This window comes from Paraburkholderia sp. BR10937 (assembly GCF_040965695.1).
Taxonomy (GTDB): domain Bacteria; phylum Pseudomonadota; class Gammaproteobacteria; order Burkholderiales; family Burkholderiaceae; genus Paraburkholderia.
On sequence record NZ_JBFRCL010000016.1, the window covers coordinates 57085 to 164163 of the forward strand.

Sequence of the window (107079 nt, forward strand, 5' to 3'; positions counted from 1 at the left end):
CACGCCGTAGTTTCTGGCGCCGCCGCTTGTCGCCCAACGTCTGGCCCAACCTCGCGCTCGCGCCGCTCACGCTCGCGCTGGGCGCGTGCATCACGCTCGGTCCCAACTACCACGTGCCGCAGGAAGCCGTGGTCAATGCACCTCTCGCACAAGGGCCGATCGACGGCGCGGACCGTGCGCCCGTCTCGCAACTGGGCGTGCCCGCCAACTGGTGGCAGCTCTATGACGACCCCACGCTCAACGAACTCGTGCAGGAAGCGCTGAAGTCGAACACGGACCTGCGCGTGGCGGCGGCGAATCTCGCGCGCTCACGCGCGGCCGTCGACGTCGCCAACGCACAGGGCGGCTTCTCGGGCAACGCGCATGCCTCCGCCGAGCGCGCGCAGGTGTCGGGCGAGCAGTTCCTCCTGTTCGAGAAGGTGCCTGTCGCGACGCTGGGCGACCTCGGCGTCAACATCTCGTACGAATTCGACCTGTTCGGCAAGCTTCGGCGCGGCGTGGAAGCCGCGCGCGCCGACGACGCAGCCGTGGAAGCCGCGGCCGATCTCGCGCGCATCACCGTGGTCGCCAACGTGGCGCAGGCTTACGTGGAATCGTGCTCGGCCGCCGAAGAACTGGAGATCGCGCAGGAATCGCTCAAGCTGCAGAACGAGCGCGTGGCGCTCACCAAGCGCCTGCGCGACGCGGGCCGCGGCAACCAGCCCGACGTGACGCGTGGGCAGACCCAGGCCAACACGATCGCCGCCGATATCCCGCGCTTCGAGGGACGCCGCCGCGTGGCCCAGTATCAACTCGCCATGCTGCTCGCACGCGCGCCCAGGGACTTGCCGCCCGCCGCGCTCGCGTGCAAGCGCCTGCCCAGACTCAAGCAGCCGATTCCCGTTGGCGACGGCGCCGCGCTCCTCAAGCGCCGCCCCGACGTGCGCGAGGCCGAACGCCAGCTCGCGGCGTCGACGGCGCGCATCGGTGTGGCGATCGCAGAGATGTACCCCGACGTCACGTTCGGCGCAGGCGTGGGCACGATCGGCCTGACGAGCGACCTGTTTACCCCCGCGACCAATGCATGGTCGTTCGGCCCCTTGATCAGCTGGACCTTCCCGGTCAATGGCCAGCGCGACCGCGTGCGCGCCGTAGAGGCCGCGACGGGCGGCGCGCTCGCGCACTTCGACGGCGTGGTGCTCAACGCGCTGCGCGAAACGCAGTCGAGCCTCGCGACCTATGCCGCCGACGACCAGCGCGCCGATGCACTGCGCACGGCCTACACGTCCGCGCAGCAGTCGGCGGACGAAACGCATCGTCTCTATGCGGCCGGCCGCGAACCGTTCCTCTCCGATCTCGACGCCACGCGCACGCTCACCAGTGTGCACGCGCAGGTCGCCGCGGCCGAAGGTCAGGTCGCGCTCGACCAGGTGCGGTTGTTCCTCGCGCTGGGCGGCGGCTGGGAAGGGAATCAGCAAACGCTGCAGCAGCAGGGGGCGCAAGGCACCCAACCGGCGTCAGCGGCACCGGCGGCAACCGCCGCGACTGCGCCCGCGAATTAAGCTCGCCTCTCCCTCAGCGCGCCACGCCGCCTTGCGCGGCGTCGGCGCGCATCGACTTCTGCGGCTTCGCAAGCGCGCCGCGTACCTCGAAACGCACGGTATCGGTCACCTGTCCGCTCGCATCGACGAGCTCGAGCGTGTGCTTGCCCGGCCAGGGCAGCCACGCGACGCGCACGGCGCCACCCAACGCCTTGCCGTCGAGACGCCAGTTCACGCGCGCGGTCGAGCCCGTCGCACGCTCGAACCAGACGCGCTGACGCTGCGCGGGAATGTCGGGATCGAGCGCGAAAATGGTGCCGTCCACGGGGCTGCCGATTTGCGCTGGCCCACGCGCGATTTCGGCGGCATTCGATGCCAGGCCCACTAGCGGCGTGGACGTGCCCGCGATGAACCACTCGTTGCGGGACGGCTCCACGGCATTGGCGAACTGCACGCGCACGCGCTCGACACCCGGCGGCGCGGCAGGCGCGACACTCGGCACGCGCCGATGCAGATAGCCGACGATGGCGGCCCACACCGGCGCGGCGCCCGTGACGCCCGACACGTCCCACATGGGTGAGCCATCCGCGTTACCAACCCACACGCCCACCGTATAGCGCGACGTGAAGCCCACGGTCCAGTTGTCGCGCATGTCCTTGCTCGTGCCCGTCTTGACCGCGGAAAACATGCGCGTATCCAGCGGACTGTCGAAATCGAAGGTGCGCGTGCGCGCATTGTTGTCGGCGAGGACGTCGGTGACGATGAACGCGGACTCGCGGCTGAATACCCGCTTTGACGCGCTATTCGACGCGGCCTGCGCAGACGCAGGCAATTCGGCGATCGGACTCACGACGCCACCATTGGCCAGCGCGCGATACGCGTTCGTGAGCGTGACGAGGCTCACGTCCGCGCTGCCCAGCGCGAGGCTGAAACCGTAGTAGTCGCCCGTCTGCGTGAGCGGCAAACCGAGCGCCGTGAGCGTCTTCGCGAACCGGTGCGGCGTCACCATCACGAGCGTGCGCACGGCCGGCACGTTCAGCGACGAGCCGAGCGCGGTGCGCACGCTCACCCAGCCCTTGAAACCCTTGTCGTAGTTCTGCGGCATGTAGAGGCCGCCGCCCGCCGCAAGATCGAGCGGGGCGTCGTCGAGCAGCGAAGCGGTCGTCACGCGGCGCTCGTCGATGGCCTCGGCGTAGAGAAAAGGCTTGAGCGTCGAACCCGCCTGGCGCAGCGCGAGCGCCGCGTCGACCTCGCGCGCCTTCGACAGGCCGCCTGACGACCCGACCCACGCGAGCACCTCGCCCGTTGCGTTATCGAGCACGACGACCGCGCCATCCTGCACGTTGCGCGGATGCGCGCGCGCATTGAGTTCGATGAGCGTGCGTGTGAGTGTGTCGCGCGCGTAGCGTTGCAGGTTCACATCGAGCGTCGAGCGCACGCGCGTGCCGGGCGCGGGATGCACGGCGTTCGCGATCTGGCGCGCGAAGTGGGGTGCCAGCTGCGGCGAGTTTTCGCTGCGCCCGTCGAACGAGGGATCGTCGGAGGCGATGGCTGGGCGCGCGAACGCCATCTGCACGAAGGCGTCGAGATTCGGGCAGCCGCCATCGACGTTCGCTGCGCGCATGTCGCGCAGGATGCGGCACGCGCGCGTGGCGACCTTCGTATAAGGTGCATTGGGCGCGCGGATCAGCGCGGCGGCGACGGCCGATTCGCGTTCGTCGAGCCCCGACGGCGCCTTGCCGAACAGCGTTTTCGAAAGCGCGGCAAGACCCACAGTCTCGCCGCGAAACGGCACGAGGTTCAAATACGCCTCGAGAATCTGGTCCTTGCGCCAGGTGCGTTCGAGCCGCAGCGCGTCCACGGCCTGCACGGCCTTTTGCGCGAGCGAGCGCTGGCCCGAGTGCTTTGGGTCGTCGTCGAGCAGTCCCGTGAGCTGCATCGTGACCGTGGACGCCCCGCGCGTGCGGGTACTCCACAGGTTCGCCCAGGCGGCGGCAGTCGCGCCGCGCCAGTCCACGCCGCTGTGCTCGTAGAATCGTTTGTCCTCCGAAACGACGATCGCCTCGCGCAGCGCCGGCGACACGTCGGCGAGCGCGACCCAGTCGCCACGCCTCGCGGTATGCTCCACCCGCGTGCGCTGCAGCGGCGTGCCGTCGCGCGCCAGCAGCACCCAGTCGGAGCTTTTCCACTGGCCCTGCACGTCATCGAAAGTCGGCAGTGCAAACGCGGGCAGCGGCAGCAGCACGAGGCACAGCGCGGCGACGCCGAGTGCGCACGCCGCGCGATGCCGTAGCGCGAATGGCCCATTCATGGCGCCGCCTTCACGACCACCGTCGCATTTGGCGCGACGCCGAACGTGGCCGGCGCATAGAGCGCCTCCACGCGCGTGGGCGGCAACCCGAAGGTACCGACGTTGTTCAGCCGCACCGTGTACTCCACCGTGACCTTGCCCTTCGGCAGAAACTCGTAGTACGCACGATAGCCGTCGAAGCCGCGCTCGATGAACGCGGGCCACGGACCGTTCTCGTCCTGCTTCTCGCCCTGTGTCGCCACGGCCGAATCGCGCCCGAGCCCGGAGCCGAGGATCGTTGCGCCTGCGGGAATCGGGTCGTTCGCGACGACCCACGTCATGTCGGTTTGCGCGTCGATGTCGAGGCGCACGCGTACGACGTCGCCGCGCGTGTACACGCCCTTCACCGCGGCGTCCACCGGCGTGATGGTCTTCGTGATGCGATAGCCCGCCGCGAACGGCGCACGCAATGCGACCGCCGCGAGGCTTTCTACCGTGGCCCACGGCTTGCCGCTTCCTTCCTGCGTCAACGTGAGCGTCGCAGCCGCGTTCTGCTTTGGCCACGCGAGCAGCGTGCTGCGCGCGGGTGCGTTGCGCGTCGCCGCCGTGGCCCCGCTGGCGCCCGATGCAGCTTGCGCCGACGCTTGCGCCGGCGCGTTCCAGCCGACGATGCGAGACGTATCGCCGAGCTGGATCTTCGTCGCGCCCGTCACCGGATCGTGCTCGAACACGCGCGAGAAGCGCTCGACCGCGAGCGAGCCGTACGCGTTCGCCGTCGTCGTGCTCCAGGCGCCGTTGCGTTGCAGCGCGAGCAGGCCCGCCACGAGCCGCGGCATTTCCTCCTTCCACGCGGGGTTGTCGACAAAGGCCAGCGCGAGGCGCGCCGCGTTGACCTCCGTGCCCGTCATGAGCCACCACAAGTCGTCTTCGGCGGCCGTCGAGAAGGTCAGCTGCGTGCCCTGCCACATGAGCCGCGCGCGCAGGATCTGCTCGAGCTGCACCAGTTTCTCCGCGCGATCCGGCACGTCGCGCATGCGCGCGAGACTTTCCGCATAGTCGATCACCGCCGACGTGGGCCACTGGTTCGGCGCGATCTCGATCGAGCCGAACTGGCGCGCGTTCGCCCCGCCGTAGCGCGACAGCGCATCGATGGCGGCCAGCTTGCGCAGATCGAGATCGCGGCGCGGCGCCCACGCATTGCGCTCGATGCGGCCTTCCACGAATCGCGTGAGGCCCTCCACCATCTTGCTGCGCAAGGCGTCGGGAAGCGCGAAACGCGGGTCGAGCTTCGACGCCTCGTCGCTCACCGTGAGCAGATACGCGGTGAGCGCGGTGCTGCCGCGGCTCGCGCTGTCGTCGGCGGGCGGGAAGTAGTTCGCGAGGCCGTCGCGGTCCAGATACACCGGCAGGCGCGCAAGCTCTGCCTGCCAACGCACGGGGTCGCGCAGGCCGATCGCGATCGACGTCTGCTGCTCGAGGCAGGAATACGGGTAGCGCGTGAACCAGCGGCGCACGCCGGGCAGGCCGTCCGCGAGCTTCGGCTGCAGCGACACCGCAATGCCGCCGCGCAACGTGCCTGCACGCGTCATGCTCGCATTGGCCGGCGGCGCGACGGGAATCGACAGCGTGCCGTCCACCTGCGCGAGCGTGGCCTGCTGCACCGTCACGGGGATCGCCGCGCTCACCTGCTGCGCGAGCTTCACCGCGTCGGCCGCATGCGCGCCGCCCTGCTCCGCCGCGCTCACGTTCCATACGAGCGCGGGCCGCTCCGCTTCGGCGAGATCGTCGGGAACCGCAACCGTCCACGCAATCTCACGCGACGAATTGGGTGCGAGGTCCACAGTCTGCGCGGCAAGCGCGAGCGGCGGCACATTCGGCGTGACCAGCACTTTCATCGCGCGCGCGGTCGTATTGCGCAGCGTGAACTGCGCGCGGAAGGTGTCGCCTTCGCGCACCTGCGGCGGCAGGCCCGAGATCAGCTGCAGGTCCTGCGTGCTCTCGATGGTCGCACTGCCCGTACCGAAGCGCGCCACCCCGCTCGCTGCAATCGCGACGATACGAAAACGCGTGATCGAGTCGTTCAGCGGCACGTTCACTTGCGCCTCGCCCTTCGCATCGAGCGTGATGCGCGGGTTCCAGTAGAGCAGCGTGTCGAAGAGTTCGCGCGTCGCGCCATGCCCGCCCCCGCCGCCCGCCGGCACCGCCTTGCGCCCGAAATGCCGCCGTCCCACGATCTCCATTTGCGCCGTCGCCGTCTCCACGCCGTAGGCGCGTTGCTGCAGCATGGCGTCGAGCAGATCCCAGCTGCGATTGGGCATGAGTTCGAGCAGCGCTTCATCCACGGCCGCCACAGCGATCTGCGTACCCGCCGGCACCGGCTGGCCGCCCGGCTGCTGCACGCGCAACTGCACGTGCGACGTCGCGCGAACCGCATAGCGTTTCGCGTCGGGCGTCACGCTCACTGCGAGGCGGTGCGCCGCGTCGCCCACGCGGATTTGCGCGAGCCCGTAACGGAAAGCCGGCTTCGAAAGATCGACGAGCGGCGTGGGCGCCTCGTACTGGCGCCCCTCGTACCAGAACGCACGCGCCCATTCGAGCGGCGCTTTCCATCCCCAGGTAAAGAACGAATACCACGGCACTTCGTGAATGCGCCCTCGCAGCGCGAGTACCGAGACGTAGACGTTGGGCCCCCACGCGTCGCTCACCTTCAGTTCGACGGTCGGGTCGCGCCCGTCGAGTTGCACCACGTGCGTTTCGATGATGCCCTCGCGCTCCACGGCGACGAGCGCCGTCGCGAAGCGGAAAGGCATGCGCACCTGGAAGCGCGCGGTCTCGCCGGGTTCGTAGCTCGTCTTCTCGGGGAGCACGTCGATGCGGTCCGTGTTCTCGCTGCCGAACCAGAGTTCGTCCTCGCGCGTGACCCATACCGAGGTCGTTGCCGTGGAGGCATGGCCGTCGCCGTCGCGCGCCGTCGCTACGAGCTGGATATTGCCCGCTTCCTTGAGTTTCGCGTCGCACGTAAGCAAGCCGTGATCGTCGCTCGTGCCGCTGCACAGCGTGCCGAGATCGCGCGTTTCCGTGTGGTTGTCGTAGGCGTAGAAGCCGCCCACCATGCGCTTGCGCGAAGTCGTCGTGATCTTCGCCACGCCGCGCACTTCGAGCTTCACGCCCGCGTGCGGCTTGCCCTGTAGATCGAGCGCGAGTGCGGTGACCGGCACGGTCCTGCCCACGGAGACCCAATGCCCCGACTTGATGCCCGCCACCACGGCAGCGGGCCAGAGCGTGGCCGCGCCGCTGATGGTCTGCACTTCGCCGTTCGGGTCCGCGAAGGTCGCTTCGAGCGCAAGGCGCTTGGGCGCGTCCACGGCCGGCAGGTTCTTCAGCACGAGCGTGCCCGCACCGTTGCGGTCGAGCGTAAGCGGCTCCTTGTCGGCCACGAGCTTCGCGACCTCGTTGTCCTCCCGTGGGCCGCTGTCCTCGTCCTCGGACGTGTTGTCGGCCTGACTCGGGCTCACATACGGCGCGAAACTGAAATCGCTGTACGTGCTGGCGAACGACGGCGTGGTGTCCTTCACGAGCGCGGAAACCTGCACAGGCAGATTCGAAGCCGCACCGCCCGACACATAATCGATCTGCACCGCCACGCTCGCCTGGGTGGCGGCGACGAGCGGCGACGTTTTCTCGTTCTGCACGGCGATCGTGCCCTTGAGCACCGGCAAGCGGAAGGCTTCCACGCGGAAGCTGCCGCTGTCGTAGTTCATATGAATGGCGTCCGCGCTGTTGTCGGCTTCGTCGTTGCCGTCGCCTGCCGTCCTCGCGTTCGCGTCCCCGTCGTCGAGCGAGACGTCGTATTCGCCGAGCTTCGCTTCGGGCGGCAACACGAAGGTCGAGTCCGCCGTATGATCGGCGGCCCACTTGAGCGGCAGATGCCATGTCTGCCCGCTGCCGGCATGACGTATCGTCACGCGTGTGGGGTACTGCTGCGGGAGTGCAAAACCATGCATCGTCTGCGCGCGGATGAAGTGTTTCATCGACACCGTCTCTCCCGCGCGCAGCAGCGTGCGGTCGAACACGGTATGCGCGCGCACCGTGGGTTGCAGGCTCGTGTCGGTCGGCACATTGAAGCGCCACGACTCGATGCCGCGATTCCAGTCCGATTGCACGAAGGCCATGTCGGGGCCTGCTTTCGGGTCGTCGATGCGCGCCGAAACGAACAGTCCGCTAAAGCTGTTTTCGCCGCAGTCGCGACGATTCGACAGCGGCCCGTCTATCGTCAGGAGTCCATGGGAATCCGTCTTTCCCGTGGCGATCGTCTCGCCATTGCAATCCGATACATGGACGTCGGCGCCTGCGACCGGCTCGCCCTTGTCGAGCGAGGTGACCCACACCACGCTGTTCTCGCGACCCTGCTTGAAGTGCACGCCCAGATTGGTGACGAGCACGGCCGTGCGCACGTACATGGGCGCGGGCTTGCCGAGCAGCGACGCGCCCAGCGCAGGCGAAGCGAGTTCGATCACGTAGAAGCCCGGCTTCGGCACGGGTATGCCCACCACTTCGAACGGCCGCAACGCCTTTGGGTCGGCCTTGGGCAGCGTGAGGGTCTGCACGCCGGGCTGGCCGTCGAGCAACGAGAGCGAGCGCACGTCGATGATGCGCGCCTTCGCGTCGTCGTCCTCCTCGCCCGTCGTGCGCGGAATCACCACGGGCGACTTCGCGCGCGCGAGCAGCCCCGGCATCAGCTTGTCGATCGACGTTTCGCTCATGCCGAAATTGTCGAACTGGTCGACGAGGCGCATCCAGCGGCGCATGTCGGTATCGGACTGCACCGCGAGCCTGGCGAACTTCGCCTCGCCCGAGTTGAGCCCCTGCACGTGCAGGTCGGCTTCGACGTTGCGCAGCGTGACCGGCACGAGCGGAGGCGTGCCGGGCTCCGCGTAGCGCTCGATGATGCCGAAGGTCGAGGACGGGAATTTCGCGAGCGGCGGCATCGGCGCGGTCGCCGTACGCAGCGGGAACAGATCGGCGTTCGCGAGCGCTCGCCCGCTTACGTCCTTGAGCCCGGCGGGTGCGGTGATCGTAAGCGTCGCGCGCTCGGGCAAAGGCGCGGAGAACGAAATCGAACTGACCTCGTTGCTCTTGTCATCGGGGCGGAAAGTCGGCGCGACTTCCCCCTTCGGCCCTTGCAGACGGAACTTCTGCGCGTCGGCGCGCGCAATCGGCGCGCTCAGGTCGATGCGCAAAGGCCGCAGCGGCGTGCATGGTGCCTTCGCATTCTCGCGCTCGCAACTCATGCTCGCAGTGAACGGCTCGCGCACCGTGAAATCGAATCGGCGCTCCACGTCGTTGGGCGTCCCGTTCGGTCCGAGCACGCCCTTGCCGTACACGAGCTGCATCTTCGCGCTGGAGGGCAGCGTTTGCTGGCAGGTGAGCGTGAGCACGCTCGCGCTGTCCTTTTCGAGCCGGAAATGCTTGAGCAGCGCCGCGCGCGTGGACGCATCGACAGGCTGCACCGGAATGCGGTTGCCGAGTCCGCCCGACTCGCACCACACGTGTTCGCGCACGGAAGCCGGCGTGGCGGGGCCATTGAGCTTCAGCACGAATGCCTGGTTTTCCTCTATTTCGCCGCCATAGGGACGCACGCTCACCGGGAACGGGCCGCCCGTGGAGAACGTGAAGCGGCGCACGCCCGTCACGACGTTGCCCGCCTGCGATTTGATTGCGTCGACTAGCGTGACGCTGCACTGCACGTCGGGCGGCAGATCGGCCGCGAAATCATATGCCCACGTTTTCCCGTCGATCCACCGACCCTGGCCCGCGCTGGCCGCCGCATTGCTGCATTGCAGGCGCGCGGGGTCCTTCGCATCGGGCGCGCCGAACGCCACCATGGCCTCATCGAACTTCACCACCACCTGGCGCACCTGCGCCACGGTGCCCTGCGGCGATACGCTCACCGCGCGCGCGGCGTAGGCGCGCCACGCCCAGGCCATGCATAAGCCCAGCACCAGGGCAAGCGCCAACGTCCACCACCCGCGAGTTGTTCGTGTTATTCGTTGCATCGACCGGTCCTCGTTTGCGCGCGCGCCGCGTGGCCATTGCCGGGCGGCGTGCGGTGAATGGTACAGGGCGCCGCGCGCCCGCGCGCCGGGAATGGCCGGCCACGCGATCATGCGGGAGACTCGCGCGCAGCATTGCGCGAATCGGGCACTCGCGATATCGGAAACCGCTGAATTTGCGAACGGGCTAAAGCGAAGGGAGGACTGCGGGGAAGAGGCTAGCCGGGCTTGCGGACGCGAGCCGATGAGAGTGGGAGTGAGGATGCGCTGGGACGGCGGCCGCGCCTCGCGGCTCGCCATGGACCGTGGGCGGCCACTGGCCGCCCGCAATACATCGGACTACATGGCTTCGCGATACCGCGCCGCTGGCTGCGACTGACCGAAGTTCGCGAACATTGCGGAGCGGGCCGCTTCGTAGTCGTCCCACTGCTGCGCGTCGGGCAGCGGCGGGATCGTCACCGTCTCGCGCCGGTCGAAGCCCACGAGCGCCGCGTCGACGAGATCGTCCACTTCCATCACGGCCGGCAACGCATTCACGTCCTTGCCGGAGCGCTCCCAGATTTCGGTGCGCGTGGCGCCAGGCACGACGGCTTGCACGTACACGCCCTTCGCACCGAGTTCCAGATTCAACGACTGCGAGAAATACAGCACGAACGCCTTCGTCGCGCCGTACACGCTCGAACGAAACTCGGGTGCGAGGCCAATGACGGAGCCGACATTCACGATCGCCCCCTTGCCTTCGCGCGCAAAACGCGGCGCGACTGCCGCGGCGAGGCGCGCAAGCGCCGTAACGTTCAGACCGATGAGGCCGGCCACGGCGTCCGGGCCCTGCTCGACGAACGTGCCCGGCAGGCTCGCGCCCGCGTTATTGATCAGCACACCGATGCGTGCGTCGTCGGCGAGGCGCGCCTCCAGCAGCGCAAGGTCGGCGTGCGAGGCCAGATCGGCGCGCACGACTTCCACGTTCACGCCATCGCGCTCGCGCAGGCGCGCCGCGAGGTCTTCCATGCGGGCGCGATCGCGCGCCACCAGCACGAGGTCATGACCGCGCTTTGCGAAACGGTCGGCGTAGACGGCGCCGATACCCGTGGACGCGCCAGTGATCAAGACAGCAGGTTTAGCAGACATCGAAACTTCTCCTTGGGAATTCCGTTTTCATGATGAGCATCATGTAAACAGAATCATGATGACCATCATGTATAATGTCAAGCGTCGAATGATGGATAGCGGAGAGAACAATGAGGGTCAGTCGCGAACAGGTAGAAATGAATCGCCAGCAGATCCTGCAAGCCGCCGGCCGGCTCTTTCGCGAGCACGGCTACGATGCGGTCACCGTCGCGGACGTGATGAGCGCCGCCGGTCTGACGCACGGCGGCTTCTATGGCTATTTCAAATCGAAGGACGAGTTGATCGCGCAAACGCTCGCCCATGTCTTTGCCCAGGGCGAAGGCGGCGATTCCGATCTGGCGCGCTATGCGGCGCGCTACCTCAGTGCCGAACATCGCGACAACGTGGCGGACGGCTGTCCGACCGCGGCGCTCGCCGCAGAAACCGCGCGGCAAACGCCCGAAGCGCGCGCCGTTATGGCGGCTGGTCTGGAGCGTCAAATCGAGCGCCTGAGCGGGGGCATCAACGGCGCCGGCGCCCCGGCGGCGCGCCAGGCGGCGATTGGCGGCTGGGCCGCGATGGTGGGTGCGGTCGTGCTTGCGCGGCTGTGCGACGACCCCGCGCTATCGAACGAGATCCTCGAGTCCACGCGCAAGTGGATTGACGAGCGTGCGGCGCCGCGAGACTGAGACTGAACGTGGCCGCTCTGTGTGCCGTATGCGCAGGCGGGAAACGAATCAGCCCGCAACGGTGCGCCTTCGCGCCGTTGCGGGCTGATAGTCATCATGCGGCATGAATCGGCTTCCTGCCGCGGTCAAACTCAATGCGCGTTATATACCGGAGGCGAATAGCTGCTAACCGCGCCATCGGTACGCGCACCGCTTTGCGACGAGCCACTCGTAGCCGGGCCATAGCCGGTTGCCTGCGCAACGGCACCACCGCTTTGCGCGTTCACGCGCGCCTGCGCCCGTTGCAGATCATCGGGGTAATACAGATCGTTCACCGAGGGACGATAACCCGCGGCTTCGAGTTGCTTCAGCTCACTACGCACCTGCGCACGCGTCACAGGACCATTGGTGCCTTGCGACTGTGCAAACGAAATGGCCGGCACTGCAAGTACGGCAGCGATCGCAACGGCCTTGATGAGCGTTCTCATGACTAACCTCCAGTAACTTGAAATCGGCGCAGTTGCTTGTCTGCATCCGTTGAGTACAAGTCTAGGAACGTTGGCCTCGCGAATAAATGCTGCAAAAGCGAATTTACTATTCCCGCAGCGCACCTAATCGGCTTTCATTGCTCCAATGCATAAGCTTCTATCCGGATGGAATATGGAACACGTGTGCAACGCACTGTGCCACTCTGATGCATGATAGGGGCTCTTCCGAATCTTCGATGAGGGGGCAGCAATGGCGACGTGGCAACCGGACCCGACCTTCTACCCGTCTGCGCGCATGGCAGGCGAAGCCCCGCCGGAGACCCTGGCATACGTCGCCAGCTTCGACCCCACGCGCAGCGTGCCCGATTCGCTCGACGTGGTCGATCTGGACCCGCGCTCGCCGGAATTCGGGCGCATCGTGCATCGGCTCGCAATGCCCAACGTCGGCGACGAGCTCCACCATTTCGGCTGGAATGCCTGCAGTTCGTGCCTGTGCCCCAACGCTCCCCACGCGCATACCGAGCGCCGCTATCTCGTCGTGCCCGGCCTGCGCTCGTCGCGCATTCATATTGTCGACACCAAGCCTGACGCGCGCCGCCCGCATATCGCGCGCGTGCACGAGCCCGAGAGCGTTGCGCAGCGCGCGGGCTACACGCGTCCGCACACCGTGCATTGCGGGCCGGATGGCATTTATGTGACGTCGCTTGCGAACGCGCAGGGCGAGGCGCCCGGCGGCGTCTTCCTGATGGACCACGAGAGTTTCGACATTCTCGGCCAGTGGGAGATCGACCGCGGCCCGCAGCAGCTCGCCTACGACGGCTGGTGGCACCTCGGCTACGACACGCTCGTGACGAGCGAGTGGGGGCTGCCCGCGACCTTCGAGAACGGCCTCGTGCCCGAAGTCCTGCTCGGCGGCCAGTATGGCCATCGTTTGCACTTCTGGGATCTGCACACGCGCCAGCACAAGCAGGTGCTCGACTTCGGCGCAGAAAACCAGCTCGTGTTCGAGCTGCGCCCCGCGCACAACCCCACGCGCCCCTATGGTTTCGTGAACTCCGTAATCAGCCTGAAGGACCTCTCGGCCTCGATCTGGCAGTGGTATCTCGACGGCGACCAGTGGGCCGCGCGCAAGATCATCGAAATTCCGGCGGAGCCGGCCGATCCCGAGCATCTGCCGCCCATGCTCAAGGGATTTGCCGCGGTGCCGCCGCTCGTCACCGATATCGCGCTCTCGCTCGACGACCGCTTCCTCTACGCGGCGTGCTGGGGAACGGGCGATTTGCGCCAGTACGATGTGTCGGACCCTGAGCATGCGCGCCTGACGGGTTGCGTGCGCATCGGCGGCATCGCGGCGCGCGCGGCGCACCCGTTCGCGCCCGAACGCGCGCTCAACGGCGGCCCGCAAATGGTGGAAGTGAGCCGCGACGGCCGGCGCGTCTATTTCAGCAACTCACTGTATGGTGCGATCGACGCGCAGTTCTATCCCGAAGGCATCGACGGCTGGATGGTGAAGCTGGACGCAGCGCCCGAAGGCGGGCTCGAATTCGACGAGCGCTTCTTCGTCGAATGGCCGAAGTCGCACCGCCCACACCAGATCCGGCTCGAAGGCGGCGACTGCTCATCCGATTCGTACTGCTACCCATAAGCGCGGAGCACGATATGGAGGAGGTCATCGGCGCGCACTGGGGCGCCTGGGCAGCCGTGGTGGGCAGCGGCGTCTTTCACGGCGTGAATCCGGCGATGGGCTGGCTCTTCGCGACCGCGCTCGGGCTGCAGCGCGGCAGCCGCACGGCGTTGCTGCTCGCCTTGCCGCCCATCGCGCTCGGTCACGCCGCGTCCATTCTGCTATTCACGAGTTCCACCGCGGCGCTGGGCGCGCATCTGCCGGGCGCGGCGCTGCACGGGTGCCTGGGCGCACTCCTGATCGCGTGGGCCGCATGGCAGTACGCGTACGGACATCGGCACCGCGTGCGCGTGGGGATGACCGTGGGCTTTGCCGGGCTTGTGGCGTGGTCCGCGTTGATGGCCACGCTGCACGGCGCGGGACTCATGCTGATGCCCGCCATGCTGCCGCTGTGCGGTGGGGCAGGCAGCGCGGCGGGCCTTGCGAACCCGCTTGCGCTGTCGTTTGCGTTCACCGCGCTGCATACCGCCACGACGCTCGCCACCACGGCCGTCATCGCGCTGCTCGCCTACGAGTATCTCGGTCTTGGCGTGCTGCGGCGAGGTTGGATCAACTTCGACTGGCTCTGGCGCGGGGCGCTCGTGGCAACCGGCACGCTGATGATCGCCACGGCGTGAGCCGCCGGCTCAACTCTTCGCCGGATAGTCCGTGCCGAGGCTCAACTCGCGCCACGCCTCGATATCGGCGAGCGCCGCGCGCAAGCGGTTCGCCACCGCATCGACGCCGAATGCACCCAGCACGAGATGCCGCGGCGGCTTGTCGGTTTCCGTGATGCGTATCATCGCCTGCGCCGCGCGCACCGGATCGCCCGGCTGATGCCCGCTGCCTTGCGCCGTGCGCTGCATCCGCGCGCCCGCCGTTTCGGCGTAGTCATCGATACGGCTCGCCGTTTGCACGAGCGAGCGGCCTGCCCAGTCCGTGCGAAACGGCCCCGGCTCCACGCAGGTCACCTTGATGCCGAGCGGGCCGACTTCCGCCAGCAGCGAATCGGAGAATCCCTCCACGGCGTGTTTCGAGGCCGCATAGTAGCCAGAACCCGGAAAGCCCGCGAGCCCCGCCACCGACGTAATGTTGATGACGTGGCCCTTGCGGCGCGCGCGCATGCCCGGCAGCACCGCGCGCGTGAGCGCGAACAGGCCGAACGCGTTGGCGTCGAACTGCGCGCGGATCTCGCGCTCCTCGCCCTCCTCGATCGAACTCTGATAGCCATAGCCCGCATTGTTGACGAGCACGTCGATCGCGCCTAACTGCTTTTGCGCGGCCGCGACGGCGGCGTCGATCTGCGCCGCGTCGGTCACATCGAGCGAGACGGGCAGCAGGCGATCGCCGGCCTCGGGCGCGAGATCGTCGAGCGACGCCTTGTTGCGTGCAGTCGCCACGCAACGCCAGCCGCGCGCGAGCACCGCGCGGGCGAGTTCGCGGCCAAAGCCGGTCGAACAGCCGGTCACGAACCAGACCGGCGACGCATTCGGGGAATCAACGGACATGGGAAGGCCTCCCGGAAGAAGGGGCAGACAGGGCTGCCGAAGACAGGGGAAAGCGGAAGATGGCGCCGCGGCGCGAAGCAGGTCGCTTTCGAGCGCATGCGCAGCCTCTGATGATACCGGTCACGCACGAACTCTGCTGGCGCGCCCGTGGGTCCATGGACCTGCGCCGATGAACGCCTGCGCTAATCGCCCGGGCCATGTACCATACGGCGCCTGGTGCCCCGAATTTCAGCGCCACGAATCAACTTTCATTTGCCGGAGAAGAAACCCGATGTCCACCGTCACCACGCCCGCACGACCCGCTGCCGATCTCGCCGATGCCGTGCGCGCGCTGGAAGCGCGCTATGGCACGCCGTGGTCCGCGCCGCTGCCGGCCTGGAACGATACGCTCGACACGCTGCTCGCGCACCGCTCGGTGCGCAACTACGCGGACCGTCCGCTGCCCGATGGCACGCTCGAAACGCTGATCGCCGCGGCGCAATCGGCCTCGACCTCGTCGAACCTGCAAACGTGGAGCGTGGTTGCCATCGAAAGCCCCGAACGCAAGGCGCGCCTCGCCGAGCTTGCGGGTGGCCAGTCGCACGTTCGCGCCGCACCGCTCTTTCTCGTGTGGCTCGCGGACCTCTCGCGCCTCGAAGCGGCCGGCGCGCGCAGCGGAGCGAGCGTCGAAGGTCTCCACTACATGGAGACGCTGGTCGTCGGCATGATCGACGCGGCGCTCGCCGCGCAAAACGCCGTGGTCGCGCTCGAATCGCTCGGCATGAGCGCCGTGTATATCGGCGGCATCCGCAATCAGCCTGAGCAGGTGGCCGCGGAACTCGGTTTGCCGCCGCGCGTGCTCCCCGTATTCGGCCTGTGCGTGGGCTATCCCGACGAAACCCGCCCTGCGGATGTGAAGCCGCGCTTGCCGCAGGAGGTCGTGCTCCATCGCGAGCAATACGACGCGCCTTCGCAGGCGGACGCGATTGCGCAGTACGACGAAGTCATGAGCGGCTTCCAGACCGCCCAGGGATTGAGCGCGGCAGGCTGGACCGTGCGATCGCTCGCGCGCTGGCGCAGCCGCGAGTCGCTGCACGGCCGCGACCGCCTGCGCGACGCGCTCAACGCACTCGGCTTCGAGCTGCGCTGAACGCACCGGCACGCCGCGGGACATTTCAGGCAACGAAGCACGCCACACAGGAGAGACGCAAATGAAAGTCGCCGTCATGGGCGCAGGCGCAGTAGGCTGCTTTTTCGGCGGCATGCTCGCTCGCGCGGGACACGATGTGGTCTTGATCGGCCGGCCTCAGCACGTCGAGGCCATTACGCGCGACGGGCTGCGCCTCGAAGCGCAGCAGTTCGACGAGCGCCTCGGCGCGCCGCATCTCACGGCCAGCACCGAAGCCGCTGCCGTCGCGGACGCGGACCTCGTGCTGTTCTGCGTGAAGTCGACCGATACAGAAAGCGCGGGCGCCGCAATCAAACCGCATCTAGGCGCCGACAAGCTCGTGCTCACGCTGCAGAACGGCGCCGATAACGCAGAGCGTCTGCGCACCGTGATCTCACAAGACGTGGCGGCCGCCGTGGTCTATGTCGCCACGGAGATGGCGGGGCCGGGCCACGTACGCCATCACGGCCGCGGCGAGCTGGTGATCGAGCCTTCGCGCGCGAGCGACGCCGTTGCGCGCACGCTCATCGACGCGGGCGTGCCCACGGAAATCTCACCCAATGTGCGCGGCGCGCTCTGGGCGAAGCTGATCGTGAACTGCGCGTACAACGCGCTTTCGGCGATCACGCAATTGCCTTATGGGCGTCTCGTGAAGGGGGCGGGCGTGAGCGAGACGATGCGCGACATCGTGGGCGAATGCATGGCCGTCGCACAGGCCGACGGCGTGACGCTGCCGCCGGACATGGACAGCGTGGTGACGCGCATCGCGCAGACCATGCCGGGCCAATACTCGTCCACGGCGCAAGACCTCGCGCGCGGCAAGCTCAGCGAGATCGATCACCTCAACGGCTATGTGGTGCAACGCGGCACGGCGCTTGGCGTGCCCACGCCTGCGAACCGGATGCTGCAGACGCTCGTGCGGCTCATCGAGGACAAGGCGCGCGCGGCGCTCTAGCGCGCGCCGGTCTCGCCGCGTCAGCGGTCGAACACGAGCAAGGTGGAAGTGGCGGACGCGTAGAGCTTGCCCTGCGCATCCGTGATGCTGGCCTCCGTGAAGGCCGCACGGCGGCCGATACTGAGCACGCGCCCTTCTGCGCGCACGGTGCCGGTGTCGGCGGTCATGGGCCGGTGGTACGCGACCTTCAGCTCCAGCGTGGTGTAGCCCTGATTCGTGCCGAGGCGCGAATGCGCCGCGCACCCGCACGCGGAATCGAGCAACGTGGCCGCGTAACCGCCGTGCACCGTGCCGATGGGATTGTACACGTGCAGACCGGGCGTGCCTTCGAACACGACGCGGCCCTCCTCGACTTCGACCAGCCTGAAGCCAAGCGTTTCGCCAATGGCCGGACCACGGGTTCCATGCAGCAAGTGCTGCAACTGTTCGACGCCGGTCAGGCCGGCGGGCATTTCAGCAACGAGGTTCATCGAGGCGATCTCCGTCTGCGGCGCGCGTCTGTTCGCGACTGTGCACGCCTGTGCGATGCGCCATCGTAACGCTTCTCGAACGATCGTGCTTAAATTATCGCGAGTCTCTCACCCGTTTCGATTCAGGCCTCGCTTCACTGCGCCGGACGTTTCAATACGTCTCGAGATGCAGCCGCCCTTCCCGCTTCAAGCGATCCCACAACGCCTCCCAGCCCATGCCGTGCTTTTCGGCGATCTCCTGAAGCGCCTGCAGCACGCCGTCTTCCATGCCCTTCAACCCGCAAACATAGACGTGCGTGTTGCCGTCCTCGAGCAGTTGCGCGACGTCCACGGCGCGCTCGCGCATGGCGTCCTGCACATAGCGCCGGGGCTGGCCCGGCGTGCGTGAAAAGGCGAGGTTCGTGTCGATGAAATCCTTCGGCAGATTCATCAGGGGTCCAAAGTACGGCAACTCCTGCTGCGTGCGCGCGCCGAAGAACAGCATGAGCTTGCCGGTGGCGCCCTTGAGCCTGCGGCGGCGGCGATATTCGGTCATCGCGCGCATGGGCGCGGAACCGGTGCCCGTGCAGATCATCAGCAGATGCGAGTTCGGATGGTTCGGCATGAGGAAGGTATTGCCGAACGGCCCGATCACGGTCACCGCGTCGCCCTTCTTCAGATCGCAGAGATAGTTCGAGCACACGCCGTCGGTCGCGTTGCCCCTGTGATCGCGCGTCACGCGCTTCACCGTGAGCGACACGTTGTTGTAGCCGGGGCGCTCGCCGTCGCGCGGGCTCGCTATCGAATACTGGCGCGCGTGATGGACCCGGCCTTCCGGGGTCGCGCCCGGCGGCAGGATGCCGATGGACTGGCCTTCCAGCACCGGGAACGGCATGGCGCCGAAGTCGAGCACGATGTGATGGATGTCGCTTTCGCTGGCGTCGTCGGTGAGACGATAGTTGCCGACCACGGTCGCTGTGGTCGGCGCCTTGTGCGTGTAGAGCTGGACATAGGGGCGTGCTGCCGACCACGGCGGCACGGTCGAGCCGCGCACCGTGTCGGAGCCGCCCACGGGCGCATCGGCGGCATTCGGCGCCGCTTGCGCAATGCTAGCCCCACCGCCCGCTTCCGCCGCTACGACTGGCGCCCCCACCGATGGATTCTGCGCAGGCAACTCGTCCCACGTGAACTGCTCGTCGATGGTGTACGTCTCCGCCTTGAGCACGTTGCGCCAGTTGTCGATCGCGCCGGTCGGGCAAGGCGGCACGCACGCCATACAGGCGTTGCAGACATCGGCCTTCACCACATAGTTGGTGCCGTCGTGCGTGATCGCGTCAACAGGGCACGTCTCCTCGCACGTATTGCAGCGTATGCAGATTTCAGGATCGATCAGGTGTTGCCTGAGAATTTCCACGGGTAGCGGACCGTTCATGATTGTCTCCCGCCGCGGCGCGCGAACGCGTGGCTGCGCGCCGCCGCTCCCCTCAGTTAAAGCGCACGTATTCGAAATCGACGGGCTGCCGATTGATGCCCATGGCCGGCGGCGCGATCCAGTTGGCGAACTTGCCCGGTTCGATCACGCGGCCCATGAGCGAGGCCACGTAGGCGCGGTCTTCCGCGGTGGGCAGCCATTTCGCTTCGTTCGCGGCCCATTCGGTCTCGCCGATCACGCGCCCGTCCGGCGACACGCGCACGCCCGCGAAGGTGCCGATCTGGCGGTTGAAGGCCTTGTGCGGCACAGTGAAGCGAGCATCGATACCAGCCTTTTCCAGCACCTTGTTCCAGCGGTTCACACCTGCAATCGAGTCCTTGATGTAGTCGTCGCGCAGCACTTCGTTCATGGCGTTGAGCATCGGCACTTCGCGCTCCACGAGCTTGCCGTCCTGCACGTCGAGCAAGCGGTACTGCTGGCCTTCGAGCTGGTGGTCGTCGTCGCGTTTGGTCTCTTCGTAGCGGCCCTTCAGTCCCGAGCTGTAGAAGGTCGCGGCGTTCGACGAGTGATCGGCGCCGAACAGGTCGATCGTCACCGAGTAGTGGAAGTTCAGGTAACGCTGGATCGTTTCGAGGTCGATCACACCCGCGGCGCGCAAGCGGTTCACGTCGTCGGTCTTCAGCTCGTTCATGACCTGCGCGGTGCGTTGCACGACGCGCGAGATGCCCGACTCGCCGACGAACATGTGATGCGCCTCTTCGGTCAGCATGAATTTCGTCGTGCGCGCGAGCGGGTCGAAGCCGGATTCGGACAGCGCCGAAAGCTGGAACTTGCCGTCGCGGTCGGTGAAGTACGTGAACATGAAGAACGCCAGCCAGTCGGGCGTTTTCTCGTTGAACGCGCCGAGTATGCGCGGGTTGTCGTCGTCGCCGGAGCGGCGTTCCAGCAATGCTTCGGCTTCCTCACGACCGTCGCGGCCGAAGTAGCGATGCAGCAGATACACCATCGCCCACAGGTGCCGGCCCTCCTCCACGTTCACCTGGAACAGGTTGCGCAGGTCGTACATGGAGGGCGCGGTGAGGCCGAGATGGCGCTGCTGTTCGACGGAGGCGGGCTCCGTGTCGCCCTGCGTGACGATGATGCGGCGCAGGTTCGCGCGGTGCTCGCCGGGCACGTCCTGCCACGCCGCCTCGCCCTTGTGCGCGCCGAAATGGATCTTGCGGTCCGCATCGCCCGGCGTGAGGAAGATGCCCCAGCGATAGTCAGGCATCTTCACATGGTCGAAGTGGGCCCAGCCGCCCGCGTCGACGCTCACCGCCGTGCGCAGATAGACGTCGTAGCCGTGTGAACCGTAGGGGCCCATGTCGCCCCACCACGAGAGGAAGTTCGGCTGCCACTGTTCGAGCGCTCGCTGCAGCGCGCGATCATCGGCCAGGTTGACGTTGTTCGGGATCTTTTCGCTGTAATTGATCGTGGACATTGCGGTTCCTTGTGGCAAACGCCTTGGCGGAGACGGCTATCAAACGCGGGCGACGTCGAACTGCGCCTTGCTGCCCTTGCCGTACACCTTGAGCGCGCCCTTCTCGCCCACGGCGTTGGGCCGGTTGAAGATCCAGTTCTGCCACGCGGAGAGCCGGCCGAAGATGCGCGTTTCCATGGTCTCCGGCCCGTTGAAGCGCAGATTCGCCTCCAGGCCCGTGAGCGCGTCGGGCGACATGACCGCGCGCTCTTCCAGCGCGAGGCGGATTTCGTCGGGCCAGTCGATGTCGTCGGGCGAGGCCGTCACGAGGCCCAGGCGCTCCGCCTCGACCGGCTTGACCGCTTCGCCGATCTTCGCGCGCACGGCATCGAGGGGTTCGGTTTCCTCATAGAAGCGCCGCGCGAGGCGAGACTGATGCGTAACCATCGGGTAGAGGCCGAAGTTCGCTTCCGACAGCGTGATGGCCGGCTCTTCGTCTTCGTTCGCGGGGAGCGCGGCCATGTACGTGCGGTCCGCGGCGAACGCGAGTTCGGCGAAGGTGCCGGCGAAGCACGAGCCCGGCTCGATCAGCGCGAACAGCGAACGCGAAGAGACATCGATGCGCGCCAGCGTGCGGCGCAGCATGCCGATGGTCTCGCGCACGAACCAGTGGTCGCGGTGCGCGAGCAGCGCGGCGTCGGCGGCGAGCACGGTGCGGGCGTCGCCAGCGGTCTTGAGAATCCACGTGCCGATGTCGAGCTCGTTGGTGCGCATGGAGAGAAGCGCGTCGTCCAGCTCGCGCGCGAACTGCAGCGGCCACCACGATGCACCGGCGGCGACGATTGCTTCGAGATCCGAAACAGGTGCCGCGGCGGGCGCTTTGGCCGTGAACGTCGCGGTGCGCTTCGCGCGGTCAATCGTGACATCGACAGTGGCATAGCTCAGGCCGCCGTCGTGCTCCACGCGTTCGATGCGCGGGAGCGCAATGCCCTTCGCATCCGCGGGACGATCGCTCGTGGCGGCCAGCTCGAGCGCGCGCGCCTGCACGGCCTGGCCGAACTGGTTCGGCTTCACGACGTCGTCCACGAGGCGCCAGGCCTTCGCGCGCTCGCCGCGAATGCCTTCCACCACGGTGCAGAAGATATCGGCGCGGTCGTGGCGCACACGGCGCTTGTCGGTGAGGCGCGTGAGGCCGCCCGTGCCCGGCAGCACGCCGAGCAGCGGCACTTCCGGCAGCGCCACCGACGACGACCGGTCGTCCACCAGCATGATCTCGTCGCACGCGAGCGCGAGTTCGTAGCCGCCGCCGGCACACGCGCCGTTCACGGCCGCAATGAATTTCAAGCCCGAATGGCGCGACGAGTCTTCCATGCCGTTGCGCGTTTCGTTGGTGAACTTGCAGAAGTTGACCTTCCAGGCGTGGCTGGAGAGGCCGAGCATGAAGATGTTGGCGCCCGAGCAGAACACGCGGTCCTTCAGGCTGGTCAGCACGACGGTGCGCACTTCCGGATGCTCGAAGCGGATGCGCTGGAGGGCATCGTGCAGTTCGATATCGACGCCGAGGTCGTATGAATTCAGCTTCAGCTTGTAGCCGTCGCGAATGCCGCCGTCCTCGGCGATGTCGATACCGAGCGTCGCTACGGCGCCGTCGAAAGAAAGCTTCCAGTGCCGGTACTGCGAAGGATCGGTGCGGTAATCGACCCGCTGCGGGGCGACGGCGGTTTCGGCTGCGGCCATGAGCGTCTCCTGTCTACACTTCGTTTCAATGAACGATAGTGCGATGGATTGCTCATGTAAAGCACATTAATGCATTTTAATGCATGAAAGGGGGTAAACCCGCGATGCCGCAGCCAGCGCCCGCCGCTCACTCGATGCGGGGCGCCTCCGCGGCCAGCCGGGCGGCGAGCCGGTCGCGCAGTTGCAGATAGGCGTCGGCGAGCGTCTTCTCGCTGGTGTCGAAGGTCATGTCGGCGCGGCCGTACAGTTCGCTGCGGCCCGCCAGGATGCGCTTGAGGTCGTCCATCGCCTCGCTGTTGCCCGAATTGCCCGACATGGGCCGCAGGTCGCCCTGCGCCACGACGCGACGCATGTGCTCTTCGGGCGCGGCCTGCAGCCAGACGGTGAAGCAGTGCGCGAGCAGCACATTGAACGTGGCAGGCTCGGAAACGAGGCCACCCGGCGACGCGATCACGGCGCGCGGGTGCTCCGCGATCACGGCCTCGAGCGCCCGGTGCTCGTAGCGGCGATAAGCGCTCGCGCCATACAGCGAATGGATTTCCGAAGGGGGGCAGCCCGCCAGTTGCTCGATCACCCGCGTCAACTCGACGAACGGCACCTTCAGTTCCTGCGCGAGCATGCGCCCGAGCGTGGACTTGCCCGCGCCGCGCAGGCCGATGAGCGCGATGCGCTCGTTGCGGTGCGGGTCGGCGCTCGTGTGCGAGAACATCTCGGCGAGCGCCATGCGCGCGCGCTGCAAGGCGGCCGGATCGCGCCCCTGCAGCAACTCGCGGATCAGCAGCCATTCCGCCGACGAGGTCGTGACGTCGCCGATCACCTCGGCGAGCGGGCAGTTCAGCGTGGTCGCGATCTGCCGCAACACCAGCACGGAGGCATTCCCCACCCCGGACTCCAGATTCGCCAGATGCCGCTCCGAGAGCCCGGTTTCCGCCGCCAGCGTCTTGCGCGTCATGCCGCGCCGCGCGCGCAGCATGCGAACGCGCTCGCCCATGGCGGTCAGGAACGGATCGCGTTCGGTGCGCTCGCCGCGCGAGGCCTCGTCGGCGGCTTCCGCTGGCGGCTCGGCAATGTAAGTTTGCTTCATCTTAGGGAATCCCTGAACCCGTGTTTGTGTACTATAGTGCTTGACATGCATTTTGCTAACGGCTAATTTTCCGCGAAAAGGTTGATCGACGACAAATCCGATCGAATCAGACTGAGCGGAGACAACACCGTGCCCATCCCAGCAGCGTCGCCGGAACACGCCGCGGCCGTGCCGCCGCCCGCGCAATTCAACTTCGCCACGCACCTGTTCTCGCTCAACGCCGCGCGCGCTGCGAAAACCGCGTATATCGACGACACGCTCGCGCTGAACTACGGCGAACTAGAAACGCAGGCCCGCCGCTTCGCGGCCGCCATGCGCGCGCTGGGTGTCCACACGGAAGAGCGCGTTCTGCTCGTGATGCTCGACACCGTCGAGCTTCCGATTGCGTTTCTCGGCGCGCTCTATGCGGGCATCGTGCCGGTGGTCGTCAATACGCTGCTCACGCCGGCCGACTACGTGTATATGCTCACGCACAGCCGCGCGCGCGTGGTGATCGCCTCGGGCGCGGTGCTGGCCGCCGTGAGCGCCGCGCTGGCCGAGGCACAATGTGAGGATTGCCAGTTAATCGTTTCGCAGCCCGCTTCCCTGCCTGCGTCGCAGTCCATTTCTCACGAGCCCCAACACGTCCTCGCCGATCTGATCGCATGCGCCGAGCCCGCCCCGCGCGCCGCGCAAACAGGCTGTGACGACATCGCATTCTGGCTGTACTCGTCGGGATCGACGGGCAAGCCCAAAGGCACGGTGCATACGCACGCCAATCTCTACTGGACCGTCGAGACTTACGCGAAGCCCATACTCGGCATACGCGAAAACGACATCGTGTTTTCGGCGGCCAAGCTGTTCTTCGCTTATGGCCTCGGCAACGGCCTTTCGTTTCCGCTCTCGGTCGGCGCGACCACGATCCTGATGGCCGAACGCCCCACTGCCAACGCCGTATTCGCGCGGCTCGTGCAACATCGGCCCACGGTGTTCTACGGCGTGCCCACGCTTTACGCCAGCATGATGGCCTCGCCGAACCTGCCGGCACGCGCCGACGTCGCGCTGCGCGTGTGCACCTCCGCGGGCGAAGCGCTGCCGCGCGAGCTGGGCGAGCGCTTCAGGGAGCACTTCGGCAGCGACATTCTCGACGGCCTCGGCTCCACGGAAATGCTGCACATCTTCCTTTCGAACCGGCCAGGCGCGGTCGAATACGGCACCACGGGCCGCCCTGTGCCCGGTTACGAAATCGAACTGCGCGACGAAACCGGCGCGCTCGTGGCCGACGGAGAGATCGGCGACCTCTTCATCCGCGGGCCGAGCGCAGCCGTGATGTACTGGTGCAATCGCGAGAAGTCGCGCGCGACCTTCCTCGGCGACTGGGTGCGGAGCGGCGACAAGTACCGGCGCCTGCCGGGCGGCGCCTATGTCTATGCGGGCCGCAGCGACGACATGCTCAAGGTGAGCGGCCAGTATGTCTCGCCCATCGAAGTGGAGATGGTGCTCATGCAGCACGAAGCCGTGCTCGAAGCGGCCGTGATCGGCATCGATCAGGGCGGGCTCGTGAAGACCTGCGCGTTCGTCGTCCTCAAGCACGCGGCCGTGGAAACCGCGCACGACGCGTTGGCCGAGCAGCTGAAGGCATTCGTCAAGACGCGGCTCGCGGCGCACAAGTATCCGCGCGACATTCTGTTCGTCGACGATCTGCCCAAAACGGCGACCGGCAAGATCCAGCGTTTCCGGCTGCGTCAGCAGTTTCAGTCGTGGCAGTGACAAACGCCATGAACGAAAGCGATTTCGCCGATCTGGCCACCACGTCCACGCGCGATGCGCTGCGCATCGAATATCGCTGGATCGCCGCGGCCGCCAGCGACGCGCCGCTCGCTGTGTTCCTGCACGAAGGTCTCGGCTCGATCGCGATGTGGAAAGACTGGCCCGCCGCGCTTTGCGAGCGCCTCGGCATGCGCGGGCTCGTTTATTCGCGTCCGGGTTACGGCCGTTCCACACCACGCGCGCAAGGCGTGAAATGGCCGGTCGATTTCATGTCGGCGCAGGCGCGCGACGTGTTACCCGCGCTGCTCGACACGCTTGGCGTGAGCGCGGCCGACCGCGCGCGCATGTGGTTGATCGGTCATAGCGACGGCGCCTCCATCGCCCTGCTCTACGCCGCCGCTTTCCCCGAAGCACTCGCGGGCGCGGTGGCGATTGCGCCGCACGTGTTCGTCGAAGACATTTCGGTCGATAGCATCGGCGAGGCGAAGGTTGCGTACGAAACGACCCGCTTGCGCGAAAAGCTCGCGCGCTATCACGACGATGTCGATTCCGCATTCTACGGCTGGAACGATATCTGGCTCGATCCCGCCTTCCGGTCCTGGAACATCGTCGGCGAGCTGGCGTCGATTCGCGTGCCGCTGCTCGCCGTGCAGGCGCTCGACGACCACTACGGCACCATGGCGCAAGTCGAAGCGATCGGCGCGGCCGTGCCGCACGCGCGCGTCCACGCGCTCGCGCAGGGCGGCCATTCCCCGCATCGCGACGCGCCGCAGCCGCTGAACGACATCATCGAGCAATTCGTTTCCGCACCACGAGAGCCAACGGCCTGAACACACCCCAGCGCCCTCGCAAGACCCTCCAGCGCCCATCGAACGCCTCCAGACAGGGGTGAATCGATGCACCACGCATAACATTCCCCCGTCAACGCGGCGCCGAAGCCCATCGCAGGCCGAACTAAGGGCCAAACCCGCCTCATCGCTACAATCCTTTGGTGATATTGTCTTTCTTTGTGTGGTGGAGACGGGGTCCGACCACGCGAACCCAACGGCAGAACGGGGCACCAAAAAAGCGAGACGCAAGAAGACCGGCCGGATCACGCGCGCCGGCCAGAACGATGAGCGATTCCATCCTGATGAACGTTTCAAGAACCTCGGTGCGACTGAGGCGAGCCTGGGCGTCGATGCGTCCGCGCTTCGTGCGCGCCTTCGCGCCCGCGCTGCGCAACCTGCAATACGTGAAGCGCCGCATGCGCCCGCTCGCAGTGGTAGCAAGCGTGGGCTTCCCGCTTTACTACTACGTCTGGAAAGACCTCTTTCCTCAGCCGTATGAAAATCTCACGCTGCGCCTGATCGGCTCGTTTCTGTTCATACCGATCCTCGCGTTCGAGCGCTGGCCCGCCGCGCTGAAAAAGCTGCTGCCGTGGTACTGGTACTTCTGCACGCTCTACGCACTGCCGTTCTTCTTTACGTTCATGCTGCTCAAGAACAACGGCAACGAAGTGTGGGTGGAAAGCGCGCTGATCGCGGCGTTCGTAATGGTGCTGCTGCTCGACTGGCTCATGCTCGTGCTGCAGTTCCTCGTGGGCATCAGCCTCGCGGTGATCGCGTACTGCCTCACCACCTACCCCATCGTGCTCGGGCCGAACTACCTCACGCATCTGGCGATCTTTTCATTCGCGGTCGCGATCGGCGCGGTGGCCAATTACGATCAGGACCGCATTCAGATCGAACAGGAGCGCGCCATGCTCGCCACGGCGGGCAGCGTGGCGCACGAACTGCGCACGCCGCTCGTGGCGATCCGCGTGGGCGCCGCGGGCCTCATGCGCTATTTGCCTGCGCTGCTCGACACCTATCAACTCGCACAGCGCAGCCGCTTGCCGGTGCCCAAGATACGCGTGGCGCATCTGCATTCGCTGCAAGGCGTGGTAGGCCGCATCGAACAGGAAGCACTGCATTCGAATGCGATCATCGACATGCTGCTCGCCACGGCGCGCTTCACGGGCGGCAACATGCAAAACGCAACGATATGTTCGATCGTACATTGCGTGGAAACCGCGCTCGCGCGTTTTCCATTTCGCGAAGGCGACCGGCGTCGGGTAATCTGCAATCTGCGCCCCGATTTCGAATTCCACGGATCTGAAATGCTTACCGTTCACGTGCTCTTCAATCTGCTCAAGAATGCCTTCCGGCATATGGGCAGCATCGAAGGCGCGCAGATTTCGATTCGTCTTGAATCAGGGCAAAGGGCCAATCGTTTGATTTTCAGCGATACGGGCACCGGTATTTCCCCTGAGGTATTGCCGCACATCTTCACGCGCTTTTATACTTCGACAACCGCCACCGATGACGTGACGCTCGGAGCAGGAATCGGGCTGGCATTCTGCCGCGATGTCATGCAAGCGATGGGTGGAGCAATCACGTGCTCTTCCGTAAAAGGCGAATACACCGAGTTCGTTTTGACATTCCCTGCGCCATGACGAAAGCCATTCAGCCGTTCTCCTATCCGACCACCGTCGCCTTCGTCGACGACAGCGCCGCGTTCCTTTCGAACCTGAGCCTGCAACTCGACCCCGACCTGGCCTTCCGCCTGTTCAGTTCGCCCTCCGAGGCGCTGAAGTTCCTCAATGGCCGTACGCCGCACGACCGCGCGGCGGAGCCTATCTTCAGCCCCTATCTGGACCGCACGGAAGAAAACGATGCGCACCAGGTCATCGCCATGCGCGTCGATGCGATACGCAGTCTGGTACATAACGCTTCGCGCTTCGAGTCGGTTTCGGTCGTGGTGGTCGATTACGACATGCCCGAACTCAACGGCATGGAGTTTTGCCGCCGCATTACCGACCCGTCGATCAGGAAAATCGTGCTGACCGGCAAAGCCGACGAGCACGTGGCCGTGAAGAGCTTCAACGAAGGGCTGATCGACCGCTTCATCCGCAAGCATGAAGTCGATGCGGTGGAAACGCTGAACCAGGCGATCGACGATATGCAGCGCGCGTATTTCGACCGCTGCTGCAGCACCGTGCTCGACGCGCTCGCCGTTTCCGAATATGCCTTCCTCAAGGATCATGCACTCGCCGCGCACGTGAAGGGCATTGCCGATTCACTGGGCATCGTCGAGCACTATCTCTCGTACCAACCGCACGGACTCCTGATGTTCGACGGTGTCGGCACCGCGTACCTGCTCGTCATTCACACCGACGAATCGCTGCGCGGCGTGCGTGAGATCGCCGTCGAACAAGGTGCGCCCACAGGCTTCCTCGCCGAGCTCGACAGCCGTCGCAGCCTGCCTTATTTCTGGCGCACGGAAGGCTATTACCCGTCACAGTGCGCGGAATGGCAGCCGTATATGCACCCCGCATCGGAGTTTCACGGCGACCGCCGCTATCTCTACGCCGTGGTGAAGAAGCCGGCGGGGCTCGCACTCGACAACGTGCTGCCCTACGACCGGCATCTCGACCAGCTGGACCGCGAGATCCAGGCGGCGTGGGGTGCGCCCTGATAGCCGGGCGCACCCCACGCTACCGCTGTCTCGCTCCACGGCACCTCAATCGCGCACGGCTCAGGCCGCCACGGCCACCATCGGCATGTTCACCACGGCCTGCGGCAGACGCGTGCGCGCACGGCCCGCGTTGCGTTCGTTGCGGCGCGTGGACGGCCAGTTCCACATCTGCACCTCGTCGCGAATCTCCGCGCACACTTCGACGAGCCGCTCCAGTTCTTCCTCGCACAGCGCCGCATTGAGCGAGAGCCGCACGAGCGAGCGGTTCTGCGCCGTGGCGGGCGCACAGAACACCGAACCGAAAATGCCGCGTGCCTCGAGCGCGTCGCGCAGCACGATCGTCTGCGGCTCCGGGCCGGCTTCGAGCGCAATGATCTGCGTTTCGCTGCCGTTCAGGTTGTAGCCAAGTTCGGCCAGCCGTGAGCGCACGTAACGCGCGTTGGCAGCGACACGCGCACGCCGCCAGTCTTCGCGCTCGATCACGTCGAGCGTCGCCGCGAGACCCGCCGTTTCATGCGGCAGCAGCGTCGAGCTGAAAATGGCGGGCAGCGCCTCGCATTTGAAATACTCCTGAAAACGCCGCGAACAGCTGATGATGCCCGCGCGCCCGGCAAACGCCTTCGCGAGACTCGCGGTGCGGAAATGCACGCGGTCGATGAGCCCGAGCTCGGCCACCATGCCTGCGCCGTGCGGGCCGTGCGTGCCGAGCGAATGCGACTCGTCGACGACCAGCACGCAGTCGTGCTCGGCGCACACTTCGGCGATCGCCGTGAGCGGCGCGACGCTGCCGTTCGTGCTGTACACCGAATCGACGATCACGATCCCGGCCCCGTAGCGCTGGATGCGCTGCTCGAGGTGATCGACATCGTTGTGGAAGAAACTAATCGCCCGCGCTCCGGCGCTGCGGATGCCTTCCCACAGCGACATATGCGCCATCATGTCGACGTACACCGGCGTCTGCGCATTGGCGATCGACTGGATCAGCCCCGTATTCGCGGCAAAACCCGACTGGCACAGCACGCTCGCTTCGGCCCCCATGTATGACGCGAAGCGGTCTTCGAGCGCGAGCTGCGGGCAGTCGTCGCCGTGCAGGAACACACCCGACATCAGGAGCCCGTTGCCCTCCGAGCGGATACTCATGCACATTGCATCGAGAATCTCGGGGTGGCGCGCAATCGAAAGATAGTCGTTACTCGAAAGGTGCAAGGCATCGGCATCGGCGACACGGCCCTTCATGATGTGGCCCCCGGCCCAGCTTTCCTGCACGCGCTCGGTGTAGTAGCGATCGACACGTGCTGCGAGGAATGCGGGCAATGCCGCGTCGTTGTTATGTGCGTTACGCCAGTTGCTGCCAACTTTCATCTCAGGCTCCTTGTGGTTAAAGGCCGGCCCCGGAGGCGACTTGTCTGGTCAGGAAGGATTCCGAAAGGCAGGCCCGTAATGTGCCCGCAGCGAAACGACACGCGCGATGAGGCCTGACGTGCGCATTCCGGCAGCGGACTTTTGAATGTGGCTGATGCAATGACTGGCGAGCGCGTGAGTCGCGGCGCGCGGCGGGGAGCGGTCACGGCCGGCGGCGCCAGAGCGCGCTTGAGAGAAAACCAATGCGGGCGCGGGGCGCCCGGAGCAGGCGCCTTCATATCCGCACGAATCCCGCTTCGCGTGATCGCCACTGGTTACAAGGGAAGAAACGCCCGCCCGAAAATTTTTGAGGCGCGCCACGCAGGCCACCTGGACCTTGCACGTCATGCAGCGAAAGCGCCTTCACGCTGCACGCAACGTCAGTCGCGCCATTGATAATTATCGTTTAAAAACAGCGCTATTAAGCGCCTCGCATTGCGCAACTATGCGTAGCGCATGGAGTTTCGACAGGATTGCCCGTCGCGCCGCGAAAGGGCGCGAGCGCTGATTCACCACGCATAGATTGCGTGGAGGAGACCGACGGAATCGTCAGATGGCCACGACGCGGTCGCGCCCGCGTGACTTGGCGACATAGAGCGCGGCGTCGGCGCGCGCCATCAACGTGGCGAGCGAGTCTTGCGCCTGCAGTTCATCCACGCCGGCGCTGAACGTCAGGCCGTCGTGGGGCGCCTCGCCGGATTCGCGGGCATGAGCGTCGGCGCTGCGGCGCACGGAGAGCGTCAACACGCGCAATTCATCGAGACGCGTCACGACGTCGTCACGGGTCATGCCCACGAAGAGCAGCGCGAATTCCTCGCCGCCGAGGCGGCCGAACAAGTCCTCCACGCGCACGCCGCCCTTCACGACGCGGCAGAACTGCGCGAGCACGCGGTCGCCTGCGGCGTGCCCGTAGCGGTCGTTGATCGACTTGAAGTGATCGATATCGACGATCGCGCACGCGACCCGCTGGCCCTTCTCGCGCGCGGCTTCGAGCGACGCATTCGCCTGAGCGAGAAAGGCGCGGCGCGTGAGTGCGCCGGTCAGTTCGTCCTGGTTCGCGAGGCGTTCGAGCCGCTCGGCCATGCGATCGTGCGCGAGCAGAACCATGCCGATCGAAAGCGAAGGCAGCACGAGAATGCCGAGCGCGAGCCACGCGACGTTGAGCGGCGTGAAATCGAGCAGCCCGTACTGCTTCACGAAGCCGCTGCCGTACATCACCCCGCGCAGCGCGTGCGCGAACGCGCCCAGCCACGCCGCGAGGGTCACGAACCGATAGCTGTACACGGGGCGCTCAGGCGGGCGGCAACGCAGCGAGAGCCAGCCGAGCGACGCGTAGATAGCCGCATGAAACGCGGAGACGACGGCCACGCGCGCGCCGAGACTGGGCGTGACCCAATACCACCACACAATACCCATTGCGAGCGCAACGGTTCCCGCGTAGGCGAGCGGCACGCGCGGCTTGAGCCCGAAGAACTGACGGCAGCCCTCGAGCAGCCGCACGACGGCGAGCGCCAGCAAGGTGTTCGCAACGAACACGGTGAGGATGGGAAAACCAAGCCGTTGCAGGCCCGCGAGCAGGAGCGCCACACTGGCCATCAAATAGGCGCCAATCCACCGCCCGACGCCGGGAATACCCGCAGGCCGCAGCGAGCCGAGAATGGCGAGGCTCATGATGCTCGAAAGCACCGTGACGAGAAGGATATTGACCGGATCTAGCATGTACGGCGTGGTCTGAAGATATGCCTGAGTTTACGGCATCAATTTGAAAAACATTCGCCCTGGCCGCCGCCCTCCTGGCGCTTGACGAACGCCCCGAAGGACCGCGACCATGCCTGAGACGCCACGACGTAACAGGAGCCATGTCATGACCCAGCATGCGTTGTACGTCGAGCTGCACGCGCAGCCCGGCAAGGAAGAGGAACTCGCGGCATTTCTCGCGAGCGCGAAGCCGCTGGTCGATGCGGAGCCCGGCACGCCGGCCTGGTTCGGCGTGCGCTTCGACGCCACGACGTTTGCGATCTTCGACGCATTCGACGACGAAGCCGGCCGCAGCGCGCATCTGAACGGCCAGGTGGCCGCGGCATTGATGGCGCGCGCGGGCGAACTGCTGGCCGCGCCGCCGCAGATCCGCCGCGCCGACGTGCTCGCCGACAAGCTTCCCGCGTGAACGGCCGCCCGATTGCCCGGGAGGACGCGCGCGCGGCCACGTCCTCTCCCAGCCCGTAACCACGGCGCACGGCACGCACAGATAATGGGCGCCGGGAACGGCAACTGCGGGAGGCGTCGCGATCTTCGAAGGAGGAGCCGATGAAGCCAGCTTCCGCTTGCGAGGCCGCACGATCTGACACCCCTGACGAGGCGCGTTCGAACGCCGAGGCGCTGAGCGATCGCGTGCTGCACGCCCTCGAACGCGTCACCTGGCCCGCGCACCCCGCTACGCTGATCGAAACCGCCGAGCGCAGCGGCGCGCCGCGCGACGTGATCGACGCCCTGCGCCGCTTGCCCGACGAGGCGTTCGGCAGCTTTGCCGAAGTCTCGGCACTCATCGTCGCGGCGCAACTGGGCGCGCGCGGCTCGACCGCGCAACGGGGCGCGGCGACACAAGGATGATGAACGAGACGGCAACGATGCCGAGCGCTGATCGCGATTGCGCGCCGCGGGAACAGAAATTGCGAACTGCGAAACGGCCGCCGGATACCCTCGGCCCGCCGCGACGCGATCGCGAAGAACAAAGGCCCAGCCGCCATGATCGGCCAGGCCGCTCACGCAAGAAACGTATGGCTACCGTACTACTAGTCGACGACGACACGAACGCGCTCGATGCGCTCAAGGAACTGGTCGGGCAGGAAGGTTATCGGGTCAGAACTGCCGCAGACGGTTCGGATGCCCTGCAAAGCGCGCTCGACGACCCTCCCGATGTCGTGATCTCCGACTGCATGATGCCGCGCATGGACGGTCTCTCCCTCATGCGCGAAATGAGGCGCAGCAGCAAGCTCGCGGGTGTGCCGCTCGTGCTCGTCTCCGCGCTCGTCACCCTGCCCCCCGACGCCGACGTCGTGGGCTTCCTGCGCAAGCCCTTCGCGGTTTCGCAACTGCTCGACATCCTCCACCGGGTCGCCACGCCGTGACAGGCTCGAGCCTCCTGCCTCCTGCGCTGCATGAACGATTTACATCCTCGTTGTAGCGACTGACACGACACCGGGGCGCCCAACGCGCCAGTTCGCGGGCGTTTCCTTGATTCGGCATCCTGACCGGTTCTCACTCGATAGCCGCGCCTCGCGCGCCACGGCATGACCGATGCTGGGGAATCGGCGTGGCCGGTCCATTTCGGGCCGGCATGGGATCGAACCCTAGCCGCATTGCGTCGTGATGCGATGCGCATAACCCAGGGAGGTCGAAATGAGCGAATACGCAGGCCGCTCGCACGACGAGCGCGTGGCGCAACGCAAGCGCGAGAAGAAAGGCGCGACGGAGCCGCCAGGCGGCGATATGGCCGTGCACGGCACCGAGCCCGACGCCACCCACAGCAGCGGCGAGCTCTCTGAGCAAGGCAAGGAAGTGTGGCGCAAAGGCGCGGGCCTGGACGGCGGCGGCAAGAGCGACTGAATCTTCCTTCGAGCCACCACGACCGCCAGGGCGCATGGTTGCGCCCTCAACTTCCGCAATCTTTTGCATAACCGGCGCGCGCCGCGCGCGGGAGACCCCCGGCGTGCGTGTTTCATCGTGAACAAGGAGAACATCATGGCCTACTCGCAAACCCCGATCGGTTCAGCATCGCCCAGCGGCAAAGGCGCACGCGACGGTGCACGTATCGTCGGCCGCGACCAGTCGGACACGCGTGGCCCCGGCCCCGACGTGATGGCGGCCAGTACGCTGGACGGCGACCGCGTGATGAGTTCGGACGGCGACGAAGTCGGCAAGGTCAAAGAAATCATGCTCGACGTGGAAAGCGGCCGCATCGCCTACATGGTGATGTCGAGCGGCGGCTTTCTCGGCATCGGCGACAAACTGCTCGCGGTGCCGTGGAATGCCCTCACGCTCGACGCGGCACGCAAGTGCTTCGTGATTGCGCTCGACTCCGAGCGCGTGAAGAACGCACCGGGCTTCGACAAAGGCGAGTGGCCATCGATGGCCGATCGCACCTGGGCCAGTTCCGTGCACCAGTACTACGGCCGGGAGCCGTACTGGAGCGACGATGCCGCGAGACTGCCGCTGGACGAGCCGGGGCGCGAACCGCCGGAGGCCGGCGGCGTGAAGCTCTGACCGGCGCGCACGCGCACCCGTAACCGTTCATCTGGCGCCCGCGGCGGCGCCAACGTGTCATGCTAATGGTCGCGAGCACAACGACAACAACGCGAACCCACCATGACTTCGATGGACCGCCGTGATTTCCTTCGCGCCGCCGCCGCGGGCGCGACGCTCAGCCTGGCTTCGCCCGCCATCCAGCGGGCCCTGGCCATTCCTGCCAACAACGCAACCGGAACGATTGAAGACGTGCAGCATATCGTCGTCTTCATGCAGGAAAACCGCGCGTTCGACCACTACTTCGGCACGCTGCCCGGTGTGCGCGGCTTCTCTGACCGCATCACGATTCCCTTGCCCAACGGCGCCAACGTGTGGCAACAGAACGACGGCACCCGCACGCTGCTGCCGTTCTACCTGGACAGCCGCAAGGGCAACGCGTTGCTCGCGGGCGGCGCGCACAACTGGGCCGACGCGCACGAGGCCTGGGACCACGGCCGCATGACGCATTGGCCCAAGTTCAAGGGCGATGCCTCGATGGGTTACTTTCAGGCCTCCGACCTGCCGTTTCATTTCGCACTCGCCAACGCCTTCACGATCTGCGATGCCTACTATTGCTCGCTGCACGGAGGCACCAATTCGAATCGGCTCTTTCTGTTCACCGGCACCAACGGCCCCACGGCCTCCCCTTATGCCGTGGTCTCCAACAATGGTTGGGACAACATCGGCGCGCCGTCCACGGGCCTGAAATGGACCACGTATCCGGAGCGTCTGCAGGCCGCAGGCGTGACGTGGAAGGTGTACGAAAACCAGCCCGATAACTACACCGACAATCCGCTCGTCGGATTCGCGAGCTATCGCAAGGTGCTCGAGACGATCGAAGGCTCGCCCAACGTGCCGTGGACCGAGGCGCACGACGCACGCGAACCGCTCTATAAGGGCGTCGGCAATACGATGCCCGATGGCGGCTTCCTGCAGGCGCTCAATGACGACATCGCGGCGAACCAGCTGCCCCAGGTGAGCTGGATCATCGCGCCGCAGGCCTATTCCGAACACCCCGCCGTTTCGACACCGGGTCAGGGCGCCTACTATCTCCAGAAGCTGCTCGAAGCGCTGACGCGCAACCCGGACGTCTGGAGCAAGACCGTGCTCTTCGTGAACTTCGACGAGAACGATTGCTTCTTCGATCACATGCCGCCGCCTTGCCCGCCCTCGCCCATCAAGGACGGCAAGTACGCAGGCAAATCCACGGCCACTACGCGCCACGAATACTTCACCCTGCCGAACCCTCCCGGCGACGGCAAGCCGGTCAAGCCAGACGGCTTGCCGTTCGGGCCCGGGCCGCGCGTGCCGATGATCGTCGTCTCGCCGTGGAGCACGGGCGGCTATGTGAACTCCGAAGTCTTCGATCACACGTCGGTGCTGCGCTTCATCGAGGCGCGCTTCGGCGTGCGCGAACCGAATATCAGCCCGTGGCGGCGCGCGGTATTCGGCGATCTCACCTCGGCATTCAACTTCAGCATGCCGAACGAAAAGGCCGTGGGGGCGTTTTCCGCGCCCACAAAGGCCGACGCCGATGCGCTGAACAAGCAGCAGAACGCGCTCAAGCCCGTGCCCGTGCCGCAGTCCGACATGCAGACCCTGCCGCAGCAGGCGCGCAAGGCGCGGCCCTCGCGCGCGCTGCCGTACCGCCTCAACGTGGATGCGAGCGTCGACGGGCGTCATCACAAGATCCAACTGGAGTTCGGCAACGAAGGGAAAGCCGGCGCCGTCTTTCACGTGTACGACACGCTTCATCTCGACAGAGCGCCGCGCCGCTACACCGTCGAAGCCGGCAGGACCCTGCGCGACACGTGGACGCCCAGCGCCGCCGACGACGGCGCATACCGCCTGTGGGTGCTCGGCCCGAACGGTTTTCATCGCGCCTTCGAGGGCAACGTGCGCGCGGCGGCGCATGGACCCAATCCCGAAGTGCGCGTGCGCTACGACGCCGCGAACAATGCACTCGTGCTGAGCATCGCGAACCGCGCGAGCGCGGCGTCGAACGTGAGCGTGGCGGCCAATGCCTACCGCAGCGATGGACCCTGGACCTATGCGTTGCGCGCCGGCGAACAGGTGCAGTCGAACTGGCCGGTCGCGGATTCGGGCGGCTGGTACGACTTCACGCTGAGCGCGGAAAACGGCGTGCTACGGCGCTTCGCAGGCCGTGTGGAAACCGGCAGGGACAGCGTGAGCGATCCGGCAATGGGTGCGTGAGACGCCTGAGAAAGCATCCAGAGCGCCTGCGCAGTACACTGCCCGTTCCCTTCACGATGGCCGCGCGTGACGTCGCGTCCTGAACGCTCAACACGCGTTCAACACGCGTTCGCAAGCGTGGCCAGCCTTCTCCTCGAGGAGCCCGCATGAAAATCGATCTGACTGGAAAACTCGCGCTCGTCACCGGCTCGGCTGCGGGCATCGGCCTTGCCGCGGCCAAGGGCCTCGCGCTCGCGGGCGCCGACGTGATCGTCAGCAGCCGTCACACCGAAAACGTGCGCGAAGCCGAAGCGGCGCTGCGTACCGCTGCGCCCGGCGCGCGGGTGCAGGGTTTCGTCGGCGATCTTGCCAGTGCCCAGGGATGCGACGCGCTCGTGAAAGCGCATCCGCAGGTGGACATCCTCGTGAACAATCTCGGTGTGTTTCAGCAGCAGGACTTCTTCGAGATTCCCGATGCCGAGTGGCTGCGCTTCTTCGAAACGAACGTCATGTCGGGCGTACGGCTCTCGCGCGCCTATGCGAATGCCATGGTCGAGCGCGGCTGGGGGCGCATCGTGTTCATCTCGTCGGAATCGGGATTGAACATTCCCGGCGACATGATCCACTACGGCATGACGAAGACCGCGCAACTCGCGCTCGCACGCGGCCTCGCCAAGCGCCTTGCGGGTACGGGTGTTACGGTCAATTCGGTGCTGCCGGGCCCGACACTCTCCGATGGCGTGACGCACATGCTCAAGGACGAAGTGGCCGCTTCGGGCAAAACCGTCGAAGAGGTCGCCGCGCAGTTCGTGCAGACGCATCGCGCCTCTTCCATCATCCGGCGCGCGGCGAGCGTGGAGGAAGTGGCGAACATGATCGTCTACGCGTGCTCGAAAGAGGCGTCCGCAACCACGGGCGCGGCCTTGCGCGTGGACGGCGGCGTGGTGGATACCATCGCGTGATGCCCCCCGGCTACAAGCACGGCTATTTAATTCGCCATACGAAGTATTGAAACACTGCTGTCGAGTACAGAAAATCGCAGCCCGCACGAGCGGGCTGCGATTCAACTGCAACAAGGGGGTTCGTTAATCAGCCCCGTCTCACGACGCCGAGCAGCAACGTGACGAGGAAGATCACGAGGAAGATGAAGAACAGGATCTTGGCGATCGATGCCGCACCCGCCGCGATGCCGCCAAAACCGAACACGGCCGCGATGATCGCGATGATAAAGAAAATGACAGCGTATTGAAGCATGACGTCCTCCTGCATCCGGTGCGAGCCGGCTCAAGGGTGGTCGCCGCGCCCCGGCGCCGCGTGCGGTCGCCTGATGCCCGGCATCTGGTTGAGCAGGACGGATCGACGCGCCCGCCCCTGCAGGCGCATGACAGCAAGCGCGGTGCCCGAGACCGGGCAGGGGTTCGCGGGGAATGGTGTGACGGAATGCGGTTGGAAAGATGTTGGCAAACGCGCGCGCGCCGGAAAAGCGCGCGCTTCGTGATGCGTCACGCCACTTGCGGATGCCAGCCGGCGCGCTGGAACGCCGTGGCGAAGAAGAGCACCTGGTAGCGGATCGAGTTCGACCAATAGGACCACGTATGGCCGCCTGGACGTTCCGCATAATCGTGCGGCACGCCTAGTTCGACGAGCTTCTCGTGCAGCGTGCGGTTCGATTGCACGAAGAAGTCGCTCACGCCGCAGTCGATCGTCAGCGCGATATGAGCGTGTTCGAAGTCCTGTGCGCTATCCACGATCGCATTGCTGTTCCAGAACGACGCGTGCCGGCCGGGATCGCCGAACACGTGATCGATGCCGGGCTCGTCTTCGCAGTTGCGCGGATCGACGGCGCCGCTAATGCTGCCGGCCGCGCCGAAGGTCTCCTGCCGGTCCAGCGCGATGCGCAGGGCGCCGAAACCGCCCATGCTCAAACCCGTGATCGCGCGCGCCTCGCGCGTGGCGATCGTGCGGAAATGCATGTCGATATACGACACGACCTCGCTGCCCACATACGTTTCATAACGACTGCTGCGATCGAACGGGCTGTCGATGTACCAGCTCTCGTGTCCGCCGTCCGGCATCACGAGCACCACGTGATAACGGTCGGCGAGCTTGCCGATGCGGGTGTTCGAAGTCCAGTCGGCATAACTGCCGCCCGAACCGTGCAGCACGTAGATCACCGGAAAGCGCGCGGCGTGGTTGCCGCGTGCGTAGTCGTCGGGCAAGACGACGGTCGCGTCGAACGAGCGCTCCATTGCGGCGCTGGGGATCGACACGACACGCGTCTGGTAGGCCCAGACGGGAGCACTGAGAAGCAGCGCCAGAACGAACCAGCATGCGCGGACAATAGCCATGAGAAGTCGCTCTTGTGTTGACTGCCACGAAAGACAACTGCTTTCATGGACTCTAACAAGAGCCACTTACAGCCAAATTTCAGCGTGCCATACGAATGGTTGGCGAACGTGTGGGAGCCCACATGATGGGAGACGGAACCCCCGCACGCCGCATTTTCGAGAGAGCCCTCTATCTCAAAGACTCCGCTGTGCAGCCTCAATCGCCGTTGCGCCGCCGGCGCTTCAGCCGCCCTTCCGGCTCGCCCTCGTGCAGCAAACCCTTTTGACGCGCCGTGAGCGGATCGGTCAAACACGGCTCCGCGTCGAGTTCCTGCTCGAAACGCTCCCACATGCCCGCAGGCGTATTCGCCTTACCGACGCGCGTGCCGATCGTGAGCCGGATCTGGTTCGCCCGGCTGATGGTGGAGCGCAACCGGTGGATTTCCCATAGCAACCGCAATACGACGGGCAAGGGATGCCGGTCGTAGATTTCAGCCAGCTCCGCCGCCGTGAGCGGAGGGAAGTGACGATGATCCCGTCCCATTTTCCGCCCCAAAACACTGTATATTTATACAGCCTATCACATGTCAGAATGATTCTGAAGGACGGGACGGAGAGACGACCATGTGCACGAACTACGCCGCCGCACGCCGTGACTACCTCTTCAGGCACTACGGCGTCCTGCCGCCGGACGACCCGTGGCGCGACGAGATCTTCAAGGACTATGCCGCGCCGGTGATCCGCCGTGCGGGCCCAACCCACCATGCGCCCGAGACGCCCGATGCGCGCGAAGCCCTGCTCGCGACGTTCGGCATGGTGCCGCGCAAACAGATTCCGCCCGGCGTGAAAGTGTTCGACACGATGAACGCGCGCGCCGAATCGGTGGGCGAGAAGCGCAGCTTCAGTGGCGCGTGGAAAAAGCTGCAGCTGTGCCTGATTCCCTGCGAGGCAATTTTCGAGCCGAACTACGAGACCGGCAAAGCGGTGCGCTGGCGCATCGGTCTTGCCGATGGCGCGCCGTTTGCCATTGCCGGCCTATGGCGCGAGTGGGACGAAGGCGAGGCCGGCAAGACGTACTCGTTCGCGATGCTCACCGTCAATGCGAGCGATCATCCGCTCATGAAGCGTTTCCACAAGCCCGGGGACGAGAAGCGTTCCGTGGTGATCGTGCCGCCTTCCGAGTATGAGAACTGGCTGGCGAGCCGTTCGACGGACGAGGCGAGGTCGTTTCTCAATCTGTACCCGGTGGAGGGGATGGCGGCCGAGCCTCAACCGCTGCCTCCGCGCGCGAGCCCGAAGGCCGAATCGAACGGTCAATAGCAAACGACCCGGCAAAACCGGGTCGTTTGGCATGCCACGTCACTCAAACCAGCAACGCGAATCAGAAGTTGAAGTTATCGATATTCGAAGCATCGAACGTCGTGGGCGGCCCGAGAATCACCTCACCGCTCTTGCCAATCGTACGCTTGCCGAGTTTGCCCGCCTCGAACGACTCGCCTTCCTTGCCCGTGATCGTGCCCGAAGCAAGATTGGCTGCCGCATACGCGGCGAGATAGCCGAGTGCACCCGGGTCCCAAAGCTGGAACGCCTTCACGGTGCCGTTCTTCACGAACGCGCGCATCTGGTTAGGCGTGCCGAGGCCCGTCACCGCCACCTTGCCCTTGCTCGGCGACGAAGAGATATAGCGCGCCGCCGCCGCGATGCCGACCGAGGTGGGCGCAACGATTGCTTTCAGGTTCGGATACGCCTGCAGCAGGCCTTGCGTCTCGACGAAGGACTTCTGGTCGTCGTCGTTGCCGTAGGCGATCTTCACGAGCTTCATCTTCGAATACTCGGGCTTCTTCAGCTCTTCCTGCATCCACTTGATCCAGGTATTCTGGTTCGTCGCGTTGGGCGTGGCCGAGAGAATCGCGAACTCGCCCTCGCCGCCCATCAGCTTCGAAACGAGCTGGATCTGGCCGCGGCCAATGCTCTCCGCGTTCGCCTGGTTCACGAAGATCTGCCGCCCTTCGGGCGCCGTGTCCGAGTCGAACGTGACGACCTTGATGCCTTGATCCATCGCGCGCTTCAAGTACGGCACGAGCGCATTCGCGTCGTTGGCCGCGATGACGATCGCGTCCTGGTGCTGCGTGGTGAGCGTATTGATGTACGAAACCTGCGAGGACGCGCCCGCGTCCGAAGGCCCGACCGCCTTACCCTCGCCCTTGAACTCCTTGATCGCCTCCAGACCGCCGTTATCGGCGATCACCTCGTAGGGGTTGTTGATCTGCTTGGGCACGAACGCGATCTTCAACCCCTCCTTGATGCCGGCCGCATGCGCCGCGACCCCGCCTCCCACTAGCATCGCGCACAGCAGGGCCGTGCACACGTGACGTACTGGCTTTCTCATGAATCGTCTCCTCGATGGGTACCGGACGCGTCCGGCTGATTGACCGCCTCTTGACTTCCTTGCCTTTCTTCACACCACGTTCACGCCGCCCGCGCCAGCGCGCGCCGGTCGCGCATCGTGCGCCAGCGCGCGGCGAGATTCGGGATCAGCACCGAAGCCAGCAGCAGCGCCCCGGTCACGATCGTGAGCGTTTCGCTCGACACGTCGACGAGCGTGAGCGCGTTCTTCAGTACACCGACGATCAGGAGCGAGAGCAGCACGCCGTACATCGACCCGCGCCCGCCAAAAATACTCACGCCGCCAAACAGCACCGCCGCGATCACCGAAAGCTCGAAGCCCTCGCCGTTGTCGCCGCGTGCGCTCGTGAAGCGCAGCGTATAGATGATGCCCGCGAGCGCGCTCATCACGCCCGACAGCACGAAGAGGCGCAGCTTGATCTTCGGCACGTCGATGCCCGAGAACGACGCGGCCGTGGTATTCGCACCGATCGCGAAGAGGCTGCGGCCGAACGCCGTGGCCTGCAGCCATATCGTGAACACGACGGCGCACGCCGCGACGATCACGAACGGCAACGGGATGAACGTGCTGCCCAGGTTGCTCATGCCAAAGAGCGTATAGCCCGGCGGGAAGTCGGCAATCGCCTGGTCGCCGAGCAACACGTAGGCCAGCCCGCGAAACAGCGCGAGCGTGCCTATCGTCACTGCGAGCGAAGGCAGATTGAGCTTCACGATCACGAGCCCGTTGAAGAGGCCCGCGAGGCCGCCTGCCACGAGCACGAGCGCCATGGCGACCGGCATCGGCAAGCCCATGTGCCAGAGCACGCCGAGCAAGGCGCTCGAGGCGCCGAGCACCGAGGCCACCGAAAGATCGATCTCGGCGGCGACGATGATGAGCGTCATCGGCAAGGCCATGAGCGCGACTTCGGTGAGGTCCGCGAGCACGTTGCTGATGTTCGCGCCCGTGAGGAACACGGGCGAGAGCACGCGCCCCACCACCAGCGATGCTATGAGGATGACGACCAGCAGCGCTTCCCAGCTGAGCGGCAGGCCGGGCTTGCGCGTGAGCAGCGCGGCGTCGGGTTTCGGGGCGTTCTTAGCCATGGTCGCGTTTCCTCATCATGCGTTTTGCCACTGAGCGGGCGAGCAGCGTATCGGCGGCGATGGCGGCCACGATCAGCGCGCCCTGGATCGCCTGCTCCCAGAATGGCGAAACGTGCAGCACCACGAGCGCGATGCTGATCACGCCCAGCACGAGCGCGCCGAGCGTCGCGCCGAGTATCGTGCCCACGCCGCCCGTGATCGCCACGCTGCCGACCACGGCGGCCGCGACCACCTGCAGCTCGATGCCCTTCGCGGTGCTCGCGTCCACGGTGCCGAAGCGGGCGAGCCACAGCGCGCCCGCCAGGCCCGCAATCGCGCCGCTGATCAAAAAGCCCGTCGCGACGCGGCGCTCCACGTTGATGCCGGCAAGGCGCGCCGCTTCCGGGTTCGAGCCGATCGCGTAGTACTCGCGGCCCGGCCGGAACTGCTTGAGATACACGGAGAGCGCGGCCAGCAACACGATCGCGATGAGCGCCAGCACCGGGATGCCGAGCACCGAGCCTGTGGCGAGCCGCGAATACGCGTCGGGCAGACTCGTGGCGTTGATCTGGCCGCCATGTACCCACGCGTAATCGGCGCCACGGAAGATGTAGAGCGTGGAGAGCGTCGCGACGAGCGACGGCACGCGCCCGACGGCCACGAGCAGCGCGTTGATGGCGCCCGCCACGAGTCCGATGGCGAGCCCCGCAACCAGCGCCACGAGCACGGGCATGTGCGGGAACGCCACGTAGAGACTGCCCACGCCATAGGCGCTGATGCCGACCGTCGAGCCGATCGAGAGATCGATATGGCGCATCAGGATCACGATCGTCATGCCCGCCGTGAGCAAGCTCACGATGGAGACGTTGAGCAGCACGTCGCGCAGGTTCTGCAGGTTGAGGAATTGCGGCCGCGCGAGCGCCGTACCGCCCACGATCAGCAGCAGGACCACGAAAAGCGTGGTCTCGCGGCTGCGCGCCAGCGCTTCGGCCCACGCACCCGCGTTGCGCCGCTGCGGGCGCGGCTCGCCGCCGTGCAGGGGATGAGGAGAAGTGGAATGGCGCATCATGCGGCGTGCCCCAGATGAATGTTGGTTTCGCCGAGCGCGGCGCTCATGATGCGCTCCTCGTTGGCGTCGGCACGTGCGATGTCGGCCGTGATGCGGCCTTCGTGCATGACGAGCACGCGGTCGGCCATGCCGATCACTTCGGGCAGTTCGCTCGAAATCATCAGCACGGCCATGCCCTCTTTGACGAGTTCCGCGAGCGCGCCGTAGACTTCGGCCTTCGCGCCCACGTCGATGCCGCGCGTCGGTTCGTCGATGATGAGCACCTTCGGCCCGGTCGCGAGCCACTTGCCGAGCACCACCTTCTGCTGGTTGCCGCCCGAGAGCGTGCCCACGGGTGCGTTCAGATCGCTTGCTTTCAAGCGCAGGCGCTTGCCCCACTGCCCGGCCAGATCCACTTCACGCCCCGTGGAGATGAGGCCGAAGCGCACGAGTCGCCCGAGCACGGTGAGCGACGCGTTACGCGCAATGCTCAGTTCGAGCGCGAGACCTTGCTGACGCCGATCCTCGGGCACGAGCGCGAGCCCTGCCTTCACGGCGGCAGCGGGCATGCCGGAGGCGAGCGGCTTGCCTGCAATCTGAACCTGCCCCGCGTCGGTTGGATCGATGCCGAATATCGCGCGCGCCACTTCGCTGCGCCCCGCGCCCACGAGTCCCGCGAGCGCGACGATCTCACCCGCGCGCACATCGAACGAAATGTCCTTGAAGACGCCGCGGCGCGTGAGGCCGCGCACGCGCAGCATCACTTCGCCCGGCCGCACGTCCGCCTTCGGGTAGAACGTGGCGAGGTCGCGTCCCACCATCTTCGCGACGATGTCCTGGGTCTTGAGCGTGGCCGTGGGCGCGTCGAACACCTTGGCGCCGTCGCGCATGATCGTCACGTGCTGCGTGAGCGCGAAGACTTCTTCGAGCCGGTGCGTAATGAAGAGAATCGCCACGCCACGGTCGCGCAGCGTGCGCGCGATCGTAAACAGCCGCTCGACCTCGGGCAGCGAGAGTGCGGCCGTCGGCTCGTCCATGATGAGCACGTTCGCGTTGAGCGAAAGCGCCTTCGCAATTTCGATCACCTGCTGGTCCGCAATCGAAAGTCCGCGCACGAGCCGTTCAGGTTTCAGCTCGACGCCTAGCGACTTGAGCAGCGCCGCGACCTCGCGATGCATCGTGTCGTAGTCGATACGGCCCACTCGATCCACGGGCTGACGCCCCATGTAGATGTTCTCCGCGATCGACAGATCGAAGAACAGTGTGGGCTCCTGATAAATCACCGCGATACCGGCGTCGCGTGCCTGGGCGGGCGTCGCGAACGCGCGCTCCACGCCGTCGATGCGCATCTCGCCGCCGTCGGGCTGATACACCCCCGCGAGAATCTTCACGAGCGTCGACTTGCCCGCGCCGTTTTCGCCGAGCAGCGCATGCACCTGGCCGGGCATGAGCCTCAAGCTGCCGTCGATGAGCGCGCGCACGCGCCCGAACGCCTTGCTCGCGTTACGCAGTTCGAGCCGCGGAATGCCATCGGCCCGGCTGTTTGCTTCTGCTTCCACGCCTGTCTCCATGTCGTTGCGCGCACGCTCAAATGCGGTAGATACGTTCCGCGTTGCCGCGAAACAGCGCCTTGTGTTCGCTCTCGCTCGCGCCGCTCACGATCGACGCATACGCATGCCAAAGCTTCGAATAGCCGCCGAACAGACGGTCGACCGGAAAGTTCGAGGCGAACATCGCGCGGTCCGCGCCGAATGCGTCGATCGTTTCCAGTACATACGGGCGCAGGCTTTCGACGCTCCATCCATGGTCGAACATCGCCAGCCCGCTGATCTTCACGGCTACGTTCGGGCATGCCGCAAGCAGGCGCAGGCCGTCGCGCCACGCGCGGTAGCCCGCCACGCTATTGCGGTCGACGAACATGCCCGCGTGGTTGATCACGAGCTGAATGCCGGGATGCGCACGCGCGAGCGCGGCGGCCTCCTCCATCTGCGAGGGATAAAGCTGCAGGTCGAACGAAAGACCGTGCTTCTCCAGCAGCGCGAAGTTCTCGCGCCATGTCGCCTCATGCATGTAATGCCGCCCCACGTAGTCGTAGAGCCTGTTCTCGTGAACGTTGAGAATCTGGCGAATGCCACGCGTACGCGCAAACGCCGCGTGCGCCTCCAGCACCGCGGGCGCATTGGGCGAGCTGAGATCGCAGGCCGCGACGATCGCGTCGGGCAATGCTCGCGCCTCCCCCGCGTTCGCTGCAATGTCTGCGAGCCCTTCCAGCCAGCGCGTCTCTTCCACCGGATCGTCCGGATCGTGATTCGCTTCGACGTGCACGACCTTGAGCACGTCGATGTCGCCGGCCTCGCGTAACAGGTCGGCGGGCAGATAGTTGTGCTTGAGTTCGCGCGCATCACACACGAACGACGTGCCCGGATTCGCGAGCCACGGGTAATGATGCGTATCGAGGTTCCAGAAGTGGACGTGCGGATCGACGACCTGCATGGCATGTTCCTCGCGTGTGCTCAAGGCAAATGAAAGACCTGCACGAGCGGCTGTTGCAGCGGCACGTTGTGGGCATCCGTCTGCATGATGTCGGCCATGTAATCCCACCATTTATGCATGACGGGCAACTCGGGCAGCGCGTCCATGGTGTGATCGTCGCGGCGTTCGAGCACGGCAAGGAGATGGTGCGTCGCTTCGTCGAGAAAGATGCGGTAATTCTTCACGCCCGCGTCGCGCAGCGCGCTCGCCAGCTCGGGCCAGATTTCGCGGTGACGCCGCTCGTATTCATCCCGCTTGCCGGGATCGAGCTGCATGCGAAACGCAATTGTCTCCATGATCGTGTCTCCGTCCAGCCTTGTTACGTCGTGCGCTCATGCCGCTTGTGTGACCGGGTGCAGGCGTCGACTCGGTGTTTGCCCTGGCTTCGCGGCGCGCGATAGCACGCGTTTTTTACGTGGTTAGCTGCGTTGTGATCCGACTATAATTCCCGCATCGATAGCCAACCAATCCGATGTTGGGATCGGGCGATGCACAAACCGGATCGCTCCATGAACCATCACACTTCCGTCGTCGCACTCGTCAACCGGCTCAGATTCAAGCACCTTGCCCTGCTCGTCGCGCTCGACGACGCGCGCAACGTTCATCAGGCCGCCGACGCCATCAACGTGGCCCAGCCCAGCGCGAGCCGCATGCTGAGCGACATCGAGGAAGCATTTGGCTTCCGGCTCTTCGAGCGCAACGCGCGCGGCATGCAGCCCACCGCGCTCGGCGTCGTCACGCTCGCCTACGCGCGCCGCGCGCTCGCCGAACTCACGCGCTTTGCCGAAGACCTCGACGTGAAGCGTCGCGGCGGTCACGGCCAGCTCACCGTCGGCGCGATCATGGGCGCCGCGCCCGACTTGCTCGCGCAAGCCGTCGCCACGCTCAAGACCGAACGGCCGCTGCTGCACGTGCGCATCCTCGGCGAAACGAGCGACCAGGTCGTGCAACTGCTGCATCGCCGCGAAGTCGATCTCGCGCTCGGGCGCCTCACCACGCCGCTGCAGCACAACGACTTCAGCTTCGAGCCGATCGCGAGAGAAACGCTCGTGCTCGTCGTGCGCGCGCGCCATCCGCTTGCGCGGCGCGAACAGGTCACGCTCGCGGAACTGATGGACTGGCCGTGGGTGGCGCAGCCCATCACGAGTCCCGCGCGTGAGTTGTTCGAAGGCGAACTCGCGCGCGCCGGTCTCGGCACGCCCGCCAATCTCACCGAGTCGGCCTCGATCTTCGCCACGCTGCAACTGCTCGAAAGCTTCGACGCCGTGGCCATGCTGCCCGAGTCGGTCGTGCGCGACCATGTGCGCGGCAAGCTGCTCGTCGTGCTGCCGCTCGAAATCGGCAAGAGCCTGCCGGGCTACGGCGTGCTCACGCGCAAGAACGAGCCGCTCGCCGAGCCCGCCGAGCATTTCGTCGGCTTGCTGCGGCGCTTTTCGCAACCCTTCAAGATGGACGATATCGCTCACGATGATTCGCACGCGACCGTGCTCGCTCCTCATTGAAACGCTGGCCCTGGACTCATTGCAGATTCACGAATAGCCCGCCGTCCACGAGGAGCGCTGCGCCCGTCACATAGCGCGCGCGGTCCGAGGCGAGAAACACTACGCATTCGGCCACGTCTTCGGGCGCGCCCAGCCGACCGAGCGGAATGCGCTTTTCGAAGTACGCGCGCTTGCCTTCATCGCTCAGGTCTTCGGCATTCAGGTCGGTGGCGATGGTGCCCGGCATCACCGAATTGCAGCGGATGCCATAGGGCCCGAGCGCAATCGCGCACGACTGCATCAGCGAATGCACGCCGGCCTTGGTGGGCGTGTAGTGCGTCTGCATGCCGCCACCCACCAACGCGCTGATCGAACTCGTCGCCACGATCGCGCCGCCCGTGCCCTGCTCCTTCATTTGCCGCGCGACGGCCTGGGTCACGTAGAACGCGCCGTTCAGGTTCACGCCGATCGTGCGTTCGAGCACGGCGGGCGGCATGTCGAGAAACGAGTGGAACGGGCAGATACCCGCATTGCTTGCGAGCACATCGACCTTGCCGAAGCGCTCCACCGTCTGGCGCACGAGATCCACGCCTGTTTGCGGCGCGGCCACGTTGCCTTCCAGCGCGATCGCGCGGCGCCCTAGCCGCTCGATCTCGCCCAGCACCTCGTCGATCGCTGAGCGGCGTCCGTACGAGGCGTCGTTGTCGCCCCAGTAGTTGATCGCGACATCGGCGCCCTCGCGGGCGCTCGCAATCGCAATGGCGCGGCCAATGCCGCGCGAACCGCCGGTGACGATCACCACCTTGTCCTTGAGCAGCACGTGTTTCTCCTCGTAGCTTGTGATGCGCCTCGCCTGGTGCGCGTTCGGCGCGCTCAGTGCGTGTATGGCCGCGAAAGTTTGCAGTCCGGATTGAGCCGCACACCGAAGCCCGGCGCGTCCGGCACCTTGAGACGGCCTTTCACCGGCACCGGTTCGTCGAGCAGCAGCGGTGTGAACATCGGCACGACCTTGTCGGCCTTCGGCGCCATCATGAGGAATTCCGCGAACGGCGAGTTATGGCGCGTCACGACGAAGTGGTAGCTGTACACCGAGGAACCGTGCGGCACGACCAGCACGTTGTGGGCGTCGGCGAGCGCCGAGATCTTGATGAGTTCGGTCATGCCGCCGCACCAGTTCACGTCGGGTTGAATGAGGTCGCAACAACCCATTTCCAGCAGCATGCGAAAGCCCCAGCGCGTGGCCTCGTGTTCGCCGGTCGAAACCATCATGCCGCGCGGCACATTGCGGCGCAGTTCGGCATAGCCCCAGTAGTCGTCGGGCGGCAGGCATTCCTCGATCCACTTGAGGTCGTACTCTTTCGCGGCCTGGGCGAGGCGCGTGGCATAGCGCACGTCGAGGCTCATCCAGCAGTCGTACATGAGCCAGAAGTCGTCGCCCACGCGCTCGCGCATGGTGGCGAGCAGTTCGAGGTTCTTTCTGAGACCCTCTTCACCTTCGGCCGGACCATGCAGCAGCGGCAGCTTGCCGCCGATGAAACCCATTTCCTTCGCGAGATCGGGACGCGCGCCGGTGGCGTAGAACATCAGCTCGTCGCGTACAGGGCCGCCGAGCAGCTGATACACGGGTTCCTTGCGAATCTGCCCGAGCAGGTCCCATAGCGCGAGATCGACGCCCGATATGGTATTGAGCACGACACCCTTGCGGCCGTAGTAGAGCGTGGCGTAGTACATCTGATCCCACATCTTCTCGATGTCGGTCACGCGCTGCCCTTCGAGAAAGCGCGCGAGATGCTTCTCGACGATGAATGCGCCGATCTCGCCGCCCGTGGTCACGGCGAAACCCACGGTGCCGTCGCTCGCCTCGACTTCCACGACGAGCGTGCCGAGCACATCGATGCCGAACGAGCGGCGGCTCTGACGATACTCGGGATAGCGCGCCATCGGCGTGGAAATATGGTCGTCGATCCAGTGGCCGTCGGGTTGATCGTGATAGTCGGCGCCGCCGCCGCGCACGGTGAAGGCTCGCACGTGTTTGATGGTTGGCATGGCCATGTTACGTAGCTCCTGGGTAAAGGATTAGCGCGCGCGCCGCACGGGCGGCTCGAACGAACGAGCCGCCGGCGCAACGGCGCGCGGCGCGACGACAAGAATGAGCAGCGCGGCGGCAATGCTCGCAAGGCCGAGCAGTTCGAGGCCCGCCGCGTGGGAAGCAAAGTGTCGGTCGGCGGCGGCGCGCAGCATCGGCGCGATGAAGCCGCCCAGACCGCCCAGTGAATTGATGAGCGCGATGCCGCTGGCCGAGGCCGCGCCCGCCAGATCGCGCGCCGGGAAGGTCCAGAAGAGCGGCTGCGCCGCGATGAAGCCGCTTGCCGCGCAGCACAGGCCGAGCATCGCGACGATCGCGCCCGCGGTGCCGCCAAGGCCTCCCGCGAGGCCCGACACCGCGATGCCGACGCCCGACATCACGAGCAGGCGCGCAGCCCACGCGCGATGACCTCCGAGCCGGTCCGCACGGCGCGGCACGATCCACGTAAGCGCCACGGCGCACAGCCAGGGCACGGCCGCGAGCAGGCCCACCTTGAAGCCCACGGAGGCGCCCACGAGCGAGGCCACCTGTTGCGGCAGAAAGAAGATCACGCCGTACACGCTCATCTGGATCAGCGCATAGATGCCGGCGTAGGCGAGCACGCGGCGGTCGAACAGCGCGGCGAGCGCATCGCGCGGGCCGTGTGCGGCGGCTTCACGCGCGTCGAGCTGGATCGCGCCCGTAAGCGCGCGGCGCTCGTCGGGGGTCAGCCAGCGCGCGTCCGCGGGCTTGTCGACGAGATACCAGAAGGCCCACACGCCCACGGCCGAGGCCAGGCCGCCCTCCACGAGAAAGAGCCACTTCCAGCCCGCGAGCCCAAAGGTGCCGTGCATCTCGAGCAGAAGCCCCGACAACGGTCCGCCGAAGATGAACGCCAGCGGCGCGCCGAAATAGAACAGGCCGATGGCGCGCGCCCGCGAGGACTGCGGAAACCACTGCGTGAGGTAATAGATGATGCCGGGGAAGAAGCCCGCTTCGGCCACGCCCAGCAGGAAGCGCAGCACATAGAACGAGGTGGGCGACTGCACCCACGCCATCGCCGCGGAAATCAGGCCCCACGTGACCATGATGCGGCACATCCAGATCCGCGCGCCCACGCGGTGCAGCGCGAGATTGCTCGGCACTTCGAAGAGCGCGTAGCCGACGAAGAACACGCCCGCGCCGAACGCGAATGCCGTGTCCGAAAGGTCCGTATCGTGCAGCAGCGCCTTTTGCGCGAAGCCGATGTTCGCGCGGTCGAGAAACGCGAGCACGTACATCAAGAGCAGGAACGGCAGGAGGCGGCGCATGGCCTTGCGGCCCGCGGCTTCTGCCAGCGTAGTTGCCAGCCTGGGTGCCTGGGTAGTTGCCTCGATAGACATCGATGTCTCCTGTCGGCGCTCTTCTATGACCACCGCGCCGTTATCATGATCCCGCGCGTGGTCCGGCCGATGCGCGCGGGTCGTGCTTCCCGCCTCAGTACGTCGCGCGCCCGCCCGAAAGATCGAACACCGAGCCGGTGCTGAACGCGCAGTCTTCCGTCGTGAGCCACACGATCATCGAAGCCGCCTCGTCCGGCATCAGGAAGCGGTTCATCGGGATCTTCGCGAGCATGTAGTCGATATGCTGCTGCGACATCGAATCGAAAATCTCGGTCTTGGCCGCCGCCGGCGTCACGGCGTTGACGAGCACGCCCTTCGTGGCAAGCTCCTTGCCGAGCGACTTGGTCAGCCCGATGAGCCCGGCCTTCGATGCGCTGTAGTGCGAAGCATTCGGATTGCCTTCCTTGCCGGCCACGGAGGCGATATTGACGATGCGCCCATAGCCCTGCTCGATCATGCGCGGCACCACGGCGCGGCAGGTGAGGTAGCTGCCGATCAAATTCACTTCGATCACGCGGCGCCACACGTCGACGGGCAGTTCCCACGTGAGGCCATTGCCGCCCGTGATGCCCGCGCTGTTCACGAGCGCGTGAATCGCGCCGTGCGTCTTCACGGTTTGCCGTGCGGCGGCCTCGACCGAGGCTTCGTCGGTCAGTTCGACCGTCACCACCGAAACCTTGCCCAGTTCCGACAATTCGGCGCGCGCGCGTTCGAGCCGTTCGGCGTCGATGTCCCAGAGCGCGACCGACGCGCCCGAACGCAGTGCCCGTTGCGCCACGGCATAACCCAGACCGCGCGCGCCGCCCGTCACGACCATCACGCGATCGTTCAGATCCAGTTGATTCATTGCGCCTGCCCTCCTTGTTCCGCCACGAGGCGTTGCCGTTGTTCGCCGAGTCCGCTCACGCCCAGCCGCATGGTCTGTCCCGCGCGCAAGTAGATCGGTTCCGGCTTCTGCCCCATGCCCACGCCAGGCGGCGTGCCGGTCGAGATCACGTCGCCGGGCTGCAGGCTCATGAACTGGCTGATATAGGAAACGAGCGTCGCCACGTCGAAGATCATCGTGCGCGTGTTGCCGTTCTGGTAGCGCTTGCCGTCGACTTCGAGCCACATGTCGAGCGCCTGCGGGTCGGCGATCTCGTCGCGCGTGACGAGCCAGGGGCCGAGCGGCGCGAAGGTGTCGTAGCCCTTGCCCTTGTCCCACTGGCCGCCGCGCTCGATCTGCCACGCGCGCTCGGAAACATCGTTGACCACGCAATAACCGGCCACATGATCGAGCGCGCGCTCGCGCGGCACGTTGCGCGCTGCTTCGCCGATCACCACGCCCAGCTCGACTTCCCAGTCGACCTTCGTCGCGCCCGGCGGAATCAGCACGTCGTCGTTCGGGCCGGTAATGGAACTCGTTGCCTTGAGGAAGAGCACGGGCTCGGTGGGCACGGGCATGTTCGATTCGGCCGCGTGGTCGGAATAATTGAGGCCCACGCAGACGATCTTGCCGACGCTGCCCACGCAGGGACCCAGGCGGGAGTCGGCGGGAACGAGCGGCAAGGCGGCGAGATCGCAGCTGGCGAGTCGGCGCAGCGCGGCTGCGCCGAGGCCTTTACCGGCCACGTCCGGCGTGACGCTGGAGAGATCGCGCACGCGCCCCTCGTTATCGATCACACCCGGCTTTTCAGCCCCCTTACTGCCCCAGCGGACCAGCTTCATGTGGCGTCTCCTGATATTGGAATGGATCGTTGACAGCCAATATAGGGGTGCCGCGATAGCCGAACAATCCGAAAGCCGCATGAGGCGATAGCGAAACCGGATCGCGCCCTTTGCACGGTGATGCGTACGCAGAAAATCAAAAGCCCGCGAACGCCGGGGCGTACGCGGGCTTGGTGCACTGCAACGCGCCTGTCGCGCAGGCGCGGTGCGGGTCAGTGCATCGCGTGCAGGTAGTGATAGAGACCGGCCGCCGCGGCACCGCCGGCAAGCGGCCCGAACACCGGAATCCACGCATAGCGCCAGTCGCTGTCGCGCTTGCCCGGAATCGGCAGCAGCGCGTGCATGATGCGCGGCGAGAGATCGCGCGCCGGGCTCATCGCGTAGCCGGTCGGGCCGCCGAGCGAAATGCCGATGCCGAGCACGAGGAGGCCCACGGGCAGCGCGTCGAGCGCGCCGAGACCCACCTGCGGCGAGGCCAGATAGAGCACGCCGAGGATCAGCACGAAGGTGCAGATCGCCTCCGTCAACACGTTGTGCCGCTTGCTGCGAATGGCGGGCGCCGTGCAAAACACCGCGAGCTTGATATCCGGATCGGCTTCGTTCGCGAAGTGCTGTCGATAGGCAAGCCACACGAGCAGCGCGCCCGCCATGCCGCCAAGCATCTGCGCCGCGATATAGCCGCCGACCTTCGACCACGCGAACTTGCCCGCGAGCGCGAGGCTGATCGTTACGATCGGGTTGAGGTGCGCGCCGCTGAACGAAGCGGTCACGTAGACCGCCACGAACACGGCCATGGCCCAGCCCATCACGATGACGATGAGGTCGGCGCCCTTGCCCTTCGTTTTTGCCAGCAGCACGTTCGCAACGGCGCCGTTACCGAGCAGCACGAGAATGGCCGTGCCGATGAATTCAGCAATATAGGGTGACATGATTGTCGTAGTCTCTCTCTGCCCGCGCGGTGCATGCGCACGAAGCGCATGCGATCCCGCTGCGGGTTATGTTAATTAGTTATGCTTGTATATTGGAAAGCTGACTGCGCGGCTCAGTGCGAGTCGTCTGCCCAGGCCTTGGCCGCGCGCACCGCACGCTGCCAGCCTGCGCGACAGGCGTCCACCTGCGCGTCCTGCATCGACGGCGCGAAACGACGGTCGAGCTTCCACTGGCTCTGCAGTTCGCCCACGTTCTGCCAGTAGCCGGTTGCGAGGCCGGCGAGGTAGGCCGCGCCGAGCGCCGTGGTTTCGGTGATCTTCGGGCGCACCGCATCCACGCCGAGCAGATCCGCCTGGAACTGCATGAGCAGATTGTTCGCGCTCGCGCCGCCGTCCACGCGCAACTCGCCCACGCTGATGCCCGAATCCGCTTCCATGGCCGCCAGCACGTCGAGCGACTGGTATGCGATCGAGTCGAGCGCCGCGCGCGCGAGATGCGCCGAGGTCGTGCCGCGCGTCACGCCGAACAGCGTGCCGCGTGCGTGCGCGTTCCAGTGCGGCGCGCCGAGGCCCGCGAACGCCGGCACGAGGTACACGCCGTCCGTATGCGGCACGCTTGCGGCGAGCGCTTCGATTTCCGGTGCGCTCTTGATGATGCCCACACCGTCGCGCAGCCACTGCACCACCGCGCCGGCAATGAAGATGCTGCCTTCGAGCGCGTAGTTGACTTCGTCGCCGATCTGCCATGCGATCGTCGTGACGAGGTTGTTCTTCGACTCGATGGGTTTCGTGCCCGTGTTCATCATCAGGAAGCAGCCCGTGCCGTAGGTGTTCTTCACCATGCCCGTGCTCGTGCACATCTGGCCGAACATCGCGGCCTGCTGGTCGCCCGCGATGCCGGCCAGCGGAATCTTCGAGGCGAACACCGTGGTTTTGGTCGGACCATACACTTCGGATGACGAACGGACTTCTGGCAGCATGCTGCGCGGAATTTCGAGCGCGTCGAGCAGCTCGTCGTCCCATTGGCGCGTGTGAATATTGAAGAGCATGGTGCGCGACGCATTCGTCACGTCGGTCACGTGCAGTTCGTGCTTCGTGAAGTTCCACACGAGCCAGCTGTCCACGGTGCCGAACGCGAGCTTGCCTTGACGCGCTTTTTCGCGTGCGCCGGACACGTTGTCGAGAATCCAGCGAATCTTGGTTGCCGAGAAGTACGAATCGATCGGCAGACCCGTTTTCGCACGCACTTTCTCTTCGAGGCCGCGCGCCTTGAGCGAGTCGCAGAAGTCGGCCGTGCGGCGGTCTTGCCACACGATGGCGTTATAGACCGGATGGCCCGTCTCCCGGTCCCAGACGATCGTCGTCTCGCGCTGGTTCGTAATGCCGATCGCGGCGATGTTGGTGCCGTTCATGCCGGCGCGCGTCACGGCCTCGGCGGCAACGCCCGCCTGGGTCGACCAGATTTCCTGCGGATCGTGCTCGACCCAGCCCGGCTGCGGATAAATCTGTTCGAACTCCTTCTGGGCCACCGAAACGATGTTGCCCTGGCGGTCGAAAAGCATGGCGCGCGAACTCGTGGTGCCCTGGTCGAGCGCAAGAATGTACTGTTCCTGCATGTCTCTCATCTCCGTCTGTACTAGTTGTGATGACGCGCCGCGGGGACGGCACGTTGGGGGTGCGTGACCTACCTTGCGTGATGCCGGCGAACTTCAGTGCTGCGCGGTCGCCGTCGCGCTTGTTGCGGCAAACCAGTGATCGATTGCGGCGGCCACGCCGTTGAGCGTGCCCGGCGCGACATGGAGGCCCAGCTTCGAGCGGCGCCACAACACGTCGTCGGCGCGCGTGGCCCATTCGGCGTTGCGCAGGTAGCGCAATTCGGCCTCGAAGATGCCCGGCGCGACTTCGGCGCCGAGGTCAGCGAGCGATTGCGCGTTGTCGAGGAGCCGCTCGGCGCGCGTGCCGTAGGCGCGTGCGTAGCGGCGCGCGAGCACGGCGGGCAGCCACGCATGGCGTCTCGCGAAGTCCTGTGCAAAGGGCTCGAAACGCGCGTTCGCGATATCGCCGCCGGGCAGCGGCGCACCCGCCGTCCACGAAGGCGCAGCGTGGTCGAGCACGCGGCACAGCATGTCGGAAGCTTCTTCCGCGAGCTTGCGGAAGGTCGTGATCTTGCCGCCGAACACCGAAAGCAGTGGCGCGCCGGCGGTTTCGTCGAGTTCGAGCTTGTAGTCGCGCGTGACGGCGGACGCATTCTCCGCGCCCTCTTCCTCGAGCAGCGGACGCACGCCCGAGTAAGTCCATTGCACGTCGGCCGGCGAGATCTTGCGCTTGAAATAGCGGTTGATCGACTCGCACAGATAGCGCGTTTCGTCGCCATCGATCGAGACCTTCGCGGGATCGTTGTGATACTCCACGTCGGTCGTGCCGATGAGCGTGAAGTCGTGCTCGTACGGAATCGCGAAGATGATGCGCTTGTCCGGGTTCTGGAAGATGTACGCGTGGTCGTGCTCGAACAGGCGCTTCGTGACGATATGGCTGCCCTTCACGAGCCGCACGCTGTGCTGCGCGCCGCGCCCGAGCGCACCGTGGAGCACTTCGCCCACCCACGGCCCGGCCGCGTTGGCGATGGCGCGGGCGCGCACGTCGAAGGTGCTGCCGTCCGGACGGCGCAGCAGCGCCTGCCATTCGCTTTCCGCGCCGTTCGTGGCGCTCGTGCGCACGGCGGAAACGAGCTTCGTGCGCGTGAGGATTTGCGCGCCGCGCTCTTGCGCGTCGAGCACGTTGAGCACGACGAGGCGCGCGTCGTCGACCCAGCCGTCCGAATACACGAAGCCGCGCTGGATCGAGTCGATGAGCGGCTCACCGGCCGCATGACGGCGCATGTCGATGCCGCGCGAGCCCGGCAGCAATTCGCGCTTCGCGAGATGGTCGTAGAGAAACAGGCCCATGCGAATGAGCCAGGCGGGACGCAGATTCGGCATGTGCGGCATGACGAAACGCAGCGGCCACATGATGTGGGGCGCGGCCCGCAGCAGCGTTTCACGCTCCTGCAGCGCCTTGCGCACGAGTCCGAATTCCTTGTACTCGAGATAGCGCAAGCCGCCGTGAATCAGCTTGGTGCTGGACGACGAGGTATGCGAGGCGAGATCGTCCTGCTCGCAAAGGAGCACCGACAACCCGCGGCCGGCCGCGTCGCGCGCGATGCCCGCGCCGTTGATCCCGCCGCCCACGACGAGCAGATCGTACCGGTTCTGTTGAGTCACCCTGCTGTGTCCCTGAAAGAAAAACGAACCTCGAAATGTTCGAATTCGAAATTTATCGAACATGAACGAAAAAGTAAAGGTTCGTTTTTCGGGAGATTGACCGAAAGCAGTGCGTAAACGAACATGCATCGGACAGATTCGAACGGTCGTCAGGCGCGAATGAAAACGGGGCCTCGCGCGTTTGCGCGCGCTTCCGATGGGCAGCGCCCCGCCCACTCGCGAAACGCGCTGGATTTCTGATCGGAAATGGAGAAGACGCGCGGACGACGCGCCCGGAAAAAGCGCGGACGAAAAACCCGCGGCTTAGGCGGCGACGTGAACCTGCGTGCCCGCGGCGAGCACCGCCTCGTTCATTTCCTCGGGCAGCGGCTGGTCGGTGAAGAGCGCGTGAATCTGGCTCAGGTGCCCCTGGCGTACGAGCGCCGGGCGGCCGACCTTCGAATGGTCGGCCACGAGGTAGACCGTGCGCGCATGCTCGATGATGGCCTGCGCCACGCGGACTTCGCGCGTGTCGAAGTCGCGCAGCGTGCCGTCGGTCTCGATGGCCGACGTGCCGATGATCGCGTAATCCACCTTGAACTGGCGGATGAAGTCGATGGTGTGCTCGCCGACGATGCCTTTGTCCCAAGGCCGCACGACGCCGCCCGTGATCATCACTTCGCAGTCGGGGTAGCCGCTCATCACGCTCGCCACGTTGAGGTTGTTCGTGACGACGCGCAGGCCCTGATGATGATTGAGCGCACGCGCGACTTCCTCGGTCGTGGTGCCGAGGTTGATGAAGAGCGAGGCCTGATCGGGAATGTGCTGGGCCGCCAGAGTCGCGATGCGGCGCTTCTCCTCATGGAACATGTGCTGACGCGCGCTGTACGAGACGTTCTCCGAACTCGTGGGCAGGCTCGCGCCGCCGTGATAACGGCGCAGCAGATTCATGTCGGCGAGCCAGTTCACGTCGCGGCGGATGGTTTGCGGCGTGACGTCGAAATGCGAGGCGAGATCGTCGACCGTGACGAAGCCGTCGCGTTGCACCCATTCGAGCATTTCCTGCTGGCGCGCGTTCAGGGTGAGGCGAGGATCTCGTGTCATTGGCTCGTTTGGCAGGCAAGTGAGGACCGACCTATTGTAAGGGCTTGCCCACCCGAATCAGGAGAAAGCCGATGCATGCCGTACGCAAATGGATAGCAGGCGCCGCCGTGGCCGCCATGCTGGCCCCGCTGCTGGTCCCGCTGCCCGCCGCCGCGCAAACGAACTCCGGCTCTACGCCTCCTGCTGCACCCGCCGCCCCCGCCACGCCCGCCGGCGACGGCACTTTCCTCCTGACGATCTTCCTGAAGCACGACGAGTCGAAGCCGCTGCCGAAGATCAATCAGCAGCTCGCGGAACAGGGCTTCTACAAGTCCTTTCCGCCGCCCGGCATCGAAGTGGTCTCGTGGTATGTGATGATGGGGATCGGCCAGGTCGTGACGCTGCGCGTGCCCGCCGACCGGCTGCGCGAGGTGAACCGCGCGATCGAGCAGACCGCGTGGGGCGGCTATCGCACGGAGTTCTATCCGACCTACGACTACAAGGCGCTTGCCGAAGAAGCGCGGGCGCGCAACGGCAAGTAGCGGGACGCGGGCGCGCCCTGAAGCAGGCGCGCCCAGGGTTCCCCCTGAGCTTCCGTTAAAATGCGGCGCTTTCCCTTTTCACCCGCCGCGCCCGATGCACTCCGCTCCATCGACCTCGCCCGCCGCTACCCGCGAAGCGAACGACACCGAACCCACCCACGACCTCGTCTACGGCCCCAACGACCGCCCCGCGCCCACCATCGCTTTCGTGGCCGCGCTCCAGCATCTGCTAGCGATCCTCGTGCCGATCGTGACGCCTGGGCTCCTGATCTGCCAGGCGCTGGGCGTCTCCAGCCGCGACACCACGCTGATCGTCTCGATGTCGCTGGTGATTTCCGGCATCGCCACGTTCCTGCAATGCAAGCGCGTCGGACCGCTCGGCGCGGGCCTGCTCATCGTGCAGGGCACGAGCTTCAACTTCGTCGGCCCGCTCATCGCGGGCGGCAGCCTGATGGTCAAGCAGGGCACGGCCGTCGAGACCGTGATGGCCGCCATCTTCGGCGTCGTCATTGCCGGCTCGTTCGTCGAAATGGCGGTGTCGCGCATCCTGCCCTTCATCAAGCGCCTCATCACCCCGCTCGTCACCGGCATCGTCGTGCTGCTGATCGGCCTCACGCTCATCAAGGTCGGCCTCATCAGCATGGGCGGCGGCTATGGCGCCATCGCCAAGGGCAACTTCGCGAGCGTCCAGAACCTCGCGCTCTCGGGCCTCGTGCTCGGCACCATCATCGTGCTCAACCGCGTGCCCGTCGTCTGGGTGCGCAGCACGGCGCTCGTCATCGCCCTCGCCATCGGCTACATCGTTGCGGGCGCAATGGGCCGGCTCGACTTCACCGGCGCGCGCGAAGCCGCGCTGTTCCAGATTCCGACCCCGCTGCATTTCGGTCTGGGCTTCTCGTGGTCGCTCTTCGTGCCCATGCTGATCATCTACCTCGTGACCTCGCTCGAAGCGATCGGCGACGTCACCGCCACCAGCAAGGTGTCGAAGGAGCCGGTGGAAGGTCCCGTGTGGATGCGGCGCATCAAGGGCGGCGTGCTCGTGAACGGCTTCAACTCGCTGCTCGCGGGCTTCTTCAACACGTTTCCCAGCTCCGTGTTCGCGCAGAACAACGGCGTCATCCAGCTCACCGGCATTGCCAGCCGCCACGTCGGGCTCTGGATCGCGGGCATGCTCGTCGTGCTGGGCCTGTTCCCGCCCGTGGCCGGCGTGCTGCAGGCCGTGCCCGAGCCCGTGCTGGGCGGCGCGGCCATGGTGATGTTCGGCGCGGTGGCCGCTTCCGGCATCAACATCCTCGCGGGCACGCGCCTCGACCGCCGCGCGCTGCTCATCATCGCGGTGTCGCTCGCGCTGGGCCTCGGCGTCTCGCAGGTGCCGGAGATTCTGACGAGCCTGCCGCATGCGCTCAAGAACGTGCTGGAGTCGGGCGTCGCAACGGGCGGCATCTGCGCGCTCGTGATGAACTGGTTCCTGCCGGAAAAGCCGTAACCTTACTGAGCGTGCGGCCCCGATACTGGGCCGCGCGCTTTTTTATTGACCGCAATTTCCAATTTACTGGATAATAGCTCCATCATCTTGGACAAAAACCCAATGGATACCCCAACCGACGCCGGCATCAACGAGCGCATTGCCCGCTGCGTGCGCGACCTGCGCGCCACGCGCAGCCTCACGCTCGACGCGCTGGCCGCGCGCAGCGGCGTGAGCCGTTCGATGATCTCGATGATCGAGCGCGGCGCCGCCAGCCCCACGGCCGTAGTGCTCGAAAAGCTCGCGGCGGGGCTGTCGGTCTCGATGGCGAGCCTGTTCGGCGCAAGCGGCGAGAGCGCGCCCGCCGAGCCGCTGGTGCGCCGCGCACAGCAGGCTCAGTGGCGCGACCCGCAGTCGGGCTATATGCGCCGCAGCGTGTCGCCGCCCAACTGGCCTTCGCCGATCCAGCTGGTCGAAGTGGATTTCCCGGCCGGTGCGCGCGTAGCCTACGAAACAGGCAGCCGCGAGAACGTGATTCACCAGCAGGTGTGGGTGATGGAAGGACGCATCGACGTGGAGCTGGGCACTGAACGGCATGCGCTTCAGGCGGGCGACTGCCTCGCCATGCGGCTCGATCAGCCGCTCATCTTCAGCAATCCAGGCTCGCAGGCCGCGCGCTATGTCGTCGCCATTTGCGACGTAAGCGGTCTTTGAACCCGCGTCATACGCCGCGATCTTTCACCCTGTACATTTAAAGAGGACTCCCCATGAATTCGAACTCACGGAGCGATGGCGTGCGCTTCATCGATTGCAACGAAACGGACCACGCGTCGGCAATTCTCGAGATCCTCAACGACGCGATCGTCAATTCGACCGCGCTCTACGACTACAAGCCGCGTCCTCCCGAAGCCATGGTCACGTGGTTCGGCACCAAGCGCGCGAACGGTTTTCCGGTGGTGGGCGCCGTGGACGAGGCCGGCACGCTGCTCGGCTTCGCGAGCTGGGGCACGTTTCGCGCGTTTCCCGCCAACAAGTACACGGTCGAGCACAGCGTCTACGTGCACCGTGACCAGCGCGGCCGTGGCCTCGGCGAGCGCCTGCTGCTCGAGTTGATCCGCCGCGCCCGTGAGGAACAGATTCACGTGCTCGTGGGCTGCATCGACGCCACCAATGCCGGCAGCATCGCACTGCACGCCAAGCTGGGCTTCACGCACTCGGGCACGATCAAGGAAGCGGGATTCAAGTTCGGACGCTGGCTCGACGCCGCGTTCTACCAGCTCAATCTGGAGATGCCCGCCCCGCCGGTGGACGGCTGAGGCGCGCGCGCCCGGCGGCTCAACGTGCGCTCGAACGGGCCGCAGCCGCCGTCATGGCATTGCGGATATGGCGCGCCCGCAGCGGCGCGCGGGCCGCGCGCTTCGAGGCGCACGCTGCGCGCGTGGCACGCAGCTTCGCCTGACTGCGGTTGCGGGACCCGACCTCGCGCGTGGCGCGCCGCGCCTGCCTGCGCACGACGAGCAGCACGCAGACGATGGCCGCGACCACGGCCACGCGAAACGGCGACGACTCGAAGGCGCGTTCCGGCACGTGCAGCAGGAGAATGGAAATGAACACGGCGACCTGAATGAGGATCGCCGAAAGCGAAGCGACGAACAGGTAGGCTTGCAGGCGATCGGTCGGCGGCTTCATGGGGCTGCACTCCAGAAAGTTGCGCGGACAACGATATCGAGTCTGGCTGGTTATACCCTGCGCCTCGCGAATGTCAGGCGCATGGCAACGCGCGAAGCTGGGCAGCGTGATGGGATCGTGCCTGCTCCAAGCTGATGAGAACCTTAAGGAAAGGCGCGTGCGATTCCGCTTTTATCATCGGACGATAATTCTTTGCGCACCTTGCCAACCAACACCTTTCAGCGCCTTTCGTCTTGCCTCGATTCATGCGCAACACAGAAGGGTCCCTTCCGGGTTCATGCAGTGCTTACCTAAGGTTGACTTAAGCTCGCGCGCCGTACGCTTGCAGGTTGTAATCCGCACGGCAATGCAGTCATGAATCGCACTTATGAGTATCGCGGCTACGCAATCCGCGTTGGCGTCGAAGCAAATGGCACGGTCCCGCTCGAGCGCCTGGAAATCGAACGGCCTCGCTATGCAGCGGTGGTAAGCATCGCGGCGCTCGACGAGCCCGCCTTCCCCTCGCCCCTGAAAATCGACACCGCCGCCGGGCTGCCCTTCAATTCCGATATCGACGCGCTGATGGGCGGCTACAGCGAGGCCCGCCGCCTCATCGACGAACGGCTCGCCACAATCACGCCCTGACCTGCCAAAGCAAAAAACGCGCGACAGCTGGAAGCCGTCGCGCGTTTTTCATCGGGACGCACAGCGTGCGTCCTGTGCCTGCACTCAGTCGCGGTTCGCCTGCAACACGGTCAGCGCCGCCATGTTGATGATGCGTCGCACCGTCGAGCTCGACGTCAGCACGTTCACTGGCGCGTTCACGCCCAGCAGGAACGGGCCGACCGCCACGTTGCTGCCCGCCCCCGTCTTGAGCAGGTTGTAGGCGATGTTGCCCGAGTCCACGTTCGGGCACACGAGCAGGTTCGCCGCGCCCTTGAGCTTGGAATGCGGCAGGATACGCAGGCGCAGGGCCTCGTCCAGCGCGCAGTCGCCGTGCATTTCGCCGTCGATTTCCAGATCGGGATTCTTTTCCGTCACGAGCTTGAGCACTTCGCGCATCTTCGTGCCCGAAGCCGAGCTGCCCGAGCCGAAGTTCGAACGCGAGAGCAGCGCGACCTTCGGCTGCAGGTTCAGCCATTCCATCTGGCGTGCCGCGGCCAGCGTGAATTCGGCGATCTGCTCGGCGTTCGGGTTGTCGTTCACGTGCGTGTCGACGATCGCGACCGTGCGCTTGTCGAGCAGCAGGATGTTCATCGCTGCATACGTGTTCGCGTTGCGCTGCTTGCCGATCACCTCGTCGACGAAGCGCAGGTGGTCGTGATACGCGCCTACCGTGCCGCACACCATGCCGTCCGCGTCGCCGAGGCGCACCATCATCGCGCCGATCAGCGTGAGGCGGCGGCGCATTTCCACGCGCGCCATCTCCTTCGAAATGCCGTCGCGGCAACGCAGTTCCCAATAGGTCGTCCAGTACTGGTGGAAGCGCTCGTCGTACTCGGGGTTCGTGACTTCCACGTCTTCGCCGAGCTTCAGGCGCAGGCCGAACTTCTCGATGCGGGCAAGCAGCACTTCGGGACGGCCGATCAGGATCGGACGCGCGAGCTTCTCGTCGACGATCACCTGCACGGCGCGCAGCACGCGCTCTTCCTCGCCTTCGGCGAACACGATGCGCGACTTGCCGCCGTCACGCACGAACTGCTTCGCGGCCGCGAAAATCGGCTTCATGAACGCGCCCGAGTGATACACGAACTGCTGCAGCTCGTTCGTGTAGGCGCCGAAGTCGTCGATGGGGCGCGTGGCCACGCCGTCTTCCATCGCCGCCTTCGCGACGGCCGGCGCGATACGCACGATCAGACGCGAGTCGAACGGCTTCGGAATCAGGTACTTCGGGCCGAAGCGCAGATCATAGGCGCCGTATGCGGCCGCCACCGAATCGTTCAGCTCTTCTTCCGCGAGCTTGGCGATCGCGTGCACCGCCGCGATTTCCATGTTGCGCGTGATGGTCGTTGCACCGACATCGAGTGCGCCACGGAAGATGTACGGGAAGCACAGCACGTTGTTGACCTGGTTCGGGAAGTCCGAACGGCCCGTGGCGATCACCGCGTCCGGGCGCGCTTCGAGCGCGACCTCGGGGAAGATTTCCGGCGTGGGGTTGGCGAGCGCAAGAATCAGCGGCTTGTCCGCCATCTTCTTGACCATTTCGGCCTTGAGCACGCCGCCAGCCGACAGGCCGAGGAACACGTCCGCGCCTTCGATCACGTCGGAGAGCGAGCGCGCCGAGGTGTCCTGCGCGAAGCGTTCCTTGTCGGGGTCCATGAGCGTCGTGCGGCCCTGGTAGACCACGCCGTCGATGTCGGTCACCCAGATGTTCTTGAGCGGCAGGCCCAGATCGACCATGAGATCCAGACAGGCCAGCGCCGCTGCGCCCGCGCCCGAGGTCACGACCTTGACCTTCGAAATGTCCTTGCCGATCACTTTCAGGCCGTTCATGAACGCGGCCGAAACGGTGATGGCAGTGCCGTGCTGATCGTCGTGGAAGACCGGAATCTTCATGCGCTCGCGCAGCTTGCGCTCGACCGTGAAGCAGTCGGGAGCCTTGATGTCTTCCAGATTGATGCCGCCGAAGGTGGCTTCGAGGCTCGCGATGATGTCCACGAGCTTGTCCGGGTCGCTTTCGGTGATTTCGATGTCGAACACGTCGATGCCGGCGAACTTCTTGAAGAGCACGGCCTTGCCTTCCATGACCGGCTTGGAGGCCAGCGCGCCGATGTTGCCGAGACCGAGCACCGCCGTACCGTTCGTGATCACGCCCACCAGATTGCCGCGCGCCGTGTAGCGGAACGAGTTCTGCGGATTATCGACGATCTCCTCGCAGGCCACGGCCACGCCCGGCGTATAGGCGAGCGCGAGGTCGCGCTGGGTGACGAGCGGCTTGCTGGCCGTCACCGAAATCTTGCCCGGGGTGGGGAATTCGTGATATTCGAGGGCGGCCTGACGATCGGTCTTGTTCATGTTCCTCACTCTGATGGTGTGCCGCACGCACGGAAGGCGCGGCGGTCATGTTCGAATGAGGCGATTCTAGAGAGCCCTCATAACCTGCTCATTTTGATTTAGTATGGGGCCATCATTTTTTGGTAATACCCTGGAGAATCGTGTCTTTCAGCATTGACGACGTGACGAGGCGGTTGAATACGCGCCTGAAAATGCGCCATCTGGTCCTGCTCCTGCAGATCCGCCAGCACGGCTCGCTCACGCGCGTGGCGGAACACATGGCAACGAGCCAGCCCGCCGTCACCAACGCGCTGGCTGAAATGGAGAGCATGTTCGGTGCGCCGCTATTCGACCGTACGCCGCGCGGCATGACGCCCACGGCGCTCGGCAACGTGGTGCTCGCACGCGCCCAGGCCATGCTGCACGACCTCGACCACCTCGCGCGCGACATCGAAGCCGTGGTGGCCGGCCACGCCACGCGCGTGCACGTGGGCGTGATTCCGTTCATTTCAGGGCGCACGCTCGCCGCCGCCATTCGCCTCACGCAGTCGCGGCTGCCACAACGCGTCACCATGACGATTCACGAAGGCACGAGCGACGCGCTCCTGCCGCAGCTGCGCGACCATACGCTCGATATCGTGATCGGGCGCGCGTCGTCGGCTGTCGATGTCTCGCAGCTGCGCTTCGAGGTGCTGCATCAGCAAAAGCCGCGGCTCATCGCCAGCCGCCGGCTCGCGGCGCGCCTCGCACGCGGCAAGCTCGACTGGGAAAAGCTGGTCGAACTGGACTGGATCCTGGGCGCGCCGCACACGCCCATCCGCGAGCAGATTTCCGACCTCTTCCTGCACGCGGGCGTGGCGCCGCCCGTGCCGATCGTGGAGAGCTACACGTCGCGGCTGATCGGCGAGATGATCAGCACGAACGAAAACGCGGTGTCGATCGTGCCCGCCGATATTGCCGAGGAACTCGTGCACTTCGCGGGCGTGGCGATCGTGCCGTACACGCTCGACTGGACGCTGCCGCCCGTCGCGATGTTCACGCGCGCGGGCGTGTTACGCGATGTCGACGCCACCTTCGGGCAGTCGCTGCGCGAGCTGTATCAGGAGGCGGAGAAGGCGCGGGGTTAAGCGGCTTCCTGCAGTTCGCCTTCGAGCTCTTCCAGCTCCAGAGCGTGCGTGCGGTCGTGGTCGAGCAGTTCGCGCACGAGTTCTTCCAGCGTCATGCGCCGTACGCCGTCGCGCAGCCCGCAGCGCAAACGCTGCTCGGGCGTGAGGCGTTTGAGCGAGGCGCAAAGACGGCGCCGCCCCTCGCTGAATTCGCCCATTGCGGCGACGAGATCCTGCTTCATGTACTCGCGTTCTTCCGCGAGCACCGTGCCGTCCACCGATGCGATTTCCGGCAGCTGAGCCTTGCGTACGACGCTGAAGCGCTCGGCGAAAACGGCGTCGAGATCGCGCAAATGGCATGCGTGTTCGAGCAACGAGAAGCCCGTGCCGCCTGGCCGGCGCGCCCATAGGTTCGTGGGCACGCGCTCGACGAGCGCGGCGAAGCGTTCCGGCATGGTTGCGAGCGCTTCGATCACCGCTTCGAACGGCAGGACGACCGGCTGCGCGCTGAACACGGCGCCATAGCTGAACAGCGCCCCGCTCACACGGCCGCGCGCCTGCGCGACTTCGTGGCCGTGGCGGCGCATCACCTCGGCCACCAGCGCGCCGCAGTACTGGCGCGCCGTGGTGTCTGCGCCGATTTCCGGAAACTTCTGCGCGATTTCCTCGGCCACGGCGGCAATCGCCGCCACGCCGACGCGCGAGAGCACCGCGTATTCCACATAGCGCCCAGGCGCGTCGATCAAGGCTTCCAGCTGGCTGGCGAGCGGCGTCGCCTTGAAACGGTCGAAGCGTGAATGCACGTTGCCTCCTAATAGCTTGAATCGTAACGTATCAAAACGATACGTTACAAACCGCGAAGGCGCAAGTGCGCGAACTCGAACGTCGCAACGATTTAGGTGTTTACCCGTAATCGTATTGTCAGCTGGTTATCGGTATGCCGATAATGCTCTCATGGATGTGAAAACTGCAGTGCGCGTCTTCGACGTGATCAACCTCTTTGCCGAAGTCCGGCAACCGATGATCTACAGCGAGATTGCGCGTCGAACCGAGATCCCGCTGTCGAGCTGCCACGCGCTGTTGCAGACGATGGTGGCCAAAGGCTATCTGTACGCGCCGGGCGTGAAGGCGGGCTACTACCCCACGCAGCGGCTGCTGCACGTGGCGCGCGACATCTGTAGCGAGGACCCGCTCACGCTGATGTTCCAGCCGCTGCTTTCCGCGTTGCGCGACGCGACCGGCGAGACCGCCGCGCTCGCCACGCTTGCCGGCAACCGCGTGGTCTATCTCGACGTAATGGAATCGCGCCAGAAGATCCGCTACAGCGACGAGCCGGGCGGCTTCATGACCATTGCGAGCGCCGCGGGCAAGGCGCTGCTCGGCGCGCTCGCCCCGGCCGCGCGCCGCAAACTGCTCGACAGTTGCGAGCCGCAGCTGCACTCGGCGAGTGGCGCGGTGATCGACCGCGGCGCGTTCGAGCGCGACGTCGAGCAGGGCGTGACGGACGGTTGGCATCGCTCGACGGGCGAAAGCGTGGAGGACGTAGCCGGCCTCGCGCGCGGTTTCCTGATTCATGGCGAGGCGTTTGCGCTCGTCATCGGCGCGCCCAAGGCGCGTCTTCTCAAGAACGAGCAGAACGCCGTGGAGGCGCTGCTCGAGGTGTACGCGCAAATCCCGCCAACGCTGCTCGCGGCGTGAGGCGCGTCAGGCGCCTCGGGCGCCGGATGCAGCGATGCGCGAAGCGCGGAATTCCTGAAGTGGAGGGTCAAGCATGCGTTGGAACAACCGGCCGGAAGGCTCGAACTGGGGCGACTTCGGTCCCGACGATCAATTGGGGCGCCCCAATCTCATCGGCGCCGAGCAGGTGCTCAAGGGCGCGCAGGAAATACGCGCGGGCCTCACGTTCACCCTTTCGCTGCCGCTCGACTTTCCTGGCGACAGCAAGCTCAATGTGCGCCGCCATCCGCCGGTGCTGCGTCCCACCTTCCGCGACGGCCTGCCCTATGTGAACTTCCCGTTCGCACGGAACGTTGCGGGCGCGACCGACGTGGTGAGCGACGATCAGGTGCTGCTCTCGCTTCAATACTCCACGCAGTGGGATTCGCTCGCGCACGTGGGCGCACGCTTCGACGCCAACGGCGACGGCGTGGCCGAGAGCGTCTACTACAACGGCTATCGCGCGAACGTGGACGTGGTCGGCCCGATGGAATATCGCGCGGACGACAACTTCGCGCCTCACGCGTGCGGCGGCGAGCATAGCCATGCCGATGTGCTCGGCATCGAGCACCTTGCCGTGAAGGGCATGCAAGGCCGCGGCGTGCTGATCGATTTCGCCGCGCATTTTGGCCGCGAGTTTCGCACCGTGGGCTACGACGACCTGATGCGCGTGATCGAGTCCGACGGCGTGGAAATCGAGCGCGGCGACATGCTCGTGCTACGTACCGGCTTCGCGGAGATGGTGCTCGAAATGAACCGCCAGCCCGACGAAGCCGTCTTGTCGAGCCACTGCAGCGCACTCGACGGGCGCGACGAGCGCCTGCTGCAATGGATCACCGATTCGGGCATCGCGGCGCTCGCCGCCGACAACTACGCCGTCGAACGCTACCCCGCGCGTGCGCCCGCGGCACCCGGCGATCACCCGCTCATGCCGCTGCATCACCACTGTCTCTTCAAGCTCGGCCTGCCGCTGGGCGAGCTTTGGTATTTGCGCGATCTCGCCCAGTGGCTGCGTGAGCACCAGCGCTCGCGCTTCATGCTCACCGCGCCGCCGCTGCGGCTGCCTGGGGCCATGGGCTCGCCCGTCACGCCGGTCGCCACGGTTTGACGAACTGTTTCGCTATCCTTTGTTTTATCCGCATTCCTGAAAGACATGGCTAAAGAAAGAGTCCTGATTACCGGCGGCGCCGCCGGCATCGGTGCCGCGTGCGCCGCGCGCTGCGAGGCCGATGGCTACGAGGCCGTCGTGATCGACCGCGTGGGCGACGGCATCATCGCCGATCTCTCCGACACCGAGGCAACGGCAGCCGCACTCGCCCGCGCGCTCGAGGGCGGCCCGATCACGCGCCTCATCAACAACGTGGGCGTGGTCGTGCCCAATGACGCCGAGCACCAGTCGCTCGAAGAACTCGAACGCGCATGGTCGCTCAATGTTCGCTGCGCGCAGCAGTGCATGCAGGCGCTGTTGCCCGGCATGAAGGCAGTGGGCTTCGGGCGCATCGTCAACATGTCGTCGCGCGCCGCGCTCGGTAAAGAGCTGCGCACGGCCTATTCGGCCACCAAGGCCGCGTTGATCGGCATGACGCGCGTATGGGCGCTCGAACTCGGCGCATTCGGTGTGACTGCGAACGCCATCGGCCCGGGCCCGATCCGCACCGAACTGTTCGACCGGGCCAATCCGCCCGGCGCGCCGCGCACCGAAGCGATCATCAACGCCGTACCGGTCAAGCGCGTAGGCACGCCGGAAGACGTCGCGCACGCGGCCTCGTATCTCCTCGACGCGCGCAGCGGCTTCGTGACCGGCCAGGTGCTCTACGTGTGCGGCGGCATGACCGTCGGCGTCGCGGGAGTTTGACGATGGCGCCTCCCGAAACGCCTGCGCAAGCCTGCGAACCGCGACGCACCGGCATCGTCGGCGCGGGCAGCATCGGCGTGGCGTTCGCGATCTGCTTTGCGCGGGCCGGCTGGCGCGTGCGCCTCTACGATCCCGACGCCGCACGCCGCGCCGCCGCGCCTGCAGAGATTGCGCAGCGTCTCGACGATCTCACGCGATACGCCCTGCTCGACGAAACCGCACAGCAAATCGCCGCGCGCGTCGCGATCGTCGATACGCTCGAAGCCGCGGTAGCGCAAGCCGATCTGGTGCAGGAATGCGCACCGGAGCGCGCCGAACTCAAGCGCGAGCTCTTCGCGCAGCTCGACCGCGCCGCGCCGCCCGAAGCGATTCTCGCGAGCGCTTCGTCGTTTCTCGCGGCCTCGAAATTCGTCGACGCTACGCTGCCCGGTTGCGCGCGCTGCCTCGTCGCCCATCCCGGCAACCCGCCCTACCTCGTGCCCGTGATCGAGGTCGTGCCCGCGCCGTTCACGTCCGAAGCGGCGGCCACGCGCGCAATCGCGCTCTACACCGAAGCGGGCATGAAGCCCGTGCGCGTGAAACACGAAGTGGAAGGCTTCATCTTCAACCGCCTGCAAGGCGCCGTGCTGCGCGAAGCGTATTGCCTCGTGCGCGACGGCGTGGCGTCGGTGGAAGACATCGACACCGTGATGCGCGAAGGCCTCGGCCCGCGCTGGTCGGTGATCGGCCCGTTCGAGACCGTCGATCTGAACACGCGCGGCGGCATCGCCTCGCATGCGCGGAAGATGGGCCCCTCGTACGCACGCATGGGCGCCGAACGCGGCCAGCACGACCCGTGGACGCCCGAACTCGTCGCCCAGGTCGAGGCGGCGAGGCGCGCGGCGCTGCCGCTCGATCAATGGGACGAGCGTGTGGGCTGGCGCGACCGCCAGCTCATGCGTCTCGCCCGCCATCGCAAGACCCAAAACCACGACGACTCGTAAGCGCCTCGAACGCACGCGCCGAGAGCCGAAGAGACCCGACAACTATTACGATTCAGATAGAGACACTTCCATGCAGAAAGTCACCGCCTTCTTTACCGAGCTGATGCGCCGGTATTTGCCCGATCCGTTCGTGTTCGCGATCGGTCTCACCTTGCTGACGATGGCCCTTGCCGTGATCGTGCAGGGACAAGCCGTCACGGCCCTCACCACGAGCTGGGGCAAGGGCTTCTGGGCGCTGCTCGCGTTCACCACGCAAATGGCGGTGATTCTCGCGATGGGCTACGTGCTCGCTACCGCGCCGCTGACCGACCGCTTTCTGAACCGCGTGGTGGCGCGCGTGAACGATCCGCGCATGGCGATCATGGTCGCCACGCTGGTGGGCGGCATCGGCAGCTATCTGAACTGGGGCTTCGGCCTCGTGGTGGGCGGTATCGTCGCGCGCAAGCTCGCGCTGCGTGTAAAAGGCGTGCACTACCCGCTCATCATCGCTTCGGCGTATAGCGGCTTTACGCTCTACGGTCTCGGGCTCTCGGCCAGCATTCCCGTCCTGATCTCCACGAAGGGCCATCCGCTCGAAGGGCAAATGGGCGTCATTCCGCTCTCCGAAACGATTTTCTCGCCCACCATGCTCATCACGAGCCTCGTGACCATCATCACGCTGCCGCTGCTGAACGCATGGCTGCACCCGAAGCCCGGTCAGCCGATCAAGGAAATCGACCGCGCCCAGGAAGAAAAGCAGCAGAAGGCCGCGGCGCTCGGCGTGGATCTCGACGAAGGCAACACGCTCGCCAACCGCCTGAACAACAGCCGTCTGCTGAGCTACGTGATCGGCCTGATCGGCATGGGCTATGTCGCGCTGCACTTCGTGCAGGGCGGCTCGATCGACCTGAACCTCATCAACTTCTTCATCCTGTTCCTCGGCATCCTTCTGCTCGGCACGCCGATCCGCTATGTGGAGAAGCTCAACGAAGGCATTCGCACGATCAGCGGCATCATTCTGCAGTACCCGTTCTACGCGGGGATCATGGCGATCATGGCGTCTTCGGGTCTCGTCAATACGTTTTCCGAAGCGTTCGTGAAGATCGCGACGCCGGCCACGCTGCCGTTCTGGGGCTTGATCAGTTCGTTCGTCATCAACTTCTTCGCGCCTTCGGGCGGTGGCCACTGGGTCATCCAGGGACCGTTCATGATCGAAGCGGCGAAGACCATCGGCGCCTCCGTGGGCCATACCTCCACGGCCGTGATGCTCGGCAACGCCTGGAACGACCTCGTGCAGCCGTTCTGGATCTTGCCCGCGCTCGCGCTTTCGAAGCTCAAGCTCAAGGACATCATGGGCTACACGGTCATCATGATGTTCTGGATCGGCATCGTGTATTCGGTTGCGATTCTCGCCTGGGGCTGATTGGCTCTCTCTTATAGGCACCCCTTTCTGGATCCGATCCTCACCGGAGACTATTCATGCTGTTTCTCGTGCACATGCAGGTGCAGATTCCGCACGGCACCGACGCCGCCTTCGCCGACGCCCTCAAGGCCGAGGAAAAAGCGTTTTCGCAGAAGCTGCAACGAGAAGGCAAGTGGCGCCACCTGTGGCGCGTGGCCGGCGAATACGCGAATTACAGCGTGTTCGATGTCGAATCGAACGACGAACTCCATACGCTGCTGACCGCGCTGCCGCTCTTCCCGTTCCTGAAGATCAGCGTGACGCCGCTCGCCCAGCATCCGTCGGCCATCGTGCCCAACTGAGAGGAACGCCCCATGCCTTTTCTCATCGAGACCTTCGACAAGCCCGGTCACGCCGAGGTGCGGACACGCGAGCGCGATGCGCATCTGGCATTTCTCGCGAAAAACAAGGCGCTGTTGCTGGCCTGCGGCGCGAAGCTCAACGACGACGGCAGCAGCGCAGGCGGCGGCATCTATATCGTCGACCTCGAAACGCGCGAGGACGCCAAGCGCTTCATCGCGCAGGATCCGTTCACGCATGTCGGGCTGTTCGAGAGCGTGAAGATCGTTCGCTGGCGCAAGGCCTATATCGACGGAACCTCCTACCTGTAAGCGCAACGCGCCAGCAGTCCCGCGACCGCTCAGTTCGTCTTCGACCCTCGATGGCGCCGTGCTCCCCTGTGCGGCGCCGATTTGGCCCGGCGTGGGCCTCCGCACGCCGGCCGTTTTTCTTTCCCGCCCGGTTAGGCGGCCCTGCTGGGCACATCGATTGCCGAAGAGGTGCGCTGTCAGTCCATCAAACAGCGCGGCCCACGTGGCGGCGCCTTCACGCGAGGAGGAAACCGATCATGCTAAAAATGGCCCTCTTCTTTGCCGTGATCGCCGTGATCGCGGCCCTGTTTGGCTTCACTGGTATCGCGGCCGGCGCGGCCGCAATCGCGAAGATCCTGTTCTTTATCTTCGTTGTGCTGTGCGTGGTGTTCCTCGTGATCGCACTCGTGGTCACGAAGAAGATCGTCGATTGACCGAAGCACGAACGACGCCCGGGGCGCCGCACCGTCCCGGGCTCCTTCAAGCTGCGCCTGCGTACTGCTAACTGCGGCGCCTATGGTTGATTTAGCAACCGTATATTACGACCGGCTTTTCCCATGAACAGAACGTATCAATAGCCTGAACGAAGTTTCATTTTATGGGCCATTTTCGACACGTTTGCGTAATCGCCCTCGCCTAAATTTCCGGTTCCGCCACACACGAAGCATTCTCCTTCTCTACGGAACCGAAATGAAAAAAGCGTTGTTGAATCTCCTCGCGCTCGCGGCGGCCGCCGCCTGCATGAGCGCTCACGCACAAAGCAGCGTGACGCTCTACGGCACGGTCGATGCGGGCCTCGACTACGTCAGCAATCAGAAGTCGTCCACGGGTCATGGCACGACGTGGGGCATGCAGTCCGGCAACGTGAGCACGAGCCGCTGGGGTCTGCGCGGCACGGAAGACCTGGGCGGCGGGCTCATGGCGATCTTCGACCTCGAGAACGGTTTCTCGGTCGTCAACGGCAAGGGTTCCAACGGCGGCTATATGTTCGGCCGGCAAGCGTGGCTGGGCCTCTCCAGCGACCGGTACGGCACGCTCACGCTCGGGCGCCAGTACGACGCGCTCGTGGACATGATCGCGCCGATGTCGGCCACAGGCTCCGGCTTCGGCGGCAACATCGCGATGCACCCGTTCGACAACGACAACCTCAACAACGACGTGCGCATGAACAACGCCGTCAAGTTCCGCAGCGCGACCTACGCGGGCTTCCAGGTGGAAGGCGCCTACGCGTTCAGCAACCAGGGCGGCGGCTTCGCGAACAATAACGCCTACACGATGGGCGCTTCGTGGAACGGCGGCCCGATCAACCTGGCCGTCGCGTACTTCCAGGGCAACGAGCCCGGCTCGACCACCAACGGCGCACTGAGCGCCGGCAGCGGCGCCGACAACGATCCGATGTTCGTAGCGGCACGCACACGCACGCTCGGCGCGGGCGGCAGCTATACGATCGGGCCGGCAAAGGTGGGCCTCGTGTTCACGCGCACGATGGTCGCCGAGCCCACGCAAATCGCCCAGGGCGGCTCGCTCAATGCGTTCGACGCCGACTACCTGACGTTCAATAACTTCGAAGTGAACGGCCGTTACGCGCTCACGCCGCAACTGAGCCTGGGCGGAGCCTATACGTATACGGACGGCTCGGTGAGCCGCGCGGAAGGCAACGCGTCGCCGCACTGGAATCAGTTCATGCTGCAGGCCGACTACGCGCTGAGCCGCCGCACCGACGTGTATCTCGAAGGCGTCTACCAGCGCGTTTCGGGCGCGCAGGGCATTCCGGTGCTCGGCAACGCGTCGATCTACAACCTCGCGGCTTCGTCCAGCAATACGCAGGCGGTCGTCGCGGCGGGCATGCGCCTGAAGTTCTAAGCCCATGCTTAGCGGGTGAGAGCGGGCCGCGCGATGCAAGCGCGGTCCGTCGTGCTGCGTCAAATAAGGGCAGTGTCATCGCCAGGTCATGCAAGCGCGCCATCGTTGCGCAGACACTCACCCTGCGATGCTTGCGCCCGCGCGCGTCAGTCATGCAAGTCCGCCAGCGCAGGCTTCGCCTTCTGCTCCCGAGGCGAGACGACATGACGAATAAAGACACCCCCGAGAATGCATCCACCGAAAGCGGCGCCAGTGTCTCGCGCCGCGGCTTCCTCAAGTTCGCCGGCGCGTCCGGCTTCGCGAGCGCGGCCGGCGCTTTCGCGGGCAGCGCGAAAGCCGACGCCGCCACACCGGACGGCACGCCCGAGCAGATCCACCTCACCTGGGGCGAAGACCCGACACGCGAAGTCGTCGTTTCGTGGGCATCGCTCGCCTCCTCCACGAACCCGCGCGTGATCTACAGCGCCGATCGCGGCAAACGCGAGACGGTGCACGCCGTTCAACGCACCTATACCGACGGGCTCACCGGTGTCGTCGTTTTCACGTATCACGCGCGGCTGCGCGGGCTGGACCCGGCCACGACCTACCGCTACGAAGTCACCGCCGATAACGACAGCCACGCGAGCAGCCCGTTTTCGTCGAGCTTCACCACGGCGCCGCGCGGCCGCGCAAAGTTCCGCTTCACGAGCTACGGCGACCTCGCCACGCCGAACACGGGCTGGGTGCTGTCGTCGCCGCAGAGCCGATTCGCCGTCGAAGCCGTCGAGCGCTTTCAGCCGCTCTTTCATCTGCTCAATGGCGACCTCTGCTACGCGAACCTGAATCCCACGCACCAGACCGACGTGTGGCGCGACTTCGGCAACAACAATCAGACTTCGTCGGCGAATCGTCCGTGGATGCCGTGCCCCGGCAATCACGAGATCGAGTTCTACAACGGCCCGCAGGGTCTGAATTCGTATCTCACGCGCTATACGCTGCCGCATAACGGCACGCAGTTTTCGGGCCGCTGGTACAGCTTCCGCGTGAGCAACGTGCTGTTCGTCTCGCTCGACGCCGACGACGTGGTCTACCAGGACGCCGCCGCGTTCGTGGCCGGCCCCTCGCCGCTCGTGCCTGCCGCCAGCACGGGCAACGCGCCGGTTCAGCCGGGCACGTCGTTCTATGTGCGCGGCTACAGCAACGGCGTGCAGACGCGCTGGCTCGAGCAAACCCTGAGGCAGGCGAAGGACGACGACGATATCGACTGGATCGTGGTGCAGATGCACCAGGACGCGCTCAGTTCGTCGAAAACGGGCAACGGCTCGGACAAGGGCATTCGCGAGGCGTGGCTGCCCCTCTTCGACCGCTATGGCGTGGACCTGGTGGTGTGCGGCCACGATCACGACTACGAGCGCAGCTACCCGGTGCGCGGCTGCAATCATCACGCAGGCGTCGATGCGAAGACCGGCGCGAGCGTCGACACGCTTCAGCCGCGCCCCGTCACGCACGCCCAGGGCACGGGCAACACCTTCGACACGAGCCACGGCACGATCCACCTGATCCTGGGCGGCGGCGGCACGAGCGCGCCGCTCGACGTGTATGGCGTGGACGCCGGCAACGGCAATCCGCAGGCCCAGGTGTTCACGAAGCCCAACCACCCGGTGGCGGGCACGACCGCGGGCACGTTCGCACGCCCCACGGCGGATGCGCTCGAAGACGCGATCTGGTCGGCGCAGCGCGATACGGGCACGGGCTATGGCATTGCGGTGTTCGACGTCGATCCCGGCACGCACGGCGGCAAGACGACGATCACGATGAACTACTATCACGCGCCGGGTGCGGATCAAACGCCGACCGGCAATTATGAATTGTTCGAAACGATTACGCTGGCGAAGTCACGCTAAGCGGACCACGCGGGGCGCCTGCGCCCCGCTTCGAATTCAAGCCGCGAGCGCGGCTTCTTCCACTTCCCGCACCGCGACCGCACCGCCTGCCAGCCGCCGGTAACGCGACAGCGCCCACAGCGGGAAATAGGCCGTGTACCCGTGATACTTGAGGTAGTAAATCCGCGGGAATCCCGGCGCATTGTGCGAGCGATGCCACCAGAATCCGTCTTCCTGCTGTACGGATAGCAGATACGCCACGCCGCGCCGCACCGATTCGGATTCCCAGTCGCCGAACGCCATTTGCGCGAGCAGCGCCCACGCGGTGAAGTTCGACGCGCTTTCGCCGCCGTTGGTGCCGGCAAGGCGCGGGTCGAGATAGCTGTCGTTGGTCTCGCCCCAGCCGCCGTCGGCGTGCTGGCGTGCGCGCAGCCATGCGAGCGCGCGTGCGATGTACGGCTGCGTCGGGTCCTCGCCCGCGAGCGCGAGACCCGCCAGCACGCTCCACGTGCCGTAGATGTAGTTGGTGCCCCAGCGGCCCCACCAGCTGCCGTCGGCTCGCTGCGTGGCCTTCACGTACTCGATGGCGCGCGCGAGCGCGGCCTTGTCCTCCTCGCGGCCCGTCACGCCGAAGCACAGCAGCACGCGGCCCGAGACGTCTTCGGTGGGCGGGTCGAGCAAGGCGCCGTGATCCGCGAAGGGGATTGCGTTCAGATAGAGGCGGTCGCAATCGGCGTCGAAGGCCCCGAAGCCGCCGTTGCGCGATTGCAGGCCGCGCATCCAGTCGAGCGCGCGCGTGACACGCGCCGCATACGGGTCCACGCCCGTTTTGCGCGCCTCACCGCGGCCGCGCCGATGGAGCATGGCGGCGACCACGGCCGTATCGTCGATGTCGGGATAGTACGGGTTCTCGTACTGAAAGGCCCAGCCGCCAACCGGCGTGTCGGGCTGCGCATTCTCGATCCAGTCGCCGCGCACGTCCTCCACCTGTCGCTCGGCGAGCCAGTCGTACGCGCGCGCAATGCGCTGCTGCAGTTCCGTGTCGCTGATCGCGGCCGACGCCGGATCGGCAGGCACGACCGTGCGCGCCTGCTCGAGCGCCATCGTGCTCCACGCCGTGTCCCACACCGGCGAGAGACACGGCTGGCAATACACGCTGCCGTCCGGGCGCTCGACGAGCAGCTTTTCCAGCGCATTCTCGCAATCGCGGCGCAACGGATGATCCTCAGGATACCCAAGCACCTGCATCATCTGGTAGCTGTAGACGATCGGCGGAAAGATGCCGCCCATGCCGTCCTCGCCGTTCATGCGCTCGGCGCACCAGGCCTCGGCGTGCTTCATGGCGCGCTGGCGCAGCGCGCGCGGCAGCAGCGGCTCGAGATGGCGCAGCGCCCGGTCAGCCGCGAGAAAGAACCGCCGGATGCCCTTGCCGCGCGCAAAGTATTCGCGCTCCTCGTCGGGGGGCGTGACGAACAGTTCGGCAATCGACACGTCATGCGGATTGGCCGCGCGCGCCTTCAGCGAACAGAGCGCGAGCAGCGGCACCATGGTCGTGCGCGCCCAGTAGGCGACCTTGTACATCGAAATGGGCACCCACTTCGGAAACAGCACGAATTCGATCGGCATGAACGGCGTGGCGCGCCACGGCACCTGACCGAAGGTGGCGAGCAGAATGCGCGTGAACACGTTGGACTTCGCCGCCCCGCCGAGCTTCAGAATGGACTCCCGCGCGCGCACCATGTGCGGCGCGCTTGCCGAGTCCCCTGCCGCCTTGAGCGCGAAGTACGCCTTCACGCTGCACGAGACATCGGGCGCGCCATCCACGTAGAGGTCCCATGCGCCGTGCGTTTGCAACCGCTGGATCGCGCGCAGATAGCGCGCCATCTTCTCCTGGCGCACCGCGTCGATCTTGCCCATGAAATGCATCATGAGGATGTATTCGGCGGTGATCGTGGCGTCAGATTCGAGCTCGAAGCACCAGCTTCCATCGGCGTCCTGCTCTCGCACGAGCGCCTCGCGGCCGCGAACGATCGAGGCGTCGAGCGCCGCCATGGCGGCTGCGGAGGCGGTAAAAGGCGGGTTGGAATTTTTCATCGGCGGATCATACCATCCGTACGGAATGTTTAGCAGCGACGCCTGCAATGGTATGATCGCCGCCATGAAAGACTCCTCCGTCAAGGCGCCCGCGCGCGCGACAAGGCGCAGCGCGAAGGCGGCTGACGCAGCGGCTCCCTCGGCTCCACCGGCCTCTGCGGCCCCGAAGTCCCGTTCCCCACGCAAGGACGCGGCGCCCGCCGCCGGCACGCGCCGCAAGAAAGCTCCGGTCCAGGTGCGCGCGCAGTTGCTGCAAGCGGCTTCCGATATCGCCACCGATCAAGGCGTGCCCGCCGTGACGCTCGACGCCGTGGCCGAACGCGCGGGCGTGACCAAGGGCGCGCTGCAGTATCACTTCGCCAACAAGCAGGGCTTGCTCGATGCCCTCTTCGAGCAGACGCTCACGCGCTTCGAGCAGCAGATGCACACACGCATCGACGAAGGCATGGCGCAGGGCGCGCCGAAACACGGCGCCGCCGCGCGCGCCTACCTGCACACCACGCTCGACGAAACGAGCCCTGCCGCCAGCACCAACGTGCTGCGCGTGCTGGTGGCCGCGATGATGACGGACCCCGCGATTCGCGAGCGCTACGCCGCGCCCATGCGCAAGTGGACGCGTCCCGACCCGCTGCCGCTCGAAGCTGCCGCCCGCCTCATGATCTGCCGGCTCGCAGCGGACGGCCTGTGGATCTCCGATCTGCTCGGCTACCAGAACATGCCGCCGCGCCTGCGCGCCGAAGTGGTGCGCCAGCTGGAGCAACTGGCGCTCGTGAAAGACTGAAGAAAGCACGCGCAAGGGTTCCCCCGGAGCGCCGCGCATTCACGCCCGGCGCACTATGCCGAAATCGTCACCGCGCATGGGTCGTTCGAGCAAGACGGCCAACATGGCGCGACCTACGATTGTCGCCATGAAAACCCTGACCGTTATCGACTCCCACACGGGCGGCGAACCCACACGCCTCGTGATCGCCGGCGGCCCCGAGCTGGGACGCGGCCCGCTCGCCGAACGCCTCGCCGTATTCCGTCGCGACTTCGACCGCGTGCGCGCGGGCGTCGTCAACGAGCCGCGCGGCTCGGACGTAATGGTCGGCGCGCTGCTATGCGAGCCGCATGATCCGTCCTGTTCCGCGGGCGTGATCTTCTTCAACAACGTCGGCTTTCTCGGCATGTGCGGGCACGGCACCATCGGCCTCATCGCGTCGCTCGCGCATCTCGGGCGCATCGCGCCCGGCGTGCATCGCGTCGAAACGCCGGTCGGCAACGTCGAAGCCGAACTGCACGCCGACGGCAGCGTCACCGTGCGCAACGTGCCCGCGTATCGCTACCGCCAGGCCGTGCCGCTCGACGTGCCCGGCTACGGCCGCGTGCACGGCGATATCGCCTGGGGCGGCAACTGGTTCTTCCTCGTCGCCGACCACAACCTGACGCTCGAAGCGCGCAACGTCGAAGCGCTCACCGAAGCCACGTGGGCCATGCGCCAGGCGCTCGAAGCGAACGGCATTACCGGCGCGGACGGCGCGCTGATCGACCATATCGAACTGTTCGCGCACTCGGACGTCGCGGGCATCGACAGCCGCAATTTCGTGCTGTGTCCCGGCAAGGCCTACGACCGTTCGCCGTGCGGCACCGGCACGAGTGCGAAGGTCGCGTGCCTCGCCGCGGACGGCAAGCTCGCACCCGGTGCGCAGTGGCGCCAGGAAAGCATCATCGGCAGCGTGTTCGAAGCCCGCTATGAAATCACGCCCGAACTCCCCGCCGGGCATATTCGTCCGAGCATACGCGGCAACGCGCATATCAGCGCGGAGTCCAAACTGATTTTCGCCGACGACGATCCGTTCGCGTGGGGCATTCCCGCGTGATGCAAGGTTCGAGCAGTCAACACGATGTCGTCGTGATCGGCGCGGGCATCGTGGGCGCCGCATGCGCGCATGAACTCGCGGCGCAGGGCCTGGACGTGCTCGTCATCGAGCGAGCCGGCGTAGGCGGCGGTGTGACGGCCGCCGGCATGGGCCACCTCGTCGTGATGGACGACACGCCCGCCGAATTCGCGCTGAGCGCATGGTCGCTGGCGCTGTGGCACGCGTTGGCGCCGCGTCTCGACGAGCGCCACGCGTTCCTGCGCTGCGGCACGCTCTGGGTCGCCGCCGACGAAGAAGAACTGGCGCTCGCGCAGACGCGTCAGCAGGCGCTGCAACGCCAGGGCGTGGCGTGCTCGATGCTGGACGCCCGCCAGTTGCGCGAAGCGGAACCGGGTCTGCGCCATGGCCTCGTCGGCGGCATGATCGTCGACCACGACGCCGTGGTTTACGCGCCTGCCGTAGCCGCATGGCTGCTCGAGCAGCCCGTTGGCGGCCGCTTGACCTGCCGCACGCGAACGCAAGTCGCGCATCTCGACCGCGCGGGTGTGCATCTCGCCGATGGCGAGGTCATCAGCGCGGGCGCGGTGTTGATCGCGAACGGCCTGGCGGCGCTCGATTTGCTGCCGCGCCTGCCGCTCCAGGCGAAGAAGGGACACCTGCTCATTACCGACCGCTATCCCGGCGCGATTCGCCATCAGATTCTCGAACTCGGCTATATCAAGAGCGCGCACAACGCGAGCGGCACCTCGGTGGCGTTCAACGTGCAGCCGCGGCCGACCGGGCAATTGCTGATCGGCTCGTCGCGCCAGTTCGACACCACCGACCCCGCCGTCGAGCCGGCGATGCTCGCGCGCATGCTGCGCCGCGCCGCCGAATATCTGCCGCAACTGCCCGCGCTCAATGCGATCCGCGCATGGACGGGCTTTCGCCCCGCATCGAGCGACGGCATGCCGCTCATCGGCCCCCCGGCCTCGTTCGCCGACGACGACAGCCATCCGTCCACGTGGCTCGCCACCGGACACGAGGGCCTCGGCGTCACCACGGCGCTCGGCACCGCGAAGCTGATTGCCGCGCAAATGATCGGACACGCCGCCGACATCGACGCGACGCCGTACCTCCCCGCGCGCTTCGCCGACCAGGGGGCCGTGCATGCCTGAAGCCAATACGACGTTGACGATCGATGGGCGCAAAGTGGGCGTCGCGCCGGGCAGCTCGGTTGCAGCCGCCATCGCCACTGCCGCGCACGCAGAACACGCGGCGCCCGTCACGCGGCGTTCGGTGAGCGGCGCGCTGCGCGGGCCGTTGTGCGGCATGGGCATCTGCCAGGAATGCCGCGTCACCATCGACGGCGTGCCGCATCGGCTTGCCTGCCAGACGGTTTGCGTCGCAGGCATGCAGGTCGTCACCAGGAATGCAGCGCCATGAAGTTCGACATCCTGATCATCGGCGCCGGACCGGCCGGATTGAACGCCGCGCGCACTGCCGCCGAGGCGGGCGTGAGCGTCGGCATCGTCGACGACAATGCGCTGCCCGGCGGCCAGATCTGGCGTCAGGGCCCCGGTCATCGCGCCACTGGCCCCGCACGCGTCGTGCTCGACGCCCTCGCGGCGCACACCAACGTCACGCTGCTGAGCGCGACCCGCATCGTGCAGGCGCTGCCAAGGCGGCAGTTGCTCGCGGAAAGCCCCGACCGCGCGCTCACGCTCGCTTACGGCAAGCTCATCGTCGCCTCGGGCGCGCGCGAGCGCTTCCTGCCCTATCCCGGCTGGACCTTGCCGGGCGTCACGGGCGCGGGCGGCTTGCAGGCGCTCATCAAGGGCGGCATGCCCGTGCGCGGCGAACGCATCGTCATCGCGGGCAGCGGGCCGCTGCTGTGGGCCGCCGCCGTCACCGCGCGCCAGCATGGCGCAACGATCGCCGCGATCGTCGAGCAGGCGCCGCCCCAGGCGGTGCGCCGCTTCGCGGCCGGCCTCGTCCATACGCCCGCGAAGCTCGCGCAGGCGCTGCGTATGCGCTTCGACTTGCGCGCCACGCCTTACTGGTGCGATGCGTACGTTGCCGAAGCCATCGGCACGACGCGCGTGACCCAGGCGCGCGTGCGGCGCGGCAACGACGACATGCGGGTCGATTGCGACCGGATCGCGTGCGCCTATGGCCTCGTGCCGAATACGGGCCTCGGCGCGGCGCTGGATTGCCGCCTCGAAACCCATGCGGGCTCTCCCGCCATCGCCGTGAACGAGTCGCAACAGACCTCCGCCGAAGCCATTTACGCGGCCGGCGAATGCACGGGCGTGGGCGGCATGGAACTCGCGGCGGTGGAAGGACGCATCGCGGCCTACGCCGCGCTCGGCGACCACGCGAACGCCCGGCGCCTGTGCGCCGAACGCGAGCGCTACCGCCGTTTCGCGATGCGCCTGCACACAGCGTTCGAACTGGCACCCGCGTTGCGGTCGCTCCCGCAGCCCGACACCGTGTTCTGCCGTTGCGAGGACGTCGCGTATCGCGACGTCGCGCGCCATGCGTCGTGGCGCGACGCCAAGCTGCAGACGCGCTGCGGCATGGGCCCCTGCCAGGGCAAGATTTGCGGCGAGGCGGCGGCGTTCTGCTTCGGCTGGCCGCAAAACGGCCAGCGCCCGCCGTTCGCGCCCGCGCGCATCGACACCTTGCTGCACGCAGAAACGGCGCAATAGCGCCACAGCCGTTTTTTGTTGCAGATGCGCGCGCGTGCGCAAATCGGCACAATGGTGATTTCCGCCGATCCCGCCCCAGGCGCCTCGCGATGCCCGAACTGGTCCTGCCCGCCGCTCTCGAAAACGCCACGTTTGCGCAGATGGTCGCGCATTTCACCATGCTCGAACCGCTGTTCGACGCCATGCCCGACGTGGTGTTCTTCGTGAAGGATCACGAGGCGCGCTACGTGATCGCGAACACCACGCTCGCCGCGCGCTGCGGTTTCAAGGAAAAACGCGCGCTGCTCGGCAAGACGGCCGAGCAGGTCTTTCCCTCGCGCTTCGGCCACAGCTATACCGCGCAGGACCAGGCCGTGGTGCGGCTCGACAGCAGTCTCATCGACCAGCTCGAACTGCATCTGTATCCGGGCCGGCAGCCGGGCTGGTGTCTCACCTCGAAAGTCCCGCTGCACGACGCGCGCGGCCGCGTGCTGGGCGTGGCGGGCATTTCGCGCGACCTGCAGGCCGCCGAAGGCACGCATCCCGCTTACCAGCGGCTCGCGGTCGCCGCGAAGTACATCCAGGACAACTATGCGCAACCGCTCAAGCTCGCGCACCTGGCGAAGCTCATCAACATGTCGGTGGCGCAGATCGAGCGCTACTTCCACAAGATCTTTCACCTCACGCCCCGCCAGATGCTGCTGAAAACTCGTCTGGACGCGGCCTCGGTGCTGCTCGCGAGCGACCTGAGCATTACCGACATCGCCACACAGTGCGGCTATAACGATCACAGCGCGTTCACGCGGCAGTTCAAGGCCACGGTGGGCGTCACGCCGAGCCAGTATCGCGCGCTGCTGCAAACGCCCGAAAGCGCGCAGACGCCCGGCGCTTGAGCCTCGCGCCCAGGGTTGTCCCTGGACTGCTTTAAGAAAGCGGCGGACTATGCAGATTTCGTCTTTTTGAGGCGCGAAAGGCCCCAAGCGTCAAACTATCTGGACAGCGATACTTCACTCATATTCAACAGGTACCGGCGCGAGCCGCTACGCATTCAAGGAGTGAGTCACAGTGAGCGCTATCCAGTGGAGCGGGGTGTTTCCCGCCGTCAGCACGCAGTTCAAGGCGGACTTCTCGGTCGATATCGACGCCACGCACCGGGTGGTGAGCAATCTCGTCAAGGACGGCGTGTCGGGCCTCGTGGTGTGCGGCACCGTCGGCGAGAACACCTCGCTCGCGACGCATGAAAAGATCGCGGTGATCGAGGCCGCGCGCGACGCGGCAGGCGGCAAGGTGCCGGTGATCGCGGGCATCGCCGAATTCACCACCGAGTTCGCGCGTCAAACCGTGAAGGAAGCGGCACGCGTGGGTGTGGACGGCGTAATGGTCATGCCGGCGCTCGTGTATTCCTCGAAGCCGCACGAAACCGCCGCGCATTTCCGCGCCGTGGCTTCCAGCACCGACGTGCCCGTGATGGTCTACAACAATCCGCCGATCTACAAGAACGACGTGACGCCCGACATCCTGATCGCTCTTCAGGATTGCGAAAATATCGTCTGCTTCAAGGATTCGTCGGGCGATACGCGCCGCTTCATCGATCTGCGCAACGCCGTGGGCGACCGCTTCGTGCTGTTCGCGGGCCTCGACGACGTGGTGGTCGAAAGCGTGGCCGTGGGCGCGCAAGGCTGGGTCTCGGGCATGTCGAACGTGTTCCCGAAAGAAGGCGAAACGCTGTTCCGCCTCGCGAAGCAAAAGCGCTTTGACGAAGCGCTCGCGCTGTACCGCTGGTTCATGCCGCTGCTGCACCTCGACGCGCGCCCCGACCTCGTGCAATGCATCAAGCTGTGCGAGGAACTGGTGGGCCGCGGCAGCGCGGCCACGCGTCCGCCGCGCCTGCCGCTCGAAGGCGAAGCGCTCGCGCATGTGAAGGCCGTGGTCGAGAAGGCGCTCGCCACGCGCCCCGCCCTGCCGGACGTCGGTCTGTAAGCGTTACGCATTCAGCGCGCCTCTCTCCCAATCTTCATTCGAATCGCCGAAACCGGGCCACGTTGGCCCGGTTTGTTTTTTTACACGGGATGCCATGTCCGCCACCATCGTCCTCACGCTCGACGAAGTCTTCACGCTCTCGCGCAACGTGCTGCTGCGGCACGGCATGTCCGAGGCGCACGCCGATGCGATCGCGCGCGTCATCACACAAGGCCAGCGCGACGAATGCCATTCGCACGGCATCTATCGCCTGCTCGTCTGTGCACGCTCGCTTCAGAGCGGCAAGGTCGATGCGTGCGCCGAGCCCACGCTGCGCGATATCGCGCCTGGCGTGCTGGCCGTGGACGCGCATTTTGGCTTTTCGCTGCTCGCCTTCGAAACCGGCTTGCCCGTGCTCGCGCAGAAAGCGCGCAGCCAGGGCATCGCGGCGATGGCCATCAACCGCTGCTTTCATTTTTCGGCGCTGTGGCCCGAAGTCGAAGCCATCGCGGCGCAAGGGCTCGTGGGCATCGCCATGAATCCGAGCCATAGCTGGGTCGCGCCGGCGGGCGGCACGCGCGGCGTGTTCGGCACGAATCCGCTCGCGTTCGCGTGGCCGCGCGAAGGCGGCCTGCCGTTCGTGTTCGACTTCGCCACGAGCGCGATTGCGCGCGGCGACATCGAACTGCACGCGCGCGAGGGCAAGCCCATTCCGCCGCATTGGGCGCTCGACCGCGACGGCCAGCCCACCACTGACGCCCGCGCAGCGCTGGACGGCGCGATGCAGACGTTCGGCGGTCACAAGGGCTCGGCGCTCGCGGCCATGATCGAGCTGCTCGCGGGCGCGCTGATCGGCGACCTCACGAGCATGGAGTCGCAGGCCTTCGACGGCGGCGCGGGCGCGAGCCCTTGCCATGGCGAACTCGTCATCGCCATCGATCCCCGGCGCTTTGGCGGCGACGGTTACGCGGCCGGCCAGGCGCGTGCCGAGCGGCTGTTCGCCGCCATCACCGACCAGGGCGCGCGCTTGCCGTCGCAGCGCCGTTTCGAGGCGCGCGAGCGCAGCGAACGCGATGGCGTGACGGTGCCGCGCGCGCTTTATGACGACGTGCTGAAACTCCTCGACTGATTGCCAGGCCCCCTTTCAGCGTGCCGCTTAAGCACCGGTTAAGCCGGGATGAGCGACAATGTAAGGCTGGAAATTGGGGGAGCGAGCGATGCGCCTGTTGCTGGTGGAAGACGACGAAATGATTGCCGAAACGGTGCTCGACTCGATGCGCCGCGAGGGTCATGCCGTCGACTGGGCGCGCGACGGGCGGGAAGCGGAGCTTTCGCTCGACAACGACGTGTACGACCTCGTGCTGCTCGACCTCGGGCTGCCGAAGAAGGACGGGATCGAGGTGCTGAACGGCTACCGCCGCAAGGGCGGCGAAGCAGCCGTGCTGATCCTGACCGCGCGCGACTCGGTGACGGACCGCATCGCCGGGCTCGACGCCGGCGCCGACGACTACCTCATCAAGCCCTTCGATCTCGACGAGCTGGCCGCCCGCACGCGCGCCATGCTCCGCCGCCGCACGGGCCAGAAACAGCCCGTCTACACGCACAGCGGCCTCGCGCTCGACCCCGCCGCGCACGAGGTGACGAAGGACGGCGAAAGCGTCGCGCTCGTGCCGCGCGAATTCGCGCTGCTGCGCGTGCTCATCGAGCAGCCTGCGCGCGTCTTCACGAAGGCCGAACTCGAAGAGCGCATGTACGGCTGGGGCGAGGAAGTCGGCAGCAACGCGATCGAGGTGCATGTGCACAGCTTGCGCCGCAAGATCGGCACCGACCAGATCGTGACCGTGCGCGGCGTGGGCTACCGGCTCAAGAGATCGGAATGAACTCCATCCGCCGCCGCCTGCTGGGCTGGCTCATCTGCGGATTCGCGGCCGCTTCCATCGTGGCCGGCTTCGGCATTTTTCACAGCGCGCGTGAAGAAGCGGGCGAGCTCTTTGATTACGAGCTGCATGCCGTGGCGCAATCCATGCCCGCGAACGCCGCGATGGCGCGCGAGGTCGAGCAGTCCGGCCCCGGCTTCGACGAGATCGCCGACGACCGCATTCTCATCCAGATCTGGGACCACGACGGCAAGCTGGTTTACCGCTCGCAGGAAACGCCTGTGCTGCCGCGCCAGGCCACGGGCTTTCGCACGATCGAGCACGACGAGGTGCATTGGCGCGTGTACGGCATCGCGCAACCGGACCGCTTCGTACAGGTCGCGCAGCCCATTTCCGTGCGCGACGGGCTGGCGCTGCACCTCGCGCTGCATACCTTGTGGCCGCTCGCACTGCTCGTGCCGGTGGCCATCGTGCTGCTGCTGTTCGTGGTGACGCGCGGGCTCGCGCCGGTGGGCGCGTTGTCGGCGCTGCTCGCTTCGCGCTCGGCGCATGAACTGGAGCCGTTGCGCCTCGACGGCTCGGTGCCCGTCGAACTGCGCCCGCTCGTCGTCGCGCTCAACGATCTGCTGGACCGCCTGAATACGGCTTCGCAGGCGCAGCGCACCTTCATCGCCGACGCGGCGCACGAGCTGCGCTCGCCGCTCGCCGCGCTCAAGCTGCAATGGCAGGCGGCGCTGCACGACGGCACGCTCAACGGCGAGCCGCGCACGCTCGAACGCATGCAAACGCGCCTGAACCGCACGATCCGACTCGTGCAGCAATTGCTCACGCTCGCGCGCGAAGATGCGCAGGCGAGCACGCCCGCCACCGTCGTGAGCCTGCGGCGGCTGGGCGAGCAGGCCATCGGCGACTTCTCGCTGCTCGCGGAAGAGAAAGGCATCGACCTGGGCCTCGAGTCGCGGCCGCCCGTGACGCCCGAGTGCATCTGCAACGTGAACGCCGACGCGCACGGCCTGAACACCCTGCTGAACAACCTGCTCGACAACGCAATCCGCTACACGCCCTCAGGCGGCAAGATCGATCTCGTGCTCACGCGTTCGCAGGACACGCTCGGCTTCGAAGTCATCGATAACGGGCCCGGGATTCCCGAAGCCGATCTCGAACGCGTGGTCGATCGCTTCTTTCGCGGCGATCATGCCCAGGGCACGGGCAGCGGGCTCGGTCTTTCGATCGTCGCGCGCATCGCGCAGCGTCATGGCCTGACGTTCACGCTGCGCAACAACCCGGGCGGCCGCGGGCTCACGGCTGCGGTGAGCGGGCTGCCTGTGCACGACAGCCCGGCGGCCAGTACGAATGCGCCCGCCAGCCGAACCGCGCGGGCGACGAGCGATTCGGCCTAAGGCACCGACGCGCCCTGCACCAGTTCCAGCACCCGATACGCGAACCGCACGCGCGACTCGGTGGGGTGATTGCGGTTGGCGAGAATGACGATGGCCGTCTTGCGCGAAGGCTCGAACGCCAGATAGCCGCCAAAACCATTGGTCGCGCCCGTCTTGTCGAGCAACACGTCGGGCTGCGGCGGCAGCGGCGGAATCAACGCCGTGGCCGGGTTGTCCTCCAGCACCATCACGTTCGCGTTGCCTTTGACGAGGTCGTTCAGGCCCACTGGCTGCGCGTACTGCTCCCATACGAGGTCCTGAATGAACGGACCCGTGTGGAAGTAGCCCACATGCGTGGCCTCCAGCGCGCGCTGCATCTCCGGTTCCACTTCGACCTGGCCCAGGTTCGCTTCCAGAAAGCGCAGCACGTCGCGCGTGTCCGATTTCACGCCGTAGGCTTCGTCGGCGAGCACGCCGGGATTCAGGCGCACCGGCGCGTTCTTGCTGTTGTAGCCCTGCGCATAGGCCGCGCGCTCCGCGGCCGGCACGCGAATGAACGTGTGCGCGAGCCCGAGCTTCGGAAAGAGCAGTGTCTCCACGGCATCCGGGTAGCTCATGCCGAGCTGCTGCGCCGCGATGCGCGCGAACATGCCGATGCTCGGGTTCGCGTAGGTGCGCTGCGTGCCTGCCGGATAGCGCGGCCGCCATGCCTTGAGCCATGCCGTCAGCTGCGTGTCGTTCGTGACTTCGTCGGGCACCTGCAGCGGGAAGCCGCCGCCGGTGTGCGTGCCGAGATTGACGAGCGTCAGCGCGCCAAACGGTGTGCCGCGCATCTCGGGCAGATAGGTGCTCACCGGCGCATCGAGCGAAAGCTTGCCGGTCACCTGCGCCCACCCGCCGAGGGTGGCGGCAAACGTCTTGCTCATCGAGCCGAGTTCGAACAGCGTCTCGTTCGTGACCGGCGCGCCCGTTTCCTTCGACGCGACGCCGAAGTTGTAGAAGCGCTCCGTACCGTTCACGGTGACGCCGATCGCGAGACCGGGAATGCCGTTTTCGCGCATGAAGGCGAGCGCGGCTTCGCGTATTTGAGCGTCGCTGCCGGTGGCGGGTTCGGCGGCAAAGACGGGACTGCTGAGGGCGATGGCGAACAGCAGGGCACCGGCACCGCCCCTGACGAGTGAACGAAGCAAGATCGCCTCCTTACGCGCTGCGCAAAGCCGTGATCTTACCCGGTCTCTGCGCAACGGCTCCCGGCGAAGCGACCTGGTGCTTGCCGACTTACTCGGCGTACTCCGGGCTGCGTTGCAGTTCACGCACCGCGCCAGCGGTTTGCCCGCGCGCGCCGCCGCGCACGAACCGGCGCCCCTCCCGGCCATACACTGCATCCGGCTCGGGAAAGATCGTCAGCAGTACGACATAGATCATGCCTCCCACCGCCAGCGAGACTGGCACGCTCAGATCGAGGCCGCCCGCCAGCGAACCAAGCGGACCGACGAACTGCCCCGGCAGATTCACGAACGAAAGGCCGAGGAACGCCGCCGGCAGCCAGGCACCCATCGCGCGCAGATTCCAGCCGTGCGTGAACCAGTAGTGCCCGCCACGGCCGCCGCGATTGAAGACCTGGAGATCATCAGTGAGATAGTGGCCCCGTCGCGTAATGAAGCCGATCACCATGATCGCCATCCACGGGCAGCTGAACGTGCAGATCAGCGTGGAGAATGTCGAAACGCTTTCCACGAGATTGAACGCGAAGCGGCCGACGAAGATGAAGCCGATGGCCAGCGTGCCGATCAGCATCGTCGCGCGCACGCGGTTCAGGAGTCTCGGGAACATGCTCGACATATCGAGGCCGGTGCCATAGAGCGCGGTCGTGCCGGTGGACATGCCGCCGATGATCGCAATGAGGCAGGTCGGCAGCAGAAACCAGCGCGGCGACACGGCCAGCAGTCCGCCCACATAGTCGTTCGAGGCGATATAGCTCGGCGCCTTCGTTGCAATGAGCGTGGCCGTGACGAGGCCGAAGAAGAATGGCACGAAGGTGGCGATCTGGGCGGCGAACACGGCGCCCATCACGCGGTGGCGCGGCGTGTGCTGCGGAATGTAGCGCGCCCAGTCGCCGAGCGTCGAGGCGAACGACACCGGGTTGCTCAACGCGACGAGCACGGCGCTCACGAAGGCCACCCAGAATCCCGCGCCGCGCTCATGCAGCGTGCCGGCGTAGTTGGGATCAAATGCGCCCGCGAACGCGAAGGCGCCCACCACGAACATGAGGCTCGCCGCCCACACGGCAATCCTGTTCACCCAGAGCATGAAGCGAAAGCCGTAGATGCACACCACCACCACGAGTACGGCAAACACCATGTAAGCCGAGCTGAGTGTCCAGGCGTTGACCGGCACGCCGACCATGTCGTGTGCGCCGCCCACGAGTGCATCGCCCGAACTCCACACGGCGAGCGCGAAGAACGCAATCGAGGTGAGCAGCGCGAGGAACGAGCCCACGATCCGCCCGTGGATGCCGAAGTGCGCCCCCGACGAAACGGGATCGCTCGTGCCGTTGCGCGGACCGAACAGGCTCATGGGCGCGAGAATGCAGGTGCCGGCGAGCACGCCGAGCACGATGGACCACACGCCCGCCTTGAACGAGAGGCCGACCAGAACCGGAAAGCTGCCCAGCACCGAGGTGGAGAAGGTATTGCAGCCGCCGAACAGCAGCCGGAACAGATCGATGGGCCGCGCGTAGCGCGATGCATCGGGAATGCGTTCGAAACCGAATGTTTCGATCTGGGTAATGCTGTTATTGCTCATTGTCTCACTCCTTGCCGCGCCGATCTGGTTGTGTTTGCAAGCAACCGGTCAACGCACTATCAACGCCTCTCGCCCACTTTAATCGATCGCAGCGGGCTAATTATTCTGTATTCCATACGTTTACATCTTGCGCAGCCAATGTATGGCGCGCAGCGCTTCTTTCATTCAACGAGCGCTTCGGGCACGGCGGCATGCTGCCCATAGACGCCCAGCAGATCGTCGCAGAACGCACGCACGATGGGCTTTTCCGCAGAGCTGCGCTTGACGGCCAGATGCATCGGCACGTCGAAGCCGAACGTGGTGCGCCCGAGCGCCCGGATGAGGCCGCGCTGCTCGAACGGCTCGGCGTGATGCGCGGGCAGGTAGCCGATATGGCTGCCCGAGAGGATCAGGACCGTGGCGGCGTCGATGCTGTCGGCAATCGCCGTCACCTGTCGGTCGCCAATACCGGCCAGCTCCTCCGGGATCGGATAGCTGCGCCAGACCCAGTCGTGCTCGCGCAGGTCATCGACATTGACGTGCGGCGCATGATGGAACAGCGCATGCCCGCGCCCGCAGCACAGCACCTGGCGCTCGCTGAACAGCTCGGTGTAGTCGAGGCCCGCCACGCGATGCCAGAAGTAGCCGATCGCAATGTCGAGGTGGTTGTTGACGAGGCTTTCTTCGAGTTCCTGCGGCGCCGCGACCTTCATCGTGAAGCGCACGGCCTGATCGCGTTGGCGGAATGCGCCGATCGCTTCCGCGAGCCGCGCGTTCTCCACATGCGAAGCCTGGCCAATCAGGCCGATGCCGAGCGTGCCGACGAGCTTGCGGTCGATATCACGCACGCGCGCCACGAACTCCGTGGTGGCCGCAACGAGCGCGCGCGCCGAGGGCACGAAGCGTTCGCCCTTCGACGTGAGACGAAAGCCGCCGCGCCCGCGCTCGCAGAGCTTGAAGCCCACGCGCGCCTCGAGCGCCGAGAGCTGCGTGCTGATGGTGGACTGCCGCACGCCGAGCGTCGCTTCGGCCGCGGTGATGCCGCGCGCGTCCACCACGGCGAGAAACACGCGGATGAGCCGCAGGTCGAGATCGGAGGTATTGGAGAACATGCCGCTCATCCCTCACATCGGAAAGCCCATCGCCTTGATTCCCTTGATCCACGCGCGCTTCCAGCCGCCTTCGGCGTCGGCGCCGTCGAACGCATGGAACGTCACCTTGGCGGCCAGCCAGCGCACCGGCTCCGGTGGGATATAGGTCGGGCTCTGGTTGGCGATATCGAGCGCGCGCTCGGGGCTGTTGCGGTCGAACAGGATATTCAGGCCCATGAACGCGCCGAAGCGGCTCGCCGCCACGCCAAAGCCCGTGTAACCCGCTACGAAGACGGCCTTGTCGTTCAGATAGCGCTTCGCGAACACGGAGCCGCGCGAGCAGTAGTCGATCGGGCCGCCCCACGCATGCGAGAAGCGCACGTCCGCAAGCTGCGGGAAAGTGCGGTAAAACGCCTGCGCGAGCCGATAGTAGGTCTCGGCCTTCTGGTCCTGCGGAGGATTCGGATCGCCGTCGAAGTGATAGCTCACGAGCCCGCCGAAGATGATGTTGTTGTTCTTCGTGAGGCGGAAGTAATTGAGCTGCGTGCGCGTGTCGTAAATGCCCTGGCGATTCTTCCAGCCGATACGCGCAAGCTGTTCTTCGGTGAGCGGTTCGGTGGCGAGCACGTGGTCGCGCACTTGCAGCACGCGCCGGTTGATATCGGGAATGCCGACCTTCGCCGTACCGCTGCCGAACACCACGCGCGGCGCGCGCACGCTGCCTTCGGGCGTCTTCACGTAAACAGTCTGGCCTTCGTCGATGACATCGATGAGCGGCGTGTGCTCGTAGAGCTTCACGCCGAGCGAAAGCGCCGCGCGCTTGAGGCCCCACGCGAGCTTGGCCGGATGCACGATGCCGCTTCGATTGCGCGACCACAGCGCGCCGGCGAACAACGGCGAATCGAGTTGCTCGCGCGTCGCTTTGCCGTCGAGCAGCACGACATCGTGCCCGTAGCGTTTGTGCAGCTCGTAGTCGCCGCGCAAGTGCTCGATATGCTCCGGATCGACCGCCACGGTCATTTCGCCGTTCCATTCGATGTCGGCGTCGATGTTGTAGCGCTTGAGCGTTTCCTCGAAGCCGTCGAGGTTGTGATGGCCGAATGCTTCGAGCTGCGCGATATCGTTGGGGAATACCCGTACAGCATTGGGCAATCCATGCATCACCGAAGTCGAGATGATGCCGCCCGCGCGGCCCGACGCTCCGTGCGCGACTTTGCCCGCCTCGATCAGCACCACGTTCAGATGGGGCATCTGCTCACTGGCCTGCACGGCGGCCCAGAGCCCCGTGAAGCCGCCGCCGACGATCAGCAGGTCGGCCTCGACGTTGGCGGTGAGCCTGGGTTCGGTCGGCGGCTCGGCGGGGTTGTCGAGCCAGTACGGAAAGAAGCGTGTGCGCGAAAGCGCCTCTTGCACGCCGAGCGTGACGCCCGGGCGCGATTCGACTTCAACTTCTGCAGGGGTACTCATGATTGGCTTCACTGCACGGAACGAGAGAAACAGAGCCGGCTCCCGTGGAAAGCGGCTCGCCATGGTCCTTAGGCCTGTTCGAGCACGACGTAGAACTTCTTCGCATCCTCGACGGTTTCCCAGCGGCCTGCAAAGCCGGCGGGCAGGAGGTAGCCCTGGCCCGCCGTGAATTCCTTGCGGGCGCCGTTCGCGTCGGTCAGCGCGATCTTGCCTTCCACGAGCCATACCGCTTCGTCGGCGGTCGTGGCCGGGAAATCCACCGCGCCGACCTTGCCTTCCCACCAGCCGATCACGTAGTTGTTGTTCTTGCCGACCGTGGCGCGCCAGTCGCTTTCGTCCATGCCGTATTCCAGCTTGGTGAATTCGCCGATGCCAGCGCCCAGCGGCACGATATCCTGAATCAGTTTGCTCATTTGCGTCACTTCCAGTTGTTTGATTGAGTGACGCCAAAGTTACCGACTGGCGCGGTTGCGGTATGCCCCCCCTCAGGGGGGGCAAGCGGTGTTTTGCCGGCCGATTTGGGCATTTTTGGCGGCCGATAGCCTTCGGCTATAATGAATCAGCCATTACGAATGGGCGCGCCATGCTGCTCAACGTCCCTCCGCTCAACCGCGATCAACCGAACTTTCCGCTCTCGTTCAAGACCCTCGGCAACGTGATCGAGGCCGTCGGTACGCCCGATTTCGTGCCGCGTCTCACGCTGCTGCTCAACGAGGTCGTGCCCGTCAATGTCGTGCATATCGAACGCTCGCGCGCGGACAGCACGATGCCCACGGGCTTTCGTTGCGAATGGATCGGCAGTGGCGGGGTCGGAATGGATTCGGGCGCGATCTCGGACGTGATGACCCTGTATTACGACCGCTTCTACGAAAGCGATCCGCTGTTCGCCGGCATTCGCGGCAAGCTCGGCACGATGCTGGTGGTGCGCGACATCGGTGCGATACCGCCGGGTGAATTCCGCCAGCGGCTCTTCGACGAAGCGCGCATCGCCCACGAATGCGTGCTCGCGCGCGGCACACGCCACGCGCAGGACTCCATCGCGCTCGAACGCGGGTTGCGCGAACCGCCGTTTACGCTCGTGGAAATGAACCGTTTTCGCAGCGTGAGCGAGTTTCTGTTTCCGCTGCTCGAACTGCACGCCTCCACGAGCGCGGCCCGGCGCATCGCCCACGCGGCGCCGTTCATGCATCCGCTCGCGCAGTTCGACGCGCGCATTGCGGCAGACAACGTGCGCCTGTCCAGGCGCGAATACGAAACCTGTGCGCACCTCGTTACGGGCAAGACCGTGCCCGAAGCCGCGCAGATCCTCGGCGTGCAGGTGGCTACCGCCGAGTCGTACGTGAAACGCGCCTTCGCGAAGCTGGGCGTGCGCACCAAGCGCGAACTGATCGCCTGGGGTCACGCGGCCGTTTAAGCAGACTGCTTAGTCGCGAGGTTTAGCCTGTTAAGGACCCACATACATCGATTTCCATCGATGTAAACATCCCAACTTCCATATTTGGCCGCGCGGGATCTCCCCTACCATCGCCCGATCGATTTGACTCTAACGACCGGAGACACACCAGATGGAGCGCCAGTTCAACCAGCCGCTGGGCGGCAACGAGATGCCGCGGTTCGGCGGCATCGCCACCATGATGCGCCTGCCGCAGGCAGAGACCACCGAGGGCCTCGACGTCTGCTTCGTGGGCGTGCCGCTCGATATCGGCACCTCGAATCGCTCCGGCACGCGCTTCGGTCCGCGCCAGATCCGCTCGGAATCGGTGCTGCTGCGGCCGTACAACATGGCCACGCGCGCGGCGCCGTTCGATTCGCTGCAGGTGGCCGATATCGGTGACGTCGCAACGAATCCGTATGACCTGAAGGATTCGATTCGTCTGATCGAAGCGGCCTACGACCGCATCGTCGAAACAGGCTGCCGCCCGATCACGCTCGGCGGCGACCACACGATCGCATGGCCGATCCTGCGCGCACTGCACAAGAAATACGGCAAGGTCGCCGTCGTCCACATCGACGCTCACGCCGACGTCAACGACACCATGTTCGGCGAAAAGATCGCGCACGGCACGCCGTTTCGCCGCGCCGTCGAGGATGGCCTCCTGCAATGCGACAAGGTCACGCAAATCGGCCTGCGCGGCACCGGCTATCACGCCGAAGATTTCGACTGGTGCCGCAAACAGGGTTTCACCGTCGTGCAGGCCGAGGCCTGCTGGAACCGCTCGCTCGCGCCGCTCATGGAAGAGGTGCGCGAGCGCGTGGGCGACACGCCCGTGTACCTGAGCTTCGATATCGACGGGCTCGATCCCGCCTTCGCGCCCGGCACCGGCACGCCCGAGGTGGGCGGACTGACCGTGCACCAGGGCCTCGAGATCGTGCGCGGCATGAAGGGGCTCAACGTGGTGGGCGCCGATCTCGTCGAAGTCTCGCCGCCGTACGACCAGGCCGGCACGACCGCGCTCGTGGGCGCGAATCTGGCCTTCGAAATGCTTTGCATCATGCCCGGCGTGGCTTACCGCTAGGGCGCGAGGAGACACATCATGGCTACGAATAATAAACGTCAAATCGCCGAACGTCGGATCGACGGCGAGGCCTTTGTGCTGCCCGCCGCCACGATTGCGGGTGCAACCTTTTGCGCGGCGGACAACGAAGTGTGCACGCGCATCTGCAATGCGGCCACGGGTGCAACGATCGGCTGGCAGGAGCACGCCACAGCCGGGATGGTCGATCGCGCCGTGCACGCCGCGCACGATGCGCTCATCGCGTGGCGGCACACGACGCCCGCCGCGCGCGGCAAGCTGCTGCGCAAGATCGCCGAGTTGCTGGAAGCCGACCGCGCACGCCTCGCTGCCATGCAGATGCAGGTGAGCGGCAAGCCGCCGTTCGAAGCGGACCTCGACGTGAGCGACGCCATCGCGACGTTCAACTATTACGCGGGCCTGTGCGAAGACGCGTCGGTGTTCGCCGCCGAACCGGTCGCGCTGCCGGACGATGCGCTGCTGGCCGAACGCATGCACGAACCGGTGGGCGTCGCAGCGCTGATCGTGCCGTGGAATTTCCCGATGGTCACGACGGCATGGAAACTCGCTCCCGCGTTGGCTGCGGGCTGCACGGTCGTCATCAAGCCTTCGGAATTCACCTCGCCCACCGAGCACATGCTTGCCGCAATCGTGAGCGAAGCCGGCGTGCCCGATGGCGTCGTGAACGTGGTCAACGGCGGCGGCGAAGTCGGCGCCTGGCTGACGACGCATCCGCTCGTCGACAAGATCTCGTTTACCGGCAGCACGGCGTCGGGCCGCAAGGTCATGCAGGCCGCCGCGCAGGACATGAAGCGCCTCACGCTCGAACTGGGCGGCAAGTCCGCGCTGATCGTGCGCGAAGACGCCGACGTGGCGCAGGCCGTCTCGCTCGCGGTGGGCGGCGCGTTCACCAACGCCGGGCAGATCTGCTCGGCCACTGCGCGCATCCTCGTGCACGACAACGTGTATCGCAAGTTCATGGCCGCGTTCGAAACCGCGGTACGAGCCGTCGTGGTCGCGCCGCCTCAGGGCGCCGACGCGGCGATGGGACCGCTCATCAGCGCGGCACAGCACGCGCGCGTGGCCGCGCTCGTGGCGCGAGGCGTCGAAGCGGGCGCCCAGATCGCGTTCGCGGGCCAGCTCGATCCCGCCTGCGCCAATGGCTTCTTCATGGCGCCAGTCGTTATCGCGGAGCCCGCGGCGGACAACGTGCTGTGGACCGACGAGATCTTCGGGCCGGTCGCGTGCGTGAAATCATTCCGTTCGGATGACGAAGCAATCGCCCTCGCCAACGATACGCGTTACGGGCTGGTCGCCACGGTCGTGACGAGCGACGACAAGTCCGCACGACGCTACAAGGCGCAGCTGCGCGCCGGGCTCGTCTGGGTCAACACCCCGCAACTGATCTTTCCGCAAGTGTGCTGGGGCGGCTTCGGCCTGAGCGGCATCGGCCGCGAACTGGGCGTCGCGGGCTTGCGCAGCTACCAGGAATTGCGGCACACGGTCGGCCTGCGCGGCTGATCGCTTCATGCCGGCTGCATGCCCGCCTCGCGCGGGCTCGATCGCGGCCTCGCACGCCACGTGCGCCGCCGCGACGCTTTGACGGGCGGCGCTGCCGTAAGCGGCGCGGCGGGGGGTGCAGGCCGCGTGGCATAATCCCTGCAATATTTCCGCCACTTCACGCCGTGCGCCGATTCCATCTCAGGCTGGGCAGTCTACTGGGGACGCTTGCGCTCCTCATGGCGACGCTCGCGCCCGTGGTTTCGCACCTGCTTGCCGCCCAGGCCATGCAGATGGCGCCCGGCACGGTGCAACGCGCGCCCTGCGGCATGCCTTCGATGGAGCACCACGTGCACGGCGCGCGCGGCACGACGGGCACGCACGCCACGAACGCAACGTCGGACGACATGCAGGACTGCGGCTATTGCAGCTTCTTCGCGCACCTGCCCGTCGTGTCCGGCGTACCCGTGGCGCTGTTCGTCGTCGGCCGGCTCGTGCAGGCGCGCATCGCGGCGCAGTTCGAGAGCGTTCGCCTCCTCGCGCCCGCAGGCCACATCCAGGCACGCGCCCCACCCCTGTCCTGACTCGATCGACCATGCCAATCCCGGCCGACGCGCCCAGCGTGTCGCCGGGCCTGCCCGCGCGCCGCCGAAGCTCGCGCGCGTGCCTCGCTCCTCGACAGGACAACTCATGTCTGACCTATCGCCTTCCAGCCGCATGGCGCCGGGCGTTCTTGCCAACCTTCGCGCGCTCAGTCGGCTCCTCGGCTGCGCGCTGCTGCTCGGACCGTGCGCGGCCCATGCTCACGCCATCGCGGGCGACCGCGTGTTCCCCTCCACGCTCTCCGTCGACGACCCCGGCGTCGGAGACGAAGCCAACCTCGAATTCGGGCATCAGCGCGTGCCGGGCGACGCCGGCGACCAGAGCATCAACACCTTCAGCTTCGAGTACGACAAGCTCATCACGCCGCGGCTCGCATTCTCGGTAGACGGCGGCTACGTCATGCAGAACAACCCGACCGCACGCGGCTTCGACAACTTCGGCGTGGGGCTCAAGTACCTGCTCTACGTGAACGACGCGCATGAATTCATGACCTCGGTCGGCGTGAACGCCGAATTCGGCGGCACGGGCAGCCGCGCGATCGCCGACAACTTCTCGACGATCTCGCCCACGGTCTTCGCCGGCAAGGGCATGGGCGATCTGCCCGACTCGCTCGCCTGGCTGCGGCCCATCGCCATCACGGGCGAAGCGGGACCGTCGTTCACGACCGGCGTCGGCCAGCCGAACTCGTTCGACTACGGCTTCACGTTCCAGTACAGCCTGCCCTACCTGCAACAGCACGTGCACGACCTCGGCTTGCCGCAGCCGTTTTCCAACCTCATCCCGCTGGTCGAAGTGCCCCTCTCGCGCAGCCAGGGACAAACGACCGGGACCGTCAACCCCGGCTTCATCTGGATGAACCGTTACGGCCAGCTCGGCATCGAAGCGCAGATCCCGATCAACCGGGCGAGCGGCTCGCACGTCGGCATCCTCGCGCAGGTGCACATCTTCTTCGACGATGTCGCGCCGCGCACGATCGGCAAGCCGCTGTTCCAGTAAGCCCGCACCTTCACACAGGAATTTCGCCATGAAACTCGTTACTTTGCGCACGGCCGTCGCTTCGATCGCGCTGCTCGCCGCCCACCTCGCGTGGGCGCACGCCTATCCGAAACATCAGGAACCGCCCGCGGGATCGACCGCGCCGGCCACGCTCAACGCGGTCGTGATCGACTTCGACGATGGGCTCGAGCCCGCCTTCAGTTCCATCGACGTGACCGACGCGCAGGGCAAATCCGTCATCCATGAGAAGGCCAAGGTCGATGCGGGCAACAACAAGCGCATGTCGGTTGCGCTGAACGCGCTGACGCCTGGCAAGTATTCGGTGGTGTGGGTCGCGGTCGCCGCCGATGGGCATCGCACGACCGGCCATTACTCGTTCGACGTGAAGTGAACGCGTAACGACGAGAGGAGGCCATGCTGCGAGGTCTTGCGCATTCGCAGCGTGGCTCGTGGGTGGGTTATCCGGGTGGTCGCCGGCTTAATGCGGCGTGATGGCGGTAAAGGCCTCGGGCGAGCCGTTCAAGGCGTCGTACAGCTCCCCAACGGGCAAGTCGCCGATTTCGTTGTGGATATAGGCGTTAAACGTGCGCTCGTAGAGCGCGCGCCCGGCGCCGGTTTCCATCGTCATGTCGAAGCCGTTGAGAACCAGGGCGGCGATCTCGTCGGCTTCGAGCAGGATGTGTTCAGCTTTCTTTCGTTCCATGGTAGTGCTCCGGTACAGCAGGATCAGGCAATTTTAAGGGGAACGGCGCAGAAATGCTGACAAAAAAACGGGGGCGATTCGATTTCGTTGCCGCAATGCGGCATGCGCCTATGCCTCGAAATGCTTAGTTATCCGATTGATTTCCCAGGCGCCCGCACCATGACGGTTTGGACGACCCGGGCGCGGGCACACCCAGGACCCTGCGAGGAATCGAACGGTGGGCCGGCAAGGACGCATGACGAGGCGTGCGGGAAAACGCCAATGCCCCGCCTGCCGACCGCTATCGAGCTGCAAAAAGTGCCATCGAATCTCCCTTTTGTATAGGACGCGCCTGGTCAGGTCAAATATTCTCTCTCCATCGAAGTGTTCCGTCCGGCGTCGCCCCCCAATCCGGGCCCCCGGCAGCAAAATTCAGGGAGAAGGATGTTGGCTCAGAAAGTGCGGCTCAAACTTGCGGTCGGTGAACACCCGCATACCTCGGCCATTCGTAACGGATCGATCCGCATCGAAGGCGTGGACGCCGAATTCGTCACGGTCCAGCCGCAGATCGGCGCATTCCGCCGCATGGTGCGCGACGTCGAGTTCGACGTCTGCGAACTGGCCCCGACGACCTACATCATCGCTCGCGCCTATGGCGCACCCTTCGTCGGCCTGCCCATCTTCGTCACGCGCCGCTTCCACCACGGCGGCCTGCTCGTGCGCCCCGAATCCGGCATCAAATTAAAACGCCGACGCGTTGAGTGTTTCGTTAAGCCACGGCGGGGCACGGCGGCAGGTGGCGGCGAGAGGCCGCAAGGCGTAGTCGACTACGAGGATCAGGAGTCGCCTTTATTCGGCAATGCGCTTGAAACTGACGTAGTAGTCGTCGGTGTAATAGCAGTCGCTGGTCTGCTTGCGCGGTCCGCCGCATACGATCCGGCGCTGCCCGCGATCCGTCATGCCCGGGGTGCGCACCGTGTATGTGTGGTAGTAGCCGCGCGGATGCTTCGGCAGCAATTGCGCCGTGTTACGGAACAGGACGCCGTCGTCCGCGAAAGGAAAGGGGCCGCCCGCCTTGATCAGCCGCAGTGTCTCGGCCGCTTCGCCCGGCAACTGTGCCTTGGTGACGGTGCCCAGCGCGCCAGGCGCTTGCGTGCCTGATGCGGCGGGAGTACCGCTTGCGCCCTGCGCTGGCTGACCCGGCGCCTGGCTCGCGGAGGCGCCCGACGCCTCGATGGCGTTTCGCGAACTCTCCTTGCCGCATCCGCCAAGGATCGCGCTCATGGCGACGACGCAAGGGAAAACCCACGCTCTCTTCACGAAACGACTCTCCCCTCGTTGATTGGAACTCGACGACCAGGATAGACGTAAAGGTAGCGCTAATGGCGCAGCGAATCAATGTTCGGCCGGAAACGAGCATTCGGTACACGACACCCCGGCCGATGCGCAGCGGCCGCTCACACCCGTTCCGATGTAAGCGGCCTGGACTTGCAATCACATGATGCCTGGATGACGCGGAACTTCAACTGCGTGGTGTTCCGCACTTCAACTGCGTGATGCCCTGCTCTTCAACTGCACGATAATCTGCACTTCAACTACGAGTTGCCCTGCACTCCTCATTGATTTGACAGCGTGGTGCTTCGACATTAACCGCTCAACTCTGCCACCTACGACGACAACTGCCGGACTGCTGTTCTGCAACGGGTACACGGTATGGTCCAACTCGACCGCAGGAGGGGAATCCTGGGATGAAGCCAACGTCTCGCTCCATGAAAGATAGTATAGGCGTAGACGCGCCGAACCAATTGCCCGAAACGAGCCCAATATCGCGCCGAGTTCACGCAATTGGACGGCCTCCTGGTTCAGGCTATCGCTTGTGCCTCCGACCGATAGAAGGGGTAGTCCGTGTAACCGATGTGTGTGCCGCCAAAGAATGTCGGGCGGTCATACGGGTTGAGCGACAGCTTGCGACGGAGCCGCTCCGGAAGATCGGGATTCGCAATGAAGTGACGACCGAATGCAACCAGATCGGCATCGCCGGCCTGCAGAATCGCTTCGGCCTTTTCGCCGTCGAAGCCGCCGGCCGCGATGATGGTGCCCGCATAGTGCTTGCGAATGAGCTGGGCAGCAACCGGATCCGGATCGGCGGCCTCGTTTTCGACATTACCGAGAATGCGGGGTTCGATGAGGTGCAGGTACGCGAGATCCAGCTTCGCGAGTTCTCGCGCAACATACGTGAACAGGCCGACAGGGTCGCTATCCGACATATCGCCCCATGACCCGCTCGGCCCAAGGCGCACGGCAACCTTGTCGCTTCCCCACACGGAAATCACAGCACGGGTGGTTTCCATCAACAGGCGCGCGCGGTTTTCGAACGAACCGCCATAGACGTCCGTCCGTTTGTTGCTGCCGTCCTGCAGGAACTGGTCGAACAGATAGCCGTTGGCGGCATGCAATTCGACGCCGTCGAAGCCGGCCGCGACGCCGCGAGCCGCCGCAGCGCGAAAACTCTCGACGATACCCGCGATTTCATCCGTCTCCAGGGCGCGATTCGGCGTATTCGGAACCCAGCCGGCGTCCGTGTAGGCGACGCCGCCGTGAAGCACTTCCGAGGGACCCACAGGCCGCCCGCCGTCCGGTTGCAACTCAGAGTTCGACTGGCGCCCGGCGTGGTAAAGCTGCAGGAAAATCTTCGCGCCTTTCGCGTGCACGGCATCGGTCACGCGCTTCCAGCCCGCAATCTGACTATCGTCATACAGGCCAGGCGCACCAAGGTATCCGTTGCCGTTCGGCGCAGCGATGGTGGCCTCGCCGATCAGGAAGCCGCCTGCCGAAACGCGTTGCGCGTAATACTCCGCCATCAGCGGGCCGGGAATCGCACCGCTTTCGGCGCGCATGCGGGTAAGCGGTGCAAGAACGACCCGGTGCGAGAACGTGTAAGGCCCGACTTTGACTTCAGAAAAGAGCGTGGACATGATTGACCCGAAGAATGATGGGAAGTCGCGTCGATCACTGCTTGTCCGACGTGACAGGGGCGAAGCCGCGGAGCTTGCTTCCTTCACCGCGACATCGATGGGCTAGAGTGTATATGCACACATCGATTATTTTGTCCCGATTCCTTCCAATACTGTTCGCGTATTTCGCAAACAATGCCTCAGCCGTGAAGCCGGTTTGAAAACATCCGGCCTCCTCCAGTCGGCATGGCTATTTCAACCAGAAATGGCCAACTAAACATTATTGAAAACTGCTCGCATGTCGCTAGCATTCAATCATCGACTGCCGGATCGAATCCCGGCAGCGTTTGTCAGCTATGTGCGGCCTCCTGGCTGGGGAGACGAAGGATATGCGAGTTCTGGTATTGGGTAGCGGGGTCGTCGGCGTGACGAGCGCGTACTATCTGGCGCGCGCCGGTCATGAAGTCACTGTCATCGACCGCGAGCAAGGTCCCGCGCTAGAGACGAGCTTCGCGAACGCCGGGCAGATTTCTCCGGGATACGCGGCGCCGTGGGCGGCCCCTGGCGTGCCGCTCAAAGCCGTTAAATGGATGTTCCAGAAGCATGCTCCGCTCGCCATCCGCCCGGATGACGCGGACAAGCAGTTCCAGCTCCAGTGGATGTGGCAGATGCTGCAGAACTGCACGGCGGAGCGCTACGCCATCAACAAGAACCGCATGGTGCGGCTCGCGCAGTACAGCCGCGATTGCCTGATGGCGCTGCGCGCGGAAACGGGTATCCAGTACGAAGGACGGACCGGCGGCACGCTGCAGGTCTTCCGGACGCAGCAGCAGTTCGACGGCGCGGCAAAGGACATCGCGGTGCTCAAAGAGGCGAACGTTCCCTACGAGTTGCTCACTGCAGGCGAACTCTCGCGGGCCGAACCGGCCCTCGCCGCGGCCTCGCATAAACTGACCGGCGGTCTTCGCTTGCCCGGCGACGAGACAGGCGACTGCCAACTGTTCACGACCCGGCTTGCCGCTCTCGCCGCGGAGGCCGGCGTAACGTTCCGCTACAACACGACCGTCGATACGCTCGTCGTCGAAGACTGCAAGGTCGTCGGCGTGCGCCACGGAACCAGGCTCATTCACGCCGACGCGTTCGTTGTCGCGTTTGGCTCGTATTCGACGAGCTTCCTGTCAGGCCTCGTCAAGATTCCGGTCTACCCGCTCAAGGGATATTCCATCACGGCGCCTATCGTGGACGAGGCACGCGCCCCTGTCTCGACTGTCCTCGACGAGACCTACAAGATCGCCATCACGCGTTTCGATAAACGCATTCGCGTGGGCGGCATGGCCGAAATCGTCGGGTTCGACAAGCGACTGCGCGAAGCCCGCCGCGAGACACTCGAAATGTGCGTGAACGACCTGTTCCCGGGCGGCGGCGATACATCGAAGGCGACGTTCTGGACCGGGCTGCGGCCGATGACGCCGGACGGCACGCCCATTGTCGGCCGCACCGCCGTGCCCAACCTCTTCCTGAACACGGGCCATGGCACGCTTGGCTGGACCATGTCGTGTGGTTCGGCGCAGCTACTCGCCGACCTGATTTCAGGTAGAAAGCCCGCTATCGAGCACGACGATTTGAACGTGTTCCGCTACGCCAGGGAGCCGGAGGCCCCGGCGGATTTCGCGCTGGATTAGTCAGTACTGCTGGTGGAGTGGTGAGCGTCGGCCGACGCTCACGTTTGAATCAGTGCGAAGACGGAGCGAACGCTTCGAAGTACATCCGCTCGAGTGTGAGCGTGATGCCGAACTGCGAAGTTTGCCGCAGTCCATTGGCGCCACAGAATTGCAGCTCTCCGCGCTGGCCGACGACGATGACCTCCTGGGCGCCGCCCTCCAGGTACGCCCTGACTCGCGCGCCGATGTCATGCGCATACTTGCGGTCGAGGAGCACCTCGACGCACAGATCCGGCACAAACGGAACGGGATCGTCCCGGTCAAACCCTTCCCACTTTTCAGGCGGCATCCAGACGACGTCGGGTACGCGGATGCCAAATGACGGCGTCGCCACAGCAACCGACATCGCGGCCACGTGACCGATCTGCTCGGCGATCTGGCAGTACACGTCGGTGAGAACGATCTGGCGCCGTGCCGAGGGTTGAGGATACGGCACCGCTTCACCGCGGCCGTCGAGTTCACAGCATTCCCACGCCCCGGAATCTGCGCTGGGGTGCATCCGACGCCAGGTCGCTACCAGCCCGTCCTGCTCGAGAAGAGTCGACACAACCACAAGCCTCCAATAGGGGAATTCTCTAAGGGTATTCCCTTTGTCGGCCGCTGAAAAGCCGTTGTTTCTGTGCATTGCACAATAAACTACCCGGTGTGCATGGGTTCGATCTTGCGGCCGTTATCGGGCCATATCGGAAGGTCTGACACTTCAGCGTCATGCTGACGCTGCGACCGAATCTGACTGGCGTTGGTCTTGATTGTGCAACGCGTCAGAACCGCCCCAAAGGGTACGATCAACGTCGAGTATTCAGCTTTTGCCGAAGTCGCATTCTGCGGGCGCGTCGTTGAAGTGATACCGTAAGTGTTTGTCGAGTGCGCCCTGGCGCTTGAACACGAGAAGTGCAATGGAAATCGATGCGGAGACTTTCCGGCGACTGCGCCGTCTCGCCCCCGTCGTTGACGACATACTCAACGCCGGGGAAGTTGAACATGCGGGCCAGGCAGTGAATCTCGCGGCACTCGCGCAACTATGCTCGACCCTCTTCGACGCTTACTGCTCGATGCATCCCGAGGAGACCGCGCAAGCCAACCTCGACATGCTCGAGTCGCAAAAGTAGCGACCGGCGCCAGGGTCACTTCGGGTCCGGATGCGCCAGGCCCGCTTCCTCAATAATCTGTTCGTATTTTTCCGCGCCGACGACATCGCGGTACTCCTGCTTCAGCCGGATGAGCGCCTGCGCCGTTTTGGAAATCACCCCGTAGACTTCCAGCTGCTCAGCGTGCACGAGGGCCTGCCCCAAAGTCATGGCCACGTCAGTATTCCTTATTGCAGTTGAACAGCCATCAAGTCGTTGACGAACGTGGGCTGGGCCGAAGCAAACTCCATCAGGTTGGGGAAGCCCTCGCTAAGCGCAAACGCTTCCAGCGCATCCTTGCCGCAGTCAGCCCTGATGCGGCCGTAGCTTTCGACCATCTTCAGGTCGGTAATCAAGTACACCATTTCAACCTCTTTGCGTCTCTGGATGCCTCGAGTCGTTGTTCACTCAAGGATTCTTTCGAAGAGTACGTAGCGTCACTTAAATCGAGCTTAAACAACGCCGACAGGTCGAATGCCTTGCCAGGCCGGCGATTCGGCAGCGCACGCCGCCGCCACGGCGCTTGGCGGTATGCCCTCGTCGATGAGAGAAGTTAAGATGAGAACGAGATAGGCAACGGCTCCCGTCTTCGGGCACCAGAAAGATGGAACGAGAGACATACAAAGGCTACGATTTGTGGGGTCACGCCATCGCGCAACAGGCAGAGCTGCTGACGCCGGAGCGCTACGCGGGTGGCGGGACCATCATTCAGGGTAACAAGCTCATCTGCACTTCCGGCGTCCTCGACCTGTTCGATTCGGAGGAGGAAGCGCAGGACGCGGGAATCGCCTGGGCAAGGGCGTGGGTCGACACGCACGGTTAGCGCACAGGTGAAACGCCGGGTCCCTGGGTACTTCGAATAGCAACGTCGACGAGCAACGCCGCCGCTCAGTCCGCCTCACTCTTTTGCCAGGTCAAAAGAATCTGCTGCTTCGCCGTGGTCAGCGTCGCCACGTGCTCGCTCAGCTGCTCGCGGATCCGTTCGGTCGGGCCGCCAATCGAGAGACCGTACAGGTCGCCGCCGAAATCGAGAGCGACGGCCACCGCCGAAAGCTCGGGCGCACTCTCGCCGATATTCGCGTACCAGCCTCGCTCATGTGCAGCGCCGACCTGATCGATGAACGTGGCACAGTCGGCCACCGTGGCAGCCGTGAATCGCTCGAATTGGAGCTTCGCGCAGAGTGCTTCGCGCGTCGACGCATCGAGTTCGCCGCAAATCACCTTGCCAATCGAGTTCGCATGCAACGGACGCAGTGACCCGGGCGCGCAGGCATAGCGCACGGCCTTCGCCGATTCGACCACGTCGAGATAGATGACCTGCGTGCCATGGATCTTGCCAAGCACGATGGTCTCTCCCGTCGCGTCGCGCAGCTCGACAAGCCGGGGATGCAGCATTTGCACCACCGGATCGACGGCATTGATCGCGTTGGCGAGCAGTTGCAGACGCCGCGTGGGATAGTAGCCGCGCCGCTTGCGCACTTCGTAGAGATAGCCGCGGCTCACGAGCGTGCGGGCAAGCGCGAGGCAACTCGACGACGGCACCTCCAGAAGCCGCGCCATTTCGGCGAGCGCGAGCGGCCTCTGTTCGGCGGCGAAGAGCTCGAACAGGTCGAGCGTGCGGGCAACGAGTTTGACGTCCATGGATCGGGCGTGGGTCGGGCTTGGGTCGGGCATTCGATCGCAAGGCGGCGCGATACCCCTTGCACGGTTCAGTAAGACTTCGGCAACCCGAGCACCTTCTCCGCGATGAAGCACATGATCATTTGCGGGCTG

Annotated in this window: 100 protein-coding genes and 1 pseudogene (1 of these 101 only partly in view); 55 read left to right on the forward strand and 46 right to left on the reverse strand. The window is 65.6% G+C overall.

Annotated features, from left to right (window positions below):
* On the forward strand, window positions 1–1541 hold the 3' portion of the coding sequence (locus AB4Y44_RS15385; protein WP_368700096.1) for an efflux transporter outer membrane subunit. 4 nt of this gene lie to the left of the window's left edge; only the last 1541 of its 1545 coding nucleotides appear in the window; its start codon lies beyond the left edge, outside the window; its stop codon occupies window positions 1539–1541.
* A gap of 13 nt (window positions 1542–1554) precedes the next feature.
* Here the strand turns inward: AB4Y44_RS15385 and pbpC are convergent, their stop codons facing one another.
* The 3 genes from pbpC to AB4Y44_RS15400 all read right to left on the reverse strand — a co-directional run bounded on the left by pbpC (window position 1555) and on the right by AB4Y44_RS15400 (window position 10991).
* Window positions 1555–3831: a penicillin-binding protein 1C gene (gene pbpC / locus AB4Y44_RS15390; RefSeq protein ID WP_368700097.1), complete on the reverse strand. Its 2277-nt coding sequence runs from the start codon at window positions 3829–3831 to the stop codon at window positions 1555–1557.
* Window positions 3828–9866 (reverse strand): MG2 domain-containing protein, encoded by a 6039-nt coding sequence (locus tag AB4Y44_RS15395; protein WP_368700098.1) that lies wholly within the window; start codon window positions 9864–9866, stop codon window positions 3828–3830. The genes pbpC and AB4Y44_RS15395 overlap by 4 nt, the downstream gene beginning before the upstream one ends.
* A 336-nt stretch (window positions 9867–10202) precedes the next feature.
* Entirely contained in the window at window positions 10203–10991 is a 789-nt protein-coding gene (locus AB4Y44_RS15400; protein WP_368700099.1) for an SDR family NAD(P)-dependent oxidoreductase, read from the reverse strand.
* Between the two features lie 110 nt (window positions 10992–11101).
* Here AB4Y44_RS15400 and AB4Y44_RS15405 point away from each other — a divergent pair, with 110 nt between their 5' ends.
* On the forward strand, window positions 11102–11659 hold the full coding sequence (locus tag AB4Y44_RS15405; protein ID WP_342918682.1) for a TetR family transcriptional regulator: 558 nt from the start codon (window positions 11102–11104) through the stop codon (window positions 11657–11659).
* 131 nt (window positions 11660–11790) lie between these two features.
* Here AB4Y44_RS15405 and AB4Y44_RS15410 read toward each other — a convergent pair whose 3' ends face one another.
* A complete protein-coding gene (locus AB4Y44_RS15410) occupies window positions 11791–12126 on the reverse strand; it encodes a DUF4148 domain-containing protein (RefSeq protein WP_342918681.1) in 336 nt (111 codons plus the stop codon).
* A 250-nt stretch (window positions 12127–12376) separates the two neighbouring features.
* Between AB4Y44_RS15410 and AB4Y44_RS15415 the strand changes: the two genes are divergently transcribed.
* Entirely contained in the window at window positions 12377–13771 is a 1395-nt protein-coding gene (locus AB4Y44_RS15415; protein ID WP_342918680.1) for a selenium-binding family protein, read from the forward strand.
* Window positions 13772–13785: 14 nt separating this feature from the next.
* A complete protein-coding gene (locus tag AB4Y44_RS15420; protein ID WP_342918679.1) occupies window positions 13786–14427 on the forward strand; it encodes a hypothetical protein in 642 nt (213 codons plus the stop codon).
* Between the two features lie 9 nt (window positions 14428–14436).
* On the opposite strand, the gene AB4Y44_RS15425 is transcribed toward AB4Y44_RS15420, so the two are convergent.
* On the reverse strand, window positions 14437–15297 hold the full coding sequence (locus AB4Y44_RS15425) for an oxidoreductase (RefSeq protein ID WP_368700100.1): 861 nt from the start codon (window positions 15295–15297) through the stop codon (window positions 14437–14439).
* 271 nt (window positions 15298–15568) lie between these two features.
* On the opposite strand from AB4Y44_RS15425, the gene AB4Y44_RS15430 reads away from it, so the two are divergent.
* Complete coding sequence (locus AB4Y44_RS15430) at window positions 15569–16426, forward strand: NADPH-dependent oxidoreductase (protein WP_368700101.1); 858 nt, start codon at window positions 15569–15571, stop codon at window positions 16424–16426.
* Window positions 16427–16487: 61 nt separating this feature from the next.
* Window positions 16488–17399, forward strand: coding sequence for a ketopantoate reductase family protein (locus AB4Y44_RS15435; protein ID WP_368700102.1), 912 nt, complete (start codon window positions 16488–16490; stop codon window positions 17397–17399).
* A gap of 20 nt (window positions 17400–17419) precedes the next feature.
* On the opposite strand, the gene AB4Y44_RS15440 is transcribed toward AB4Y44_RS15435, so the two are convergent.
* From AB4Y44_RS15440 to AB4Y44_RS15460, 5 genes are all read right to left on the reverse strand, one after another.
* On the reverse strand, window positions 17420–17869 hold the full coding sequence (locus tag AB4Y44_RS15440) for a PaaI family thioesterase (protein WP_368700103.1): 450 nt from the start codon (window positions 17867–17869) through the stop codon (window positions 17420–17422).
* A gap of 151 nt (window positions 17870–18020) precedes the next feature.
* On the reverse strand, window positions 18021–19280 hold the full coding sequence (gene boxA / locus AB4Y44_RS15445; RefSeq protein ID WP_368700104.1) for a benzoyl-CoA 2,3-epoxidase subunit BoxA: 1260 nt from the start codon (window positions 19278–19280) through the stop codon (window positions 18021–18023).
* 52 nt (window positions 19281–19332) lie between these two features.
* Entirely contained in the window at window positions 19333–20760 is a 1428-nt protein-coding gene (gene boxB, locus AB4Y44_RS15450; protein WP_342918673.1) for a benzoyl-CoA 2,3-epoxidase subunit BoxB, read from the reverse strand.
* A 39-nt stretch (window positions 20761–20799) separates the two neighbouring features.
* Window positions 20800–22476 carry a 2,3-epoxybenzoyl-CoA dihydrolase gene (gene boxC / locus AB4Y44_RS15455; protein WP_342918672.1) on the reverse strand — a complete coding sequence of 559 codons (1677 nt, stop codon included), beginning with the start codon at window positions 22474–22476 and terminating at the stop codon, window positions 20800–20802.
* A 127-nt stretch (window positions 22477–22603) separates the two neighbouring features.
* Window positions 22604–23560, reverse strand: a complete 957-nt coding sequence (locus tag AB4Y44_RS15460) for a helix-turn-helix transcriptional regulator (RefSeq protein ID WP_368700105.1) — start codon at window positions 23558–23560, stop codon at window positions 22604–22606.
* A gap of 129 nt (window positions 23561–23689) precedes the next feature.
* Between AB4Y44_RS15460 and AB4Y44_RS15465 the strand changes: the two genes are divergently transcribed.
* The 4 genes from AB4Y44_RS15465 (at window position 23690) to AB4Y44_RS15480 (ending at window position 28807) form a co-directional block, all read left to right on the forward strand.
* Window positions 23690–25309, forward strand: a complete 1620-nt coding sequence (locus tag AB4Y44_RS15465) for a benzoate-CoA ligase family protein (protein ID WP_368700106.1) — start codon at window positions 23690–23692, stop codon at window positions 25307–25309.
* Between the two features lie 8 nt (window positions 25310–25317).
* Window positions 25318–26139 (forward strand): alpha/beta fold hydrolase, encoded by an 822-nt coding sequence (locus tag AB4Y44_RS15470; protein ID WP_368700107.1) that lies wholly within the window; start codon window positions 25318–25320, stop codon window positions 26137–26139.
* Between the two features lie 284 nt (window positions 26140–26423).
* Complete coding sequence (locus AB4Y44_RS15475; RefSeq protein WP_342918668.1) at window positions 26424–27785, forward strand: HAMP domain-containing sensor histidine kinase; 1362 nt, start codon at window positions 26424–26426, stop codon at window positions 27783–27785.
* Window positions 27782–28807, forward strand: a complete 1026-nt coding sequence (locus tag AB4Y44_RS15480) for a response regulator (protein WP_342918667.1) — start codon at window positions 27782–27784, stop codon at window positions 28805–28807. Before AB4Y44_RS15475 ends, AB4Y44_RS15480 begins: the two co-directional genes overlap by 4 nt.
* A 60-nt stretch (window positions 28808–28867) precedes the next feature.
* On the opposite strand, the gene cqsA is transcribed toward AB4Y44_RS15480, so the two are convergent.
* The gene (cqsA, locus tag AB4Y44_RS15485; RefSeq protein WP_368700108.1) at window positions 28868–30169 is read right to left on the reverse strand and encodes an alpha-hydroxyketone-type quorum-sensing autoinducer synthase; all 1302 of its coding nucleotides are present in this window, start codon (window positions 30167–30169) and stop codon (window positions 28868–28870) included.
* A gap of 588 nt (window positions 30170–30757) precedes the next feature.
* Complete coding sequence (locus AB4Y44_RS15490; protein ID WP_368700109.1) at window positions 30758–31927, reverse strand: GGDEF domain-containing protein; 1170 nt, start codon at window positions 31925–31927, stop codon at window positions 30758–30760.
* Window positions 31928–32072: 145 nt separating this feature from the next.
* On the opposite strand from AB4Y44_RS15490, the gene AB4Y44_RS15495 reads away from it, so the two are divergent.
* The 7 genes from AB4Y44_RS15495 to AB4Y44_RS15525 all read left to right on the forward strand — a co-directional run bounded on the left by AB4Y44_RS15495 (window position 32073) and on the right by AB4Y44_RS15525 (window position 37647).
* The gene (locus tag AB4Y44_RS15495; RefSeq protein WP_324150797.1) at window positions 32073–32375 is read left to right on the forward strand and encodes an antibiotic biosynthesis monooxygenase; all 303 of its coding nucleotides are present in this window, start codon (window positions 32073–32075) and stop codon (window positions 32373–32375) included.
* Between the two features lie 140 nt (window positions 32376–32515).
* On the forward strand, window positions 32516–32818 hold the full coding sequence (locus AB4Y44_RS15500; RefSeq protein WP_368693190.1) for a DUF2795 domain-containing protein: 303 nt from the start codon (window positions 32516–32518) through the stop codon (window positions 32816–32818).
* A gap of 167 nt (window positions 32819–32985) precedes the next feature.
* The gene (locus AB4Y44_RS15505; RefSeq protein ID WP_342918663.1) at window positions 32986–33336 is read left to right on the forward strand and encodes a response regulator; all 351 of its coding nucleotides are present in this window, start codon (window positions 32986–32988) and stop codon (window positions 33334–33336) included.
* 271 nt (window positions 33337–33607) lie between these two features.
* On the forward strand, window positions 33608–33814 hold the full coding sequence (locus AB4Y44_RS15510; RefSeq protein ID WP_133180301.1) for a hypothetical protein: 207 nt from the start codon (window positions 33608–33610) through the stop codon (window positions 33812–33814).
* Between the two features lie 135 nt (window positions 33815–33949).
* Window positions 33950–34471: a PRC-barrel domain-containing protein gene (locus AB4Y44_RS15515; RefSeq protein WP_342918662.1), complete on the forward strand. Its 522-nt coding sequence runs from the start codon at window positions 33950–33952 to the stop codon at window positions 34469–34471.
* 102 nt (window positions 34472–34573) lie between these two features.
* On the forward strand, window positions 34574–36706 hold the full coding sequence (locus tag AB4Y44_RS15520) for a phosphocholine-specific phospholipase C (protein WP_368700110.1): 2133 nt from the start codon (window positions 34574–34576) through the stop codon (window positions 36704–36706).
* A 146-nt stretch (window positions 36707–36852) separates the two neighbouring features.
* Window positions 36853–37647 carry an SDR family NAD(P)-dependent oxidoreductase gene (locus AB4Y44_RS15525; RefSeq protein ID WP_368700111.1) on the forward strand — a complete coding sequence of 265 codons (795 nt, stop codon included), beginning with the start codon at window positions 36853–36855 and terminating at the stop codon, window positions 37645–37647.
* Between the two features lie 127 nt (window positions 37648–37774).
* Here AB4Y44_RS15525 and AB4Y44_RS15530 read toward each other — a convergent pair whose 3' ends face one another.
* From AB4Y44_RS15530 to AB4Y44_RS15540, 3 genes are all read right to left on the reverse strand, one after another.
* Window positions 37775–37939 carry a DUF1328 family protein gene (locus AB4Y44_RS15530; protein WP_028203076.1) on the reverse strand — a complete coding sequence of 55 codons (165 nt, stop codon included), beginning with the start codon at window positions 37937–37939 and terminating at the stop codon, window positions 37775–37777.
* 248 nt (window positions 37940–38187) lie between these two features.
* On the reverse strand, window positions 38188–39033 hold the full coding sequence (locus AB4Y44_RS15535; RefSeq protein ID WP_342918659.1) for an alpha/beta hydrolase family protein: 846 nt from the start codon (window positions 39031–39033) through the stop codon (window positions 38188–38190).
* A gap of 196 nt (window positions 39034–39229) precedes the next feature.
* Window positions 39230–39556, reverse strand: a complete 327-nt coding sequence (locus AB4Y44_RS15540; RefSeq protein ID WP_342918658.1) for a hypothetical protein — start codon at window positions 39554–39556, stop codon at window positions 39230–39232.
* 80 nt (window positions 39557–39636) lie between these two features.
* Between AB4Y44_RS15540 and AB4Y44_RS15545 the strand changes: the two genes are divergently transcribed.
* On the forward strand, window positions 39637–40332 hold the full coding sequence (locus AB4Y44_RS15545) for an SOS response-associated peptidase (RefSeq protein ID WP_368700112.1): 696 nt from the start codon (window positions 39637–39639) through the stop codon (window positions 40330–40332).
* A gap of 61 nt (window positions 40333–40393) precedes the next feature.
* Here the strand turns inward: AB4Y44_RS15545 and rhaS are convergent, their stop codons facing one another.
* The 6 genes from rhaS to rhaM all read right to left on the reverse strand — a co-directional run bounded on the left by rhaS (window position 40394) and on the right by rhaM (window position 46356).
* Window positions 40394–41401 (reverse strand): rhamnose ABC transporter substrate-binding protein, encoded by a 1008-nt coding sequence (gene rhaS, locus AB4Y44_RS15550; RefSeq protein ID WP_368700113.1) that lies wholly within the window; start codon window positions 41399–41401, stop codon window positions 40394–40396.
* 80 nt (window positions 41402–41481) lie between these two features.
* Window positions 41482–42501 (reverse strand): ABC transporter permease, encoded by a 1020-nt coding sequence (locus tag AB4Y44_RS15555; RefSeq protein WP_368700114.1) that lies wholly within the window; start codon window positions 42499–42501, stop codon window positions 41482–41484.
* The gene (locus AB4Y44_RS15560; protein ID WP_324156572.1) at window positions 42494–43549 is read right to left on the reverse strand and encodes an ABC transporter permease; all 1056 of its coding nucleotides are present in this window, start codon (window positions 43547–43549) and stop codon (window positions 42494–42496) included. The genes AB4Y44_RS15555 and AB4Y44_RS15560 overlap by 8 nt, the downstream gene beginning before the upstream one ends.
* A complete protein-coding gene (locus tag AB4Y44_RS15565; RefSeq protein WP_368700115.1) occupies window positions 43546–45099 on the reverse strand; it encodes a sugar ABC transporter ATP-binding protein in 1554 nt (517 codons plus the stop codon). Before AB4Y44_RS15565 ends, AB4Y44_RS15560 begins: the two co-directional genes overlap by 4 nt.
* A gap of 16 nt (window positions 45100–45115) precedes the next feature.
* The gene (locus tag AB4Y44_RS15570; RefSeq protein WP_368700116.1) at window positions 45116–46021 is read right to left on the reverse strand and encodes an amidohydrolase; all 906 of its coding nucleotides are present in this window, start codon (window positions 46019–46021) and stop codon (window positions 45116–45118) included.
* Between the two features lie 20 nt (window positions 46022–46041).
* Window positions 46042–46356 carry an L-rhamnose mutarotase gene (gene rhaM / locus AB4Y44_RS15575; protein ID WP_342918653.1) on the reverse strand — a complete coding sequence of 105 codons (315 nt, stop codon included), beginning with the start codon at window positions 46354–46356 and terminating at the stop codon, window positions 46042–46044.
* Window positions 46357–46569: 213 nt separating this feature from the next.
* Here rhaM and AB4Y44_RS15580 point away from each other — a divergent pair, with 213 nt between their 5' ends.
* Complete coding sequence (locus AB4Y44_RS15580) at window positions 46570–47562, forward strand: LysR family transcriptional regulator (RefSeq protein ID WP_342918652.1); 993 nt, start codon at window positions 46570–46572, stop codon at window positions 47560–47562.
* A gap of 16 nt (window positions 47563–47578) precedes the next feature.
* On the opposite strand, the gene AB4Y44_RS15585 is transcribed toward AB4Y44_RS15580, so the two are convergent.
* From AB4Y44_RS15585 to AB4Y44_RS15625, 9 genes are all read right to left on the reverse strand, one after another.
* Window positions 47579–48361: an SDR family NAD(P)-dependent oxidoreductase gene (locus AB4Y44_RS15585; protein WP_069266104.1), complete on the reverse strand. Its 783-nt coding sequence runs from the start codon at window positions 48359–48361 to the stop codon at window positions 47579–47581.
* 53 nt (window positions 48362–48414) lie between these two features.
* Window positions 48415–49593 (reverse strand): L-rhamnonate dehydratase, encoded by a 1179-nt coding sequence (gene rhmD / locus AB4Y44_RS15590; protein ID WP_201696319.1) that lies wholly within the window; start codon window positions 49591–49593, stop codon window positions 48415–48417.
* A 24-nt stretch (window positions 49594–49617) separates the two neighbouring features.
* On the reverse strand, window positions 49618–50916 hold the full coding sequence (locus tag AB4Y44_RS15595; protein WP_368700138.1) for an MFS transporter: 1299 nt from the start codon (window positions 50914–50916) through the stop codon (window positions 49618–49620).
* 166 nt (window positions 50917–51082) lie between these two features.
* Window positions 51083–51835 carry an SDR family NAD(P)-dependent oxidoreductase gene (locus AB4Y44_RS15600; protein ID WP_342918651.1) on the reverse strand — a complete coding sequence of 251 codons (753 nt, stop codon included), beginning with the start codon at window positions 51833–51835 and terminating at the stop codon, window positions 51083–51085.
* Window positions 51832–52695: a fumarylacetoacetate hydrolase family protein gene (locus AB4Y44_RS15605; protein WP_368700117.1), complete on the reverse strand. Its 864-nt coding sequence runs from the start codon at window positions 52693–52695 to the stop codon at window positions 51832–51834. The genes AB4Y44_RS15600 and AB4Y44_RS15605 overlap by 4 nt, the downstream gene beginning before the upstream one ends.
* Window positions 52696–52907: 212 nt before the next feature.
* A complete protein-coding gene (locus tag AB4Y44_RS15610) occupies window positions 52908–53624 on the reverse strand; it encodes an MIP/aquaporin family protein (RefSeq protein ID WP_028203061.1) in 717 nt (238 codons plus the stop codon).
* Between the two features lie 113 nt (window positions 53625–53737).
* Entirely contained in the window at window positions 53738–55240 is a 1503-nt protein-coding gene (glpK, locus tag AB4Y44_RS15615; protein ID WP_368700118.1) for a glycerol kinase GlpK, read from the reverse strand.
* Between the two features lie 93 nt (window positions 55241–55333).
* A complete protein-coding gene (gene glpD / locus AB4Y44_RS15620; RefSeq protein ID WP_368700119.1) occupies window positions 55334–56884 on the reverse strand; it encodes a glycerol-3-phosphate dehydrogenase in 1551 nt (516 codons plus the stop codon).
* 303 nt (window positions 56885–57187) lie between these two features.
* The gene (locus AB4Y44_RS15625; RefSeq protein ID WP_342918647.1) at window positions 57188–57967 is read right to left on the reverse strand and encodes a DeoR/GlpR family DNA-binding transcription regulator; all 780 of its coding nucleotides are present in this window, start codon (window positions 57965–57967) and stop codon (window positions 57188–57190) included.
* Between the two features lie 116 nt (window positions 57968–58083).
* Here AB4Y44_RS15625 and AB4Y44_RS15630 point away from each other — a divergent pair, with 116 nt between their 5' ends.
* The 4 genes from AB4Y44_RS15630 to AB4Y44_RS15645 all read left to right on the forward strand — a co-directional run bounded on the left by AB4Y44_RS15630 (window position 58084) and on the right by AB4Y44_RS15645 (window position 61269).
* Window positions 58084–58488 (forward strand): hypothetical protein, encoded by a 405-nt coding sequence (locus AB4Y44_RS15630; RefSeq protein ID WP_368700139.1) that lies wholly within the window; start codon window positions 58084–58086, stop codon window positions 58486–58488.
* Window positions 58489–58582: 94 nt separating this feature from the next.
* Window positions 58583–59974, forward strand: coding sequence for a nucleobase:cation symporter-2 family protein (locus tag AB4Y44_RS15635; protein WP_342918646.1), 1392 nt, complete (start codon window positions 58583–58585; stop codon window positions 59972–59974).
* 102 nt (window positions 59975–60076) lie between these two features.
* Window positions 60077–60667, forward strand: coding sequence for a helix-turn-helix domain-containing protein (locus tag AB4Y44_RS15640; protein ID WP_368700120.1), 591 nt, complete (start codon window positions 60077–60079; stop codon window positions 60665–60667).
* Between the two features lie 53 nt (window positions 60668–60720).
* Window positions 60721–61269 carry an N-acetyltransferase family protein gene (locus AB4Y44_RS15645; RefSeq protein WP_342918644.1) on the forward strand — a complete coding sequence of 183 codons (549 nt, stop codon included), beginning with the start codon at window positions 60721–60723 and terminating at the stop codon, window positions 61267–61269.
* Window positions 61270–61288: 19 nt separating this feature from the next.
* On the opposite strand, the gene AB4Y44_RS15650 is transcribed toward AB4Y44_RS15645, so the two are convergent.
* Entirely contained in the window at window positions 61289–61642 is a 354-nt protein-coding gene (locus tag AB4Y44_RS15650; RefSeq protein ID WP_368700121.1) for a hypothetical protein, read from the reverse strand.
* Between the two features lie 354 nt (window positions 61643–61996).
* On the opposite strand from AB4Y44_RS15650, the gene AB4Y44_RS15655 reads away from it, so the two are divergent.
* Complete coding sequence (locus AB4Y44_RS15655) at window positions 61997–62266, forward strand: hypothetical protein (RefSeq protein ID WP_342918642.1); 270 nt, start codon at window positions 61997–61999, stop codon at window positions 62264–62266.
* An 84-nt stretch (window positions 62267–62350) separates the two neighbouring features.
* Here AB4Y44_RS15655 and AB4Y44_RS15660 read toward each other — a convergent pair whose 3' ends face one another.
* Window positions 62351–64636 (reverse strand): NADP-dependent malic enzyme, encoded by a 2286-nt coding sequence (locus AB4Y44_RS15660; RefSeq protein WP_342918641.1) that lies wholly within the window; start codon window positions 64634–64636, stop codon window positions 62351–62353.
* Window positions 64637–64776: 140 nt separating this feature from the next.
* Here AB4Y44_RS15660 and AB4Y44_RS15665 point away from each other — a divergent pair, with 140 nt between their 5' ends.
* A complete protein-coding gene (locus AB4Y44_RS15665) occupies window positions 64777–65742 on the forward strand; it encodes a LysR family transcriptional regulator (RefSeq protein ID WP_069266119.1) in 966 nt (321 codons plus the stop codon).
* Here AB4Y44_RS15665 and AB4Y44_RS15670 read toward each other — a convergent pair.
* The gene (locus AB4Y44_RS15670; protein WP_368700122.1) at window positions 65739–66524 is read right to left on the reverse strand and encodes a DinB family protein; all 786 of its coding nucleotides are present in this window, start codon (window positions 66522–66524) and stop codon (window positions 65739–65741) included. The two genes, AB4Y44_RS15665 and AB4Y44_RS15670, sit on opposite strands and share 4 nt — an antisense overlap.
* 151 nt (window positions 66525–66675) lie before the next feature.
* Here AB4Y44_RS15670 and AB4Y44_RS15675 point away from each other — a divergent pair, with 151 nt between their 5' ends.
* The 10 genes from AB4Y44_RS15675 (at window position 66676) to AB4Y44_RS15720 (ending at window position 76052) form a co-directional block, all read left to right on the forward strand.
* Complete coding sequence (locus tag AB4Y44_RS15675) at window positions 66676–67419, forward strand: IclR family transcriptional regulator (protein WP_368700123.1); 744 nt, start codon at window positions 66676–66678, stop codon at window positions 67417–67419.
* Window positions 67420–67492: 73 nt separating this feature from the next.
* Window positions 67493–68545 (forward strand): cyclase family protein, encoded by a 1053-nt coding sequence (locus tag AB4Y44_RS15680; RefSeq protein ID WP_368700124.1) that lies wholly within the window; start codon window positions 67493–67495, stop codon window positions 68543–68545.
* A gap of 45 nt (window positions 68546–68590) precedes the next feature.
* Complete coding sequence (locus AB4Y44_RS15685; protein ID WP_342918637.1) at window positions 68591–69292, forward strand: SDR family oxidoreductase; 702 nt, start codon at window positions 68591–68593, stop codon at window positions 69290–69292.
* A 2-nt stretch (window positions 69293–69294) separates the two neighbouring features.
* On the forward strand, window positions 69295–70275 hold the full coding sequence (locus AB4Y44_RS15690) for a 3-hydroxyacyl-CoA dehydrogenase (RefSeq protein ID WP_342918636.1): 981 nt from the start codon (window positions 69295–69297) through the stop codon (window positions 70273–70275).
* A gap of 70 nt (window positions 70276–70345) precedes the next feature.
* Window positions 70346–71677, forward strand: a complete 1332-nt coding sequence (locus AB4Y44_RS15695) for a short-chain fatty acid transporter (protein WP_368700125.1) — start codon at window positions 70346–70348, stop codon at window positions 71675–71677.
* 56 nt (window positions 71678–71733) lie between these two features.
* On the forward strand, window positions 71734–72018 hold the full coding sequence (gene catC / locus AB4Y44_RS15700; protein WP_069266126.1) for a muconolactone Delta-isomerase: 285 nt from the start codon (window positions 71734–71736) through the stop codon (window positions 72016–72018).
* Window positions 72019–72030: 12 nt separating this feature from the next.
* A complete protein-coding gene (locus AB4Y44_RS15705) occupies window positions 72031–72327 on the forward strand; it encodes a YciI family protein (protein ID WP_368700126.1) in 297 nt (98 codons plus the stop codon).
* 236 nt (window positions 72328–72563) lie between these two features.
* Window positions 72564–72740, forward strand: coding sequence for a DUF1328 family protein (locus AB4Y44_RS15710; RefSeq protein WP_028203043.1), 177 nt, complete (start codon window positions 72564–72566; stop codon window positions 72738–72740).
* A 256-nt stretch (window positions 72741–72996) separates the two neighbouring features.
* On the forward strand, window positions 72997–74169 hold the full coding sequence (locus AB4Y44_RS15715; protein WP_368700127.1) for a porin: 1173 nt from the start codon (window positions 72997–72999) through the stop codon (window positions 74167–74169).
* Between the two features lie 203 nt (window positions 74170–74372).
* A complete protein-coding gene (locus AB4Y44_RS15720) occupies window positions 74373–76052 on the forward strand; it encodes a purple acid phosphatase family protein (RefSeq protein WP_368700128.1) in 1680 nt (559 codons plus the stop codon).
* A gap of 36 nt (window positions 76053–76088) precedes the next feature.
* Here AB4Y44_RS15720 and shc read toward each other — a convergent pair whose 3' ends face one another.
* Entirely contained in the window at window positions 76089–78125 is a 2037-nt protein-coding gene (shc, locus tag AB4Y44_RS15725; RefSeq protein WP_342918631.1) for a squalene--hopene cyclase, read from the reverse strand.
* 64 nt (window positions 78126–78189) lie between these two features.
* Between shc and AB4Y44_RS15730 the strand changes: the two genes are divergently transcribed.
* From AB4Y44_RS15730 to AB4Y44_RS15775, 10 genes are all read left to right on the forward strand, one after another.
* Window positions 78190–78906: a TetR/AcrR family transcriptional regulator gene (locus tag AB4Y44_RS15730; protein WP_342918630.1), complete on the forward strand. Its 717-nt coding sequence runs from the start codon at window positions 78190–78192 to the stop codon at window positions 78904–78906.
* Window positions 78907–79024: 118 nt separating this feature from the next.
* Window positions 79025–79984, forward strand: coding sequence for a 4-hydroxyproline epimerase (locus tag AB4Y44_RS15735; RefSeq protein WP_342918857.1), 960 nt, complete (start codon window positions 79025–79027; stop codon window positions 79982–79984).
* A complete protein-coding gene (locus tag AB4Y44_RS15740) occupies window positions 79984–81141 on the forward strand; it encodes an NAD(P)/FAD-dependent oxidoreductase (protein WP_368700140.1) in 1158 nt (385 codons plus the stop codon). Before AB4Y44_RS15735 ends, AB4Y44_RS15740 begins: the two co-directional genes overlap by 1 nt.
* The gene (locus AB4Y44_RS15745; protein ID WP_368700129.1) at window positions 81134–81409 is read left to right on the forward strand and encodes a 2Fe-2S iron-sulfur cluster-binding protein; all 276 of its coding nucleotides are present in this window, start codon (window positions 81134–81136) and stop codon (window positions 81407–81409) included. The genes AB4Y44_RS15740 and AB4Y44_RS15745 overlap by 8 nt, the downstream gene beginning before the upstream one ends.
* Window positions 81406–82674 (forward strand): FAD-dependent oxidoreductase, encoded by a 1269-nt coding sequence (locus AB4Y44_RS15750; RefSeq protein ID WP_368700130.1) that lies wholly within the window; start codon window positions 81406–81408, stop codon window positions 82672–82674. Before AB4Y44_RS15745 ends, AB4Y44_RS15750 begins: the two co-directional genes overlap by 4 nt.
* Before the next feature lie 89 nt (window positions 82675–82763).
* A complete protein-coding gene (locus AB4Y44_RS15755) occupies window positions 82764–83546 on the forward strand; it encodes an AraC family transcriptional regulator (RefSeq protein WP_246088941.1) in 783 nt (260 codons plus the stop codon).
* A 172-nt stretch (window positions 83547–83718) separates the two neighbouring features.
* Entirely contained in the window at window positions 83719–84633 is a 915-nt protein-coding gene (locus AB4Y44_RS15760; protein WP_342918627.1) for a dihydrodipicolinate synthase family protein, read from the forward strand.
* Window positions 84634–84727: 94 nt separating this feature from the next.
* Window positions 84728–85741 carry an Ldh family oxidoreductase gene (locus tag AB4Y44_RS15765; RefSeq protein ID WP_342918626.1) on the forward strand — a complete coding sequence of 338 codons (1014 nt, stop codon included), beginning with the start codon at window positions 84728–84730 and terminating at the stop codon, window positions 85739–85741.
* An 88-nt stretch (window positions 85742–85829) separates the two neighbouring features.
* A complete protein-coding gene (locus tag AB4Y44_RS15770; protein WP_028203032.1) occupies window positions 85830–86492 on the forward strand; it encodes a response regulator in 663 nt (220 codons plus the stop codon).
* Complete coding sequence (locus AB4Y44_RS15775) at window positions 86489–87889, forward strand: ATP-binding protein (RefSeq protein ID WP_342918625.1); 1401 nt, start codon at window positions 86489–86491, stop codon at window positions 87887–87889. The genes AB4Y44_RS15770 and AB4Y44_RS15775 overlap by 4 nt, the downstream gene beginning before the upstream one ends.
* Here the strand turns inward: AB4Y44_RS15775 and ampC are convergent.
* The 5 genes from ampC to AB4Y44_RS15800 form a co-directional block, all read right to left on the reverse strand.
* Window positions 87886–89058, reverse strand: coding sequence for a class C beta-lactamase (gene ampC / locus AB4Y44_RS15780; protein WP_342918624.1), 1173 nt, complete (start codon window positions 89056–89058; stop codon window positions 87886–87888). The two genes, AB4Y44_RS15775 and ampC, sit on opposite strands and share 4 nt — an antisense overlap.
* Before the next feature lie 88 nt (window positions 89059–89146).
* Complete coding sequence (locus AB4Y44_RS15785) at window positions 89147–90673, reverse strand: cytosine permease (protein ID WP_368700131.1); 1527 nt, start codon at window positions 90671–90673, stop codon at window positions 89147–89149.
* A gap of 161 nt (window positions 90674–90834) precedes the next feature.
* Window positions 90835–91764: a LysR family transcriptional regulator gene (locus AB4Y44_RS15790; RefSeq protein ID WP_342918622.1), complete on the reverse strand. Its 930-nt coding sequence runs from the start codon at window positions 91762–91764 to the stop codon at window positions 90835–90837.
* Between the two features lie 12 nt (window positions 91765–91776).
* Window positions 91777–93210 (reverse strand): NAD(P)/FAD-dependent oxidoreductase, encoded by a 1434-nt coding sequence (locus AB4Y44_RS15795; protein WP_368700132.1) that lies wholly within the window; start codon window positions 93208–93210, stop codon window positions 91777–91779.
* Between the two features lie 68 nt (window positions 93211–93278).
* Entirely contained in the window at window positions 93279–93623 is a 345-nt protein-coding gene (locus tag AB4Y44_RS15800) for a cupin domain-containing protein (protein ID WP_342918620.1), read from the reverse strand.
* 170 nt (window positions 93624–93793) lie between these two features.
* On the opposite strand from AB4Y44_RS15800, the gene AB4Y44_RS15805 reads away from it, so the two are divergent.
* The 6 genes from AB4Y44_RS15805 to AB4Y44_RS15830 all read left to right on the forward strand — a co-directional run bounded on the left by AB4Y44_RS15805 (window position 93794) and on the right by AB4Y44_RS15830 (window position 99213).
* Entirely contained in the window at window positions 93794–94624 is an 831-nt protein-coding gene (locus AB4Y44_RS15805; protein WP_342918619.1) for a helix-turn-helix transcriptional regulator, read from the forward strand.
* A 151-nt stretch (window positions 94625–94775) separates the two neighbouring features.
* Window positions 94776–95726: an agmatinase gene (speB, locus tag AB4Y44_RS15810; protein WP_342918618.1), complete on the forward strand. Its 951-nt coding sequence runs from the start codon at window positions 94776–94778 to the stop codon at window positions 95724–95726.
* A gap of 18 nt (window positions 95727–95744) precedes the next feature.
* Window positions 95745–97244 carry an aldehyde dehydrogenase family protein gene (locus AB4Y44_RS15815; protein WP_368700133.1) on the forward strand — a complete coding sequence of 500 codons (1500 nt, stop codon included), beginning with the start codon at window positions 95745–95747 and terminating at the stop codon, window positions 97242–97244.
* Window positions 97245–97408: 164 nt separating this feature from the next.
* Entirely contained in the window at window positions 97409–97807 is a 399-nt protein-coding gene (locus AB4Y44_RS15820; protein ID WP_342918617.1) for a DUF2946 domain-containing protein, read from the forward strand.
* Window positions 97808–97940: 133 nt separating this feature from the next.
* On the forward strand, window positions 97941–98822 hold the full coding sequence (locus AB4Y44_RS15825; RefSeq protein ID WP_368700141.1) for a hypothetical protein: 882 nt from the start codon (window positions 97941–97943) through the stop codon (window positions 98820–98822).
* Window positions 98823–98850: 28 nt separating this feature from the next.
* Complete coding sequence (locus AB4Y44_RS15830; protein WP_342918616.1) at window positions 98851–99213, forward strand: copper resistance protein CopC; 363 nt, start codon at window positions 98851–98853, stop codon at window positions 99211–99213.
* Between the two features lie 87 nt (window positions 99214–99300).
* Here the strand turns inward: AB4Y44_RS15830 and AB4Y44_RS15835 are convergent, their stop codons facing one another.
* Window positions 99301–99525, reverse strand: coding sequence for a hypothetical protein (locus tag AB4Y44_RS15835; protein WP_342918615.1), 225 nt, complete (start codon window positions 99523–99525; stop codon window positions 99301–99303).
* Between the two features lie 423 nt (window positions 99526–99948).
* Here AB4Y44_RS15835 and AB4Y44_RS15840 point away from each other — a divergent pair.
* A pseudogene (locus tag AB4Y44_RS15840) lies at window positions 99949–100245 on the forward strand (ABC transporter substrate-binding protein); the annotation flags it as partial.
* A 108-nt stretch (window positions 100246–100353) separates the two neighbouring features.
* Here AB4Y44_RS15840 and AB4Y44_RS15845 read toward each other — a convergent pair.
* The gene (locus tag AB4Y44_RS15845) at window positions 100354–100824 is read right to left on the reverse strand and encodes a ribonuclease domain-containing protein (protein ID WP_342918853.1); all 471 of its coding nucleotides are present in this window, start codon (window positions 100822–100824) and stop codon (window positions 100354–100356) included.
* Between the two features lie 542 nt (window positions 100825–101366).
* Window positions 101367–102479: an alkene reductase gene (locus AB4Y44_RS15850; RefSeq protein ID WP_368700142.1), complete on the reverse strand. Its 1113-nt coding sequence runs from the start codon at window positions 102477–102479 to the stop codon at window positions 101367–101369.
* A gap of 326 nt (window positions 102480–102805) precedes the next feature.
* Between AB4Y44_RS15850 and AB4Y44_RS15855 the strand changes: the two genes are divergently transcribed.
* A complete protein-coding gene (locus AB4Y44_RS15855) occupies window positions 102806–104140 on the forward strand; it encodes a D-amino acid dehydrogenase (protein WP_342918614.1) in 1335 nt (444 codons plus the stop codon).
* Window positions 104141–104189: 49 nt separating this feature from the next.
* On the opposite strand, the gene AB4Y44_RS15860 is transcribed toward AB4Y44_RS15855, so the two are convergent.
* Entirely contained in the window at window positions 104190–104726 is a 537-nt protein-coding gene (locus tag AB4Y44_RS15860; protein ID WP_342918613.1) for a Uma2 family endonuclease, read from the reverse strand.
* A gap of 349 nt (window positions 104727–105075) precedes the next feature.
* Here AB4Y44_RS15860 and AB4Y44_RS15865 point away from each other — a divergent pair, with 349 nt between their 5' ends.
* Window positions 105076–105288: a hypothetical protein gene (locus AB4Y44_RS15865; protein ID WP_342918612.1), complete on the forward strand. Its 213-nt coding sequence runs from the start codon at window positions 105076–105078 to the stop codon at window positions 105286–105288.
* A 15-nt stretch (window positions 105289–105303) separates the two neighbouring features.
* Here AB4Y44_RS15865 and AB4Y44_RS15870 read toward each other — a convergent pair whose 3' ends face one another.
* Both AB4Y44_RS15870 and AB4Y44_RS15875 read right to left on the reverse strand, forming a co-directional pair.
* A complete protein-coding gene (locus tag AB4Y44_RS15870) occupies window positions 105304–105483 on the reverse strand; it encodes a hypothetical protein (RefSeq protein WP_342918875.1) in 180 nt (59 codons plus the stop codon).
* Window positions 105484–105494: 11 nt separating this feature from the next.
* Window positions 105495–105671 (reverse strand): hypothetical protein, encoded by a 177-nt coding sequence (locus AB4Y44_RS15875; protein WP_368700134.1) that lies wholly within the window; start codon window positions 105669–105671, stop codon window positions 105495–105497.
* A 239-nt stretch (window positions 105672–105910) separates the two neighbouring features.
* Here AB4Y44_RS15875 and AB4Y44_RS15880 point away from each other — a divergent pair, with 239 nt between their 5' ends.
* Window positions 105911–106129 carry a hypothetical protein gene (locus AB4Y44_RS15880; RefSeq protein ID WP_342918610.1) on the forward strand — a complete coding sequence of 73 codons (219 nt, stop codon included), beginning with the start codon at window positions 105911–105913 and terminating at the stop codon, window positions 106127–106129.
* A 65-nt stretch (window positions 106130–106194) separates the two neighbouring features.
* On the opposite strand, the gene AB4Y44_RS15885 is transcribed toward AB4Y44_RS15880, so the two are convergent.
* Entirely contained in the window at window positions 106195–106947 is a 753-nt protein-coding gene (locus AB4Y44_RS15885) for an IclR family transcriptional regulator (RefSeq protein ID WP_342918609.1), read from the reverse strand.
* Between the last annotated feature and the right edge of the window lie 132 nt (window positions 106948–107079).

What these genes read in the sequence shown, in the direction of transcription:
- pbpC (WP_368700097.1), bottom strand. Translation starts at nt 3,831, where the DNA reads ATGAATGGGCCATTCGCGCTACGGCATCGCGCGGCGTGCGCACTCGGC.
- AB4Y44_RS15395 (WP_368700098.1), bottom strand. Translation starts at nt 9,866, where the DNA reads ATGCAACGAATAACACGAACAACTCGCGGGTGGTGGACGTTGGCGCTT.
- AB4Y44_RS15400 (WP_368700099.1), bottom strand. Translation starts at nt 10,991, where the DNA reads ATGTCTGCTAAACCTGCTGTCTTGATCACTGGCGCGTCCACGGGTATC.
- AB4Y44_RS15405 (WP_342918682.1), top strand. Translation starts at nt 11,102, where the DNA reads ATGAGGGTCAGTCGCGAACAGGTAGAAATGAATCGCCAGCAGATCCTG.
- AB4Y44_RS15410 (WP_342918681.1), bottom strand. Translation starts at nt 12,126, where the DNA reads ATGAGAACGCTCATCAAGGCCGTTGCGATCGCTGCCGTACTTGCAGTG.
- AB4Y44_RS15415 (WP_342918680.1), top strand. Translation starts at nt 12,377, where the DNA reads ATGGCGACGTGGCAACCGGACCCGACCTTCTACCCGTCTGCGCGCATG.
- AB4Y44_RS15420 (WP_342918679.1), top strand. Translation starts at nt 13,786, where the DNA reads ATGGAGGAGGTCATCGGCGCGCACTGGGGCGCCTGGGCAGCCGTGGTG.
- AB4Y44_RS15425 (WP_368700100.1), bottom strand. Translation starts at nt 15,297, where the DNA reads ATGTCCGTTGATTCCCCGAATGCGTCGCCGGTCTGGTTCGTGACCGGC.
- AB4Y44_RS15430 (WP_368700101.1), top strand. Translation starts at nt 15,569, where the DNA reads ATGTCCACCGTCACCACGCCCGCACGACCCGCTGCCGATCTCGCCGAT.
- AB4Y44_RS15435 (WP_368700102.1), top strand. Translation starts at nt 16,488, where the DNA reads ATGAAAGTCGCCGTCATGGGCGCAGGCGCAGTAGGCTGCTTTTTCGGC.
- AB4Y44_RS15440 (WP_368700103.1), bottom strand. Translation starts at nt 17,869, where the DNA reads ATGAACCTCGTTGCTGAAATGCCCGCCGGCCTGACCGGCGTCGAACAG.
- boxA (WP_368700104.1), bottom strand. Translation starts at nt 19,280, where the DNA reads ATGAACGGTCCGCTACCCGTGGAAATTCTCAGGCAACACCTGATCGAT.
- boxB (WP_342918673.1), bottom strand. Translation starts at nt 20,760, where the DNA reads ATGTCCACGATCAATTACAGCGAAAAGATCCCGAACAACGTCAACCTG.
- boxC (WP_342918672.1), bottom strand. Translation starts at nt 22,476, where the DNA reads ATGGCCGCAGCCGAAACCGCCGTCGCCCCGCAGCGGGTCGATTACCGC.
- AB4Y44_RS15460 (WP_368700105.1), bottom strand. Translation starts at nt 23,560, where the DNA reads ATGAAGCAAACTTACATTGCCGAGCCGCCAGCGGAAGCCGCCGACGAG.
- AB4Y44_RS15470 (WP_368700107.1), top strand. Translation starts at nt 25,318, where the DNA reads ATGAACGAAAGCGATTTCGCCGATCTGGCCACCACGTCCACGCGCGAT.
- AB4Y44_RS15475 (WP_342918668.1), top strand. Translation starts at nt 26,424, where the DNA reads ATGAGCGATTCCATCCTGATGAACGTTTCAAGAACCTCGGTGCGACTG.
- AB4Y44_RS15480 (WP_342918667.1), top strand. Translation starts at nt 27,782, where the DNA reads ATGACGAAAGCCATTCAGCCGTTCTCCTATCCGACCACCGTCGCCTTC.
- cqsA (WP_368700108.1), bottom strand. Translation starts at nt 30,169, where the DNA reads ATGAAAGTTGGCAGCAACTGGCGTAACGCACATAACAACGACGCGGCA.
- AB4Y44_RS15490 (WP_368700109.1), bottom strand. Translation starts at nt 31,927, where the DNA reads ATGCTAGATCCGGTCAATATCCTTCTCGTCACGGTGCTTTCGAGCATC.
- AB4Y44_RS15495 (WP_324150797.1), top strand. Translation starts at nt 32,073, where the DNA reads ATGACCCAGCATGCGTTGTACGTCGAGCTGCACGCGCAGCCCGGCAAG.
- AB4Y44_RS15500 (WP_368693190.1), top strand. Translation starts at nt 32,516, where the DNA reads ATGAAGCCAGCTTCCGCTTGCGAGGCCGCACGATCTGACACCCCTGAC.
- AB4Y44_RS15505 (WP_342918663.1), top strand. Translation starts at nt 32,986, where the DNA reads ATGGCTACCGTACTACTAGTCGACGACGACACGAACGCGCTCGATGCG.
- AB4Y44_RS15510 (WP_133180301.1), top strand. Translation starts at nt 33,608, where the DNA reads ATGAGCGAATACGCAGGCCGCTCGCACGACGAGCGCGTGGCGCAACGC.
- AB4Y44_RS15515 (WP_342918662.1), top strand. Translation starts at nt 33,950, where the DNA reads ATGGCCTACTCGCAAACCCCGATCGGTTCAGCATCGCCCAGCGGCAAA.
- AB4Y44_RS15520 (WP_368700110.1), top strand. Translation starts at nt 34,574, where the DNA reads ATGACTTCGATGGACCGCCGTGATTTCCTTCGCGCCGCCGCCGCGGGC.
- AB4Y44_RS15525 (WP_368700111.1), top strand. Translation starts at nt 36,853, where the DNA reads ATGAAAATCGATCTGACTGGAAAACTCGCGCTCGTCACCGGCTCGGCT.
- AB4Y44_RS15530 (WP_028203076.1), bottom strand. Translation starts at nt 37,939, where the DNA reads ATGCTTCAATACGCTGTCATTTTCTTTATCATCGCGATCATCGCGGCC.
- AB4Y44_RS15535 (WP_342918659.1), bottom strand. Translation starts at nt 39,033, where the DNA reads ATGGCTATTGTCCGCGCATGCTGGTTCGTTCTGGCGCTGCTTCTCAGT.
- AB4Y44_RS15540 (WP_342918658.1), bottom strand. Translation starts at nt 39,556, where the DNA reads ATGGGACGGGATCATCGTCACTTCCCTCCGCTCACGGCGGCGGAGCTG.
- AB4Y44_RS15545 (WP_368700112.1), top strand. Translation starts at nt 39,637, where the DNA reads ATGTGCACGAACTACGCCGCCGCACGCCGTGACTACCTCTTCAGGCAC.
- rhaS (WP_368700113.1), bottom strand. Translation starts at nt 41,401, where the DNA reads ATGAGAAAGCCAGTACGTCACGTGTGCACGGCCCTGCTGTGCGCGATG.
- AB4Y44_RS15555 (WP_368700114.1), bottom strand. Translation starts at nt 42,501, where the DNA reads ATGGCTAAGAACGCCCCGAAACCCGACGCCGCGCTGCTCACGCGCAAG.
- AB4Y44_RS15560 (WP_324156572.1), bottom strand. Translation starts at nt 43,549, where the DNA reads ATGATGCGCCATTCCACTTCTCCTCATCCCCTGCACGGCGGCGAGCCG.
- AB4Y44_RS15565 (WP_368700115.1), bottom strand. Translation starts at nt 45,099, where the DNA reads ATGGAGACAGGCGTGGAAGCAGAAGCAAACAGCCGGGCCGATGGCATT.
- AB4Y44_RS15570 (WP_368700116.1), bottom strand. Translation starts at nt 46,021, where the DNA reads ATGCAGGTCGTCGATCCGCACGTCCACTTCTGGAACCTCGATACGCAT.
- rhaM (WP_342918653.1), bottom strand. Translation starts at nt 46,356, where the DNA reads ATGGAGACAATTGCGTTTCGCATGCAGCTCGATCCCGGCAAGCGGGAT.
- AB4Y44_RS15580 (WP_342918652.1), top strand. Translation starts at nt 46,570, where the DNA reads ATGAACCATCACACTTCCGTCGTCGCACTCGTCAACCGGCTCAGATTC.
- rhmD (WP_201696319.1), bottom strand. Translation starts at nt 49,593, where the DNA reads ATGGCCATGCCAACCATCAAACACGTGCGAGCCTTCACCGTGCGCGGC.
- AB4Y44_RS15595 (WP_368700138.1), bottom strand. Translation starts at nt 50,916, where the DNA reads ATGCGCCGCCTCCTGCCGTTCCTGCTCTTGATGTACGTGCTCGCGTTT.
- AB4Y44_RS15600 (WP_342918651.1), bottom strand. Translation starts at nt 51,835, where the DNA reads ATGAATCAACTGGATCTGAACGATCGCGTGATGGTCGTGACGGGCGGC.
- AB4Y44_RS15605 (WP_368700117.1), bottom strand. Translation starts at nt 52,695, where the DNA reads ATGAAGCTGGTCCGCTGGGGCAGTAAGGGGGCTGAAAAGCCGGGTGTG.
- AB4Y44_RS15610 (WP_028203061.1), bottom strand. Translation starts at nt 53,624, where the DNA reads ATGTCACCCTATATTGCTGAATTCATCGGCACGGCCATTCTCGTGCTG.
- glpK (WP_368700118.1), bottom strand. Translation starts at nt 55,240, where the DNA reads ATGCAGGAACAGTACATTCTTGCGCTCGACCAGGGCACCACGAGTTCG.
- AB4Y44_RS15625 (WP_342918647.1), bottom strand. Translation starts at nt 57,967, where the DNA reads ATGACACGAGATCCTCGCCTCACCCTGAACGCGCGCCAGCAGGAAATG.
- AB4Y44_RS15630 (WP_368700139.1), top strand. Translation starts at nt 58,084, where the DNA reads ATGCTGGCCCCGCTGCTGGTCCCGCTGCCCGCCGCCGCGCAAACGAAC.
- AB4Y44_RS15635 (WP_342918646.1), top strand. Translation starts at nt 58,583, where the DNA reads ATGCACTCCGCTCCATCGACCTCGCCCGCCGCTACCCGCGAAGCGAAC.
- AB4Y44_RS15640 (WP_368700120.1), top strand. Translation starts at nt 60,077, where the DNA reads ATGGATACCCCAACCGACGCCGGCATCAACGAGCGCATTGCCCGCTGC.
- AB4Y44_RS15645 (WP_342918644.1), top strand. Translation starts at nt 60,721, where the DNA reads ATGAATTCGAACTCACGGAGCGATGGCGTGCGCTTCATCGATTGCAAC.
- AB4Y44_RS15650 (WP_368700121.1), bottom strand. Translation starts at nt 61,642, where the DNA reads ATGAAGCCGCCGACCGATCGCCTGCAAGCCTACCTGTTCGTCGCTTCG.
- AB4Y44_RS15655 (WP_342918642.1), top strand. Translation starts at nt 61,997, where the DNA reads ATGAATCGCACTTATGAGTATCGCGGCTACGCAATCCGCGTTGGCGTC.
- AB4Y44_RS15660 (WP_342918641.1), bottom strand. Translation starts at nt 64,636, where the DNA reads ATGAACAAGACCGATCGTCAGGCCGCCCTCGAATATCACGAATTCCCC.
- AB4Y44_RS15675 (WP_368700123.1), top strand. Translation starts at nt 66,676, where the DNA reads ATGGATGTGAAAACTGCAGTGCGCGTCTTCGACGTGATCAACCTCTTT.
- AB4Y44_RS15680 (WP_368700124.1), top strand. Translation starts at nt 67,493, where the DNA reads ATGCGTTGGAACAACCGGCCGGAAGGCTCGAACTGGGGCGACTTCGGT.
- AB4Y44_RS15685 (WP_342918637.1), top strand. Translation starts at nt 68,591, where the DNA reads ATGGCTAAAGAAAGAGTCCTGATTACCGGCGGCGCCGCCGGCATCGGT.
- AB4Y44_RS15690 (WP_342918636.1), top strand. Translation starts at nt 69,295, where the DNA reads ATGGCGCCTCCCGAAACGCCTGCGCAAGCCTGCGAACCGCGACGCACC.
- AB4Y44_RS15695 (WP_368700125.1), top strand. Translation starts at nt 70,346, where the DNA reads ATGCAGAAAGTCACCGCCTTCTTTACCGAGCTGATGCGCCGGTATTTG.
- catC (WP_069266126.1), top strand. Translation starts at nt 71,734, where the DNA reads ATGCTGTTTCTCGTGCACATGCAGGTGCAGATTCCGCACGGCACCGAC.
- AB4Y44_RS15705 (WP_368700126.1), top strand. Translation starts at nt 72,031, where the DNA reads ATGCCTTTTCTCATCGAGACCTTCGACAAGCCCGGTCACGCCGAGGTG.
- AB4Y44_RS15710 (WP_028203043.1), top strand. Translation starts at nt 72,564, where the DNA reads ATGCTAAAAATGGCCCTCTTCTTTGCCGTGATCGCCGTGATCGCGGCC.
- AB4Y44_RS15715 (WP_368700127.1), top strand. Translation starts at nt 72,997, where the DNA reads ATGAAAAAAGCGTTGTTGAATCTCCTCGCGCTCGCGGCGGCCGCCGCC.
- AB4Y44_RS15720 (WP_368700128.1), top strand. Translation starts at nt 74,373, where the DNA reads ATGACGAATAAAGACACCCCCGAGAATGCATCCACCGAAAGCGGCGCC.
- shc (WP_342918631.1), bottom strand. Translation starts at nt 78,125, where the DNA reads ATGAAAAATTCCAACCCGCCTTTTACCGCCTCCGCAGCCGCCATGGCG.
- AB4Y44_RS15730 (WP_342918630.1), top strand. Translation starts at nt 78,190, where the DNA reads ATGAAAGACTCCTCCGTCAAGGCGCCCGCGCGCGCGACAAGGCGCAGC.
- AB4Y44_RS15740 (WP_368700140.1), top strand. Translation starts at nt 79,984, where the DNA reads ATGCAAGGTTCGAGCAGTCAACACGATGTCGTCGTGATCGGCGCGGGC.
- AB4Y44_RS15745 (WP_368700129.1), top strand. Translation starts at nt 81,134, where the DNA reads ATGCCTGAAGCCAATACGACGTTGACGATCGATGGGCGCAAAGTGGGC.
- AB4Y44_RS15750 (WP_368700130.1), top strand. Translation starts at nt 81,406, where the DNA reads ATGAAGTTCGACATCCTGATCATCGGCGCCGGACCGGCCGGATTGAAC.
- AB4Y44_RS15755 (WP_246088941.1), top strand. Translation starts at nt 82,764, where the DNA reads ATGCCCGAACTGGTCCTGCCCGCCGCTCTCGAAAACGCCACGTTTGCG.
- AB4Y44_RS15765 (WP_342918626.1), top strand. Translation starts at nt 84,728, where the DNA reads ATGTCCGCCACCATCGTCCTCACGCTCGACGAAGTCTTCACGCTCTCG.
- AB4Y44_RS15770 (WP_028203032.1), top strand. Translation starts at nt 85,830, where the DNA reads ATGCGCCTGTTGCTGGTGGAAGACGACGAAATGATTGCCGAAACGGTG.
- AB4Y44_RS15775 (WP_342918625.1), top strand. Translation starts at nt 86,489, where the DNA reads ATGAACTCCATCCGCCGCCGCCTGCTGGGCTGGCTCATCTGCGGATTC.
- AB4Y44_RS15785 (WP_368700131.1), bottom strand. Translation starts at nt 90,673, where the DNA reads ATGAGCAATAACAGCATTACCCAGATCGAAACATTCGGTTTCGAACGC.
- AB4Y44_RS15790 (WP_342918622.1), bottom strand. Translation starts at nt 91,764, where the DNA reads ATGTTCTCCAATACCTCCGATCTCGACCTGCGGCTCATCCGCGTGTTT.
- AB4Y44_RS15795 (WP_368700132.1), bottom strand. Translation starts at nt 93,210, where the DNA reads ATGAGTACCCCTGCAGAAGTTGAAGTCGAATCGCGCCCGGGCGTCACG.
- AB4Y44_RS15800 (WP_342918620.1), bottom strand. Translation starts at nt 93,623, where the DNA reads ATGAGCAAACTGATTCAGGATATCGTGCCGCTGGGCGCTGGCATCGGC.
- AB4Y44_RS15805 (WP_342918619.1), top strand. Translation starts at nt 93,794, where the DNA reads ATGCTGCTCAACGTCCCTCCGCTCAACCGCGATCAACCGAACTTTCCG.
- speB (WP_342918618.1), top strand. Translation starts at nt 94,776, where the DNA reads ATGGAGCGCCAGTTCAACCAGCCGCTGGGCGGCAACGAGATGCCGCGG.
- AB4Y44_RS15815 (WP_368700133.1), top strand. Translation starts at nt 95,745, where the DNA reads ATGGCTACGAATAATAAACGTCAAATCGCCGAACGTCGGATCGACGGC.
- AB4Y44_RS15825 (WP_368700141.1), top strand. Translation starts at nt 97,941, where the DNA reads ATGGCGCCGGGCGTTCTTGCCAACCTTCGCGCGCTCAGTCGGCTCCTC.
- AB4Y44_RS15830 (WP_342918616.1), top strand. Translation starts at nt 98,851, where the DNA reads ATGAAACTCGTTACTTTGCGCACGGCCGTCGCTTCGATCGCGCTGCTC.
- AB4Y44_RS15835 (WP_342918615.1), bottom strand. Translation starts at nt 99,525, where the DNA reads ATGGAACGAAAGAAAGCTGAACACATCCTGCTCGAAGCCGACGAGATC.
- AB4Y44_RS15850 (WP_368700142.1), bottom strand. Translation starts at nt 102,479, where the DNA reads ATGTCCACGCTCTTTTCTGAAGTCAAAGTCGGGCCTTACACGTTCTCG.
- AB4Y44_RS15865 (WP_342918612.1), top strand. Translation starts at nt 105,076, where the DNA reads ATGGAAATCGATGCGGAGACTTTCCGGCGACTGCGCCGTCTCGCCCCC.
- AB4Y44_RS15875 (WP_368700134.1), bottom strand. Translation starts at nt 105,671, where the DNA reads ATGGTGTACTTGATTACCGACCTGAAGATGGTCGAAAGCTACGGCCGC.
- AB4Y44_RS15880 (WP_342918610.1), top strand. Translation starts at nt 105,911, where the DNA reads ATGGAACGAGAGACATACAAAGGCTACGATTTGTGGGGTCACGCCATC.
- AB4Y44_RS15885 (WP_342918609.1), bottom strand. Translation starts at nt 106,947, where the DNA reads ATGGACGTCAAACTCGTTGCCCGCACGCTCGACCTGTTCGAGCTCTTC.